This window comes from Bacillus sp. MRMR6 (assembly GCF_001940785.1).
In the GTDB taxonomy this organism is placed as follows: domain Bacteria; phylum Bacillota; class Bacilli; order Bacillales; family Cytobacillaceae; genus Neobacillus.
Genome location: NZ_MSLS01000019.1, coordinates 1 through 95,065, shown reverse-complemented (window position 1 = coordinate 95,065; position 95,065 = coordinate 1). Strand labels below are relative to the sequence as shown.

Below are 95,065 nucleotides of genomic sequence, written 5' to 3'. Positions count from 1 at the left end.
ATCTTAGCCCTATCGTGATTTGATATTTGAACAAAAAATAGATTATACTTATATAAGTTGGGATTATTTTTAGGAGGAATTTTTAAATGTCAGAGAACATGAACCAAAATGATGAGCCAAAGAAGAAAATGAGCTTGCAAGAGGCAATGAAGCAACAGCTTGAAAACAAGAAAAATAAAGCGGCCGCTGGTAATATGGGCAATAATAATGCACAAAGTACTAAGAAAATGAAAAGCCAAATGACTAAAAAGGTAAGTAATACCCGTAGAAAAATGGGTGTTTAATGAACGGACAATATCGGAAGGATATTTTCCCCGGTGTGGAAGTCGATATAGTACTGAAGGCAGACCAGCGGTCCGGAAAACGGACGCGCGGCATAGTAAAGGATCTATTAACAAACTCCAGCTTTCACCCCCACGGGATAAAAGTAAGGTTAACAAATGGTCAAGTTGGCAGAGTGCAGGAAGTAATTAGCCAGAAACAATAATGTTATTTCTATGTAAGCCCTCGTTCAGTCGAGGGTTCTTTTTATTGATTTATTAAATTGATTTACGACAAAAAAACAGACCCCTTAGTTTGGAGTCTGTTTGTTGAAGGTTTATTAGGCTTTACGAACGTTAACTGCTTGTGGACCGCGTTGTCCATTTTCAATTTCAAACGTAACTTCTTGACCTTCATCTAGGGATTTATAACCCTCACCTTGAATAGCTGAAAAGTGAACGAAGACATCATCTCCACCTTCACGCTCAATAAATCCAAAGCCTTTTTCACTGTTAAACCATTTTACTTTACCTGTTTCCATTTCTTTGTAGCCTCCTAGCATGTAACAAATACATGATTTTGCAATTCATCTTGCCCAATTATTATTCCCGGTAGAAAACTTTTTAAACGCGGAATATTCTTTACTAGAAAAATTTTATTAGGCATTTGTTATTATTTGTTAATTAGATAAAAATATTCATATAGTTAGTTAGTTAGTTAAGTACCCATTTCCGTATGGCCAAGGCCACACCATCTTCTCTGTTAGTGGCTGTGATCCAGTCCGCTGATTCCTTAACGATTGACTGTGCGTTTCCCATTGCGATTCCCAACCCTGCTGCCTTGATCATCGCTAGGTCGTTCAAGCTGTCACCAACACTCATAACGTTACCCATGCTAATCCCAAGACGTTTACATACAATCCCAAGTCCTTTTTCCTTGTTAATACCAGCTGCATTCACTTCGATATTTCTCGGCGATGAATTAGTGATTTCAAATTCACCTTTAGTATGGAGTGCATGCATTATTTTTTCACGGATTTCATCATCTCTAGTGTTAAAGCAAAATTTAAGCCATTCTTTATCATGAAGATCGTCAGGCATTTCATCAAACCAGTTTCCTTGCGGGCTGATGGCCCAGTACTTGGTTTGATGCTTCTTTGTTAACTCCCACATCCACTGTACTAGTTCCGAGTTAACAGTATTCCTTTCTACCAATTCCCGTTTCTCATCCCAGATTTCACTGCCATTGACCGTTACCAAATAGGAAGTTAACCGTAAGGAATCAGCATGCTCCTTACAGGTTCTCAACGAGCGGCCCGTACTGAGAACGACATGAACTCCCAGATCCTGAGCCTCCTGTATAGCTCGGCGGTTTGCCTCTGAAACCAAATGTTTTTCATTTAAAAGGGTCCCGTCCATATCAAGTGCGATCAATTTAATATCAACATCATTTGTGTTCAGTTCCAATCTTAATAAGCTCCTTTAGACCTATTATTATTAAAACTCAGGCAGAAGTCATTTTCTACAATAATTGTTCTCCTTCTTCCTATGTGTCATTCATAATTTATTAAAAAAATCCCTGAGGTTCACCAGGGATTGAATGAATTTTTTATCGTTGAAACTGTACACGGTGTAGATTAGCAAAGATTCCACCTTGTTCAATTAATTCATCGTGTCCGCCTTCTTCAGCAATACCTTCCTCGGTAACCACGATGATTCGATCAGCATTACGAATGGTAGCTAAACGGTGGGCAATAATAAGTGTAGTTCTATTTTTAGCTAATTCTGTTAAGGCCTCTTGAATAACCATTTCTGTCTCAGTATCAAGAGCAGAAGTTGCTTCGTCTAAAATTAGGATTGGCGGGTTTTTCAAAAACATACGGGCAATGGCAATTCGCTGCTTTTGTCCGCCGGATAGTTTCAAGCCGCGTTCCCCAATTTGCGTTTCATAACCATTAGGCAATGAGGCAATAAATTTCTCCAAATGTGCCTGCCTTGCTGCATTTGCAATTTCCTCGTCCGTTGCATCACGTTTCCCATAGGCAATATTTTCTTTCAACGTACCAGTAAAGAGAAAAACATCCTGTTGGACAATTCCAATATGGGATCGCAGTGATTTCTTTGTCATATTCCTAATATCAACCCCATCGATGCTAATGTCACCGATGTTTACGTCATAAAACCTTGGAATCAGCGAACAAATGGTGGTTTTTCCAGCCCCTGAAGGGCCAACAAATGCCACTGTTTCACCAGCACGAACATTTAGGTTAATATTTTCAAGTACAGGTTTTTTCTGATCATAACTAAAGGTAACCTCATTAAAAACAATATTCCCTTTTAATGTAGCAACTTCAATCGCATCCTCAGCGTCCTTTACTTCTGGCTCAGAGTCAATCAGTTCGCAGAAGCGTTTAAACCCAGCCATTCCTTTTGGATATAGCTCCATAATGGCACTGATTTTATCAATTGGTTTAAAAAGGACATTTACATATAGTATAAAACCGACAAGTTCACCGTAGGTTAGCAGACCATTAAAGCTCAGCCATGCTCCGTACACTAAAACTGTAATCGTAATTAGCCTGGTCAACATATAAATGCCAGAGAGACTGAATGACATCACCTTGTAACCGCCAAGCTTAGCGCCACGGTATTTTTGATTATTTTTTCTAAACCTAGCAATCTCATACTCTTCATTTGTAAAGGACTGAACAACACGGCTTCCTGAAACGCTGTCTTCCACACGTGCATTTACATCTGCGATACTTGTATACATTTTTGTCCAAGCTTTATTCATTTTTAGATTACAAACCACTACTAAGAAAATTAATAATGGAAGGATGAGGACAGAAACAAGAGCAAGCTTCACGTTGATCGTCAGCATGATCCAAAAAGCCCCGATAAAGGTCATAATGGCAATGAATACATCCTCTGGTCCGTGGTGTGCAAGCTCCCCCAGATCAAATAGGTCATTGGTGATTCTGCTCATTATATGTCCAGTCTTTGTATTGTCAAAGAATCGGAAGCTCTGCTTTTGAACATGTTCAAAGAGCTCCTGCCTCATATCAGACTCAATATTAATTCCAAGCTTGTGCCCCCAATAATTCACAACAAATTGCAGCAAGGTGCTCATTAGATAAAGCGTTAACAAACCGGCACTGACAGAGACAATGGACTGCCAGTTCCCATCAGGCAGCAGGTCATCTATAAACCATTGAACGGCGAGCGGGAAAGCCAGCTCTAACACCGCTACGACAACAGCACTGCTGAAATCAATCACGAACAGCTTTTTATGCGGTAAATAATAAGAAAAAAAACGACGAATCATAGCTGTACTCCTTTAAATAAAGTGTCATTGTTGATGATTTATAATTTAAATTACCATAAGAATTATATGAAAAGTCAGTAAACAATTACAAGTATTTTAAATTTTTCGTCTGTAAAAAGTTTTGAAAAAAACACGCCCGGAGCTTTTCTCCAAGCGCATCACTCATTTTAATGATGATGGTGATGACCCCCTTTTGCTGGGTTGGTAATAAGCTATTCCTACCTTCATGATTAATCTCTTATTCATTTGTATTTACAAACATTAATCCATTATATATAGGGATAAACAATAGAACGAATTATTACCAGCATTTACAGTGTCTAAAATTATATATCACATTGTATACTTGATTAGGAATTTAAATCCTTAACAAATTTGTCACAAATTTTCACAAAATCCTATATTAACATCATATATAAATTGTTAATATTGTGTTAGCGGATAACCAAACTTATGATATATAGATTATCATTTAATAATTAATTTAAATATATACTATATTCATTCGTTTCTATTGTCTAAACTAAAAATATGTAGTATTCTAATTGAGTTTGTGAATACATTCACGATTGAATTGTAGTTTGTGAACATATGAACATATTAATATCAATTAGAATGTATTAACTTTTGTTAAGAGATAGTCAGACTCAGAGAATGTTAACAAAAAAGAAAGGGGTACCCCTATGAAGATGAAATGGGCTTTATTGGCAGCAATTTTCTCTATTGCCGCTGTATTATCAGGTTGCGAACCATTACTTGTGCTAGACCCTAAAGGACCTCAAGCTGCAAGGCAAGCAAGTGACATCATGTTATCCATTGGACTAATGTCTGTTATTGTCCTCGTTGTCTTTGCACTATTGGTTTATATGTTAGTTAAATATCGTGCTTCTAAACAAAGTGCTGATTATGAACCGCCGCATATTGAGGGAAATATTTGGGTTGAAACCATTATGGTTGGAATCCCTGTTATCATCGTTGCTTTTCTCTCTTATGTATCCGTTCAAAGTAATTATATTGTGGAATCAGCTCCAAAGGGTTATGAGGATAAAGAGCCGTTAGTGGTTTATGCTACATCCTCAAACTGGAAATGGCACTTTAGTTACCCGGAAGAAGGAATTGAGACAGTGAACTACTTATATATTCCGACCGACCGTGCACTTGAGTTTAAGCTTTATTCACATGGACCAATTACTAGCTTTTGGATCCCTCAGCTTGGCGGACAAAAATATGCGATGAGTGATATGGTTACCACTTTGCATTTAGCTGCCGATGTTCCAGGAGAATATATGGGCCGAAATGCTAACTTCAGTGGTAAGGGCTTTGCAGAGAACACCTTTAATGTTACCGCCATGACTCAAGATAAATTTGATGAGTGGGTAAAAGAAGTAAAAGAAACAGCTAAACCTCTTAMAAAAGAAAAATTTGACGAACTCTTATTACCTGGCCATCTTGGACAAATGACATTCACAGGCACTCACTTAGAATTTTTGCCACCGCCAGAGGGCCATCATGGGACTGAAGAAGAAGATTCTCACAATGATTCTGAGCATACCGACCATGAACATAGCGACAACAAACATTAATTTCACAAGAATGATTTAGCAATAGATTCTCGAGAGGAGAGAAAACAATAGTATGGAGTTCTTTGAGCGATTTGCCGTACCTCATCCAAGTGTTGCGATATATGCCTCGATGGTTGCGATTGGATTGACTGTGATTGCAATACTAGCTGGGCTTACCTATTTTAAAAAATGGGGCTATCTATGGCGTGAATGGTTAACAACCGTTGACCATAAACGTATTGGAATTATGTATCTAATCTCTGCCCTGCTGATGCTTTTCCGAGGCGGAGTGGACGCGATTATGATGCGTGCCCAGCTTTCAGCACCAGATATGAAGCTTCTGGACGCTCAGCACTATAATGAAATTTTTACAACACACGGGATTGTTATGATTCTGTTTATGGCAATGCCATTTATTATGTTCTTTATGAACTTCGTGATTCCTTTACAAATAGGTGCACGTGACGTAGCATTCCCACGATTGAATGCGTTAAGCTTCTGGTTATTCTTCATGGGTGCAATGCTGTTCAATATCTCGTTTATTATCGGTGGTTCTCCTGATGCCGGCTGGACCTCTTACTTTCCGCTTGCAGGGAATGAATTCAGTCAGTCTGTAGGGACCAATTATTATATGATTGCGATTCAAATCGCTGGTATTGGTACGTTAGCGACCGGTATCAACTTTATCACGACCATCTTAAAAATGAGAGCACCTGGGATGACATTAATGAAAATGCCAATGTTCACTTGGTCTGCTTTCATTGCAAACGTCATTATCGTTTTCGCCTTCCCGGTATTAGCTGTGTTATTAGCTATGGGTACTCTTGACCGCCAGTTCGGAACAAACTTCTTTACCATGGATAATGGCGGTATGGATATGCTCTGGGCCAATATATTCTGGGTTTGGGGACATCCTGAGGTTTACATCTTAATTTTACCTGCCTTCGGTATTTATAGTGAAATCTTCTCAACCTTTGCCCGTCGTAATCTATACGGATATAAATCGATGGTTGGAAGTATGGTGATCATCAGTCTATTATCCTTCTTAGTTTGGGCGCACCATTTCTTTACAATGGGCCAAGGAGCACTAACAAACAGTATCTTCTCGATCACAACGATGGCGATTGCCGTTCCTACCGGTGTTAAGATTTTCAACTGGATTTTAACACTGAGAAAAGGAAAAATTGTGATTACAACACCGATGCTATATTCACTACTTTTCATCCCGCTTTTCACACTTGGCGGGGTAACGGGAGTCATGCTGGCGATGTCTGCTGCAGACTACCAGTATCATAATACAATGTTCTTAGTAGCTCACTTCCACAACGTTATTATTCCTGGTGTGGTTTATGCGATGCTAGCAGGCCTCACTTATTATTGGCCAAAAATGTTTGGCTTTATGTTAAATGAAAAAATCGGAAAGTGGACAGCATGGCTGTTATCAATCGGCTTTATCTTAGCCTTCATGCCAATGTATGTTACAGGTTTAGATGGGCAGGCACGCCGAATGTACACCTACTCTGAAGCAACTGGCTTTGGACCATTAAATATGGTTTCATTTGTCGGTGCTGCTATTATGGCCATTGGCTTTGCCTTGATCGTCTACAATATCTACTATAGTACTCGTTATGCATCTAGAAATATTGGTAATGATCCTTGGGATGCTCGTACGCTGGAATGGGCTACACACACTCCAGTACCTGAATATAACTTTGCGATTTTACCAGAAGTTAAGTCTAACGAGGCATTATGGGATGCAAAGAAAAAAGGACATGAATTATTCAAGGGCAAATATGAGAAAATTCACATGCCAAATAATAGCGGGATACCATTTATCATGAGCTCAATCTTCTTTGTTTGGGGATTCTCTTTTATATTCAGCTTGTGGATTCCTGTCATCTTTACAACCATAGCAATCTTTGTTTGTATGACTCTTCGTTCATTTGAACAAGATCATGGACGCTATATCTCTGTAGAAGAAATTGAAGAAACAGAAACAAATTTGCGAGGTGCTTAAATGATGAAAATTGATAACTCGCTGCCACTAGAATATAGTACGGAAGAAAACCGATTAAAAATCTTAGGATTTTGGATTTTCCTTGGTGCCGAAATTATGCTATTCGCTACCCTGTTCGCCTCTTATTTTACATTAGTAGATCGTACAGGTAATGGTCCTACTGGAGCAGAAATCTTTGAAATTACACCAGTGTTAATTGAGACAATTTTACTTTTAACAAGCAGCTTTACGATTGGCCTTGGTATCCATGCCATGCGCCTCGGGCGTCAAAAAGCGATGATCACTTTTTTTGCGATAACCCTGATTTTAGGTCTTGGATTTTTAAGTGTTGAGATATATGAGTTTATCCACTATGTTCATATTGGTGCTGGACTGCAAACAAGTGCATTTACGAGCATTCTATTGACAACATTAGGGACACATGGGATCCACGTTACTCTTGGTTTATTCTGGGGATTATTTATTATCCTTCAGGTGAAAAAGCGTGGGTTGACTCCTGCGAATGCAAATAAATCATTCATTTTCTCGCTCTACTGGCATTTCTTAGATGTAGTTTGGATTTTCATTTTCAGCTTCGTCTATCTGAAAGGAATGATGTAATATGAGAGAATTATTCCCGATGAAACAAGTTATGGGCTTTATCTTTTCACTACTTCTTACCGCGATTGCTTTATCTGTCTACTTTTTGGACATGTCGATTGCGGTTGGGTTGACCATCCTTCTTGTCACTGCGTTTGTGCAGGCAGGAGTTCAGTTAGTCGTGTTTATGCACGCAGGTGAAACTGAAGATAAAGGCGCAATTTATACAAATGTATCTTACGGCTTGACCATTGCCTTAGTTACTATATTTGGCACCCTGCTAGCAATGGTTTGGGATATGTAATTTTAACAAAGAGAAAGGAGTACCTCCTATTGTTGAGGTGCTCCTTTTTTTGATTTAATTTGAATGACATTCGATCCTCTATTTGTTTTTTCTAACATTTCCTCTGTTGCTGCGAAGAACACGCCCATTACAAAAATGAAGACGGCTCCTACGACTGTTCCAATGCCAATCGGAACCAAAAAGCTGTAATCGGTTTCAAAAATCCCAAATAAAAATGCTAAAACCCCTATTGTTAGTACCGTAAGCCCAACATGCCCCGTTGCATTAATGATTTTCATATTAGACCGCATTTTCATCATCTCCCCTGTACTTATATTATTAATCTTGTTCACAAAATTGYCAAACTTTTTTTAATTTATRGCGCGTTATTCTTGACATAGAGATATTGTATGATTAAAGCATATTTTTCAAAAAATAAGTTAATGTTTATTGGAAGGATGATTGGTTCAATGTCCTGGTTAATTTTTGCAATTCTATCAGAGTTTCGCAGCATTGGTTTCAATTTTCGACAAACTTGGATTACAAAACATTGATGCGAATACTGCCACTGCGATTAGGGCGGTCATCATGGCCCTCTTCCTAATCGCTGTCGTGATTTTTCAAGGTAATTTAGGTAAAGTTCCCGAAATTATCTCTGATAAAAAAACCTTTTTATTTATTGTTTTAAGCGGTGTCGCAGGTGCCACTTCCTGGCTGTTTTATTTCTTAGCAATTAAAAGTGGGAAAAGTTTCTCAGGTGGCTCCTGTGGATAAGTTAAGTGTTGTCATTGCACCGCTTTTAGCCGTTTTCTTTTTTGGAGAAAAGCTTAGTCTTATGAATGGGATCGGAGTAGGTTTGATTGCTGTTGGAGTCATCTTGACACCTATTCAATAAAGAAGCAATCCTCTCATACTCGGGAGGAATTGCTTTTTTCGGTTACCTCATTTTCAACGTTGTTGTTTTCGGACTTTTTCTTGACTTCTAATAAGATAATATGATGTCCTTCAATTTCCTTTACCTTAAATATATAGCCTTCTTCTTCAATTTCATCATTCATTTTGGCATCAAAGTTCTGATTTAAAAACCAGCCTCCGATTGTATCCATTTCTTCCTCTGATAAATGGGTGCCAAGTATATCGTTAACCTCTCCAACCAAAACCTTTGCATTGAACAAATAATGTCCCGGATTCAGTTTGCGGATTTCGGCTACTTCATCAATATCGTACTCATCGCGAATGTCTCCAACAATTTCTTCAAGAATATCCTCAACAGTCACAAGTCCCGATGTCCCGCCATATTCATCCAAAAGAATGGCCATATGGGAGCGCTCCTTTTGCATTTTCACCAGCAAATCATGGATTGGAATCGTTTCAATCACACGAATTACCGGTTTTAATATCGGCATTAACGATACATTATTGATTAATTCCTCTTTAGGAAGTTCAGCAGTAAGAATTTCCTTTATGTTGATCATTCCGAGTACATTGTCCTTATCACCATCTTCGACCACAGGGTACCGGGTGTATTTTTCTTCTCTAATGATTGCCCGGATGGTTTCAACATTATCCTTTAAATTAACACAAACCATCTCAGTACGGGGAACCATAATTTCTTTGGCAATTCTCTCGTCAAATTCGAAGATATTATTCACGTACTTCAGTTCGTTTTGATTAATTTCTCCACTTTTATAACTCTCTGAAAGCAAAATTCGCAGCTCTTCTTCTGAATGGGCTAACTCATGTTCAGATGCTGGCTGCAGTCCAAAAAAACCTACAATCAAACGAGCAGAACCATTTAACACCCAAATAAATGGATACATCAACATGTAAAACCAGATAATCGGTTTTGAGAACAGCAGTGTGATGGCTTCAGCTTTATGTATTGCCAACGTCTTAGGTGCCAGTTCTCCAATAACAACATGCAGATATGTTACAAGGGCAAAGGCGATCCCGAACGAAAGTAGATGGGATATGGATGGATTTAACTCCAGGCTAGCAAAAATGGGATGCAGTAATCTTTCAACGGTCGGTTCCCCTAACCAACCAAGTCCTAATGCAGTAACGGTAATCCCTAACTGACAGGCAGATAAGTATTCATCCAAATGAGTTGTCACATGTTTCGCAGCCTTTGAGCCCTTGACCCCTTCTGACAGCAATTGGTCTATTCGCGTGCCGCGGACCCGGATAATAGCAAATTCAGTTGCAACGAAAAATGCAGTAAGTGCAATAAGTAGGACAATTAAGGTAATATTAATGGTTATCAATAGACTGCCTTACAATTGATAAGGCTCACACCTCCAAATTAGGCTTATCAGGTTGTATATTTATATTAATACCCAAAATGGAGTGTTTTCACTTATTAAAAGACGGTCCCAAGAAATGGAGACCGTCTGTAATGTACATATATCTGATTAGGTAATTTTTGTTGTTTCTACCTTGTTTGTGTTGACTCCTTTGTCTTTTGAAAGAAGCCAACCGCATGATGCGATTCCGACTAAAACCACGTAGAAGGTTAATTTCCATTCCGTTGAATGGGCAAAATGCTCACTTATGAAGCCGATTGAAGGATGTGATAGGGTGTAAACAGCAAGTTTTACACCCACCCAGCCCACAATGACAAAGGCTGCAATCTCTAAGCCTGGTCTTCTTTCTAATAGCTGTACAAACAAATTAGCTGCAAAACGCATGATGACAAGACCAATTAATCCACCGGCGAAAATAACTAAAAATTTCCCGCCGTCTAAACCACCGATATTCGGAAGCGGTGTATTTGGGAGAACGACAGCAAGTGCAACAGCGGCAAGAATAGAATCAACTGCAAAAGCAATATCTGCTAACTCCACCTTTAAAACTGTCGTCCAGAATCCGCTCTTTTTACCCTCTTTTTTATCTTTTACCTCTTCTGATTTTCCTTTCACGACGAGCTTTCGGAAAATATGATTAATTGCCATGAATAAAAGATAAAGAGCACCTATTGCTTGAACCTGCCATACATCGACAAGGAAGGAAATTACGAATAGGGAAAGAAATCTGAAAACAAATGCTCCTGCTAATCCATAAAATAACGCTCTTTTTCGTTCTTCTTCTGGCAAGTGCTTCACCATGATTGCGAGTACTAAAGCATTGTCTGCTGCTAATAACCCTTCCAAAGCCACCAGTACAATTAGCACCCACCCGTATTCCAGCAAAAGAGAAAAGTCCATTGATAAATCCTCCTAAAAAAGTTTGTATTTTTCTAAAATATCCCTTTGCTGCAATTAAAAAGGCCTTTACCCATATTGGTAAAGGCCTCTAAACAATAGAAAAAGACCTTTACCGTGCGTGCAGTAAAGGTCTTGCTAACAACATTGACGTTGCCAATAAAGCCGGAGATTTAGGATCTCGGAATGACGACTTTATTGTCTTAGCTACTCCCCTTTAAAAAGGAAATATTTTATTACTAATACTATATGATAATAGAGCTTGTTATGTCAATCGATTTTTTACTGACCTGATTCTGCTTTTTGGTCTCCAAACATTTCAGCAGGAATCTGAACAATTGAATTTGACCCGCCGCTAACCTTTGGCATGATACCGTCCCAGCGCTTAATCCAGTTATCCTGAATGATTTCAGCGGTTAGCGAAGCTGCTAAAAGCTCATTCGCTTTTGCTTGTGCATCAGCATTAATACGTGTCTGTTCCGCTTCAGCCTCAGCGTTTACAATTGCTACAGCCTTCTTACCTTCCGCTTCTATCTTTGCATTGATGGCCTCTTGTTCTTTGTTCTTTTGTTCACGCTTTAGGTATTCTTGCTGATTCTGTGCATCGGCAATTTTTTGTAATGAGACAAGAGTTTCCTCGTCTGGACGTACATCTGATAGTGAGAAGTTTTCGATAATAATACCGTCAACTTCAAGTCGAGCTGTTAGAAGTTCTTGCATTTCTTTAGTAATTTCTGCGCGTTTCTCCGCATAAACGCCTAACACAGAGTATAGTGTCGATACTTCCTGCATGACTGATTTGATTTGTGTTTTTAAATAACCTGCTTGAATTTCTTCATGTGTTTGACGGCGAAACTTAGTAAATATATGTGGCAGCTTTTCAGGCGCCATTTTATAAGAGTACACAACATCGACATTTACAGATTTACCATCGTAGGTATTGATATTAAAGGATCCATCCGCTGTAGAACCACCATCGTTACCTTTTGTTAAATAAACTGTTTCAGTTGATACAGGATACTGTGTCACTTGCTCCCACGGCATGACGAATTGCAAACCTTGATCAAGAACCTCATCTTTAATACCACCGTTTAAGCTATAGACAACGCCTTTGTACCCAGGTTCAATTTTTTCTGTCATCGTAATAATTCCAATTACAAGTACGGCAATTACCAAAATAGCCGTTACTAAGCCAATGATTTGTTTTTTGTTAAATCCAGGCTGCCGGTTATTTGTTTCAAATGGTGTAGTCATATTTTTCCTCCCCCATAGGTTTTTTTCTCTAATTTGTGACACCTATTATTACGAACAGCCTAGGAAAAGGTTTCGTTTTTTTGTGAGAAGTTTTTAGCATCAATGATTGTTTATTAACTTACCTGGTGATCACAGGGGAATTCGTTGTTTAATACAGTTTTTTCTCATAGCTTTCTTTGAGTCTTGCTTCGACTGTTTCACTGTCGATTTTCGCGTGGACAGCTAACATTTTTGAAGGCATTAGCAAATACTCTTGTTCTGTCCAACTTTCAGGATTCCAAAGTTCTGAACGGATCAAAGCTTTTGCACAGTGTACGAAGCATTCTTCAACGTCTACAGCAATTGCGACTAACGGCCGTTTTCCATTGACCGCCATCTGTTCAAGCTGGTCTTCATCACGAACTAAACAAGCCTTCCCGTTGATTCTTAACGTTTCTCTCAATCCAGGAATAAAGAACAGCAGTCCAACCTGGGGATTTTCGAGTATATTCGTTAAGGAATCAAGCCGGTTATTACCAGGACGCTCAGGGATTAATATCTGTTTCTCATTTAACACCATAACAAAACCGGGATGATCGCCACGTGGTGATACATCACATTTCCCTTCTTTATCCGAAGTTGAAACGACTAAAAATGGTGAAAGCGCAAGGAATTCACGGATATGTTCGTCAATATTTGTGATGACCTTATTCTTGGCTACCATCGAAGGCTTTCCATGAAATGACCGTAACTCCTCTTTTGACCCCACAACCTCATTAAAAATACGCAAGTAAATTCCCCCTTTTATAACAGACCAAAAGGGAAAGGCCACCGCCCTTCCCTTAAAATTAGAGTCCGTATACTTCAGAATATTTTTTCTCTAGGTATTCAACTAGGTATTCTGCGTTCAATTCTTCGCCAGTAACTTTAACAATTAATTCGTTTGGTGTGTACAGCTTACCATACTGATGGATATTTTCTTTTAACCAGTCTTGAATGACATCAAAACGGCCATTTTCGATGTGGTTAAAGAAATCTGGGATTTCTTTTTGAATGGTTCGTAGAATTTGGGCAGCATATAGGTTTCCTAATGAATAAGACGGGAAGTAACCAATTCCACCGAAGCTCCAGTGTACATCCTGTAATACACCCTCCGTATCAGTGCTTGGAGTAACCCCAAGGTAATCCTGCATTTTTTTATTCCAAACGACAGGCAATTCTTTTGCTTCAATTTCGCCGCCAATTAGCGCCTTTTCAATTTCATAACGAAGCATGATGTGCAGGTTGTAGGTTAACTCATCAGCCTCGACACGAATGAACGATGGCTGTACAGCATTTACAGCACGATAGAAGTTATTTAAATCAACATTTTTAAGCTGTTCTGGGAAATATTTTTGTAACTCTGGGTAAAAATACGTCCAAAATTCTTTACTGCGTCCCACCATATTTTCTAAGAATCTTGATTGTGATTCGTGAATACCAAACGATGCACCGCTTTGTAGAACTGTTTCCTCATATGCTGGATTTACATGCTGCTCATAAATACCGTGACCTGCCTCGTGAATCGTTCCGAATAACGCAGACCGAACATTATTTTCTAAATAGCGGGTCGTTAATCGCACATCCCCAATCGTAACCGTTTGAGCGAATGGATGAACGGTTTCATCTAGTCGGCCAGCATTCATATCAAAACCGATAAGTGGCAGGATATATCGATTAAATTCCTTTTGTTTTTCGATGTCGTATGATTGCTCAAAGATCTCATCTGGTGTAGGATTGCCTGATTGTTGAATCCGCTCTAATAGCTTAACGCTTGATTCTCTAAGCTTAGCAAAAAGTGGGTCCAATCTTTTTACGGTTAATCCCGGCTCAAATTCATCTAACAATGCGTCATATGGATGCTCTTCATAGCCATAAATTTCAGCAAATTTACGCTTAAACTCAACAATTTTTTCTAAGAAAGGAAGGTAATGAGCAAAGTCATTAGTTTCTCTTGCTTCCTCCCAGGCATCATTTGCTTGAGCTGTTAACACGCTATATTCTTGAAACAGATCAGCTGGAATGCTTTTTGATTTTTGATAATAATCCTTGTATTCTCTTATTCTTGCACGTGTTACTTTATCCAAATGTTCAGCATGTTCTGGTGCAGTTAAGGTTGCCAGCAGGTCTCCCATTTCCTGTGAAACAGATAATTTAAATACCTCTGTCCTTAATGTACCTGTTGCTTTTGCAAATATATTGCGTCCTTTTTTCGGTGCCATTACCTTTGAATCCCAATCTGCTAAACCGATTATGCTTGAAAAATGAGAAATTTTTTCGTCTAAAGCATTAAATTTCTCTAAAGCCGTCTGGACTGTTTGATCGACCACTTTCTCCATTTATGTAGCCTCCTATGTTTCTTTTTTTTATGAAAAGATTTTGGTGTTGATTGACCAGATCCGTGTTCTATTATAAATTAAATATTCTAATATAGCGAAAGATTTGAGCAATACCTTCCGTTCAGTTTCAAATCCCCAATAGCTGCCATTCTGATTCTCTTGTTTCTAGTTTTTTGAGATATAAAACTTCAATGCAACCATTAAAGCTATTAAGAGAATTAAGTTTTTCCATTTAAGAACGGGACGTCCGTTTTCTGGCTGAATAATGCCCATTGCGACCAGATTCCAAAACCATTTCTTCTCCGTCCATTTGTTTAGACCCCTATTTTCTGTTTCTTTTCTATTACTGCTCCATGCCCAGAACAGGATGATGACCACATCGAGAACAGAAGCAATTGAAATGGCAGTAATAATAAACGCATTAGAAGGTTTCCATTTATCTTTATTTATAAGCTCCTTTTGGACCTTCTTCTCTTCATACTTTTTCATCTCCGTACTAAATGCTGCGGATACTGCATTTTTACTGTTACCGGATTTCTTCCTCCCTTCTTATGAAACCGCAAAAAAGATTAGGGAACTCATTAAAAGTACGTAGCCAGCAAAGAATAACAGGGTGAATGTATATTTTTGAATGTTTCTTCATCATATTGTCAGTCCCTCTCTTATTAAGCGCTTACATTTACATTACCATCATCTGAATAGGAATAATTTACAGAAAGGTTACAAAAACCGCTAACCTGAATTTGGCTAGCGGTGATGGTCTAGTATTCTCCTAAATATTCTTCTAACGTTAACCCGCTGTTATATACTTTGGTTGCAAGCCCAACACCGAGATAACGAAAATGCCATGATTCGTACATATAACCTGTTATATGTTCTTTGCCAGGCGGATAGCGCAAGATAAAACCGTAATAGTGGGCATTGTTGGCAAGCCACTTCGCTTCTGGTGTGCCGTCAAAACCACTATTGACCCATGCAGAACTATTGCTGCCGCCAATGTCAAAAGCTAGACCTGTCTGATGCTCACTATAGCCGGGATAAGCAGAGAAACGATCGGCCTCAGCTTGTCCATAAATGCTGACATATCTCCAATACAGGTTTTTTTGGTATTCATAGGAACGATAGCCACTTGTAAGTGTTAAGGTAAGCCCTTGATTATTTGCGGCGGTTTTCATTTTTTCAAAGGCGTCTCTTGCTGTTGGATTTTCACCACCGCCGTAAGTGCTAGGCAGTCCATGGTGCTTATTCACAAGTAACACACCGTTTAGATAATAAGGTGTAGTCGTGGACTCAATCCACTGACCTGTATAGCCAACATAATAGCCGTTAACTCTTGTATTTACAGCCATAGCCCCATTGGAATAAGCATAATAATACTTTTTTGAAGAATCCTGGTACCAGCCAATGGCCATATCACCTGCTGGTTTTAGAAAATACCATTTCCCATTCTGATATAACCAGCCTATCTTCATATCGCCATCTTTATTTAAAAAATACCACTTGTTGGAGGTCAATACCCAACCCGTTTTCATCGCACCGGTTTGATCAAGAAAATACCATCTCTTGTTATATTCTACCCATCCTGTCTTCATTGCACCGCTTTTGTCAAGGTAATACCACTTTTTAATGTATTCTAGCCAGCCCGTTTTCATTGCACCGCTTTTCTCAAGATAGTACCAGTTTTTGTTATATTCGAGCCAGCCCGTTTTCATTATTCCTGTTTGTGGATCAAGATAATACCAGTTGGAACCATCTTCAACCCAACCCTTGGCCAGTTGATGATCCTTATAAAAATACCACTTATCATCTTCTAGCACCCAGCCAGATTTAGTTTCAGGCTTTGTTTCTGTATCATTCTCATCAGGCGTTATGGGACTAGTGTCATTTTCATAGCCCTCGGTATTTGCAGCTGCGTATTGGTTGAACTGTGCAAGCGAAAATCCAAGAACGATTAAACACAGTGCTGCCATTCCAAGCATGGTTTTCTTCAACGATTAAAACTCCCTTACTATATGTATTTTTCTATAATATGATACTACAATATTAGTAGAGTAAGAGAACTTAATTTGAAATTCGTCTCCTTATAAGGAAGGTAATCCTTTACATTTTTGCAAGATTAAACGAAAATAATAAATAATTACCATATTTTTAGTAAAATACTATTAATAACATTCGTTTGGAAAAAGGATGTGTGCCTCTTGGAGAAGAAGAAGAAAAAGAAAAAATCACATTTCCCCTTTCGCTTAAATCTACTTTTTTTTAGTGTCTTTGTATTATTTTCAATACTTATATTGAGGCTTGGATTCGTCCAAATTGTATATGGAGAAAACTTCAAACGTGAATTAGAGCGAAAAGAAGATGTGACCATTCATAATCCAGTGCCTCGTGGTAAAATGCTGGACCGCGATTACCGGGTAATTGTCGACAACATACCGAAAAGTGCCATTACCTATACATATATGGGAGAAAGTCAAACGCAAATGATTGAAACAGCAGAGAAATTAGCAAAGCTGATTGAAAAGGATACAAAAAAAGTAACCTTAAGGGATATGAAGGATTTTTGGATTCTAAAGTATCCAGATTTAGCTGAGGAGAAAATAACTGACGAGGAAAGAGAAAAGTTTAAAGAGAAAGAGTTAAAAAATGCTGATATCTATCAGTTTAAGCTGGACCGGATCACCGGTGAGAGGATCGTTAACGAAGATGGGCTAGTAACCGTAACTGAAGAAGATACCGATTTAGGGATGTTAACCGAAGGTGATCTTGAAGTCCTGGCAATCTATCGTGAATTTTCAAGCGGTTACAAATACACCCAGCAAATTGTTAAAAACGAAGATGTCACCCCTGAAGAATACGCGATTGTTAGTGAAAACCTGCAATCTCTACCTGGTGTTGACACAACAACTGATTGGGAGCGGGCCTACAGCTACGAATCAACACTTAAATCCATCCTAGGCGGCGTAACGAAATCAGATGAGGGACTCCCTGCCGAGCGGCTTGATCATTATTTATCAATGGGCTACAACCGAAATGATCGGGTTGGAAAAAGCCAGCTGGAGCTACAATACGAAGAAGTCTTACATGGGACGAAAGCCAAAGTAAGAACGGTAACCGATAAACAAGGGAATGTTGTTGAAACACAGGTCGTTTCAGATGGAAACCGCGGAAAGGACCTAGTCCTAACCGTTGACATGGATTTACAGCTTCAGGTAGAAAAAATCATCGAAGAAGAATTGTGGGCTTTAAAAAAATTACCCGGCACCACCTTACTTGACCGTGCCTATGTTGTCCTGATGGATCCAAAGAGCGGCGAAGTCCTGACCATGGCTGGTAAACGGATTTTTAAAAATGAGAAAACCGGCGAGCCGGAAATGTGGGACGATGCGCTTGGTACTTTTACAATGACCTATAATGTAGGATCAGCGATTAAGGGTGCCACCATCTTAACTGGTTATAAAACAGGCGCGATCACCCCAGGACAAAGATTTAACGATGCCCCCATCCAAATTGCAAGATCGCCTGTAAAGGGTTCCTGGACCTATTTAGGAACCGTTAACGATATTGAAGCATTAAAATTATCGTCAAACGTTTATATGTTCCATACCGCAATCCGAATCGGCGAAGGCTATTATCGACCAAATCAACCGTTACCATTAAAACCTCAGGCATGGCAAACGGTCCGAAATAATTTTGCTGCCTTTGGCCTTGGGGTAAAAACAGGAATCGATTTGCCGAACGAGGGCACTGGCGTAACGGGTAATCAGACACTGCCAGGATTACTGATGGACTTAGTGATCGGTCAGTACGACACCTATTCACCCATGCAGCTGGCACAATACGTTTCAACAATCGCAAATGGCGGCTACCGCATGAAGCCGCATTTAGTCAAAGAAATCCGTGAACCTGTGGATGATGGAACAGAGGAAATAGGACCCGTTTTCCAAACCATCCAGCCAACAGTCCTAAATACACTTGATTTACAGCCCGGATGGATGGACCGCGTCCACTTAGGCTTTAAAAAGGTCTTCCAAGAACCGGGCGGCACCGCCTACCCATACTTCCAAGGCGTCACCTATGATCCAGCAGGAAAAACAGGAACCGCTGAAGCCTTTTACGACGGACCAGAACGCTGGCGCTTCGGTAAAGAACCACCTGCAGTTATTAATCTGAGCTTAGTCAGCTACGCACCTAGTACGAATCCAGAGGTTGCGATGGCGGTTTTAGTTCCATGGGCATATCAAGGGGATTCGGAGAATAAGGCAAACTTTCGGATCGGTCGAAGAGTTATGGATACTTATTTTCAGTTGAAGGGTCAATAAATTAGCATATGAAAAGGGGTTCCATATTGGAAACCCCTTTTTTCATTTATTGGAATTGATAACATTTAATAATTCCTGAATTTGTCTTAGTTTTTGAGGATTTAATTGGTCGTCAGTTATTTCTATTTCTACTTTTAGCGTACTTTTGACTTGTGAGGGCCCTTTTGAAAAATCTATGTCCGTGCAATCCCTTCGCACAATTTCTGCTACAGCGACATCAAATGCCTGTGCAATTTTCTCTATTATATCTAGGCTGGGATTCGTTTGAATATCCCGTTCCATTAAACTTAAGTATGATTTAGAAATACCTGTAATTTCACTTAATTGGCTTAAGGAAATACCTTTTTGTTTTCGCAGTAATTTTATTTTTTTACCATCCATTGTATCGCTCCTCTTGAAAGCACACTTTCGAACATCACACCATTCCTACTATTGAAAACTGATATCTGCTTTAACCTCCGAGTCCCTTCGTTATCAACGTTATTACTAATGGTCCTAAAATCACAATAAATATTGATGGGAAAATGAAAAATACCATTGGGAAGAGCATCTTTACCGGAGCCTTCATTGCCTGCTCACGAGCTGCTTCACGCCGTTGTTCACGGATTCGAACTGTCAAATTTCCTAGTACCTTCGCCATTCCAATCCCTAGCTGATCCGCTTGGATTAAGGAAGTAATAACACTTTGAAATGAATCAGAAGAAACACGTCTCCGCAGGTCATAGAAAGCTTCCCGTCGTGATTTTCCTAGTTTCATATCTTCTAAAGTTTGTAAAAATTCATCTGCTATTGGACCTTTGATTTTTTTGGAAACCTCAGATAATGCCAAATCGAGTCCCATCCCTGCTTCAAGTAAGAGGTTAACCGTGTCAAAGAAGTCAGGCATAGATACGTTAATTGCTTTAAGTCGTGCAGTTTTTTTCTTACCAAGATAAAACACAGGGAGCCGAAGTCCCATTAGAGCCAATGTAATAATCATAACCCAAGATGCTATTTTGCTGTCGGAGTTTGGCAAAATAAGGAATAGTATTGGTAAACTCATACCAGCACTTAAGACTAATTGAAACAATCTGAAGTCAATTGCTGATTTAAAGGGATAGCCTGCATCCCTAAGCAGTATATCCAATCTTTTTCGTTCTTCCTTTGAAACTCTTTTATTTAGTATTTCGATTCCTTTATTCCAGTAAGTTTCGATCATTACTTTAGAGCTTTTCTTTGCTTCTAATGGATCTACATTTTGCTTTCTAATTGGTTCAACAAAAAACTTACTTACACGTTTATTAAATGCTATTTGCTTTTTAAAAATAGTTAGCATGAGTGCTGCGGCAAATGATGTTGTAAACCCAACAATCAATAACAGTATGATAACATCCAGCATACTCTACACCTCAATCCGGATGATTTTTTGGATTACTGCCCAGCCTATAATGATGGAAACTGACCCAACTAATAACATCATCCACCCCAGTGGATGTTCCAGCATGGGTGAAAAATATTCCTTGTTCACGAGTGCTAAATATAAACCGAGAGCAACTGGCAGCAAGGTAATAATCCAAGAGGACATTCTTCCCTGTGCTGTTAATGTATTTAATTCTTCGAGAATACGAACTCTCCCCCGAATCGTTTCTTCCATCGTTTCAAGTAATTGCGCTAAATTTCCGCCGCTCCTACGTTGAGCAAGAATCCCGCGTACCACTACTTCAAGCTCCTTATTAGGCAGGCGTTCGACCATTTCTTCTAACGCTTCCTCTAATGGAATTCCCAATCCTGCCTGACGGACTAGACGCTCAAACTCTAATCCTAGCGGATCTGGCATTTCTTTACCGACCAGCTGCATGGCCTGCATAAAGCTAAATCCCGCCCTCATTGAATTGGCCATCATACCTAGCACTTCAATTAATTGATAGTTAACCACTGCCAAACGTTTTTTTCTCTTTCGTTTTATACTCAATCCTGGAATAGCAAACCCAATGAGTACAACGATGATAACAAGATACCAAGGTAGTCCAAGAAACAATGTGAAAATACCACTTGCTATAGCGGTCAGTAACCTAACCGCAAAAAGCTCTTCTGGTTTTAATTTGCTGCCTGCTTCTAAGAGTGTTTTTTTAGTGCTTTTATTAAATTGCACACTCTTAAAGACAGTCGCAACTGAATTAACAAACCGTTTACTTAAGTTAGGTTTTTTCTCAAGTTCTAGATTTACATCTTCCACTTCAGGCAAGGGTAAAAATTCTTTCATCCGGTTATTGATTCTTTTTTTATTAAGGTAAATCCTTAAGAAAAGATAGATGAGCATACTCACGATCAAAAAAATACTGATTAAAAAAATGGCTGTTTCCATCCTTACCACTCCCCAACAAACCATGAAGCGGGTAGTTTATTTCCATTTAATTCGATTTGTTCAATAAACTTTGGACGAATTCCTGTGCTGACAAATTTCCCTTGAATTCTTCCATCCTCGGAATATCCAGATTCTTTAAAAACAAAAAGATCTTGAAGGACGATGGTTTCCCCTTCCATCCCAAGTACTTCAGTAATATGTGTTACTTTCCTTGCCCCATCCTTTAATCTTGATTGATGGACAATCAAATCGATGGCATTGGCAATTTGTTCACGAATGGCTTTTACTGGTAAATTGAATCCCGCCATTAGTACCATTGTTTCCAAACGGGAAAGGATATCGCGTGGTGAGTTCGCGTGGCCAGTACTTAAGCTGCCATCATGACCTGTGTTCATTGCTTGAAGCATATCCAATGCTTCGGCACCACGAACCTCACCGACAACGATCCTGTCAGGACGCATACGCAGCGAGTTTCGAACTAAATCGCGAATCGTTATTTGGCCTTTTCCTTCAATGTTTGGCGGACGTGATTCTAATGCAACAATATGTTCCTGATTTAGCTTTAGTTCCGCGGCATCTTCAATAGTGACTATTCTTTCGTTATTTGGGATAAACGAAGAAAGAACATTTAATGTAGAGGTTTTACCTGAACCTGTACCACCGCTGATGAACACATTTAATCTAGATTTAACACAAATTTCGAGAAACTCCGCCATAATCTTATCCATCGTTCTGAAGTGAATTAGATCGGAAATGGTAAATGGTGTGTCGGAGAATTTCCGGATCGTTAAGCTAGGCCCTTTTAACGCAAGCGGAGGAATGATTGCATTTACACGTGATCCATCCGGCAGGCGCGCATCGACCATCGGTGAACTTTCATCGATCCGACGACCAATTGGGGAAACAATCCGTTCAATTACTCGTAAAACATGGTTGTTATCAATAAAATTCACACTGCTACGAAAGACCCTACCGTTTTTCTCATAATAAACCTCGTTATAACTATTTACCATTACCTCACTTATTAGCGGATTCTCCAATAATGGGGTAATCGGCCCATAAGCTAGAAGTTCATCTTTTACATAGTGTAATATCTCTTTCTTTTCCTCAAAGGTTAGGCGTACACCCTCTAGTTCAAAAAAGGCCTCGCCAAGTTCCTCAATCTTCGCTCTTTGTTGTTCACTATTGAGCCCAGTGTATTTTTTTAACTCTTCTAGTAGGTAGTTATGAAGTTCCGTTTCGAGGTTCCAAAACTCCTGTGACCTTTTAACAACAGGAAATTCTTGGGTGTTTTGGTTTGTGGAGGTGGCCGTAGTCGTTCCACCTTCGATATACCGTTTAAATAAAGACATATCCTTTACCTCCTTACTTTCCTAATAAAGACCACCGTTTTTCCTTCTTAACTTCTTTACCATCATCTGATTCAATTAGTTTTTCTGATAACTTTACTACCGATTTTCCAAGATTACTCCTTGAGTTTGAGAGTATAAAAGGATAGCCTGCATTTATAGAAGCATTGGCAACACTTGCATGGTCTGGCAGTGAATGATAGATTTCAAGCCCAAAAATATCTTCTATTTTATTTGTTTCTAAATTTTGTCCTTTAACATATTTATTCATTACTAGCTTGACTTTATCTTTTAAGTTAATTGAGTCTAATGTTTCTAAATAAAGCTGGCTCAGTCTTAACACAGAGAGTTCATTTATTGTCAGCAGCATTATCTCGTCTGCCAAGTCTAGACAACGTAAGTGGATTTCTGATAAGTAAATCGGCATGTCAATTAAAACTACGTCAAACACTTTTTTTGCTTCCAAAATCGCAGACTTTAAATGTTCTTCAGTGATACCTTCAAAGAACTCAGGTCGCTGTGGGGCAGCAAGGATTGAAACATCAGATTCACTTATAGACATATATTGATCAATGGTGTAATTTGGGCGGCCGTACCCTTCCTTTACCCATTCATAAATCGTTCTTTTGGGTTTGATATTACAGTACATCGCTACCTCGCCGAATTGAAGGTTTGCATCAACGATGGCTACTTTCTTGCCCATTCTAGCAAGTGCAACAGCTAGATTAACAGTTACTACAGTTCTGCCCACACCGCCCTTAGGACTGGTAACCGCTATGATTTTGCTCTTTTCTTTTACTAGATTTCCAAAATTAGTATCCTGACTAGCTCGGTGCTTCATGAACTTTTTCGCATGATTAATTGCCTCAGAAAGCTCTTCCAGTTCAAAGGAAAACCGAAGAGTGTCTGATGCCCCCATCAGCATCGCTTTCCTTAAGTTCTCCAGATTATCTGGAACAATTAGAATAATATAGACATGAGGATAACGGGCTGAAATCTCTTGGCAAAGATCATAGACATTAAACAGTGTATGGGCTTTTAAAAAGAGTACAGAAAGATTTTTCTCTATTAAGAGACTATGTAATCTCTCAAACTCATTTGTGGACGTTAATTCAATGCTGTTTTTTTCTAGTAATTCCTTTATCTCTCCAGGAGGAGTATTCGTATCTGAAAAATAAACCCAATTTATACTCACTACTCTTCAGCCCCCTCTTTGATTATTTCTCTAGTTTGTTTTATGCCTTGCTTTCCAGTTTCGGAATCTTCAGGATTGCGAATCATTAAATAAAATCCGTCTTTGTCTAAAGAAGCTAAGCTTAGAACAACTCCTTCTTCCGGTGTAACTTCTAATGTTACCGTCTCGTAGTTGAGTACGGTTTCCTTCGAATCGGAAGATTTACCGGAGGTTAAAACCTTTACATTCTCTAATACAAGTACGGCTGATCTATACTCTTTCTTGGTAGCGTCATCTCTCATTGATTCATAGGCAATGACATCTACCATCGAATTGGGAGCGATATATCCTGATAATCCACTTTCCAGATTTACTTTTAGAGAAATTGCTCTTTTTCCAGTACTGACATCGACGATTGGATTAATGAACTCTCTATCCAAAGCTGCTTCTTTTTCAGCTTTTTTTTCTTCTTCAAGCTTCTTCCTTTCAGCCTCTTCATCTTGCCCTTGGTTAACGGTTGTACTTGCAGGAGTTATGGCTTCATTTTTAGAGAACATAGTGAAATAAACAAAACCTGCAACCATTAATCCAAGTACTAATGAAACCAACCAAATCTTTTTTGTATGCATAATATCCTCCTACTTCTAATGCTGGTTATCATTCAGATAATTTCACACCATATAAAGCATAATCTCCAACTACCGACCCACTACCTATTTCCCCAGGTGCGACCATTTTGATAAATTTCCCATATAATTTTTTATTCTCATATTTTTCTATCCAATAAGAGGCAAATCCAGTAACTTTTACTTTACTGGTTCCTTTAACTTCTTTGCCATCTATATCTACCCAGTCATCTATTACTACTATAGTTATAACCCTAGCACAAGTATTGTCTGCTGTTTCATACTTTTGACAATGGGTTTTTGATGCATCTAATGCTATTAATCCATTGACTCCCATAATTGCTTGGTCTACCTGTCCAACACTGCCTCCGGGATCAGTAGTGACAGTCTGCCCAACTTCATAGGTTCCACCATTCAATAGTGCATCTCGAAGATTACCACTAGGAAAATTTAGATATCCACAATTCCCACTTAAGTCTCCTGGATTAGTTGAGCCGCAGTTTAGGATTGTGCCATTTGGAATATTGTTTTTCTCAATTACAAGGGGAGCTATACCACTTGCTTTTGTTAAGGGACCAATAATCGCCTTTGCTGATGCACTAACAATGGTGTTATCTACCCCAATGACCTTTGCAAACGTCATTGGAACATTTATTTTTTTAATTGCTTTTATAGAATCACTAGTATAAAAAAGTTCACTTTTTTCAACTTTATATCCATTTTTTTCTGAGACATCTATTGCAATTTCTGACGATTTGTCATCACTAATTCGCAACCCATGGACGCCTGCCAAAACAGCAGCATCTAAGGCCTTTTGTAGCTTGCTTTTCTCCGTGTATAATCTACCACCATCAATAACTAGAGCAGTAAAGCCGAGCAATACCACCATAAATATGGCAACGAATGCTAATACTCCACCACTTTCATCATTAAATTTCGCTATTAATTTTTTCATATTATTCAACCCTCATAACCGTGGTATCTTTCAAAGTTAATGGACCTACAACGTTGCCTATCATTGGTGTAAGAAAAGTTATTGGATAAGAAATCGTGATTGTCGCATTTGTACCAGATGATCCAGTGGAAACCGTTACATGTGATGCTTGTAAGTTTATGCTAGCACCTTGATTCACAGCCATATTAGTTATTGCAGATGTGTCTTTACCGATACTTGCTGTTCGAGCCGCTTCTCTCCCGGCATGGTCTATTGTTAAATATGCATGGAAAATTCGGGCAAAATCCATTATGCCAAGCAAAAGGAATATTAACATCGGAACGATTAGTGCAAACTCAACTAATGATTGACCTCTTTCCGATTTCATAAAAAACTCCCCCAAGCAAGTGTACAAAAGGTACCTAAAACGATTGCTATACCATAAGGAAAGGAAATACTTGAACTTTTGTCTTTACTAAATAAAACAGACCCTAGATTACCTCTTAAATAAAAGATTTGAAAAAAGAAAGATTTTAATGAATACATCATTCCATTTTTCTTCATTATTAGAATAATAGAAATGAATCCTCCAATAAGAGCAATATAAACGAAAGAATACAAAACGAAGCTCGCTCCCATTAATGCTCCAATTGCCGCCATAAGCTTGACATCACCAGCCCCCATTCCTCCTAATAAATACGGAAYTAACAAAAGGAATAAACCAAGCAGGAAGCCCTTACCACTAAAAAGAAGGCCTTCAAGACCTTGGAAAGCAGTATAATAAAAAAATCCAAATAGGATGGTAGGTAATGTTACTATATTTAATATTTTCCTTGTTCTAATATCTGTTATTAATGAAATTAGTAACGCAGTTATGAGTACAAAGTGAATGATCATAGCTCTACCTCTCTAGTTATTAATAGAAGGAAAGCCCTACCTATGAAAGTAGGGCTTTTTGTTAAGAAACTTCTACTTTAATACACTTGCTATTCTTCCCCATAAAGTGTCAAGTGCACCAGTTAGTGTTACAACAGCAGCTGCTGCAACTACTACAACACCAGCTAAAATTAATCCATACTCAGATAATCCTTGCCCGTCTTCTTCCACAACTAAGTTCTTCATTTTTGCTAACATTTTGTTTCCTCCTGGTAATTTTTATAGTTTTATTTCGTTCTTTATTTAGAACTTGTGTTAAATATATAACGAACTAATAAATTTGAAAATGTCCAATTTTGTTCGTTTTAAAGGTTTTTTTTAGATTAATCTTCCTTTTTCTCTTTGAATCTCGCTATTTCTTAGTTTTTCGTTCTTTTAAATGAACTTTATGTTTAATATAATGAACATAAAGGATTAACACTAAAGGTAAGTAAAAGGAGCGAAAAATTATGAACAAATTGGTAATTGAGATCCCCTATCAAATTAAAATGGCAGATTCTTTTTTCAAAAGGTTTAAGGGTTTCATGTTTCGAAAGGTTCCTATTAGAAATGAGGGACTATGGATTGTACCTTGCAATGCAGTCCACATGTTCTTTATGAAGTTTCCACTAGACATCGTTCTTTTGAACGAACAAAATGAAGTAGTTGGTGTTCACCATAGTTTAAAACCCTGGAGAATGACAAAACCGATAAAGGAAGCCCATTCTACTTTAGAACTCCCAGCTGGTTCAGTTTCCACGCTTGGAATTAGAATGGGGAATAAAATAAAATGTAATACTCAATAATTTGCAATACCCAAAAATGACTGCAAATCAAAAATACACTTTAATTTGCAGTCATTTTACTATTATAAAAATTAATAATACATAAAGGGGCCGTATTCTGTTCTGTACGCCTGAGGTGGACACTGTCCAGGAGTGGTGCCTGTCACCCCAAAGATTAATGATTTCTGGGAAGTATATCTTCATTTTGTGTTAGCGTGGGGTCTACATACTATAAAAGGTTTTCAAATAAAAAACAGTCTAAATCAAGTTGAGTTAGACTGTTTTTATTTTGCCTTTTAAAATAGCTTGTAACAAAGCATAAGATAGCTCTGAATCATGCAACTGATTGTCTGTCATAAGTGAAAGTACTTCGTTTATTTGCCGTTTAACCACTACAATATTTTCATGAATTTCTAATTGTTGCTGGCTATTAGGCCCTATTTCATCTGTGAAAAAGACATGGGTAATCTCGTTTGTTCGCCATGATGCAGGCTGTAAAAATCCTAAATAGTCCAGTGCACCACATTCATAACCCGTTTCCTCTAGAAATTCACGCCGTGCTGCCAGCTCTAGTTCTTCACCCTTTTTTACACCACCGCCTGGCAATTGCACCACTACCTCGCCCACTGGCTTTCGGTATTGCTTTATTAAAATGAACTTGTCACCCTCTTTTGCCAGTATGACTACTCCTTCATTTTCTTCAAGAGCAAAATACGGTCTTCCGAACGTGTCTTCGTACAGTTTAGCCCCTGTTAAATGCAGTAAAATTTTATCTTCGTTCAAGTCTCCACCACCCGCTTATTTGATTGGTAATACATAAAACAAAATACAAAAAAAGTGGGCGACTGTACCGCCGATGACAAACAAATGCCAGATTGCATGATGATACTGAAATCCACGCCATACATAAAAAATTGACCCTAGTGTATACAGAAGGCCACCTATAGCTAAATAGACCATTCCTTCAAACGCAAGAGTAGATGCAAGTGGTCTCCAGGCAAACACGATCATCCATCCCATGACTACATAAAGTGCCGTGCTCGTGAATAAATATTTTTTCACAAAAAAGCACTTAAAAATAGTGCCCGCAATAGCCAGTCCCCAAACGATTCCAAATAATGTCCAGCCAAGTGGACCTCTGATCACAACGAGTAAAAACGGCGTATAGGTACCTGCGATATAAAAATAAATCGAGGAGTGGTCAAAGATTTCAAAAATGTCTTTGGCCTTTCCTTCAGGAAAACTATGAACAAGGGTCGACGACATATAAAGGATAAACATCGATGCTCCGTAGATGGTAAAGCTGACAATATGCCAAGCATTGCCGTATAAAGAAGAAAACACGATTAAAATCACCAAAGCAACAATACTGAGTGCCGCACCTATTCCATGAGTAATTGAATTCGCAATTTCCTCTTTCTTAGAAAAAATATGTGTATTTGCCATTATGATAGTCTCCTTTAAATCTTTTTAACTTAAATCCATTATAGATGACCTTCTTCAAAATAGCATATAAAGAGTCAGATTTAAAAGAAAATTGACCAATCTACCAGAAGTAAATTGGTCACATTTTCACTTTAGTGGCTTGGTGCCCAAAGCATAACTGACACACCGTCCGCTACCAATCTCCGCAAGACCAGCTAATACAAATAAACAAACGACTTAAACATCAAAACACTCATTCTATGTACTTTTTCCCTTCTCAACTGTACGCCTGAGGTGGACACTGTCCACGGGCGGTGCCTGTCACCGAGGTCACTTCTGCTTTTCGATTAGTTTCAGTATGTGCGGTTTTGGGTTCCAGCAGTTGAATTTGTATTGTGTTTTGGTTGGGTAGCCGAGGCGGCTACAGGAGTAATTTATTCCTTCCGGCTTTTTTTTAGCTTTGAAGTGCTGACAGGTGGCACAGCAATGGTAGTCCTTCATTGTACTTCCCCTTCTTGTGCACCTATTAACTTTGACATGTAATATTCGTCGATATATCTCCCAGCAATAAACAGTGAATCTCTTTTTCTCCCTTCAACTTCATATCCCATCTTCTGGTATAACCTAATTCCCGCCAGGTTCTCTACGGCAACGGTTAGCTCAAGGCGATGGACTTTTCGCTCAAGGGACCATTTTTTAATTTCTGTGAACAGAATCATCCCAATTCCTTGTCCACGATATTCTTTACGAATTCCAATTACTAGGTAGATTGAATGCTTTGTTCGGTTAGCCAAACTGCCTCTTGCTAACAAATATCCTACTAACTTCCCTTTATCTTCGGCAACTAGCATCGTTGAATTCTCGTCTTTCACCATTGCCTCAATCATCTTTCGCTGAGATTCTATGGTCGCATGTCTTTCACCAGGTTCAAATAACATATACTCAGAATGGTTCTCGACTTCTTGTATTAACTCTAATAACTGTCTCTCATCCCCTATTTTAATCTCTCGTATGTGCATTCACCTACTCCTCTCCATATTTCTTTAACTATTAATTATTCCTTCATAGTTTATTCATATTTATCCGCTAAGATGGTTTTAGGTTCCAAAAGAACCAAACCTCCACCCCCTTTTAATATAGATTTTAACCATCCCATACCCGGCTGATTGCCGGGTAAATCTTTTTTCCTTAACTTTACTTTATCAAGAATAAAATTCCTACTAAAAAGAAAGAAGAAGCACACATGACAGCATGTGTGCTTCTTCTTTCTTTTTAGTGACGATACGATGGGTTTTGAACTTGGTGGAACTGCTGTGATCCGAACATTGGATTGACAAAGCTTTGCGACGGTTGATATCCTGTTGAACCTGTTTGGTATCCTGTACTTGATTGAAACCCTGTTGTACCAAATTGACCAGAAAGTTCACGTTCCATCTGATTACACTCCGCAATGACCTCTTGACAGCGTTGGATTGCCAATTCATGTCCTTGCAAGCCTTGTTGAATGGTTTGAACCGCCATTCGCTCCTTTTGCAGCATTTGCTCTAGCACCTGAACATTTTGTTGTTCATTCCGAAGCATCTGCTGATACATTTGGTTTGCTTGCTGGGTCTGTTGCACTAATTGTTGTGTTACTTGACGGACATGGTTAATATGTGAAATTGAGTGTTGTGTTGTATGCATGCGCAGTTCCCTCCATTTGGTATCAATTTGGATACAGGATTTCAACATTTCAGGGATTGAGATAACTCATCAACCCAAAGTTATAATGCGTCATAACCACATCTCACATACCGAAGTTTACCTGGCAAATAATATTAAGAATACGCTACACAACTATTGAAAAGTCAGGTAAATCGCTGTGCCCCACATAATAATGGCTGAAATTTTGTTCAACATCACGATAAATTTTCCAGTTTGATCTACCTTCCCAACCAGCCTACCAACTATCGAGAGCCCCAAAAACCAAAACCATGATACAAAAATACAAACAACCGCAAAAGCTGCTTTTTCCATGCCAGTGTAGGAGAGCGAACTAGTACCAATCACACCAATCGTATCGATAATTGCATGTGGATTTACTAAAGAAACAGAAGCTGCAAAAGCAATTTGTTTGCCTGCTGTGAGGTTTTTTACCTCGCGGCTGCCTTCTTCCGGTAAGCTTTTCCATGTGACATAGCCCATATAGAGTAAGAACAGAATCCCGATAGAAATCAACGTTACTTTAATCCAACTACTTCCTAATACAACTGCTGAAATCCCAAAGACAGCCATTGATATTAAGAAAGTATCACACAAGGATGCGGTTAACACGACGGGCAGCGATAACACCCAGCGGGGTTGTGTGGCTCCCTGATTAAAAACAAATACATTTTGTACTCCTAAAGGTAAAATAAGCCCAAGGGCTAAAATAAAACCATGAATCATTGCACCAACCATTTTAATCTCCTATGTACATATAATTTCCTGTAGATTAGGTGATACTAAATTTTAAAAAGAGGATTTTATGCTGTGTACCTTTTACTTGTAGTCATTGTTTATATTATTTTTGCAAAAATTTTTGTCGACTGGAAACGTTTTAAAGAGTTTTATCCAACGATTCAATTTTTCATTATCGGGAATCTACTTTACAACTTCATTTTTTATAACCATACACTATGGGCCTATAAAGCAGTGACAGTCAATTGGTTAAACCATACTTTAATTGATATCACCTTTTCATTCATCATTCTGCCTGTAGTCATTATGATTTTTTTACAATACTTTCCCAAAACTCCAAAGAAGAAAATCATCTATTTAGGAGTTTGGATTGCCTATTTTTCATTTCTTGAATATATCTTTTACAAAAGAGGACTATTCATTTATGAGAATGGCTGGGGACTGGGGATGTCAATTGTATTTAATACAATTATGTTTGTTCTACTACGCCTGCATTCTCGTAAACCCATGTTTACTTTGGCCGTATCTTTACCCATTATAATAATATTACTATTTTTCTTCCATCCGTCTCTAAGTGATTTAAAATAAATGAAGGATGTGGGAATAGTGCCAGAAACGATCTCGCTTCCTGTTTTTCTAGTATTACTCTTTTCCACATATGCTGCGATGATGATTTACATTTTAAATAACCGTGAATAGCCGAAAACAAAACAGGCTGCCTGCAATTTCACTTGCAGAAAGCCGGCAGCTTTTTTTATGCTATTTTTTCCTCTGCATAAAAATCTCTGGATCATCAATCGACTGGAAGCCATACTGTTCGTACAGTCTATGCGCATCGAACGTACATAACATCATCTTCTTTACATTCTTTAAGTCAGACTCTTCTGTCAGAGTTTCCATCATCCATTTTGAAAGTCCTAATCCTCTGTATTCAGGGAGAACAAAAACATCCATAATCCAAGCGAACCGAACAAAGTCAGAAATGACCCTTGCAAAACCAACCTGCTTTGCATCCTCCTTGACAGGATTCCCTTCATACAGTCCAAAACAGATGGAGGATTTTTCAATAGACTTCTTCACCGTGTCTAGAGAAATCCCTCTAGCCCAATAAGAATCCCCACTTAAAAAAGCATGAATAACCTCTAGATTAAGATATTGCTTCTCCGTGCTGATGGTAAAACCTTCTCTTTCCCAAAAATTCATGGCCATCACTCTCCGAATTTTTTTAAAATAAGTATACTTCTTCACATACCAGTCAATAACAATAACAATTACACTAAAATGGGGTGTTAACACTTGCAGGGAATATATTTTGTCAACGACCGAATCAGTTTGAATAGTTTCTCAAAAGAAGAAAGCCTTCTACTACAGGAACAAAACATCCTTGAACACTTTCATAATCATAATATTCATATAGTCAAACTAAATCCATACCAATTAAATGAATATTATACCATCCCTCATGCTCTTCTTTATGACTTGAAACAAGAAAAAGCCCAGTTTGATTATTTCATCTATTACTCACCACAGGTGATGGAGGATTTTATCTATAGCTATCCAGCCAGATGGTTAATGCTGAAAAGCTATTTTAATGAAATTATCACGATTGAAGAGCGAACTGATTTGATTGTAAAAAAAGTCGTATAACTTTATGATGGGAACCAAATCGTAACGGTTGTTCCTTCTCCTTCAATACTCTCAACATTGATTTTTCCATGATGGCTTTCAATGATGCGATAGCTGGTCATAAGTCCGAGACCAGTTCCTTTTTCCTTAGTTGAGTAAAAAGGTTCTCCAAGCTTTGCAAGTCGCTCCTTTGGAATGCCGCAACCGTTATCAGTAATTTTCACAAATATACCTGTCGAATCCGTAAACAGACTAACCTCTATTTGTCCAAGCTCAGAAATCGCATCTAAAGAATTTTGAATAACGTTCATAAATACCTGTTTGAAGGAATTAGGGTCACCGTTGATAGGTAGAATCGGGTCCATTTTATTAAAGTGAATTTCCTTGTTCTTCATCAGTGCTTGCGTTTGGAGAAGCTGAATAACCTGCTCCACAAGCTGGTCCACTTGAATTGGAACAGTTTTTTCGGCATGAGGTTTAGCCATCGACAAAAACTCGGATATAATCGTTTCAACTCTGTCTAATTCATCCAAAATAATCGTTAAAAAAGCAGGATTAATTTCTTTTTCCTTAGAAAAAAGCTGCATGAATCCTTTGATTGCTGTTAATGGGTTTCGAATTTCATGTGCCACGGCAGCAGCCATTTGTCCAACGACGGCTAGCTTTTCTGATTTTCGTAAACGCTCATTTGTATCAATCCGAGATGAAATATCCCTAGAGACGGAAATGATTTCCATCACACGGCCAGTGTCTTCTTTACAGATCGCTTTAATGGTCGTTTCCAGCCAAATATAAGAACCATCCTTTTTCTGGCAACGGTATGTTACAAGAATCGAATTGTCGGTTAAGTCATAACCCTTGTGCTCGACTATTTCCTTTAAGTCATCTGGATGAATCATTTCTCGGGGGTCAATACCATACATTTCTTCTGGCTGATAACCCAAAAGATTTACTACTGAAGGAGATATATACTGAAAAGAAAAATCTTCATCATGGGAGGTAATTACATCTGATGAATGCTCTGCCAGCAGTCTATATTTCTGCTCACGATTACGTAAAATAGTTTCCATTTTCTTCTTTTCGGTAATATCGATGATTTGAGCCAATAGATAGATTTGTCCTGTACTTTGTTCTTTAATTTTTGAAACATTGAGCATTCCTGTTTTGATGGTACCGTTTTTATGGAGGTATCTTTTCTCGATTTCATACTCATTCCTTTTGCCAGCGAGAATTTCCTTGAATAAGAAGAAATCATGTTCAAAATCATCAGGATGAGACAAATCGAAAACCGACAAACGATGTAGATCTTCCATCGTATAACCTAGGAATTCACTAAAAGCTGGATTGTATTGTGTATTTTGCATATCCTGACTTCCAATTAATTGAGGAATTCTCGATTGGTAAAAAACTTCTTTAAATAATATAGAATCTATCATGCTGACCTCCGGGAATCCTAGTACGAGTATTTGTCTGTACTTTTCAGAAACTATCTACCTTAAGTATAATCCTTCCCTTTAGTTTGATAAACTAAAAATTTTCAGATTTTTGTATAAAAAAAAGACTTTATCCGCGGATAAAGTCACTAATATCATTGCAATATTAAAAAGGTGTTCTGGCACCTAAATATCTTGGTTTCCAATAGGAATTATTCATGTCTGTAATCGTGACACCTATTGATGATCCTGCATGGATAAATTTATTATCTCCGATATATATCCCTAAATGTGACGGACCTGGTGCGTAAGTTTCAAAGAACACTAGGTCGCCTAGATTAGGTGTGCTAACTGGTTTTAACCCAGACCATTGTGTCGCTGACGTCCTAGGTAGATTAATTCCAACCCTTTCAAAAACATATTTAGAAAAACCACTGCAATCAAAACCAGCTGGAGTGTTCCCTCCCCATAGATATGGAGTACCTATATGTTTCTTTGCTTCTTCAATCACCTGCTGAACTTTTGACACCGTTGGTTCTGCTGGTGCTGGTGTTGGCGCTGGTGCTGTTATATTAGCGTTCACGGTTAATACTTGTCCAATATAAATCGTATCTGAAGTTAATTGATTAATAGATTTCAATTGTGCAACTGATAGATTATGGCGCGTGGCAATTGCCCATAATGAATCACCTGATTTAACTGTATAAGTACTTGTATTTACTGGATTACTAAGAACCGGTGTTGGAGTAACAATATTTTCGCCCTTGACTGTTAATTTCTGACCAACGTAAATCATATCACTGGTTAATCCATTCAGACTTTTCAGTTCAGTGACCGTTGTACCGTAAGCCTTAGCGATCCCAGAAAGTGTATCACCGGATTTCACGGTGTACGTAACTGTGGTTTGTGTTTCATGACTATGAGGTGCTAACAATGAGAGCTTTTGAGTAACAAAGATTGTATCTGAGGTTAAGTTGTTCCATTGCATGATTTCATTAACTGTTAACTTATTGTTTTGCGAAATTTTCCAAAGGGTATCCCCTGATTGTACAGTGTATATGTTTTCATGTGCGCTAACCTGCCCACCTGTTGAGGTAAACAAGATACCGGCAGCTGTTGCGACTAACATTAGATGTTTCATGTTAACACTCCTTCATTCTTTGTACATCCATCATAAAGGAGATTCAGTTCGATCCGATATCCTCAAGTTATGGGTAATTTTGAACAATTTCCCTAGATTGGTAGTGTAAGACTTTTTGCAACAAATACTAGGAGCCGTTCACCCCTTGATACTATTGGATTCCTATTCCCATTTTACTAGTTTGGTATTTTCTAGAATAGGAATGTAGAAATATTGTAACAAACCAACCATGCACAAACCAAAGACAAATTTATAATAAACCTATAGAAACACTTTTAATGGTTAAAAAAATATAAATGAAATCTTGGTGATGAAGATGCAAGGTATTGGAAAAGGACATCCGCATGCGATGGGCCATCCTCATGGGATGGGACACCCACATGGACAAGTAAATGCAATTGATTATGATGTAAACCCATTTATCGTCATTTGGGAAGTAACAAGAGCCTGTGAGCTTAAATGCGTTCACTGCCGTGCAGATGCACAGCTTAAACCGGATCCGCGTGAGTTAACACATGAAGAAGGTATTAACCTAATTGACCAAATTTATGATATGGATAATCCGATGCTCGTATTCTCGGGCGGGGATTGTATGATGAGAGAAGACCTTTTTGAGCTTGCTGATTATGCAGTTAAAAAAGGTATGCGCGTGTCAATGACTCCCAGTGCGACTGCAAATGTTACGAAGGAAAGAATGAAACGTGCAAAAGATGTTGGTCTTTCTCGCTGGGGCTTCAGCCTTGATGCACCTACAGCAGAAATACATGATAAGTTCCGCGGTGTGCTTGGTTCATTCGATTTAACACTTGAAAAAATTAAATACCTAAATGAATTAGAAATGCCTTTGCAGATCAATACGGTTATTTCAAGGTATAATTATGACCACCTTGAAGAAATGTCAAAGCTTGTAGCTGATCTTGGTGCAGTTATGTGGTATATTTTCTTGCTTGTTCCAACAGGAAGAGGCCAAATGGACGCATGTATTACACCAGCTGAGCACGAGAAGGTATTCCGTTGGCTGTATCAGTTAAGCAAAACAGCTCCATATGATATTAAGACAACTGCTTCACAGCATTACCGTCGTGTTGTTCTACAGGAAAAAGCACGTGATCAGCTAATTGCAAAAGGTGATATACGTTATGAAGATTCCATTACAACTGACTTTGCCTCCATGCATGATGGCTTAAAGCGTGCACCCAAGGGTGTAAATGATGGAAATGGTTTTGTGTTCGTAAACCATATTGGTGAGGTAATGCCAAGCGGTCTGTTACCAATTGTTGGCGGTAATGTTCGTGATACCCCGCTTGCAGAAATTTATCGTGAAGCCAAAATTTTTAAGGACCTTAGACAGCCTGACAATTACAAAGGTAAATGTGGTGTCTGTGAATATAACAAAATTTGCGGCGGTTCCCGTTCGAGAACTTATGCTGTAACCGGTGACTATATGGAAAGTGAACCATTCTGTGTTTACATCCCGCAGTCAATGAGGAAGAAAAAAGAAGCAACTGTGTAAAAAGTTGAGGCATCCCTGGATTGGGGTGCCTTGCTTATTCAGCAATCCGCTAGTCTCTATCGTCCTATCCGATAGTATTTCATCCTATCCGATAGTATTTCGTCCTATCCGATAGTATTTCGTGCCATCCGATAGTATTTCGTCCTATCCGATAGTATTTCGTGCCATCCGATAGTATTTCATCCTATCCGATAGTATTTCGTGCTATCCGATAGTATTTCGTGCTATCCGATAGTATTTCGTGCCATCCGATAGTATTTCGTCCTATCCGATAGTATTTCGTGCCATCCGATAGTATTTCGTGCCATCCGATAGTATTTCGTCCTATCCGATAGTATTTCGTGCCATCCGATAGTATTTCGTGCCATCCTCAACTAATTCCCACTATCCGCAACTATTGTCACCTCTCTCCCGCTATCCCTCAACACTATCATTTTGAATTTTCACCATAAAAAGCTATCATAGTATGGAAACCTAATTTAAGGAATGAAGTAAAATGATTAGAACGGTTGCCGTTAACTCAGATTATCAAATGATGAAAGACGTAGAAGTATCTGAACTTGTTAAAGGAGATTACCTTTGGTATTGGATTGATTTTCACCAACCGACGGACGATGAGATTGAGCTGCTTAGGAATCCACTTCGGTTCCATCCGCTTGCGGTCGAGGATTGTATTTTTACTCTGCAGCGCCCAAAGTTGGATTATTATGAGGAGTGTACTTTTTTTGTCACCCAAGCATTGAACCTAGAAACGATTACAAAAGAAGAAGTTGACATATTTCTGGCAGATAAATTTATCGTTACATTCCATCACAATCCATCCAGTGAAATTGATGAGGTTTGGAAACGATTTTACCTAACCAAAAGCATCGAACAGTGGAATCCTTCACTCGTGTTTTATCACGTTGTTGATAAGATGGTCGATAATTACTTTCCACTTGTGTACCGAATTGAAGATACTTTAAACGAACTGGATGAAAATTCAAAGGGACGGACAATGGAGATCCTGCTAGACGAGTTATTCGATACCCGCCATGATCTTCTTTCCCTAAGGCATACGGTTACTCCGATGCGCGATCTTATCTACCGCATCATTAACTCACAAAGATTAACACTTACCAAGGACCGGGTAGAGTATTTTTCTGATATACATGATCACTTGTTAAAATTGACGGAAATGGTGGAAGCAAATCGCGAACTAACGACAGATATTCGTGATAGTTATATATCTATTAACTCACACCAAACAAACCATGTTATGAAGGTGTTAACCGTTATCACCACGATTTTCATGCCCCTCACTTTTATTGCAGGGATCTATGGCATGAATTTTGAAAACATGCCTGAACTGACATGGGACTACGGTTATTTTGCAACCTTGTTCTTGATGTTCATCATTGGTTTTGGCATGTCCTTTTGGTTTAAGAAAAAAGGTTGGTTCAAATAGCAAAGTAAAAAGACTAGGATACCCCCTAGTCTCTTTACTTTACTCTTCCCAATGTTCATAGGTCACTAAACCGCCAGTTACATCAATCGTATTGCGCTCACCTTCATAAAACGTCTTGCCATCTTTTTCAATAATCAGGTTTTCGTAAGTAAAAACCTTTTGCCCATTTGGCAGATGAATGACGACCTTTGGACCTAGATTTTCCTGTGGTGCTTCAATTTTTATTGTACTTTGGTAATAATGTCTGAATACGAAGATGCCAACTGTCAAAATCGTACAAATTAGAATGAAAAGAAGTGGACCCTTCCAGGAAATTTGCCTCGGTTTATCATGATATAATTCTAATCTGGTCATTTTTCTCTCCCCATTAGTCTGTAATTCACTTATCTTCCATTTCCCCTCACTATTTTTCTAATAGCGTAAATTATTCCAATTATATCCACATACCTACCTATTTAAGCAGCTAAGTAAACGCACTAATTCAATCTATGTCTTAACTCTGTACTTGATGACTGTTTTTATAATCAATTTTCAATTATATGTATAATAAGGTAGAATGTATGTGAAAGGGGAGCTGGCTTTGGCAAACAAGAATATTGAAGAAACGTTTAAATTACTGGTGGATTTGGTATCCATCCCAAGCCCATCCGGGAATACGAATGAAGTCATTACATATGTAGAAAACTATTTAGCTAAATTACAGGTTGAAACAAAACGAAATCGCAAAGGCGGTTTAATAGCTACCCTTAATGGGAAGGATTCAAGCAGACATCGTATGTTGACAGCACATGTGGATACCCTAGGGGCAATGGTAAAAGAAATCAAAGCAAATGGCAGGCTGAAAATTGATTTAATTGGAGGATTCAAATATAACTCTATTGAAGGTGAATACTGCGAGATTGAAACCAGTAGTGGAAAAAAATTCACGGGCACCATTTTGATGCGACAAACCTCCGTTCACGTTTATAAAGATGCAGGTAAAGCGGAACGAAATCAGGATAACATGGAAGTTCGTATTGATGAACAAGTAAAAAATGCGGACGAAGTAAGAGCACTAGGGATTGAAGTGGGCGATTTTATTTCCTTTGATCCGCGTGTTGAAGTTACGGAAAGCGGCTTCATTAAATCCCGTCATCTTGATGATAAAGCAAGTGTCGCCATACTACTTCAATTGATCAAGCAGATAAAAGAAGAAAGTATTCAAATGCCTTATACGACTTACTTCCTAATATCAAATAATGAAGAAATTGGGTACGGGGGAAATTCAAACATTACATCAGAAACGGTTGAATATTTAGCAGTAGATATGGGTGCGATGGGTGATGGCCAGTCTACTGATGAGTTTACCGTGTCGATCTGTGTAAAAGACGCAAGTGGACCCTATCATTACGAACTGCGCAAACAGCTTGTAAGATTGGCTGAGGAAAACAATGTTGATTACAAACTTGATATTTATCCTTACTACGGATCTGATGCTTCAGCAGCGATTCGCTCAGGTCATGATATCGTCCATGGTTTAATCGGACCAGGAATAGATTCCTCACATGCCTTTGAGAGAACGCATCAAGCATCAATTGAAAATACGGCAAAGCTTTTGTACCACTATGTGCAATCTAACTTGGTAATCTAGCACAGACTTGTTGATTTAAGGAGGACAATATGCTATCGAATATAGGTGTACCAGGATTAATATTAATCTTAGTTCTGGCATTAATTATCTTTGGGCCTAACAAATTACCGGAGATCGGCCGTGCAGTTGGAAAGTCTATCCGAGAATTTAAAAGAGCAACCGATGGAATCGCCAGTGATATTAAAGAAGAAATCACTGACGACATTAAAGAAGCTAAAAAGAATAATAAACATTAGGCATAATGAGAGGCAGGATGCGTGAGCACCTGCCCTCTTTTTTATTATTTCATCATGTCTTTCATTTTTTCATTATGCTGTTTTTGCTGGTCAAGCAATTGATTCAGTAGTGTTGCTGCTTTTTTATCATCCTTCGCTTCAGCAGCAGCTTTGAGTTCATGAAACGTTTTCCACTGAGCCAAACTTTTGCTTCCATGCGCCTTCTCAACAAACTGTTCTTTTGTAAGCTTACCTTCCTCAAGCTGTTTCTTTAAATCCTGAATTTTTGCCATTTTCTCTTGTTTCCATTTCTCACGTTTTTCAGCAAATTCCGGTGCTAACCATTTTGCACGTAAGTCCTTCTTTTCAGCAATGACTTTTGTCCATTCATCTTTCTGATCTGGAGTGTATTGATCAACCCATGCTAAAAGGTTTTTTTCCCGCTCCTCCATTTTTGCCTTCCAGTCTTTGTGTGAATGTTCCCGCTCTTCGCAGTCACATTCCTCTGCATCCTTCTCACCCTGTTTAACATCCGGATTAGGCTTGAGGGCAGCATCAGCCATATTCATCCCTGACAAACAAAAGAACAATCCTAAAACCAATATTAAAAATCTAAACATCATCAAGTTCACCTTTACTTTCTTGAAATTTTACCCAAATGTTTCGGACGAAGTTATCATACCCATTTTGTCGAAAAAAAATTTACCATTTCGACATAATTTTAGTTATAAATCACTTGTTTTAAGTAAGTAAATACCGTAATCTATGAGTATAGAAGATATGTGAAATGATTCACAATAAAGACGAGCCTAGTGCTCTATATTTTTWAAACTTACATGTGAAAAACTTCACAATAATATCATAAATAAWGAAACAATGTATATGGGAGAGGATTTATTATGAGAAAGCCAAAAATCGTTATTTTAGGAGCCGGTTATGGAGGAATTATTACAGGAAAGAAACTTGAAAAGCTTCTTAAATCTGGTGAAGCAGATGTTACCCTAATCAACAAGCATGATTATCATTATATTACCACTCAGCTTCACAAAACTGGTGCAGGAACTGCCGCTGATCGTCAAATCGCCATGAACATTCCTGAATTAATCAACCCTGAGAAAACACGCTTTGTTAAGGGGACGGTTGAATCTGTAGATATCAACCGTCAAGCAGTTAATCTAGAGGGCGGCGAATCTTTCGAATATGACTATTTATTAATAGCCCTAGGCTTTGATGTAGAAACTTTCGGTATTCCCGGCATAAAGGAACATGCCTTCCAAATTCGCAGCTTTAGAACAACAAAAGCAATTTATAATCAAATTCTTAGACAATTTACTTTATATAAAGAAGACCAAGACCCATCACGCCTCACTTTTGTTGTGGCAGGCGGAGGTTTCACGGGTATTGAGATGCTTGGAGAATTAGCTGAAGGTCTTCCAAAGCTTTGTAAAGAGCATAACACCCCATTTGAAAAAGTAAAAATTGCTGCGGTTGAAGCAGCACCATCTGTAATTCCATTCTTTCCGAAAGAATCTATTGAATATACTACAGAAGTATTAAAGAAGTTTAATATAGATATGTACATGTCAACAAAGATTCTTGAATGCACTCCAGAAAAAGTTGTTCTTGAAGGTAATGTTGAACTTCCAACACGTACACTGATCTGGTCTTGTGGTGTAAAAGGAAATCCTATTGTTCAAAATTGTGGTTTGCCAGTGGAAAAAGGTAAATTACCTGTAGATTCTTTCCTTCGGGTCAAGGGCAAGAAAAACATTTTCAGTATTGGTGACTGTGCCCTATTTATGAAGGATGAAAAGAATGCCCTCCCTCCAACTGCACAGGTTGCTCTTCAAGAAGCAGATGTTTGCGCAAGAAATATAATTGCTGCCCTTCGCGGTGGAGAGTTAAAAGCTTTTGAATACCACCATAAAGGCTCTGTTGCTTCTATCGGTAACTTTTCTGCAGTAGGCAAAGTTGGAAACTTCCGACTTTCTGGATTATTTGCTGCCTTCATGAAACAAGTAATCGAAGCACGCTATTTATTAAATCTTGGTGGTCCTGCTTTAATTATTAAACAGCACTTTGGTGTAAGCAAAGAACCAGTACAAATAACAGCTAAACAATAACCTAGTCAACCATTGGCTGCAGGCTTCCCTCCTTACCAGCCAATTGAATAGCAACATCCCATTTTATACCAGCCTAATATCCCCCAATGTTAGGCATCCACCCACCTTTAGTAAGGCGGGTTTTTCTTTTAAGAAAGAACAAACCCACTCTATTTTGAGTGGGTTTACTATTTTAATAATTGGCTGTGTTAAAGGATACTGTTGGTTTAAGAACCTGTTGATTGGAGTGGAAGGCGCTTGACTCCAGCGGGATGTACGAGCTGAGTGAGACCCCGCAGGTCGCAACGACCGAGGAGGCTCACGGGCGAGCCCGCGGAAAGCATAGCGCCTGGAGTGCAAATCAACAGCCTAGTTTAACACAGCCTAATAATTAGAAGGTATTTTTGAAAAATCAACTGGTCCGTCTTCGATTAAATGACAAGCGGCCTGATGAATGTCTCCATTTAACGAATGAAGTTTAGGCTCTTCCTTTGCACAGCGCTCAATGGCAAACGGGCATCGTGTATGAAAACGACAGCCATTTGGCGGATCAATTGGAGAAGGAATATCACCCTTTAATAGTATACGCTCTTTCTTCTTCTCCGTTATATTTGTACTAGGAATGGCTGATAATAATGCTTTTGTATATGGATGTTGAGGATTTTCAAAAAGAGACTTTTTGTCTGCAATTTCAACGATCTTCCCAAGATACATAACAATAATTCGATCAGAAATATGACGTACTACCCCAAGATCATGTGAGATAAAGACGTAGGTTAACTGAAATTTTCTTTGTAAATCTTTTAATAAATTCAGTACCTGTGCTTGGATGGAAACGTCTAGTGCCGAAACGGCTTCATCACAAATGATCAACTTCGGATTCACTGATAAAGCCCGGGCAATTCCGACACGCTGACGCTGACCGCCACTAAATTCATGTGGATGTCGGTCAATTTGATGTGCTCCAATTCCGACAGTTTCAAGTAATTCAACAATTTTTCTCCGTCTCTCATTAGGTGGAACTACATTTTGAATCGCCAGTGCTTCCTCTAAGATTTGACTGACCGTTTGGCGTGGATTTAATGATGCATATGGATCTTGGAAAATAATCTGCAAATCCTTACGTTTCTTACGCATTTTAGTCTTACTTAATGCTAATAAATCCTCTCCATCAAAGTTTATTTGTCCGGCAGTAGGATCATCTAAACGCAGAATCGCTCTCCCTGTAGTTGACTTTCCACAGCCTGACTCCCCTACAATACTAACCGTTTCACCTTCATACACTGTAAAGCTTACATCGTCCACTGCTTTTACATGATTGACGGTTCTGCCAAAAAGACCGCCTTTAATTGGAAAATACTGCTTTAAATTTTTTACTTCTAATAAGGCCTTTTTACTCATGGCTCGCCGCAACCTCCTCTTCTTTATCCCATCGATTTGTATGAATCCAACAGCGCACTTGATCACCGTCTAATGCAGTTTCTAAATCTGGCAATTCTGTGTGACAAATCGCTCGTGCATGCGGGCAGCGCGGTGCAAAGCTGCACCCTTTCGGCAAATTAAATGGACTTGGCACAGAGCCTTCAATAACCGATAAATCTCCTTCATAATCCTGATCGTGCTTCGGGACAGAATTTAACAGCCCAACTGTATACGGGTGTTTTGGATTTGTAAAAATAGTTTTAACATCTGCATACTCGACCACTTTACCACAATACATAACAGCAACTTTATCGCACATCTCTGCTACAACACCTAAATCATGAGTAATCATCATTAAAGATGTGCCCAGATCTTCTTGGAGTTTCTTCATTAAGTCTAAAATTTGAGCTTGAATCGTAACATCTAAAGCTGTTGTCGGCTCATCGGCAATTAACAATTCAGGATTACATGCTAACGCCATCGCAATCATGACACGTTGACGCATCCCGCCTGATAGTTCGAACGGAAATTGTTTCGCACGTTTTTCAGGTGAAGGAATTCCCACTAACCGAAGCATATCTACTGCTTTAACCCAAGCTTCTCTTCTTTTTAATTTTTGGTGTATTCGGACAGACTCAGCAATTTGCTCTCCACATGTTAAGGTTGGATTTAATGATGTCATCGGTTCTTGGAAAATCATCGAAATATTGTTCCCACGAATCTTCATCATTTCTTTCTTCGACTTATTTATAAGGTTCTCACCTTTAAAAATAATTTCTCCACCGACTATTTTCCCAACAGGTTCCTGTAAAAGCCGTAGGATCGATAAGGAAGTGATACTTTTACCTGAGCCGGATTCACCAACGATTCCAATTGTTTTCCCTTTTTCAATGGTAAAATCAACACCGTCAACAGCCTTTACTTCACCCTCATCCGTGAAAAAGGATGTTCGTAAATTTCTTACCTCTAGAATATTTTCTTTTGATAGATTCATCATGTTCACCGTCCTTAATTAAGCTCAATTCGTTTGTTAATGAAACGGTACGAAATATCGACAAGAAAGTTTACTAATACAAATAGCACCGCACAAACAAGTATTGTTCCTTGCACCATTGGAAAATCCCGCATCCGGATGGAGTCAACGACTAATCGTCCTAATCCATTAATTGCAAATACCGATTCAGTAATAACTGCCCCGCCTAGTAATCCACCAAACTGTAAACCTACCACTGTCACAACTGGAATTAACGCATTACGCAGTGCATGCTTATAAATAACTAGTTTATCACTAACACCTTTTGCATACGCTGTACGGATATAATCTTGATTAATAACTTCTAACATACTTGAACGAGTCATACGGGCAATAATAGCAGCCCCGCCAGTTCCAAGTGTAATCGCAGGCAATACCATGTTCTCCCATGAGCCCCAGCCCACAACCGGGAACCATCCTAAATTTACAGAGAAGAAATATATTAACATTATTCCAAGCCAGAAGTTTGGCATTGAAAGACCAAAGAGAGCAGTAATCATTATGGAAACGTCAGTAAAAGTATACTTCTTAGTGGCAGAGATAATCCCAGCAATTAAGCCGAGGATTACAGCCAGTGCAGTACCAATCAGTGCCAATTGAACAGTAATCCAAAAACGGCTAGTAAAGATTTCTTCCGTTACAGAACGATTCGTACGAATAGAAGTTCCTAAGTCTCCTTGAACAGCGTTTCCAATATAACGGAAGTATTGCTGATAAAGTGGATCATTTAAACCTAAATTTTCACGCATCTGTTCAACCTGTTGTTCATTTGCATTCTCCCCTGCCATAATTTGTGCAGGATCACCAGGAATAAAGTGCATCATTAAGAATACGGCTAAGGTAACCCCAATCATTACAGGGATTGTTTGAAAAAGTCTTCTTATCATAAACACAAACATTTATTTCACCTTCTCTATGATTATTTTTTCGTTTTAGGATCTAACGCATCACGCAGGCCATCGCCAAATAGGTTAAAGCCAATTACCACTATTAAAATGACAAGACCCGGAAACAGTGTAAGGTGCGGTGCTTGTGCGATATAAGAACGGCCTTGTGCGAGCATCGTTCCCCACTCCGGTGTAGGAGGCTGAGTCCCTAAACCAAGGAATGATAAGGCAGATGCGGTAATAATCGCTGAGGCTATATATAGTGTTGCTTGAACGATAATGGGTGAAACAATATTTGGTAAGATATGCTTAAAGATAATTCTAAAGTCGTTCGATCCCATTGCTCGAATTGCGTCGATATATTCTAATTTCTTCACACTCAATGTCGAGCCTCGAACAATTCTAGCAAAAGTTGGAACAGCAAAAAAAGCTACGGCTATAATAACATTCGTCGTGCTTGCTCCTAGTACACTTACAATTGCAAGCGCTAACAAGATTCCCGGGAAAGCTAGAAGGACATCACATATTCTCATAATAAGAGAATCTATCCATTTACCGTAATAACCTGCGATAATTCCGAAAAGAATACCAACGGCTGCACCTAGTAAAGTAGATAATAAGCCAACAGTTAACGAAACACGAGATCCATATAATAGACGGCTTAAAATATCACGGCCTTTATCGTCAGTCCCCAGCCAATGTTCACTAGATGGTCCCTGCAATTTTTTTGCCATTTCAATATGTGTTGGTTCATAAGGTGCAATAAGAGGTGCAATTATTGCAAGAATAGCAACAAATATTACAATAATTCCTCCTGCCATAGCGGCCTTATTTTTTGCTAATTTTTTATAGAAAACTGTCCAACTTGCTACTCTTGTTTTCTGCTCCATAATAGGAATTCCTGTAGTAGAAGGTTGAAGTTGCGGTTGACTCATTTTTTCCCATCCTCTCTTCTTTAATATTTTGCTTAAAAAATGTAACATTTAAAAACACAGTTGTTTTAATAATATCTACTAAACTGAAATATTACAATAGTTTTAAAATTATATATTTACACCTTTCTATTAGTTTATGATTGACCACCAGGTTAAACTATTTGAATATAGGTGCAACCTTGTAATATGTTCCGGAATTACAATAATAATATTATTGCAATATTAAATCAAAAGAAATTTTTGTATATTACAATTTTATTACGAACGTAACACTTTTAGTAATAATTCAGAATTTTTCCCTTGTGCAATGTCAAAATTTCGACTATTATAAAAATGGTCATGTTTTTTCATAACCAATTTAAACAATAAAAAAAGGGGGTTAAACTATGAAAGCAAAAAAGAATGTATTTCTTATGCTTTTATTGTCTCTCGTACTAGTACTTGCTGCTTGTGGCGGAGACAAATCAACAAATGAAAATGAAGAAAAGGAAAAAGAGAATGCTGGTGAAGAAACAACTCAAACTGGCGGAGAGCTAGTATTTGTTACTCCATCAGATGCACCAACACTTGATCCACACGGTAAGAATGATACTGCAACTACTAACGTAACTACGCAAATCTTTGATCGTTTGACTGAATATGCTGAGGACGGTTCTGTTGTTCCATCACTTGCAACCGAATTCAAAAATATTGATGACACTACTTGGGAATTCAAATTACGTGAAGGGGTTAAGTTCCATGACGGATCTGATTTCACTGCTGAAGCAGTAAAATTAACGATTGATAGAATCATAGATCCTGAATTTGCTTCTCCACGTGCAGTTGTACTTAACATGATTGAAGAAGTAATCATTGTTGATGACTACACAGTTCAATTTAAGACTAAGTTTCCATTTGCTCCACTACCTGCACACTTAGCTCATAACGCTGGTTCGATTATCGCTCCTTCTGCTATTAAAGAAGAACAAAGCGGCGGTAAAAAAGTTGATGAAAATCCAATTGGTTCTGGTCCTTTCAAATTAAACACTTGGAACCGTGGTGCTGAGATTCTATTAGACAAGTTTGAAGATCACTGGAACGGTGCAGCTACCGTTGACACTGTCAAGGTTATTGTTGTTCCTGAGCAAGCAACACGTGTTGCAATGCTTGAAACTGGTGAAGCTAACGTAATGTTAATTGGTTCTTCTGATGTAACTCGTGTAGAGGCTATGGACCAAGTTGAAATTGACCGTGTAAGCGGTACACGTATGGACTATGTAAGCTTTAACTTAAACAAAGCTCCTTTTGACAATATGAAAGTTCGTCAAGCGATTGCTATGGCAATTAACAAAGATGATGTTGTACAAGGAATTTTAGATGGCCAAGGTGTTGCCGCTATTGGACCTCTAGCTCCTACAGTAGTAGGTAACTTCCAAGGTTTAACTCCACTGCCATATGATGTGGATGGAGCAAAGAAATTACTTGCTGAAGCAGGTCATGCTGATGGATTCAAAACAACACTATTTGTAAACGAAGGAAGTAAAGAACGTGCTGATATCGCTGAGCTTGTTCAAGCACAATTAGCTCCACTTGGAATCGAAGTTTCTATCGAAATCATTGAGTGGGGTGCATTCCTTGATAAGACAGCTGCTGGTGAACATGAAATGTTCATTCTTGGATGGACTACTGTAACTGGTGATGCTGACTATGGTTTATATGCTTTATTCCACTCTTCACAATTCGGTTCTCCTGGTAACCGTTCATTTTACAAGAATGAGCGCGTGGATGAATTGTTAGATACAGCTCGTTCTGAAGCTGATCAAGAAAAGCGTAATGCAGCATACAAAGAAATCTCTGAAATTCTTGTTGAAGAAGTTCCAATGGTTTACTTGCAGCACCCAGACTTCGTACACGGTATGAGCGGAATCGAAGGATTGTTTGTAAACTTCAGCGGTACTCCATTCTTCAAGGATGTAAAGCTAAAGAAATAATATGAAAAAAATCCACCTCTCCTTTTAGGGGGCGGTGGATTTTTTTATTAATAAATATCTTTTCTTGTAAAAACAAAGAAAGAAACAAATAATGCTGCCAGCCACCAAACAAATAACACCATAAGTGAGAACAAAAGTGTCATTCCTTCAATAGGCGGCGGGCTGCCGCTCATATAGTTGGTTAAGCGTAGATTTACCATGAAGAAATATTTTGCAGACTCCCATGATGAAACCATATTATTTAAAATCGCCCCTGAAATTAATGCAGCGAGCATAACCCCCATCCCTGCAGCAGTGCTTTTGATTAACACAGATAGCATAAAAGACAAAGTCCCGACTACTACTGCCACAAACCAAACTAGTCCAAAGTCCATCATGAGAAACTGCCATAAATCCAGCAGTTTAACATTGGAGGTATCAATCCCTGCCTCCGTTACAGTAAATCCTGTCACAACTGGGGCATTCCAGCCTTCATAGCCAAATACAAGCCCAGAAATGAGGTATGATATGATTCCTGCCATAGCAACGATTAGAGATATTGCGAGAATAAGCGTAACATACTTACTCAATAGGACTTTCCACCTTTTTACAGGCCTGGTTAGGAGTAATTTGATCGATCCTTGGCTATGTTCCGAAGAGACCAAATCGCTGGCAATCACCATCACCATTAAAGGGATAAATAACTCAATCGAATTCTCTAAAAATATCCGCATAAAGGTCGGGGCACCTGGTTCCGAGGGATTAATATCATGGTCTAAATAATACTGATTTTGCTGAAGGGAGATTTGAATTTGTTTCCGCCATTCATCTGATAACCGGTTACTTCCAAGTCGATTTTGCTGATCAATGATTTGCTGCTGCAAAATCGTTCTCCAATCATCCGTTCCAAGCTTCTCTCGCTGTGTTTGAACTTGTTTAAATTGTGCATATGTAAATAAAGCGACTAAAACAGCGATAATGATCCCGATGACAATTAGTCTTTTTTTAGCGATAAGCTTCATCATTTCGTTTTGTATTAGCTTAGTCAATCGAATCACCCCCGGTTAATTCGAGGAATAAATCTTCTAATACTGGCAATTTCCGATTCACTTCCAATACCGAAACACCCGCTTCTACAAGAAGCTTGTTCCACCCTGGTATCTTTTCCTCATCATATTCGGTTAAAATGGTCTCAGCATCCTTCACTTCGATATTCGTTACTCCTTTAAGTATTTGAATACCCACTTCTTTGGGATAAAACCGCCACACCGCTCGCTCACGGTTCGATAATAAATTTTTGACTGTATCCGTCCTGATTACAGACCCTTTCGAAATAATGGCAACACGGTCACATAAAAGCTGAATTTCACTTAATAAGTGACTTGAAACGAGAACACTCAAGCCTTCTTCTTCAGCCAGAAAACGGATAAACTCCCGCATTTCTCGGATTCCAGCAGGGTCTAATCCATTCGTTGGTTCATCGAGAATTAGCACCTTTGGTCTGCCTAATAGAGCCTGAGCAATCCCAAGACGCTGCCTCATACCAAGTGAGTAAGTTTTCACCTTATCATGAATCCGCTCCGTTAAACCCACAAGATTGGTGACTTCTTTAATCCGTTCTTCTCCAATTCCATCCAGCATTCGCGCAAAATGAAGCAAATTATCATAGCCAGATAAGTATGGATACAGTTCAGGATTTTCTACGATACAGCCAAGATTTTTCATGGCTTTCTCAAAGTTGTCCACGATATTATAACCGGATACTTGAATGGTCCCTGATGTAGGTCTGATTAACCCCACTAACATTCGGATAGTAGTTGTTTTTCCAGCACCGTTTGGCCCTAAGAAGCCAAATACCTCACCTTCTCTTAATTCAAAGCTTATTCCCTTAATGATTTCCTTCTTACCGATTTTTTTTCTTAATTGATCTACAGATAATGTTATTTTCTCCATTTGGGTAATCTCCTTAAAAGGTAAGCAATGAGGCAACCCGTTCAGCAATTAGACGGTACCCTTTAGTATTTGGGTGAAATTTGTCTGTATATAAATAATCATTCACATTTAATTCAAACAAATCAAAGGTTGGAACAAACACAATATTTGGATAACTAGCACTTAATTCGGCACTTTGATAATTCCAATGCCGGACTATTTTTGACAAGTCTTTTCCCTCTTCAAAGTCAATAAAGGGATTATACAGCCCAATGAAAAAAATATTAGCATTACTGTTAGCCTGGCGGATTTGTGTAAACACGATATTCATATTTTCAAAGTAGTTTTTTTCGACCTCAGAAATGTCCTCGTTATCTAAATTCTCTAACCCTTGTCCACTTCTAAACAAATCATTTCCACCAATCGTAATTAAAATAACATCTGCTGCCTGGAGCTGTCTTTGCACCTCGACTTCTTGGACCTGCCCTTTAAGCTGCTCGGATCTTTGACCGCTTATGCCTAAATTAGTCAGCATTACTTTCTGGTCTGTTTTCTTTTTAACTTCATCTAATACGTTTCCCACATAGCCTTTACCTGTTTCATCACCGGTTCCTCTCGTTAGAGAATCACCTAGGGCGACAATTCTTAGACCTTCCTTTTTGTCCTCTTGCTCGGCCTCTGCTGTTTTTTTAGGAATCTGGTCTGGCTTTCCAGCATAATACTCCCCTACTGCCCATCCAAGTCCTGCTAGCCAAAGGATTGAAAAAATAACTGATATAATCGTTACGAAACGAATTAAATTTCTATTCAAGATGGTTCTTCCTTTCTTGGCTATTTCTACCTTTTATTTAAACATATTTTGTGATTGAAACAAAGAATAGCGGTACACTAATAAAGAGGAATTCCAATAGTGGGGTCTTACTGCTCGTTAATGCGGGATAAAATTAGACACTAAATGTTCAAAGTTAAACCTTTTTTCTACTAAAAATTTTAAAATCCATTGACCACAGGATGTAATATACGTATATTAATATGTAGTTATTAAAACTACATAGTTTTTATAAAATGCTACTACTGGAGGAAGAGGAGAAGATGACAAAACCAAATGTTGCTTGGATAACAGACACAACTGCCTCTCTAAGCGAAGAATTTATCAATAAGTATCATATTAATGTCATTCCATTACAGCTAATTATTAACCAAGAATCCTTTAGAGAAAAAATTGATATAACGGAAAAAGAATTCTACGAGAGAATGAAGAATGAAAAAGGGACGTTTCAAACCTCTCAGCCCTCGATTGGTGACTTTGTCGACGTTTATAAAAGGCTAAAAGAAGAGTATGATTTTGGGTTTGCGATTCATGCTTCTAGCATTTTATCCGGTACCTTTCAAACCTCTAAAATGGCAGCTGAAATGGCTGATTTTAAACTCTTTGTATTTGATTCTAGAACTGGATCTTATCCCCACTCCTTTATCGTCAAAAAAGCGGTTGAACTCTTTGAACAAGGCCTAGAGGCAGAGGAAATTATTAAGAAATTAGAGACCTTTCCAGAGCGGACGAGACTCTTCTTAGTCCCTTCTAACCTAGATCAGCTACATAAGAGCGGTAGAGTAACTGGTGGACAAAAGATATTAGCTTCCCTTTTAAACATCAAGCCGATTTTATCCATTGAAGAGGGTACGGCGAGAATTAAGGATAAGGTACGTTCGGATAAAAAGGCTTTAACATGGCTTATGGATAAATTGAAAGATGATATGGAGAAACACACGGTTAGGAAAGTAGTGGTTGTCCATGCAAACGACCCGGAACGAGCGACAAAGCTTGAAAAGCTAGTAAAAGAGCTTATTCCTACTATTAAGACCGAATGCATGATGCTAATCACAGTAGCAGGAGTTCATACAGGTGTAGGTACCCTTGGCCTTTCTTGGGTATGCGAATAAGGACTGAGAATTTCTCAGTCCTTATTCGATTATTTAATTTTATACAGTAACTAGTTCTTTTTCTTTAGCTTCATCTTCAAGGCTGTCCATTGGGCCGAAGAATTCGAAGTGAATTCTGTCTTCTTTTACTCCTAATGCTTTTATTGAGCGGTTGATGGATTTCATAAATGGTACTGGTCCACAGAAGTAGAAGTCTGCTTTATTTACAGGGACAGTCTTCTCCAGCCATTCGAGTGTTACATAGCCTTCGACATCGAATGATTTGTTTGTACGGTCTGCTTCAGTTGGTGAATCATAAAAAACATAGGATTTAACATTTTCAAGTGTTGCTAGAGCTTGCACTTCTTCTCTTAGTGCATGCATTTTACCATTTGCGGCCGCATGTATGAAGGTCACTTTTCGCTCAGGCTGTAAGTTAACTACAGTTTTTAACATACTGACCATTGGTGTTAACCCAACACCTCCGCTTATTAAAACAACTGGACTGGTGTTCTTAGTAATGAGGACAAAGTCTCCTGCAGGTGAACTTACCTTTACAACGTCACCTTCTTTCACTTCATCATGCAGGTAGTTTGAAACCATTCCATCTGGATTCATTGCTCCTGATTCACGTTTTACACTAATTCGATAGTATTCTTTACCAGGGGCATCCGATAAACTGTACTGGCGAATATGTGTAAATTCTTCCCCTTCGATTTCCAGTTTAATGCTGATATATTGACCAGCTAGAAACGGTGCAATCTCACCTTGATCTTCTGGTTTCAAGTAAAAAGATGTGATTACATCACTCTCTACTACCTTACGATCGACTATAAAATTGCGGAATCCATCCCATCCACCTTGCTGCTTGGCTGTTTCTTCATACATCTCTGCTTCAACGCTGATAAATACATCAGCAATCACACCATACGCTTGTCTCCATGCTTCTATAATTTCATCGGTTGCGGCTTCACCTAACACTTCCTTAATGGCTAACAAAAGATGCTTCCCGACAATCGGATAATGCTCAGGTTTAATTCCAAGACTTCTATGCTTGTGAGCAATTTGTTTTACTACAGGAAGTATCGCTTCAAGTTTATCAATATATTGTGCGGCCGCATACACCGTTCCCGCAAGGGCTTTCTGCTGACGCCCTTGTTTTTGATTGGCATGATTAAAGATATTTAATAGCTCTGGGTGGTTCCCAAACATTAGTTGATAGAAACGTGTAGTAATCGCTTCTCCATGCTTTTCTAATACAGGTACGGTTGATTTAATGATTTCGATTGTCTTTTGTTCTAACATAAATAACACTCCTTATCTATTAATCACTATAACTATGGTGATTATATGAAAAAACACACAAGGAGTAAGTGATGTACATCACTTACTTTGAATTTTAAAACTTTCGACCTACTCAAGTATTTATAGGATTCTCTTTGATTTAGCTTCCGCCAACCACTCTGGGAACTCATTTAATAACTGATTGTATAATTCCTCGTCTGTTGTTTTTTCAATATTTTCAATATAAAAGAAGTTTGCATTATCTATGAAACGGCCTTCCATAGTATCTAACTTTTCTATAAATCACCTGCGAGCTTTATGGTGACTATTTTTTTCTTGCGTTAAATAAAAACTGGACTCTTCCAAATCGGAAGAGTCCTTGTTAATTTTAGTAGGCTTTTGCCCAATAAACCATTTTATCAGCGTCTTTTCCACAGCAAACACATGTATTGGCTACCTGCTCTTGCTCGAATGGAATACACCTTGATGTTGCTGTTGTTTCTTCTTTGATTTTTTCCTCACAAGCCAGCTCGCCGCACCACATGGCTTTAATGAAACCTGGTTTTGTTTCAAGTGAAGTTTTTAGCTCGTCAAGAGTCACGGCAACAGTGGTTCTATCTTCACGGTGAGATAATGCCTTGTTGTATAGGTTAGCTTGGATTTCATCTAGCAATTCTACTAAACGAGTTTCTAGCTGATCCATTGGGACAAATTCTTTTGTACCTGTATCGCGTCTAGCTAGGACTACTTGTTTATTTTCGATATCCTTTGGACCGACTTCTAATCGAACTGGGATTCCCTTCATTTCATACTCATTGAATTTCCAGCCTGGCTTTTTGTCGCTGGCATCGATCCCAACACGTGCAACATTTGAAAGTGAATCTTTTAGCTCGTATGCAAAATCAAGTACGCCTTCCTTATGCTGGGCAATTGGAACAATCATCACTTGTGTTGGTGCAGCTTTTGGAGGAATGACCAATCCGCGGTCGTCGCCATGTACCATGATTAATGCTCCGATAATTCTTGTTGTAAAGCCCCATGATGTTTGGTGTACATATTGAAGCTTACCTTCTTTATCTGTGTATTGAATGCCGAATGCTTCAGCAAAGCCTGTACCAAAGTGGTGAGAAGTACCCGATTGAAGTGCTTTTCCATCATGCATTAAGCTTTCAATCGTGAAGGTTGCTTTAGCGCCTGCAAATTTTTCTTTCTCTGTTTTTTGTCCTTTTACAACAGGGATCGCCAGCATTTCTTCACAAACCGCTGCGTAGACATTCAGCATTTTAATCGTTTCTTCCATTGCTTCTTCATCGGTCGCATGAGCAGTATGTCCTTCCTGCCATAAAAACTCTAATGTACGCAAAAATGGACGAGTTGTTTTTTCCCAGCGTACTACGTTTGCCCATTGATTATAGAGTTTTGGAAGGTCTCTGTATGAATGAATGATATTTTTATAATGCTCACAGAAAAGAACCTCTGAAGTTGGACGAACCACTAATCTTTCCGCTAACTCTTCAGAACCGCCATGTGTCACCCATGCTACTTCTGGGGCAAAGCCTTCTACGTGATCTTTTTCTTTTTGCAGTAAGCTTTCAGGAATAAATAAAGGCATATAAACATTTTCATGTCCTGTTTCTTTAATACGTTTATCGAGTTCATTTTTCACATTATCCCATAGTGCGTATCCGTAAGGGCGAATGATCATCGATCCACGGACGCTGGAGTAATCAATTAAGTCTGCCTTTGTTACTACGTCTGTATACCATTGGGCGAAATCCTCGTCCATACTCGTTACATCTTTTACAAATTCCTTTGCCATTTTGACACCTCATCATTTTTTATGAATATAAAATTGAATATAAAAAGGCCTTGATCCTCAAAAAAGGGACCAAGGCCTGGCGGTACCACCCTAAATTCATAAAGCATACGCTTTATACTCTCGACATGATAACGGACTTTTATCCGCATGTATCTTCAATAAGGATCCGATACAGAACTCCGAGGCAGGTTCAACTGACTGTCTTAAGAAACCTTCCACCATTGGTTTCCTCTCTTTATAAGACCGAATTAATTTACTAATCCTCATCAACGTTTCAATATTATTTTCGTGAAAATTATATATTTCCCAATCGTAAAAGTCAATTTTTTTCTTAAAAAAGTCGACTTTTGGAGATTAGTTTAGTGATTACCGGTGCATTCCGGCTTAAAGTACACCTTTCTAAGGCTTTCGTCTTAGGTTACAATTAGGTAATTAGAAACAGACTGGAGTGAAATCTATGAAAGAAGAGGAAAAGGAACAGCTTGTTGAGGAAGAAGAAGAGAAGAAATTCTTACTCGATTATATTAGGATGCAGAATGAGGCCTTAAAAAGAATTTATAAAAATACGATTGATAAAGAAAAAAAGGACTAATCTAATTTCCTAAGGACGGATAAGTCTTTTTTTATTTGTTCATAAAAATGACTCAAAATCTGAAAATCAAATGCAATAATCCATTTATAATATTGATATGTTGTTAATTACATTTGAGGAGACATTGCATGGAGATATTTGTATATATTGCTGCTGCTGTTGTAGCCATCATGACTAGCATTTCTATTTACCTTATTTATCGAAAAAAGGAAAAACTCACCCTTCTCCCAGGAATTATTATCAGTTCTACAATTGCGATAATGGCTGGACTACTTTCTGGTTCAATGATGGGGATTCTAGCAACTGATTTGTTTCTACCTGTTGGAACTGGATTACTAATTGGATTTTTCACTGGATTTCTCGCGGGACAGCCTATCGGAATCTTGGCCATACTTAGCGGAGCGGTATCGGGACTAATGAGCGGTATAGCTGGCGCGATTCTTGGGGCCTTTATACAATTTGATAATCCTGCGATCATGCTTGGAATTTTACTAGGACTTTGTATAGTTATCCTCGGTTTAGTTATTTTATATTTGATAGTAGAACATAATCCCAAGGTATCGATTAATACGAATGAGATTCCACCCTTCACCATTTTTTCGGCAGGGATTCTGCTCTTTTCCTTATTTTTATTTTTATATAGCAGTGATTTGGTCAAACCACCAGGAAAACCTAGCCAAACAGAGACAACCAGTAGCTCAAGTACAAAAAATGTAGAAGTCGATGTTACAAATGAAACGTCCCCGGTGGTAAAGATAATGATTACCCCGACCGGTTACAGCCCAAATGTGATTCGTGTAAAAAAAGGTGTACCGGTTGAACTTGAAATTACAAATCCAACTGACAATAGCTGCTTTTCTGAGTTTATGATGCCTGACTTTAACTTAAATAACGTTCCTATTAAGAAAGGAACAACAAAGTTAACTTTTACTCCTGATAAAAAAGGACAATTCACCTTTCACTGTGGAATGAATATGTACAGAGGAACTGTAATCGTTGAATAATCGCAAAGCCTCTTTTTTTATAAGGCTGTGTTAAACTAGGCTGTTGATATGCACTCCAGGTGCTATGCTTTCCGAGGGGTCTCACGTAGCTCGTACATCCCGCAGGAGTCAAGCACCTTCCGCTCCAATCAACAGGTTCTAAAATCAACAGTATCCATTAACACAGCCTTTTATAAAAAATATACTAAAACAGAAAGCACGCTGTTTACTTGGACAGCTTGCTCTCTATTTTGTGATTAACTTTATGACATCCCATCCTTAGAGTCATCAAAAAAAGAATGTAAATGGATAAAATAAATAATAGTCATCGATATTCCGAACCGTAACATACCAAATTCCAATGGAGGCAACAATAATAAATAGATAGCTCATCGTATTTTTTAAAAGACTAAAAGTTTTTCCAAGACCTAATAGGAACAATAAGATTGCTCCAAAAAACACATATAGTCCAATAGAGAATCCAGATATGAAGCTAAATATATAAAGCAGCAAGGCTCCTAAATAAAATCCCCAGTGTTTCATTACATCCCCTCCTAATTGTATTTTAATGGAAAATATTACACGAAACAAACACAAAAAACTCGCCCAATTGAGCGAGTCAGCGTTTATCTTATTTTGGATAAAGAATTACATCAATAATCCCATATTCCTTTGCTTCTTCAGCACTCATAAAGTAATCGCGGTCTGTATCCTTAGCGACTTTTTCAACCGGCTGCCCTGTGCGATCAGAAATGATTTGGTTGATATGCTCCCTTAGCTTTAAAATACGCCGAGCAGAGATCTCTATCTCTGTTGCCTGCCCTCTAGCTCCTCCTAATGGCTGATGAATCATAATTTCACTGTTAGGCAGTGCATAGCGTTTCCCTTTTGTTCCTGCTAACAATAACATCGCCCCAAAGGATGCTGCCATTCCGGTACAAATCGTTCTGACATCAGGTTGAATGTATTGCATTGTATCAAAGATAGCAAATCCTGCTGAGGTTGATCCCCCAGGACTATTGATATAAAGTGAAATTTCCTTATCCGGTGCATCCGCGGCTAAGAATAATAACTGGGCCACAACACTGTTCGCAACATGGTCATTTATTTCATCACCAATAATAATGATTCGGTCTTTTAACAGGCGAGAGTATATATCATAGGAACGTTCACCGCGATTCGATTGTTCAATTACATATGGAATTGTACTCACTTAACTTCCTCCTTTTAAAGCGAATAGTTGGCTACGCAGCCATTAAGAGAGTGCTCGAAGGAGTGTGAGTGGACGATTGTCTACATGTAGTTATCATTGAAGGTACATCATCACGAACCAAAGCTGGTACGGCTTCAATTAAGCCAGTGGGATCCTCGGATTGTAAAGATTCATGAAACAACTCCATAAGCTGTTCCCGCTCTTCCTCGTTCCAAAAGGAGTTAATCGTGTGATCATCTTCCTCTAGGTTTGCTTTTTCTAGACGTTTTTTTGCTCGATGCAGTGAAGCTTTTACCGCCATGTCGGTTGTTCCGAGAATGTCTGCAATTTCTTTCGTCTGATACTGAAAAGCTTCCTTTAGGAAAAAAATAATCGCTTGCTTTGGAGTGAATTGGTTCAGCAGCAGGTCAACCGTTTCAACCTTTGGCGGACTAAATTGATCTTCTGAACCCTCCAAGTCCAACAGTTCGTATTTCCGTTTTCTTACCGTATCAATCCAATGATGGTAAGCGATTTTATTCAATAAAGCATTGCTGATCTTTTGGGATGGTAAGTAATGCTTTATGGCTTTAAGAAAGGCCTCTTGAGCAATATCATCACCATCCCACTTATTTTGAGTAAGGAAATGGCAATAATGCTGGAGCTTTGGATAATAGTCCATCCAAAAATCTTCCTCTGATTGCAAATCCCTCTCGCTCCCTTTTGACAAATGACGGCTAAGCTTATTTGACATCCTGCTCACTCCTTCTTGAACACTCTCTACCCAATAAACGTTTAAGGAGGGTTAAAAAGATACGGGGGTAATAAATTTTCTTTATTTATATTTGAAATACCGGATACAAGTGCCTTTTATTTTACCACAAATAGGAAACAAAAATGACCCAGTATACTTTGGGTCATTTAGAAGGATTAAATCATGGGTTTTCCCGCATCTGGAGAAAGATTGGGGTCGCCGCCACCGGTAAGGAGCAGACTTTCTGGCTGGCTTTCATTTTCTCCTGTATTTGTCATATCATTGGAATTATTTGTATGATCATCTGCTGTTAAATGAATTTCCTCAGGTATTAAGAATTTTTCTTTTTCCATTACTACACCACCTTTTGAATGGTAGTGTATGCCTATTGAGTCTATTTATGCTTTATCCTGTTAGAAAAATGTCTTCACAATCTCCTCATGGCTATTACATTCCTTACAAATATATTCAATTTCTAAGGCATCTTCCCTTGCCACATGCTCGGTTTCTTTACCACATGTTTCACAGTATCTTTGCACTTGTTTCGTCTTCACTTGGCCACCTCATTAAATGTATTTAAACTTGTTCTTTCCAAGTGAAGAAAATCTATTCATTTTCATTTTTGAACTATATGATTCCACCCTCAATCATTAGACTTTTATCAGTTGTATTCATGGTTGTGTGAACACCAAGGGGCACAGCAATCTGCGGGTTACAGTGACCCATCATAAATCCTTTTATAGATGGTTTATCAGCTTCTTTTAGATAATGTTCAAGAACTTCCTCTAATGACAGTGACTTGCTGCTTTGAGGGGTGCAATCACAAAAATCACCGACAATCACCCCATTTAGTTCTTTTAGTTTTCCAGCCATCTTTAGCTGATTTAACATACGATCAACTACTCGGGGTTCTTCATTTATCTCTTCGATTAACAACATTTTCCCTCTTGTATCGATTTCAAATCGAGTGCCAAGTGTGCTTACTATAAGCGACAAGTTCCCACCTACTAATTCACCGCTTGCTCTCCCTTCTACTATTGTTGCTAATCTTGAAAGATGCTCGGTATACACAATGGTAGTGGGGTGAAATAATTGCTGAAATCCTTGTTTAGATAATGGATTAGTCTCTTTTTTCCCCATATCTGACCCTAGCATTGGCCCATGAAACGTAATCAATCCTGTTTCTTGACGAATGGCAGTATGTAAAAAAGTAATATCACTGTATCCCCAAAAAATTTTAGGATTGTTTTTTATAATCTCATAATTTATTTCTGAAGCGATTCTTCCTGTTCCATATCCACCACAAGCACAAATAATGGCTTTCACTTCGGTATCGAGAAACATTTCATGGATATCCGCCAATCTTTCCTGATCGCTCCCTGCCAAATACCCCAAGGTCTGATTAACACTCTTACCGACCTTGACCTTAAGCCCCAGCTCCTTTAAAAAATCAATCCCTCTCTCTACATTTTCTATGTTAGGCGGGCTCGCGGGAGCAATCACTCCAACAGTATCTCCTCGATTTAAACGATTGGGTTTCATCGCCGTACCCCTTCCTGCATTTTTACTAGTCTATGTGCAGATCACAAGAGGAATGTTTTTAATTCTTAAGTACAGAATAAACGAGGAAAAATGAAACCTCCTGCCCAAAAATACGTATTGTTTGATAGGTTAAGGCTTTTGTATTGAAAGTAAGTTCTAACCCCTTCATAATTAGACTTATAATGATAAAAGAACTAGTAAATTGGATTAGGAGTGAAAATATTGGGTGTAACACTTAGTAAAGGTCAAAAAGTTGATTTAACCAAGGCTCATCCCGGATTGCAAAATGTAGTAGTTGGCTTAGGCTGGGATACTAATCAGCAAGGTTCAAACTTTGATTTAGATGCTTCTAGTTTCTTATTAGGACAATCAGGGAAGGTCCAAAGTGATCAGGATTTTATTTTTTATAATAATCCTACTGGTGGAAATGGATCGATTGTCTACACAGGTGATAATCGAACAGGAGCGGGGCATCAAGATGATGAACAAATTAGGATCGATTTAAAGCGAGTTCCAGAGCACATCCACCGAGTTGCTTTTACGATTACGATTCATGATGCATATGCCAAAGGGCAAAATTTCGGCCAAATTTCTAATTCATATGTACGAATCTTTAACGAACAAACAAATGAGGAGCTGTTGCGCTTTAATCTTGGACGAGACTTTACAATTGAAACAGCGATTGTAGCAGCAGAGCTTTACCGCCATAACGGCGAGTGGAAGTTTAATGCGATTGCAAGCGGTTTCCAGGGGGGACTTGCTGCCTTATGCCGCAACTTTGGTGTAACCGTGGACGATGCTCCAGCTCCATCAACACCGCCGCCCGTCCAGCAGCCTTCCTATCAGCAGAACCAAAGTAATCAACAAAATTCTTTCAATAGTCAGAACCAATTTAATAACCACCCATATAACAATAACCCTTATCAACAAAATCAAAATAATTCATCTCAACAAAACCATAATAACTCATACCAACAAAACCAACCGCAACAACCTATTCAGTTACAGCCGGAATCGTCGTATACACAGCCAGCTTACGGATATCCTACACAAACCTACCCATCGTCTGCGAATACACAGCATTCGCATGGTTCAGGTGATATGTTCTGTCCACGTTGCCATTCTAACAATATTCGTACAGGGCAAAAGGGCTTTGGCCTTGGTAAGGCAGCAATCGGTGGTTTAATTCTAGGTCCTGTCGGTTTGCTTGGAGGTTTCATTGGTAAAAATCAATTAAAATTCACTTGTAACAGCTGTGGTAATGCCTGGTCCCCTAACCAAACAGATTATGCGGAATGGGCAAATCAGCAAAAGCGAAAAGCACAAGAGCTGTTTAACCGCTACAAGAGCCAGGACGTATTAGAAGCCGTTGTCGCAGCCTGCGCCCTAGTTTCGATGGCAGATGGCTACATAGACGCATCAGAGCGCCAAAAGATGATTGAATTTGTTCATTCGAGTGAAGAATTAAGAGTTTTTGACAGCAATAAAGTCATCCAGCGTTTTAACTACTTCGTATCTAGGATTGAAATGGACCGGATGATTGGCCGTGCTGAAGCATTTCGTGCTCTTGGTAAAATAAGATCCAAGCCGGAAATCGCTCGATTAGTTGCACGTTATTGTATTGCAATCGGTTATGCTGATGGCAACTTCGACCACAGTGAAATGCAAATGGTCAGCGATATTTGCCGCGAACTCGGCTTAAATCCTGGAGAGTTCTTATCTTAAAAAATATCCAAACCCCACTAGACCTACGATATCTAGTGGGGTGTTTTTGGGTGTTGGACGCCCACTACTTAGGTTGTGGTCCTTTCTTTATTACTGCCAAACACGCTTGTTCTCAAATCTTTTGGTAAGCTTCAATGCATCTAACTTTTCTAAAAATGGAATCATGTATTTACGTGAGAGGTCGAGGATTTCTTTTGCGTCTCCTACTTCGAATTCGGCACCCGTTCCGTTACGAAGTTTTTCTACGGCACCTTTAAACACTTCACCAAGATAGGCAAATTGGTCATCCAAATGGACCACCCGTCCATCATCTTCAAGGAAGCGCCTTAAATCAGCTTCCAAATGATCAGGTATACCGGAACCAGCAAAATAATCCTTGTAATACTTCACCTTCATACCGTCCTTTTTTAATTCCTCCAGCATATTTTCTGCCCGTTTCTGCCAGCTTTTTGGAACATGTGGTTGAAAGTCCGCTAGAAAGACAAACTGCTCTCTTCGGTTAAAAGCCCCATTTGCTATCCCGTTTTCAACAACAAAATCAAGCAGTGACTTTGGAAATCTTTTTACCATCGATTGGAGAAGTTCTGCTTTATTAAGGCCGATTTTCATAGAATTCAACTGATGATATTCTTGTAAACGGTCATAGATATCCTCTTCTACGCTATCAACTAATGTTTGCAGCGTATACTCTTTTCCGTTGTATAAAACAAAGTCCGTATCATCCAAAAACTCAGTCAGCGTAGCTTCGTCTAAGGCTATCCGCTTGATTAACTCATTAAGCGGCAGACTTTTCGCCTCAAATAAAGCTGCAATCATTCTTTCTTTCGGAGAACCTTCCTTCTTTTTCTCAAGTTCCTCAATGGTTTCATTGCCAAATCGGTATTTATTGCCGCGGGGGTCAATTATCCACCCGCCGCCAATTGTCTCCTGCGGACTTGGACGACGCAAAATAAAACGATCTCCTCGTTTTGTTAAAATCTCTTCCTCAAGCCGGAGCTGACAAAGAATTTCCCCGTTCTCTTCCTTCAACTCATTACGATCAAAGAAAACAATTCGGCCCATGACCTCTGCGGTTCCGATATGCAGCTTAATGGGCATCCGCTGTTTGACCATATGTTCAAGCTCTTCGACCACTCGAATCGCCACATCTAAGGTCTTCGTCACGATAAAATGCTCGGATGTGACGAGAACATCTCCCCGCTCCAGATCTTCTTTTGAGACTCCAGAAAGATTAATCGCTGTCCGTTGTCCAGCATACGCCTTTTGAGCAGGATGGTGGTGAACTTGTATTTGCCGTGCTCGTACTTCCAACCCCTTCGGCATAATCTTTAATGCTTGTCCTTCTTCCACTGTTCCTTCGTATACGGTTCCGCGAACCACCGTTCCTTGGCCTTTTACAGTAAATACCTGGTCAATTGGCAACCGGAATGCTCCTTTGGCGTCACGCATTTCTCGTTCTTTTAATGTCCTAATAATTAAATCCTTAATGTCTTCAATCCCTTTTTTCGAGAGACTGTCCACCATAACAAATGGGACGTCTTCAAAGACAGTGCCAGTGAGTTCTTCTAAGATATCATCTTTCACCAGTTCAACGAATTCTTCGTCCACACGATCAATCTTTGTAATCGCAATGATTCCATTCTGCACTCCTAAAAACTTAAGAATCTCCAAATGTTCTCTTGTTTGCGGCATAACACCCTCATCAGCAGCCACAACCAGCACCACCAAATCAATTCCGGCAACACCGGCAATCATTTGTCGAATAAAACGTTCATGTCCAGGTACATCAATTACAGAGATTTGAATTTCTTTGTCTTCATATAATGGTGCAAATCCGAGTTCAATCGAGATTTGACGTTCTTTTTCTTCTTTTAAGCGATCCGTATCGACATTAGTTAATGCCTTCGTTAACGAAGTTTTCCCATGGTCAATATGACCGGCCATGCCGATTGTAAAATAACGTTTCTCCAAGAATTCCACCTACTTTTCCCGCATTAATACAACTAACCATCAGTGAAACCCCCACTGATGGAAGTTTCATTTTAACTAACTTCTCTTCTACTTTAGCTTTATTATTCGCACAGTTCAAGCGAACGTTTTTAGACAGATTGGTAAGCACCCATTGCGCCGCAATATTCTCCATTAGCTAAAAACTCAAAGGATAGACCGACCATGTTAAGATAAAACTCCAAACCTTTCTTTAAAGATGGATTACCAGTCAGCGCACTGCCAATCATAACAATATCTTTAATTGAATGAAGACCAGCAGTTTGTAAAGTTAGTAAGGTAATCGTTTCGGCAATCATATTTGAGAGCGATGCCATCCTGTCGGCTTCTGATTGCTCCACCTTTGTTCCTTTCGCAAAATTGGCAGCCGTTAACTCCCCATCAATCGGGGCTTCTGAGGATTGATAGATATCTTTTACAAGCAAGTCCACATTCCCTTTTATACCCTTAGCCGCAAGCTCCGACAACTTAAAGTAATTGGATGAGGTGGCTAATAAAGACCCTAGGCCTGTGAAGGTACCTCCACCAACCCCACTTCCTAGAACCCGTTCATAGTGTTCACCCTTAATAACATACCATGATGTTCCTGTCCCGATATTAACAAGGAGAAAGGGATTTACCCTTTTCTCTTTTAGAAAAAATAAGGCTCCTTCACAGGTTGCTTGAAATTCGGGAACAACTACAGCTTGGGGAAAATACTGTTGCTTAATGAATTCCGCCTTTCCACCCGTTAAGGCAACCTTGTGCAATGAAATCACTTTTAACCATGCCATAACCTGATTCAACTCATCAATTTGATATATTTTATAATGCATTTTGTCCTGCTCTTCGTAAACAACTTTGATTAACGAACCACCTGCATCAATCCCAGCCATTGTCATCTGCAAACTCTCCCTCATCCTGTACCATGTTTTATAATGTATTAGACAATCTACTTGAATTTCCTGCTGTACAATTCATGAATCTTTCATATTCGAACCGTTCATAGTCTGATTTATTATGCTATCTTGAAGAAGGAGATTATTAGACAAAGGACGAAGCACATGAAAAAAAACATTTTTACGATACTAATTGGACTTACTCTACTGGGCGGCTGTCAAAACACTGTACCAAAGGCTGCTGAAAAGGAGAAACCAACAGAAGCACAGCAGCAGCCTGTTGACTCAGTCAAAGATGCATCTTTCCCCTATCAAAGTTTATTGTCAGAGGATGAGCAATCCTATACCTTGCTTGTAATTGGAGAAATCGATGAGCAAAATCCGATTGAAGAAAACGAGGAAATTATGGAGGCTGTAAGCAATATTTTAAGTCTGCCAAAACTGGAAACGGCACAAAAAGCTTATCCTGAACTAGACCTTGAAGGTGAAACAGTCTACCTTCTTTTCGACAACCAAGGAATTGTCTTTGAAGGGAAAGAACTAAAAGAACTTACAACATTTTTAGAAAAGTAAAACAGAGCCGAATTTAAATTCGGCTTTTCTCTTTATTTAATTCCCTCAACTTCAACTCCATCTAACTTCACTGTATGTTCCTCGAATAACTCCCATGCATAATGCCGGATAAGTTCAGGACTTATTTGTTCCCATTCTATAAGGCTTGGTGACTCACTGTCTCTAAAAAAATGTGCCGATAACCCTTAATAAAAACACTCTACTAAGTTATTAGATGAAATTTTACAAAAGTCCTCTATTTTCTCATTTTTAAAGGAATTTACAGGATGTGTGTCAAAAATTAATGATTGAGAACTTTCTTGGAGGCTGCAGATGATAAAACTTGTTAATGTAGGTAAAGAAGAAGAACAAATTTTACATAACTTAATGCAATTCTATATTTACGAATTTAGTCAATATTTACCCGTGATAACGTTAGAAAACAACGGAGCTTATAAACCTTTTGATTTAACTCCGTATTGGAGTAACTCTAACCATCATCCTTTTTTTATTAAACGGGAAAACGAACTGGTTGGTTTTGCACTTGTTGAAAGTGCTACAGAAACAGAACCAAACTGTATTCTCGAATTTTTTGTCATAAGGAAATACAAGGGTCAAGGGTACGGTAAAATTGCGGCTGCTGAATTATTCAGGATGTTCCCTGGAAAATGGCATATAACCCAAATCGAAAAGAATGTACCTGCACAAGCATTTTGGAGGAGCACAATTTCTTCCTTTACAGGGGGAAAATTCACCGAGAAATTTGTAAACGGAAAATTTATTCAGGAATTCGATACAAACTCCTTAAAATAATAGAGAAGGAAGATTCCAATAGGAGTCTTCCTTTTTTACTATAAAAAATATCTACTAGGCAATACTTGTTAATCCTCTCTCAGCATTTCTATGGTATAATTTTTTCTTGTTAATGTTTTTTTGAATAATACTTGTCTATATTAAAAACGGCAAAATTAATATCTTGGAGGTATATTGTGGAAGCTCTCATTATGCAAATGATTGAAGCTTTTAAAGAGCTATCATATTTTGGCATTGCGCTTGCATTAACACTTGAATTTGTCCCAGCCGAGCTTGTGTTACCATTAGCAGGTTATTGGGTGTATCAAGGTGAAATGAATCTATTCGGAGCCATCCTTGCAGGCTCAATTGGCGGAGTCCTCGGTCCACTGACCTTATACGCTCTAGGTCGTTATGGCGGCAGGGTTGCGATTTTAAAATTCGGAAAATATTTTTTTATAAAAGAAGAACATATGGACAAATCAGATCAATTTTTCGAGAAGTATGGTGGAGCTGTGGCATTTTTGGGGCGATTTATTCCTGGAGTTAGAACAGCTATTTCCATTCCATGTGGTATTGCCAAGATGAGTGTCTGGAAATTTATCATTTACACCTATTTAGCTATGCTTCCAGTAACAGCAGTTTATGTTTATCTAGGCTATGTACTTGGACCGCAATGGGAAAGTGCAGGCGAAATTTTCAGTCAATACGCAAACTATTTGTTAATTCCGATTGCACTGTTAATTATTTGGATGTTTGTAAAAAAGAAGAAAACTAAACGTACAGCACTAATAGATTGAGGAAAGAGGCTGATTCTAGGTTGTTTGATAACAACATTTCGAATCAGCCTCTTTTTTCAATAAAGCCTTTCTTTTTTTAAACTACTTATATATAACCCTGGTGCAACTTCGATTTCTGTTTCTAATTGATAGTCATTTTTCTGATAGAGTTTTTTTGCAGGAAAATTGTCCTTTCCAGTGGATACGCGAATGATTGGTACTGCTGGCTCCATTTCCTCTACTGCTGTCAATAACTTATGCGCGATTCCTTTTCGGAAATGATTAGGATGAACTACCATACGGCAAATGGTTAATTCCTCTCTTTTTTTCGTAAAAGAAACGGCACCTGCCAGTTCATCATCCTCAAAGTACCCTAAGAAGGTTTCCCCACATTCTATTAGCTCCTCGATACTCTCTTTAAGTGGTGGTATGTCATAAAAATTTATTAATTTTGCCTCGATTAAATAAGCTAGCCTTTGCAGCGAAAATAATTCCTGGATAAGCGTTTGATTCTCTAAGTCAATTTTTCTAATCATTTCTTTGATCCTTTCTAGAGAAATGCAACGCTCTATACATTCGACAAAATCTGTTTTATACCCTTTTTTATTAGCAATTGTAAAAAGTCCATCAGTTCAAACCTGATGATGGACTTTAGCGTAGATTTGATATAGCCAGAATGGCAGATATAGTAGCCAGAACGTAGCAAGGGTAATAAGCTCTAGTGGAATTAGATAGTATGGCCATGGTCCTAGATAATCTAACAAAGAGGGGTTAACGGGCTTTTGCGAGATGTACATATAATTTCCCTCTAAGAAAAAGTTCAGTAAAAATACGATACAGGTGTATAGATTTAGATAAAGGAATGCCTTCCACACACTTTTGGCAGTTGGTTTAAATCCTTCCACAAATACGATAAATATATTTGCAATCACAATGCCGCCATGGGATATAAAAAAGTGAACATAACGAAAATGCGGAAATGTATAAGAACTTATGTCAGGTGTAATCATTGCCTGCAGTGCACTTCCCACACCCGCAAAAAAGGTAAACTCAAACAGCCGATAACTTTTTGTTACCAGCAGAACTGCAGATAACAATAAAGAAATGCTGCTGAGATGCAGTGGCAGTGAATGTTTAATCTCCCAAGCATCAATGTGCCATAGCCACCAATGGAGACTAATTTCAGAAATAATTAAAGTAACCGCTAATCCGATCCTAAAAGTGCGGTTAATCCATAGTGTTCTTAACTGTTTTCGAAAAAGAAAAATCAGAACCATAAATAAAATGAAGGATGCTAATGTTAATTGATGTGTTAACGAGAATAATATAAATACATCATTCCCGTTCTCCTGAAAATACTGTTCCATTCCATCACCGCTGTTTTTTACTATAATATTCCAAAACGTAGGAGAAAGGATACCACTGTCCGCAACTATTTCTCGCCATCCGCAACTATTTCTCGCCATCCGCAACTATTTCCCGCCATCCGCAACTAATTTCCGCTATCCGCAACTATTTCTCGCCATCCGCAACTAATTTCCACCATCCGCAACTATTTCTCGCCATCCGCAACTAATTTCAACGAAAAAAAGAGTGCACAACCGGCACTCTTTTTCAAATTAATTTGTAAACATGAATTCTGTCTTACTTCCCGTCTGACCAGAAGTTACTTCGAGTCTGACATCAATCCGTTCCTTTAACTCTGGCACGTGTGAGATAATTCCAACCAAACGGCCGCTGCTTTGGATATCGATTAACGTTTCAATTGCCTGTTCAAGAGATTCAGGGTCTAGTGTTCCAAAGCCTTCATCAATGAACATCGTCTCTAGTGAAACACCACCAGCATAGTTTTGGACAACATCTGCAAGACCTAGTGCAAGTGAAAGGGCTGCTTTAAAGCTTTCCCCGCCAGATAATGTTTTAACATGTCGCTCTTGACCGGTGTACTGGTCATATACAAGCAATTCTAAACCGCTTTGTGCATTCCCCTTTGCTTTGTCTGTTTTTCTAAGCAATTGAAATCTTCCTGCCGTCATCTTCCGTAAACGACCATTCGCCTCACGTAAAATATTATCCAGGAACGAAGCTAGAACAAACCGTTCAAACGTAACCCGTAGATTGTTTTGGCCTCTCGCAATATCATGAAGGTGGCCAATCAGCTTATAGCGCTCCTCCAAAACTTTCATTTGATCATTTAAGCGCACCACCCGAGCATAAATCTCCTCGTTGTCGCGCTTTTTCACAAACAGGTCTGTTCGTTGCTGATTGATCGACTCTCTTTCAACATGAACCTTTTCAAGAGCCGCTTTCAACCCTTCCACATCTGGTGTTTTAACATCCTTTAGAAGCTCGGTTAGCTCCTGTAAACGGTCAGTTACAGAACGCAAATCCTCACGAAACTTGCGTATTTTCAGCTCCAGCTGCTGCACTTCAATATCACTCTTTTTCGCAGAATGATAAACATTATAGTTTTCAAAGCCTTGATCTGTAAGCATGTTTTTAAAACTTTCACGCTCTTGTGTAAGCTCATCTTGTTTCGTACTATGATACTTTTCTGCATCCTGCAATCTAGCAGTCTCTGTAGCTAGTCTTTCTTTAATCGACTGAAGACGCTCCTTAGCTTCTTCTAGCTGCTTGATTAATTGTTCATGCAGTTTTTTAATCTCTGATAAAGTCTTTTCATATGCCGCTTCTGAGCGAAGATTTTCAGGAATCACCGTCATCATTCTTGTTAAATTCGTCTTCTTCTCTGTATACTGAACAGTTAAATCAGTCACCTCAAGTAACAGCTGCTGGATACTTGTATGAATCTTTTGTTTTTCTGTTTCACGCTTCTCAATTTCTAATTTTACATGTTCTAACTGTTTAATTTGTTCTGAGAGTTTTCTTTGCTTTTCTACCAGATTAGTTAGTGCATAAAAAACCTCTGATTTTATATGGTCTACCCGATTTTCTTCAAAATCAGCACGATGAGCGCGTATTTCTTGTAACACCTCATCAATAGCTGACCTCTGTGTTTGTTCTGCTGACTGACTTTGATAATAACTAGATTCTGCCATAGACTTTTCTTTTTCTAAGGCTTCGGCCTGCATTCTTGCAGTCTTTAAATCTTCTTCATTTGGCATATGATTTTGATGATCAGAGGCCGGGGATGGATGATGCTCAGATCCGCAAACTGGACACGCTTCACCCGTTTGCAGCCTTGCTGCTAAAAGCGCAGCCTGGCCATGCATCCACTTATTCTCTAATTCTTCTACAAATACCTTGCTATCATTAAATCGCGCTAAGCTATTTTCATAACGCCCCGTTTTATCCTTGAAATCGACAACGGCCTTTTGATGGCGAGTAAGATAAGCTTCATATTTCTCAATACGGTCAAGCTCTGCTTGCAGCCGCTCTACTTGGCGCTCATTCTCCAAGTAAGTTAACTGTCCTTGTTCAATCGTTAATTTTTGCTGCTGAAGAAAATTTAATCGCTCTTCTAGTAACTGAAGATTTTTCTCTTCTTGGCCCTGCTTTGCCTTCGATGTTTTCAATAATGCCTCCACTGCTGCAGTTTCTTTCCCTAACGCAGCAAACGAATAAACATCCTCTTTCATGCCTACTAAACGATTCATTTCATCTAGACAAGCTTGGCGCTCTGGCTCACGAGCAAGCTCGGTTTGCAAGCGCTCTTCGGACTGTTTTCTTTGGTCCGCTAATATATTCAACTCCGTTTTTATCGCTGTAACATTGGCCATAACCTGATCGACTTCACGCTTTAAACGATGGCAGAGTTCTTCTTGCTTTGCCAATAGAGCAGCTTTTTGTGCAAGTTGAACCTGTTTTTCTTTTTCAACAAACACTTCCCGCTGCTCTTCTAATTGACCTTTCTGAAGCTTCAGTGTTTCCTTTGTTTGCAGTTGCTTTAAGGTCGTCTCCGCTTCAAAAAGCTGTGCTTTTAGGCGGTCCTGTTCTAGTTCCTTTTCCTTAAGAGTTGCATTTAACTGATCAAGCAATTTGGTCATTCCTGCTATTTCTTCCTGCAGCAAGGGCATCATGATGGTGTCATTCACACTTTCAGCCGCTACATATTCTTTTAACGATTCATTCGTTACCGCTTGAATCCGTCGCATCGCCTCGTTTCGTGACAATACCTGGTCCTCAACTGATTTCTTCAAGTCAGATGACTCTGCCTTTAGTTGATCCTCTACCATTTTATAGATTTGGGTATGAAATAACCGCTGCAAAATAACTTCCTTATCTTTACTATCTGAAGTAAGTAGTTTGCGGAACTCTCCTTGCGGAATCATTAAGATTTGCCGGAATTGATTACTGTCAATCAGCATAATTTCCTTAATTTTCTCTTCAACGTCATTAATTTTTGAAGCAATTAATTTCTTCTCTCCGTTTTCACCCCATATAGACAGCTCTGCTTTTGCAGGTATCGTTGTATAACCCTCACCTTTATCTTTCTTCTTTAACTGCTGCGGAAGGCGTGTGATAGAAAACACTTTGCTTCGTAGAGAGAAATCTAGCGAAACCTGAGTCAGTAGATCCTCTTTGGCAAATTGACTGCGTAGTTCAGGTCCGTTACGGTCCTCTCCGCTCGCTTTTCCATAGATGGCATAGCTGATGGCATCAAAAATGGTAGTTTTTCCCGAGCCGGTATTACCAGAAATAACAAACATCGTCCGGTTGCCTAATTCAGTAAAGTCAATCGTTTCCACTTCTGCATAGGGACCAAATGCTTGCATCATTAGTTTTAACGGTTTCACTTTACCATCTCCTCTCGTAACACCTTTTCAATCACTTCTGCCATTGCATCCTTTTTATCAGCTGTAAATTCTGAGGTAGTCATTTCTGAATAAAATTGCTCAAACAACTCAAGCTCCGACTTTTTCTCACCCTGAATAGCACTGAAGGATTGCTTCTTTTTCATGTCCGTAATATCAATTTTTCGTTCTAGGTGGAGAACATTTGGATACACCTGGCGTAATTTATTGATAGGATCGATTAATGCACCTTCATCATGCAAAGTAATTTTTAAGTAATCATGCAGTTTTTCTTTTTCATAAAACTGAGGATCCAACAATTCTTCCAAATAACCTTCTAATTCTCGTAAGTCATGTGTAGGTGTCAGCGAACGGTATCGATGTGAAAATTGACCCTTTTCATCCATTTCAATAATACTAATCGACTTATTATGCTTTGCCTCAGAAAATGAATATTTTAATAGTGAGCCTGAATATTTAACTGTCTCATGCTTGATTGCTTCAGGACTATGCAGATGGCCAAGCGCTGTATAGGAAAACGGACTAAATAATTCGGCATCGACACATCCTGATGCCCCTACTGATAATACTCGTTCTGAATCTGATACCTGTCCTCCTAAGACGAACGCATGTCCAACCAAAACATTCGGTTCGTTTGGATTGATTGTCTCTTCCATCCTACTAATAAGAGCCTTCATCGCCTCTTGATGGGAGTGGATAGAATCGTCCTGGAGAAGCTGTCTGACAACACCCGGTTCAGCATATGGTACTAAATAAAAGTTTACTCCGTTGATTTGAACTGGCTTAAAGCTATTTGTGATTTTACCGGAAAGATAGAATTGACTGTGCTGATACCACGAACTGCCAAATGAGAGACGCTCTGCGCTATCATGGTTTCCGGCAATGGCTACTACTGGAGTTTTTAACTCAACATTTATTTTAAAAAGAATTTCGTCTAGGAGATCGACTGCGTCTGTTGGAGGAACGGACCGGTCATAAAGGTCGCCGGCAATGACAACTGCATCTGGCTTTTCTTCGGCCACAATACTTACAAACTGCTCAAGAACCTCACGTTGGTTTTCTGTCATATAAACACCATGAACCAATTTACCTAAATGCCAATCGGCGGTATGGATAAATTTCATCTTTTCACCCCATCTTAATAAACTCATAATTACTATTATAGCAAAATACCAACTGCTTTGAGGTTGGAAAGATAAAGAAAACTCGCCGATTGGCGAGCCCCTTAGGGCGAAGACACAGGCGTAGTTACGCTTATGCGTATTAAGGAAGTAAAAAAATTAAGTAAAATTTTTATACTTTCTTATTAGCCTAGAAAAACCTGGCATTCGCCTAGAAATAACAGGAACTTCGGGGGATATTATAGGGATATTGAAGAAATGGAAGACATGAAAAAACAGCCGACACTTTGGCAGGCTGTTAAATGGTTGTTTCATAGATTACTTCTTAATTACGTTAGCAGCTTGTGGTCCACGAGCACCTTCAACAACTTCGAAAGAGACTTCTTGACCTTCTTCTAAAGTTTTGAAACCTTCTGTTTGGATAGCAGAAAAGTGAACGAATACGTCGTTTCCATCTTCAGCTTCGATGAATCCGAAACCTTTTTCAGAGTTGAACCATTTTACTTTACCGTTTTTCATGTAAAAAAATCCCCCTATTGGCTAAAGCGTAGCCTTGTGTAAAATTCACCAAATTACAACGTGATAGCTTAAATTCACTTCCTTATCCAAACTTCGGTTAAAACTTTGAACAAGCTTTGAAACATAAATCTAATCTCGTGCAACGGCTGTCTAAAATTTAACATTTTTTAGCTTATTTGTCAATGAAAAAACCACTGAAAACGCCTTATTTTTCTGGATTTCCGCCTTAATTTGTCCTTACGCAGCCCGGAAGAAAAATGATTATTTTCGAACTGTAGAAGAGCTCGTTACCATCACTTTATTTCGGTCAATTTTACCCAATTTACACTTAATATCTTTTATCACATCTTTAATCAGTAGCTCAAGTCCGATATAGGTTAATGAAGGGAAATTGGCAAATAATTTCTTCACTTCCCATTTTAATTCATTCTCCCCGCAAATACTGTGGCGGTTGATTTTGTCCACTTCTTCCTTTATAAGGCCAAGCTCTTGTTTTTGTTCCTCTGCCGGAAGCAGGGCCAATTCATCATGTCGTTTTAGGAATTCAACAGATTTTTTAATTTTCATCTCCACTTCATCATGTACGTCTTTTGTTATGATGTTATATATCCATTTGAATTCATTTAGCCTTAAGGCGGAATCATAGGTGGCTGCAACAATTTCCTCACGCGTCATGCTGTTCGTTTCATAGCTCAGCATATTTTTCCATGATGGCTGCTTCATGGCCTCGCGGAAATCCTCAAGTTTATGACAGAATTTCTTATAGCCATATTTCTCAGGATGTTCAAAGGCAGGACTGCCTGGATCAAGAAATGGTGAAAGTGGGGCAACAAAGTACGAAATCCGTGTACTTTCATTACACTCTTTGTGAATAATTTCACAAAAATCCACATTCCTCATAGCACTCGCGTACGTTTGATTAGGTATTCCGGTCATGAAAAACAAATCAATCTTTGAGCAGTTATGTTTTAGGGCAAATTGAAGCATTTCAATTACTTTGGCATTCGTACAAGGCAGTTTCCCGTTATATTTACGAATCTCTTCATCTGCCGATTCAAGTGTTAGCTCAATACTAAATTTAGGGATTGCTTTATTTAAACGTGCAAAGAATTTCTCATCAGCATAATTAAAAAGTTCAAAAACAAGCTCGTTCTTCAATTTCATCTTTGCTAATCCATCGAGGAATTCATCCACGTACTTTTTTCCGCCCTGCCTGATATCATTTAACAGAAAGATTGGAGCACGGGTAAATCGTTGGATTAGAGCAATGTCTTCTAGCATTTTTTTAGGCGATCTCATCACTAGCTTTTTCCTATTACAGTTCATTTCATAGGCATCCTTTGATCCGCCGCAGATTAAGCAATTGTAGCTGCAACCCTTTGAGGTTAAAATCGCTGTGTTTGGATATTGAATCCATCCTTTATATGGAAGTGGATCTAGTAAATTAAAATATTTAAAGACTGAGCCAATAATATAGCGGTAGCCAGGCAGATTAAATTCATCAAGACTATCTGGGACATAAGTAATCTCATTGTAGAAATATTGATGATCCCGCTTCCAGGTAAGATTTGGAATATCAGCAAATCCTGTACCGTCCCCTTTCTCCAGCTTATTAAGCAGCATCAGTATTAGCTTTTCAGTGGTATCACCGCGCACGACAAAATCAATCCATGGATATTCAATTAATTCCTCATGAAAATAGGTCGAAGATAATCCACCAAATAGTACAGGAGTACCCGGGTGATATTTTTTCACAATTTTCGCTAATTCCACACTGCCATGTGCATGTGGGAGCCAATGAAGATCAATGCCAAATGCCCTGGCTTTGATGTTTCGAATTTTCTTCTCCACATCAAATTTGGGATCTAGTAACATTCTATTTGCAATATTAATGATTTTTACCTTCAAGCCAAAGCGTTCAAGATAGTCACCGATGCTTGTCAACCCAATTGGGTACATTTCAAAAACAGGAGAGGATGGAACGACATCACTAATTGGACCGGTAAAAAGCATTTCTTTTCTGAAATCATAGACGGTTGGTGGATGCAGCAGTACCAAGTCGTAAATCATTTGATCACTTCCTATATTTTCTATATTTTCTATATTGGTTACATTTTAATAGTAAACCAAAAAACGTGGGAAATGGTGGATAAAATATTACAATTAATAGATTTTTTAGAAAACGACATTTGCACTTTTAATACCTTTTTGCCCTTCGAAATTGTAAAAAGCCAAAGTGATTAATTCTTCGGCCCCATGGTTACTTCCTCTTCTTCATCTTTGAACTTATCTTATATTGTTATCGTATCTACATGGTGGTTATTAAAGATTTGGCGGGCAACAGGTAGGAGTTCAATAATCATAGGATCTTTTAAGGTGTAGATTACTTTGTTCCCTTCTTTGATTTCAGTCTTCATCAACCGATTCATAGTGACCTAGGTTTCCTTTAGACTTTAAGATGATAATAACGTTATAGCATTTCCAAAATAAACTAGTTGTTACAAGAAGATAACTATGTTATATTAATTAAGCGATGAGCTGAGTTGTGTAAGTCGAGGAACATTCCTTTATGGAGCACACTATGTGGAGTGTGGTTTTTCGCCTCAATACGCAAAGACGTCTGTTAATTCAGACGTCTTTTTTATTTTTCCAGCAGATTCTTTGTAGCTGTACTATTTCGAGACTGGGGTGAGGGAAGTGTGGCAAAAGGGCTTTTTGAAATGTTTAAAGAAGATTGATTTTTCCTTGTTACAAACGTAGCTTAGTAGGAGCATTTACTTCTGCTTTTTTTTTATCTATTTAACTTTTCCGCTTAACATTACTCATTTTGAAACCACTTTCCGGCAAAGTCGGCATTCGAACTAAGCTATAGCCTAAATCCTGTTCAGGTACATCAAACTCAATTTTATTGACGAGGAAATCTACACTTGCTTTCATGACTTCAATGGTGATTCCCTCACCAGGGCAACGGTGTCCTTTAGCTGGATCTCCTCCACCTTGAGGAATGAAATCAAACAGGCTTCCTTCCCACTCCTCAAACCGCTCTGGTCTAAATACGTTTGGATGATCCCATATCCTATCATCATGATTGGTGCCGTACATATCAAGCAGGACAAGCATACCCTCTTTAAATTCGCAATTATTCCAAATAAAATCCTTCCCTGCCCTAGCACCTAAAAAAGGACCAAAAGGATAATAACGGCGAACCTCCTGAACAAACAGGTCAAAGTATGAAACATCTCCATTTTGAAGTTTCTCCCTGCATGCTGGATACTCGTGTAACGCTTTTGCAGCAAAAGTGATAAATGTAGCAATCGCAACAATCGGCCTTAAAACGTTAATGAGTTCTACCGCAGCCATTTGAGAATTTAACTGGCTTCCATCCGGTTGACGGTAAGCAGCTATTTCATATAGCGCCGTCCCTTTCTTGGCCTCAAGTCTGCCGGCCCTAACCTCTTCAATTACACTACTTATCCAATCTTCAACTTTTGGTCTCGCCCTCCTGCCTTTCCAGTGACGCGGTCCAAGTCCACCAAAGGCATCTACCATCGCATAAAAGTCTTCAGCCCTCTCTTTTACTTCGGAATCTGTTAAGGGAACCCCCGCCCATTTGCAGGCAACTTTACACAAAACTTCAAGCGCTTCGTCAAACAGGATAATCTCCTGTGACCCTTCCCATTTACTTATAGATGCCAGCCATTGATCTCTTACCAAATCTGCAACATGTTGTTGCTGGGGTGGTGTCATCAAAGAAATAAAAAGGAGTTTTCGATGGATATGTATTTCTCCGTCCATTGTCTGAATTGCATTTTCACCAAATAAGGTTTTTTGCACTCTTTTCGGCGCAGCTCCATTCCGTTGAAACCGTTCCGAATCATAAAAAACCTTTGCGGCTTCCTCTCCACTCATACAAATAACCCTTTGCCCAAGTAACCGGGCTTCAAAAAGGTTAGACTGATAGTGGTCAATCCTATTCTTTATAAATAAATACCCTTCTCTCATTAGTGCAATACTATTATCAAGACTTTTATCATGTGGGATATGCTCATTGAGTGCCATTAATGTATTAGCTCCTTTTTATTATTTGATGTTAGCTTTTCCCAAACAATTTATATTTAGGTAAAAAATTGTGTGGCATACTCAGCCACACAAAATTCGCTCTTTTAAAACCTATTTTAGCTAACACCCTGTTCCTTGCTCCAGGAGCCCTGTATTTTTCGAATTGTAACAATTTGTCCAATATGATAGGCATTGTGAAGAGTTATGCTGGTCAAAGTCTCCAGCCAAGTTCCTGGTGATTCCTCACTAACTTGTTGATCGAGCTTTCCATCTTCACTTTCTTTAACGGTATGATGCCAATCTGTCATAACCAGACTAAATTTCTCCATCACGTCTTCCCACACTAATCCATTCAAAGAAGAAAACGTTGTATCATTATTTCCTTCCATTTCAGGATTGGCAATACCTTTAAAGCGGTTTAAATAACGCTCATTCCAAAATACTAAGTGGCTGATGATTTCCCAAATGGAATTTTCTGCATCATGAATTTTCCATTTAGCTTGTTCCTCCGTAAGGCCAGTGATGGCTTTTTGGAAGGAGACAAACCAGTAGCTCTTGTTATGGCATAATTGTAACTGCTCTAAAATGATTTCTTTCTTGTTCATGTCATCTCTCCTCTTTTGGATTAAACCTTCTCTACAAATTCAAATTGACTTTGTTTCATCTCAGCAGTTCCGGTACTCTTTACAGTTTTGGCTTTTTTCTTTTTCCTCTTGACCAAATACCCCTCAGAAAGGTTCGCCTCTATTTCATTTTTAATCATATTAACAATGAATATCACTAAGAAAAATCCTATAACTGGACCAAATACAGACCATGGTACCCGGACAAAATCAGCAAAGTTCTGACCGATCAATCCTGCCCATTCATTTGATAAGGTAGCAGCCTTCGGTGGTTCTTCGTATCCCAAAACTCCTTCTCGATTTAGCCCGCCAAGGAAAAAACCAAATAACCCAAGCTGCATCGTGATATGTAATGTACTTAGTAATTGCTGCACGGTAAACAGTACACCGTAAAAGCGAAGGTATGGCACTAATTGCCTGCGAAGAACATGAAATTTACTTGCCCCCATTAGAAAAGAGCTCTTTACAAAGGTTGTTTTTAGTAACTCCTCAATCAAATCTACAGTAAATAAAACGACAGATGGAAACCCAATAAACACTAGAATAATAATTTGATAAGTTACAATGGACGAAATGGCAACATCGTTGAAAAAACCGACAACTGGCATCATTAATATAATTCCGATTAAAATCGGTGGTACAAAACGAAAGGCTAAAAAAAAGTCACTAAAATATTTTTTTAGAAAAGGGGCCCATAATGCGATAAAAATCCCGAACAAGCTGCCAGTCAACACTCTTAGTAGTGCTACTCCAAAGGTTGTAATCAATGTGAATTTTGCACCGTACAGCAGGAGTAATAAAATATCATTCCCATTACGGTCCGTCCCAATCCAGTAATCCTTTGAGGGTGGGAAAGGTGCTTTTCCAGTTACATTCCCCTGTTCATCCATTATTAAAGTTTGCTTGTTAAAGTCATCAGGTCCATACATAGGATAAAACAAGCTAGCTAATAAAAGGATTAGAAGGATGGCTGAACCCAATATTGTTTTTTTGTAGCTTCTCATATACTCACCACGTCTTTTCCTCTTATTCGTTTTGAAGTGAACCAACTAATGGCTTCAATGGCCATAAGGGGGAAGGTAAAAAAGAGCAAACAGATAACAAGTGATACAATATCCCCGCCTAAGAAGATAATTTTTTCAAAGAACCTCGTAAAACCTGGTAAATTAAACATATATTCTACAAGATAGATATTTGATAGAATTACCCAAATGATAGTCCTCAACTGTAAAATCATCAATGGATATACATTACGAAGAATATGTATAAGCAGGATTMTAAGACCGCTCATTCCTTTTGCCGTGCCATACAAGGCATATAGCTTTGTTTTTTCCTCTGCGATAATTTTAATTAGAAATTGAGTAAATAAGAAAAGCGGTAAAAATGAGATCGTTACAATCGGGACAAAATATGGCTTTGCTCCAAATACTCCATATAATTGAAGAAACTTCAAACCTGTCGTTTTATAAAGGGTTATCACAAAAAATTGAATAAAGAAAATGATCATCAAATCGGGCACAGCCTCGAAAAAATCTATGCCCTTTTTTAGCCCCGTGCTAATGGTTTCTGGTGCAAGCAGTACCAAAATCGCAATAAGCAACGCAATCGAAATTACTAAAGATAGACATGCTAGAAATAACGACATCGTATAACTGTAGCTTTCTAGAAAACTAAGCTGATTTAACAGATCGATAAACTGCATATCAATTGCATTGAATAATAGGGTGGCATCAGATTTAACCATCTTCCAAAAGTTTATAAAATTGAAAACGATGGCCTCTTTTCCAATTCCCATAAGAAAGGGAAGATTAAAAACAAATAGGAAGCCTGTGATGACTAAGAAAAACCTCAAGGGTAAATCGATAAATCGTTTCATACCTCTACCTCGCTCATTCCATACCATATTTTAAATATTCATAATTTAACTAGACGTAAAAATCCCAATAATAGTTTCAGTTTCATACAAAAAAGTATGCAATTAATGATTGCATACTTCCCTGCATTTATTCAATTGTCAGATCTTTCAACCTTTCATTTGTCCGTTCTCTTTTAAGATTATATGATTGCCACGGCGTATTGTCATTGAAGGCCTCCCTCTTTTTTTCACGCAGCATATCCTTTAGGCCAGGGATTTCTTTGTTTTTTTCGTAAAGATTGATTAAACCGAGCGTGCCAGTATGGGAAAGGCTGTTGAAATAATGAAGGTCGATTTTCCCACTCATTTCATAGCGCTCTATATTCTTAGAAACGATAATCTGTTCAATATCAATCAAATTAATTGAAGTGTAATAGAGTAATGAACTTATGAAATAAAAGTGGAATAATGACAGCCTTTCCATCCAAATTTTAATCAACGTATAAGCAAAGATGACGACAAGAAAGAGCATAAACGAGTGGGCCATCACTCTTATAAACGAAAAGCCATAAGCCTCTTCGTACATGCTAAGACGTAGGAAAGCCGAACTCAACATAACGGCGCTTGATAGAACAAGTATGGTCAGCAGAGATTGGATGAGTCTTTTAATACTATTAGTCACATTCTCCATAAATGATAAAACAAAGATGATAATAGAAAGGTTAATCAATGTAACGAATAGTAATTCAAAAAAACCTTTTCGTGCATACTCCGCATAGGTAAAATCACCTTGTAAACTGCTGCTAAAGAAATACTTAAACTGTACAACTGTAAACAAAATATAAACCGCATTAATTAAAACTAAAACTGTTATCGTAATAATTGCATCGATTTTAAAGGAAGACTGATCATTTGCTTCCTGTTGTATGGCATTAATATGTTTTTTGAGCAGCACCTGCATCAAACCAAAGAAAGAAAATGTACAAAACACAACTGCCAGCACCCTTATAACCGCTTCAGCATCTATTACCTTAAACCATTGAGGAATTTCACCCATCAATCTTTCGAATTGGGTGTCAGCTGACATTAATAACTGAAGGACGATAAACAGCACCGGAATGCTTATTAAAACACCTGTTAATACCTTCTTCCAAACCTCATACCTACTTTCATCCATCCCCTTTTTCAAGAATATAACGATAGAGCCCAAGAACGAAAAGTTATATTTAATCGATTCAATCAAACGCCTGAAGATGTAATAAACAAATACAGGTTTATTCCAAGGCAGACTTTTCTGACTTGTAATCAAAACGAGGTGGAAAATAACCAATACTGGTATTGCCAAGATATTTAAGGCATAAAAGAAGAAATTCATATGAATAAAATAGCTAGCTGATAATAACCAAATACAAATTAGCACTAAATATCCAAGTCTTTGGTGTGTAAAGGAAAAGCCTCGATATCGCCAATAAAAGATACTATAAAAGACTGCTATAAAGATGAAATAGGAGATGCCTATTTCACTCCGTAAAAAGCTTTCTTCGGCTACAAACCCAAGAAACAGGCAGAGCAAGAAAAAAATAAAATCAGTCTTTCCAATTTTCATATCCATTCTTAAAACCCCTCTTATCCTTAGTAGTATTTCTATATACATAGATTTTCTATGTAATTGTGCAAAAAAAAGTGCTTATATCGAAGCTTTCTTTCCCCACCGATAACCAAGCAGACTAATAGGATACAGGATCATAGTAAAGAAGATACAAGCAATAATGAATGTCTTTGTTAACAACGGAGCAAACCACTTATGTGGTATGATTTCAAAAACAGTAAGCACCATTAGCACTAGGTTTGGAATTAACGACAGCAAGAATGTCTTCCTTAATAAAACTTTGCCACCGTGGCCAAAACCTTTGCCAATTTCATATCCCAGTAATGCCCAAAAAAATAAATATAAAATGGCAATCAGTGTTGGAATAGCGGTTAAATGACTCCAAACGACCGAAAGCCACTTCCACTCGTACAAATTGTGAGCTAGTGTTAACAAACTGCCACCGCCGAAGAAAAGGATATTCAGAAATATAAACAACCATTTCATATGACTCGGTGTAACAGAGAGCTCCTGTTTCCACATTTCAGCAATCTCTTCTGGACTTCCTAGACGTGTGTTAATCCTCTCAAAGAAGGCATTTTCATCCTGACAATCATAAGACTCCACAAGGATTTCATCAATATGACTTTCGTATTCAAGGAGGATTTCCTCTTTATCCTGATGACTTCCAAGCAACTGCCCCAGCTCTTCCAGAAACCTATTCTTCGGCCGTTCCATGTTTCGATCTCCCTATAACCTTGTTCATCACCTTCACAAAGTCCTGCCATTCACGGGTTTTTTCATTTAAAACCTGTTTACCGGCCTCAGTAATCCGATAATATTTCCGTGCTGGACCTTTTTCTTGTTCCTGCCAATAACATGCAATATACTCTTGTTTTTCAAGCTTATGAAGAGCAGGATACAAGGTGCCTTCTTTAACACTCAAGCCATGATCACTGCGCAGCTCTAATTCCTTTACGAGCTCATAGCCGTACATGTCTCTCTCATTTAGCAATTGAAGGAGTATTAGAGAGGTACTGCCTTTTACTAATTCACGATTAAACATTTTTTTCACCTACCTAGAATTATTAGGTACATAGAAATTCTACAATTAAAATAAGAGTTTGTAAAGTACATTGTAACAAAATAAACCTAACAAAAAACACAGTCCACCTCATTGGAGGAGTCTGCGCTTTTAGAGTTAAGCATCATTTCGTTGTGGATTGGTCGTTTGTTGGTGGATCAATTCATCTCGTTCGCCGCCATCAGATAATTCTTCTGAAAACTCATGATCTGCTTTGCTTCCTAATAGCCTTTCTGATGTCCGGATCGTATTTGCCGGTAAATTATTATTGGCTGCTCCCTGTTCATTCCACTTTCCCATTTTCATCACCTCAATGGTAGTATCAAAAAATCTCGCTTAAAACATACACAATAAAAAAGTGCATAAATATTCCAATTATGAGCCAAACTAAAAAAAACACTTGAGGTGAGAATATGGGATTACTCAATGCATATAACCAATGGAGAGAAACAAGATATCAAAATCATCTTTCCAATATGAGAGACCAAGACAAATGTCCAGATTGTCACGGCAGAGGCTTTACTGTTTATCCATATAATGAATATGCCTATTATAATTCATTTGATTGTCCAAGCTGTCAGGGAAACGGCTCTTATAATACTTGGGAAAATCTTAGATAAAAAAACCCCTTGTTGGGTAATAATGGGTTCCGTTTACGGGTGCATTCTCATTAAACGACATATGGTATGATATGTGAAGTGGCATACGTCATTTTCCTTATTTATCAAGGTTATTAGCATTTTTTTAAAGGTTATGTAGAAACAATTCACATCATTTTTATGATTTACAATAATTCTTGTACAATTAATAAATATTACCAAATTACCTGTCAATATAAATGTTGATTTAGGGGTAATTGTTAATAGTTTTCTAATTGCTACTCCATTCAGGTTGGTGAAACAAATGACATTTGCTATGAAGACCTTTTTCTCTGATTTTTCAAAGGGAAAATGGTCTTCATCACTTTTATGAAGACCTTTTTCTCCGGTTTTTCAAAGGGAAATGGTCTTCATCACCTTTACGAAGACCTTTTTCTCTGATTTTTCAAAGGGAAATGGTCTTCATCACCTTTATGAAGACCTTTTTCTCTGATTTTTCAAAGGGAAATGGTCTTCATCACCTTTATGAAGACCTTTTTCTCCGGTTTTCCAATGGGATGTGGTCTTCATCCTCATATTAAGAAAACCCGTCAATTTAGCGGCGAGTTTTTGCGTTTTAATATACCAATCGCTGTGTCAAAATGTTTGTCATTTCGACTTCAAATGGTAGAAATGACCTCTAAACAGAACCCGTTAGATGGTTAAGGGACTTTTTTTATTTTAGTCCAAAAGAGCCATTATTCCTTGATAGCCAAAATAGGCGCCAAAGGCAATTAGAGAAATTCCTGATAGGATTGAAATGGCAATTAGACTTTTCACATTTAAAAGCCTGCGGAAACCGGTTGTTAGTCCTGCCACAAAGAGGTCCCAAAAAGTTAATCCAAGAAAAATCATACTGCTGTAAATTAATAGCTGCTCCGTCCCACTGGTTTGAGCTGTCTTTGCAAGAACCGAACCATAAATTCCTAACCAAAAAAGTATTGATAAAGGACTTGTAATCGACATAATGAAACCTGTGATAAAACATTTAAATAAAGTGTCTTTTTCACGACGGTAGTTTAGATTGATTGAATTTGCCCCTTTTATACTTTCAACACCCGAATAAATTAGAATAAACCCTCCAAAGAGCCATAAAAAGATTTGAACAATGGGAATCCCCAAAAATTGTACCATTCCTAAGTAAACCATCAGCATAAAGATGGCATCAGCGATCATAGAGCCCACACCTACCACCCAGGCATGCCAAAAGCCGTTTTTAATTCCCATATCCAACCTAGCAGAATTCACCGGACCAATCGGAGCTGCTAGTGTAAATCCTAAGATAATATAACTAGCTAAAATTGGTATACTCAAGACACCACCCCCTACTCCCCAAATTTTTAGCAACTTGTACATTTTATGAAAAAAACTCCGAGACATGTCCAAAAAATTGAGTTTAGGTGATAATTTCGACTTCACTCACTTATGTACAAAATAAAAAATAGGCATCTGCTGAGCGCAACGTTGTAAATTTGTTCATAAAGTAAAACGTAGTTGAATAACTAGATAAAATTTTTACAACACATCACTTGGAGGGATTAAAGAAGTGCCCAAATCACAAATTATTCCGAACGTTTATCAATCGACACTCACATTAATACAAACTGAAATGGCGATAAAACAAGTCAAAGATCACTTCGAAGATAAACTTTCGAAAATGTTGAACTTGGTAAGAGTTTCTGCCCCTATCATGCTAGCCTCTGGAAATGGGGTAAATGACAACTTAAATGGAGTTGAACGGATGATTACTTTTGATGCTTTGGATATCAAAAGTACAAACATTGAAATTGTTCAATCTTTAGCGAAGTGGAAACGAATGGCCCTTGCTCGGTATGGTTTTTCTACTGGAGAAGGACTATATACAGATATGAATGCAATTAGGCGCGATGAGGTATTGGATAATTTGCATTCCCTTTATGTAGACCAGTGGGATTGGGAAAAGGTGATTACGAATGAGCAGCGTAACGAGGAAACTTTAAAATTTGAAGTTCTAAAAATTTACCAGACGATTAAAAATACGGAAAAGTTTCTCCACCAGCTTTATCCAGTTTTAAAGCCTATTCTTCCAGAAAAGATTCATTTTATAACCACCCAAGAGCTTGAGTCGCTGTATCCTACTCTCTCACCTAAAGAAAGGGAAGATCAGATTGCTAAGAAACACGGTGCGGTGTTTGTCACTCAAATTGGAGGAAAACTTTTATCAGGAGAGAAACATGATGGACGTTCACCTGATTATGATGATTGGACTTTGAACGGGGACATCATCTTCTGGTATCCAGTCCTAGAAAGGGCATTTGAAGTATCTTCAATGGGTATCCGTGTAGATAAAAAGGCATTGTTAAGGCAATTAAAGGCGTCTAAGAATGAAGATCGAAAAGTACTAGAGTATCACCAAGCAATCATTAACGAGGAACTTCCTTATACGATTGGCGGGGGTATTGGCCAATCAAGATTATGTATGTTTTTGCTTAGAAAAGCACACATTGGTGAGGTTCAAGCCTCGGTATGGAATCCGGAAATCATCGAAGAATGTAACAAGGGAAATATAACTCTTCTATAAAGTGAAACTTCCATCAGTGGGGGTCCACTGTCCGTTAATGCGGGATAAAGCGGAAAATGCCTGACATCAGTGTCAGGCATTTTTTGTTTCTGCTTTTCTCCATTTTCTCGTCATAATAAAAGTAACCACACCGATAATTGCAACAAGTAGCAAGCTTACAAAAAAGCCAAAGCGGATACTTTTCTCAAATATGGTTCCCGTTACAGCGGCAAGTAATAAAACCAGTCCGAAAAAAGAGAGAAATTTATCACCCATTTTTATTTCAAGAATTTTCATAGCGGAAAGAATGATAAAAGCCCAATTGTACATCTGCAGAATTCCCGCTGCTGTGGTAATATAACCATAAATTTTTCCTGGCAGCAGCAATGCTGTAATAACAGATGCGAGTAAACCAATCGCAGCAAGGCCTAGGGAAGGAAGCGGCAGGTCCTTAAATTTTTCAATTTTCTTGGCAAATAGTGAAGGTGCATCTCCATCATTAGCTAAGGTGACCAGTAAATTTGTAACTGCAAAGAGCGATGCCGTCATGGTTGAAAATCCAGCTAAAATAATTGCCCCGTTAAACACATGAGGAAAAAAAGCTAAATCGTATGAAGATAAAGCTGTAACAAAGGGACTTTCCTTTTCATTAATTGCTTTATAGGAAACCATACTAATCGCAAGAACGATAGAAATGACATATATAACAGTCAATACAATTAGCATAACCTTGCCAGATTTTGGTGCGTCTTCTTTACTTTTCAATTGCATGGACAATAAACCAATTGTTTCAATCCCGCCATATGCATAAAAAGCATATATGAGGGAGGACCAAAAAGCCCGATAGCCCTCTGGGAAAATTTCACCCATTGAAGACGGTATTCCCGGTTGGTCATTCCCCCCGCCGTGCATCCAACCAAAGATACCAGCACCTGCCAGGATGATAAACATAATAATTGCCGCCGTTTTCGTCACAGCTAGAACGTTTTCAATGCGATCAAATCCCTTTGTTCCTAGTAGAACAACTATAATAGATAGCACTGCGTATCCTGCTGCGAAAATCCACAAAGGTACCTTAGGTAACCAAAACCGTGATAGAATGGATAAAGCAGTTAATTGACTGCCCATTATGAGGATTTTAGAACTCCAATAATTCCAGCCGCAGCTGAATCCTGCCCAGCGACCGTAGGCCTTCCCTGCATAATAACAGAATGACCCCTCCTGAGGGTCAGCCGTAGTCATTTTTGCTAGGAAATGAAAAACAATATAAGTACCTATTGCCGCAAACAGAAAGGAAAAGACCATCGATGGTCCTGTAATCTTGATCCCAATACCCGAGCCTAAGAAATAGCCTGTTCCAATTGTACAGCCAATTCCTATTAAGGAGAGCTGCCACCAAGCTAAGTCTCCTTTATCCCCGCCTTTTGAAGATTTCCCTATACCTGAACTACATGTAAAATAATCCATAACCACTCTCCTTCTAGAGTTATTATGGTTCATTCAAAAGTTAAAAATGTGTATTTCAAAATAGTATAAATTAACTTCAATAGAATAAATAATTCTCATGCGGATATGATAAGTGTACACTTTGTGAAATATTTGTTTGGGGGTACGGAAGATGTCTGTTTATGTGTATCAGACCTTTATCATTAAGCAGGAGAAGTTTCAAGACGCTATTGACAACTTAAGAGAAATTAAAAAATTTAGAAATGAAAATTTTAACCATCATGTTGAAATATTAACGCCTATTTCCGGTGAAGACCATACATATGGAATGCTTTCAACTTATGATGGATTAGCAGAAATGGAAATACAGAGCAAAAGAATGTTTGACGATGAAGAATATTTAGAGTTAATTGGTCCGTTCTTCTTAGAAAACATTGTCGAAGGAAGTATGTATACCCAAATGTATCGCGCCTTAAGCGATAAGAAAAACACCGATAAAAAGAACGAGAAAAAAGAGTAAAAAAATAGCATATCCTCTAGAACATGCAGATTTTGTATGTTCTATTTTTTATGGAACTTTTCAACTATAGATGGTACAGACACCTAAAGAACCTTGTTTAATAAGATAGTTTGAAACAATTATTCTGATGAGGTGATTATAGGTGTTCTATCATATAAAAGAACTACAATACCATGCAAAACCAGAGAGACCTGATCCGTTGTTTGCTAAACAATTACAGGAAGTATTAGGAGGGCAATTCGGGGAAATCTCTGTCGCCCTGCAATACCTGTTCCAGGGATGGAATGTTAGAGGAAATGGAAAATACAAAGACTTACTCATGGATACAGGAGCAGAAGAATTAGCCCATATTGAAATGTTAGCGACGATGATTGCACGTCTATTAGATGGGGCACCTGTTGGGGATCAGATGGTTGCAGCTCAAAACCCTGTAATTGGTGCGATTCTTGGAGGAATGAATCCTCAGCATGCCATAGTTTCTGGTCTAGGAGCAATGCCAGCTGACAGTGTAGGCAACCGCTGGACTGCTAGCTATATCATCGCTAGCGGAAACTTACTTGCGGATTTCAGAGCAAATTTAAACGCAGAGTCTCAAGGACGTCTCCAAGTAGTACGATTATACGAATCAACCACAGACCGCGGCGTGAAGGATATGCTTTCTTGGCTGATTGCCCGCGATACGATGCATCAAAATCAATGGATTGCAGCGATTAAAGAATTAGAAGCAAAGGAAAATGTGGTGGTCCCTAGCACGTTCCCGCGCGAACTAGAGAAACGAGAAGTATCACATGTTCTATTTAATTTCTCTAGAGGTGAGGAAAGTGCGACAGGACGCTGGGCTAATGGTTCAAGTATGGATGGCGAAGGTGTGTTCAAATATGTAGCAAATCCACAGCCGCTAGCCAAAAAACCAAAGTTAAATCCTGCCCCTCCATACATTCATGACACCCTTCCTTCGGTCATTAAGGATGGAGTGGGAACCCTTCCACCTAATATGTGTTAAATACAAGTAAGAAAATGGACCTTCACTGTAAAATTGGTGCAATGCCCATTACATTAATATAATATTCACGGCTGACTCAAAAAGTTATAACTTTACGAAGTCAGCCTTTATTTTTGCGAAATTTTGAAAAATTAACGCACTTTAAAAACAATTAATTCTTTTGAAGATCCTCTATACAAATATAATAAAATATGATATTTTTATACTTGTATTTTAACACTCTACCAATTTATCAGACTAAAGCGTCGTCGGGGGGAGCACATTAAATGAATGCAGTAGTTGTTGCTGTAATTGTTATGTTAATTTTAAGTTTACTACGTGTAAATGTTGTACTAGCTTTAATAATAGGAGCAATTGTCGGGGGCTTAACAGGCGGTCTGACAATCGACCAAACGATTGAAGTTTTTACTAGTGGACTAGGCGGTAGTGCAGAAGTGGCACTTAGCTATGCCTTATTAGGTGGTTTTGCTGTTGCAATATCAACAACAGGGTTACCGAATTTACTAGTTGATTGGGTTTTGGGAATTGTCAAAAAAAATGGCGATTCGAAAAGAAAAGTGTTATCAAAGGCACTCATAGTTTTTTCGATTCTTTTAATGGCCTGCTTTTCACAAAATTTAATTCCAATTCATATTGCTTTCATTCCAATCTTAATTCCACCTTTGTTAATGCTGCTAAGCGAATTAAAGATTGATAGACGTTTAATTGCATCTGTTTTAACCTTTGGACTCACTGCACCGTATATTTTACTTCCTGTTGGTTTTGGAAAAATCTTTCACGAAATTTTAGCATCAAATATGGGAAATAGCGGGTTAACAGTGGATATGAATGACATTCCGGCTGCCATGCTGATTCCAACAGCAGGACTTGTGGTTGGTTTACTAATTGCTATTTTCTTTTCATATCGAAAACAACGAGACTATACGTCAAAGGAAATTGTTTCGCTTGAGAAAGTAATATACTCTAAGCTCGGAATTGTCTTTTCTATCCTTGCAATTATTGGCGCTCTTGCCGCCCAAATCATTCTAGATTCAATGGTGATGGGGGCTTTGACAGGAATAGTTATACTATATATTAGCGGAGCGGTTAAGTGGAACGATGCGGATGAGCTTCTAACAAATGGAATGAAAATGATGGCCTTTATTGGATTTGTTATGCTCGCTGCTTTCGGATTTGCAGATGTCTTAAAGGAAACTGGTGATGTTGACTCACTAGTTACACAATCTGCTTCATTAATAGGAGGAAATAAAGCAATTGGTGCATTGTTAATGCTTATTGTTGGATTATTAGTGACAATGGGAATTGGTTCTTCCTTCTCAACTATTCCGATCATAGCAACAATCTTCGTTCCATTAGCACTTGAACTAGGCTTTAGCCCTATGGCCGCGATCGCACTAGTAGGTACCGCAGCAGCCTTAGGGGATGCAGGTTCCCCAGCATCAGACAGTACGCTCGGTCCTACTGCTGGATTAAATGCAGATGGTCAGCACAATCACATTTGGGACACTTGTGTACCCACATTTATCCATTATAATATTCCGTTGATTATCTTTGGCTGGATTGCAGCCATGATCTTATAGCAGAAAAGGTGTCCATTAAAAAGGACACCTTTTTTGTTGAGGTAGAAAGATGATCAACTCCTAAATACAATTAGAGTTATTCTGTCAAAATAACATCTCCTTTTCTAAAAGCAGCAGAGCAAGATTATATTCGCATACAATCACACTCGAGATCAATAATGAACACTAAAATATTAGCGTCTTCAACAGGTTTTTCGGTAAGCACAATATTTTTTTGCAATTTATGTAGAAATTTGTCTTATTCTTTCATTCATAAATACCTTATATAAAAATAGTATTAATGGTATAATCTAGAAAAATATTATTTTAATATTATAAATGTTCTCAAAATGAAAGGAAGGATTATAGATTGTTATGATAACTCATTCTAATACTGTGTCTACTGCTATCCCACAACCTAAAACGTATGGACCTCTTGGGAACCTTCCACACTTAGACTTAGAACAACCTACTCAATCAATCGTAAAGCTTGCACATGAATACGGTCCAATCTTCAAAATGAAATTTCCTGCCGGAACGGGAATATTTATCTCGTCCGCTGAATTGGCAGCAGATGTATCTGATGAGTCTCGTTTTGATAAATTAGTCAATACGCCTTTACAGAAGGTGCGCGCCTTTTCTGGTGACGGTCTTTTCACAAGTTGGACTAAAGAAGAAAACTGGAAAAAGGCACATAACATTCTCCTTCCCAGCTTTAGTCAGAGTGCGATGAAGGGTTATCACTCGATGATGGTTGATATCGCTGTCCAGCTAATTCAAAAATGGGCTCGTCTTAATTCAGATGAAATGATTGATGTTCCGGAAGACATGACACGACTCACCTTAGATACCATTGGGTTATGTGGTTTTAACTATCGTTTTAATAGCTTTTATCGTGAGCAATCTCATCCCTTCATTACAAGCATGAGTCGTGCATTAAATGAAGCAATGAACCAGAGTAATCGTCTCGGAATACATGATAAACTGATGATAAAATCTAAACGTCAGTTTAATGAGGATATCCATACGATGGTTTCACTAGTTGACCGCATTATCGATGAGCGAAAGAATAGTGACGTCCATGATGAAGACGACTTATTGTCACGTATGCTCAATAGTGAAGATCCCCAGACTGGAGAAAAACTGAGTGATGAAAACATTCGTTATCAAATTATTACCTTCTTGATTGCCGGACATGAAACGACGAGTGGTTTACTTTCCTTTGCCCTATATTTTTTAATGAAGAACCCTGAAAAGCTTTCACAAGCTTATAAAGAAGTTGATCAGGTTCTGACTGGCTCCATTCCTACTTACCAACAGGTTCGAGATTTAAAATATATTCGAATGATTTTGAATGAGAGCTTAAGGCTTTGGCCAACCGCCCCACTCTTCTCCCTTTATGCAAAAGAGGATACTCTGCTTGCTGGCAAATATCCGATTAAAAGAAGAGAGGTTGTGAACGTCCTTCTTCCTAAGCTACATCGTGATGTTAATGCATGGGGAGAAAATGCCAATGAATTTATTCCTGAACGATTTGCAGATCCAAAGAAGATTCCACACCATGCCTTTAAACCTTTTGGGAATGGACAAAGAGCCTGTATCGGTCAGCAGTTTGCGTTACATGAAGCTACTCTTGTGCTGGGCATGATTCTTAAGCATTTCAATTTGATTGACCATGCAAATTATCAGTTGAAGGTAAAAGAAACTTTGACACTTAAACCTGATGGCTTAACAATGAAGGTTAGTCCCCGCCATGAGTTTGATTCTTTTGTCCTTATGCATAACGAGACCAGCGCTTCTGTAAATCTGGATGTCAGCCATTTAGAGCAGTTCTCAAATAGTAAGGCACATCAAACACCACTTCTTGTATTATACGGTTCAAATCTAGGTACCGCAGAGGGTATGGCTCGGATTCTAGCGGAAACGGCTCGTTTTAAGGGATTTCAAAGTGAAATAGCCACCCTTGATGAATATACTGGTAAACTCCCTAAAGAAGGTGTAGTGTTCATTGTGACGGCATCCTATAATGGAAACCCGCCTAAAAACGCCCGTAAATTTGTAAAGTGGCTAAAAGAAAAAGAGACGGAATCTCTTAGTGGTGTCCAATATGCTGTTTTCGGATGTGGTGATCTTAACTGGGCCAGTACCTACCAGAATATCCCGAATTTCATTGATGAGAAGCTTGCTGAAAAAGGTGCAAAACGTTTATATCATAAAGGTCAAGGTGATGCTAGCAGTGATTTTGAGAGACAGTTCGAGGAATGGCATATGTCTTTGTGGCCAAGTATATTGAATACTTTAGGAATTACAGTTGATGAAAGTACGCAGTCTGCTCGGGGAGGACTAATCGTCCAATTTATTAACAGTGAGGATCATATTCCACACCCTAGTGGTCCAGCCATTCCTTTTTACATCCAAAACTCTTCTGTACAGGTCGAACGAGTGCTTAAACGATATGCAATGGATAAAAACTGCTATATTTTGATTAATAGTTATGACAAAAGCTATGCACATTTTCCTCTAGGTTTTCCAACACGAGTCTATGATTTGTTATCCTTTAGTGTTAAATTGCAGGAACCGGTTACTCCGGCTCAACTTCTTACGCTAGCAGAATATACTGTCTGCCCTCCTCATAAGAAGGAATTGGAGGCTCTTTTGCAGGCTGATGCTAACCCGAAAACACTCACCATGCTTGATTTATTAGAAAAATACCCAGCATGTGAACTTCCGTTTGAGAGGTTCATAGAGCTTTCAAATCCCATGAATGCATAAAACAAATACCCCGCCTACTTTAAAATAAGGCGGGGTATTTGTGTGAACTATGTTTTTAAGCCACAATATTTCGGTCGTTCGTGAACTTTTCATACTGTTTTTCATTCATGATTTTCTTCAGTACTTGGACAACCCTCCATACCTCTTCATAGGTGGAATAAAGTGCGATGGGAGCGAGTCTAATGATATTAGGTGCACGAAAATCAGGAATTACACCATTCACTTTTAATGCTTTACAAATCCTTGCTGCCTCCTTATGCTCTAAGCTCACATGACCTCCTCTGCGGTAATCTTCTCTAGGATTCCCTATTACAAAATCCCACTCAGATAACTCTTTTTCTATTAATTGCATGAAATAAGTGGTTAAGCCAAGTGATTTCTCACGAATATTTTCAATTCCTGCCTCTGCAAAAATTTCTAATGACCCTAATAGCGGCGCCATGCTCAAGATATGTGGTGTACCCATTTGATATGCTCCTGCAGAAGAGGCTGGTGTGAGTGTATGCTCCATATCAAATTGTTTCTCTTTTTGAGATCCAAACCAACCTGCAAGACCTGGCAGCGTACCGAAGTGTTTACGATTCACATACAAACCGCCTGCAGCTCCAGGTCCGCCGTTAAGATATTTATAATTGCACCAAAACGCAAAGTCGATACCACATTTACTAAAAGTATGCGGAATGGAACCTACTGAATGACATGCATCAAATCCGATAAGAATTCCTTTTTTATGTGCTTCATACGTAAGACGCTTAATATCCAGTATTTGGCCACTTCGATATAATACCGTCGGCAGCACAATTAAGGCCACCTCCTCCCCCATTGCAGCGATAATATCTTCTTCAACCAAATATCGGCCATCAGGGCTTTGGACACGGATAAGATGTTCTTCTGGGTTATACCCGTAATGAAGGAGCTGGCTTTGGAGAGCATAAATATCAGAAGGGAAAGTTAGTTCATCCGCAAGTATTTTCGTTCGTACCCCATTTGGCTTATAGAATGTACTGACTAGCTGATGCAGATTCACAGTTGTTGATCCTGTTACAATTACTTCCTCAGGTGCAGCACCAATTATTGGTGCCATATGTTCGCCTAATGTTTCAGCCATATAAAACCAAGGAGACTCTCCATCAGTCCAGCCATCAATCCCGTGTTCTTTCCAATCGTTTAAACTGGATAGAAGTGTTCGTTCCGCTCGTTTTGACAAGAGCCCGAGTGAGTTTCCATCCATATAAATTGAACCTGGTTTCCCATAATACTCCTTACGAAACCGAGCTAAGTGATCTTTTTCATCGAGCTTTTTAGCATATTCTAATGTTTTCTGAAAAGTATCGAAAGACAAGTACTCCACTCCCTTTTGTCTTAAATTTACAAGTATCTTACAAACTATTGTATGTCTTACAAATATTTTACCATGAAAAAATCCAAGGTTTATTAAAATGTACCCGATAGTGTAGACACTTATAAAAAAGTCTACCTACCGGGTACTTTTTTGTATAATTAAGAAAAATGGGGATTGGGGAACAGCAGAAATGAGTAAAAAAGTATTAGCAGAGAAAGAGATTAAGTTACTTTCAAATAACCCTTATGTTAAGTCAGTTAGTCCAAAGGGGGTTACTTACACCGATGAATTTAAGAATATTTTTATTTCAGAAAATGAAAAGGGAAAATTACCTAGACAGATATTTGAGGAATGTGGATTTGATATTGATGTTCTAGGAATTGACAGAGTA

Annotated in this window: 95 protein-coding genes, 3 pseudogenes and 1 other annotated feature; of the genes and pseudogenes, 31 read left to right on the top strand and 67 right to left on the bottom strand. The window is 38.5% G+C overall.

Annotated elements, in window-relative coordinates; genetic code table 11:
- Window positions 1-86: 86 nt before the first annotated feature.
- Window positions 87-284: a hypothetical protein gene (locus tag BTR25_RS17155; protein ID WP_175596817.1), complete on the top strand. Its 198-nt coding sequence runs from the start codon at window positions 87-89 to the stop codon at window positions 282-284.
- Window positions 284-487, top strand: coding sequence for a YwbE family protein (locus BTR25_RS17150; protein ID WP_075689266.1), 204 nt, complete (start codon window positions 284-286; stop codon window positions 485-487). Before BTR25_RS17155 ends, BTR25_RS17150 begins: the two co-directional genes overlap by 1 nt.
- A 114-nt stretch (window positions 488-601) precedes the next feature.
- Here the strand turns inward: BTR25_RS17150 and BTR25_RS17145 are convergent, their stop codons facing one another.
- From BTR25_RS17145 to BTR25_RS17135, 3 genes are all read right to left on the bottom strand, one after another.
- Complete coding sequence (locus BTR25_RS17145) at window positions 602-802, bottom strand: cold-shock protein (protein WP_075689265.1); 201 nt, start codon at window positions 800-802, stop codon at window positions 602-604.
- Between the two features lie 172 nt (window positions 803-974).
- Window positions 975-1,727 (bottom strand): Cof-type HAD-IIB family hydrolase, encoded by a 753-nt coding sequence (locus BTR25_RS17140; RefSeq protein WP_075689264.1) that lies wholly within the window; start codon window positions 1,725-1,727, stop codon window positions 975-977.
- A gap of 142 nt (window positions 1,728-1,869) precedes the next feature.
- On the bottom strand, window positions 1,870-3,585 hold the full coding sequence (locus BTR25_RS17135) for an ABC transporter ATP-binding protein (protein ID WP_075689263.1): 1,716 nt from the start codon (window positions 3,583-3,585) through the stop codon (window positions 1,870-1,872).
- A 683-nt stretch (window positions 3,586-4,268) separates the two neighbouring features.
- Between BTR25_RS17135 and qoxA the strand changes: the two genes are divergently transcribed.
- From qoxA to qoxD, 4 genes are read left to right on the top strand one after another with little or no spacing between them, the layout of a single operon-like run.
- Window positions 4,269-5,168: a cytochrome aa3 quinol oxidase subunit II gene (gene qoxA / locus BTR25_RS17130; protein WP_075689262.1), complete on the top strand. Its 900-nt coding sequence runs from the start codon at window positions 4,269-4,271 to the stop codon at window positions 5,166-5,168.
- Between the two features lie 52 nt (window positions 5,169-5,220).
- Entirely contained in the window at window positions 5,221-7,164 is a 1,944-nt protein-coding gene (gene qoxB / locus BTR25_RS17125) for a cytochrome aa3 quinol oxidase subunit I (RefSeq protein ID WP_075689261.1), read from the top strand.
- Window positions 7,165-7,167: 3 nt separating this feature from the next.
- On the top strand, window positions 7,168-7,764 hold the full coding sequence (gene qoxC, locus BTR25_RS17120) for a cytochrome aa3 quinol oxidase subunit III (protein ID WP_075689270.1): 597 nt from the start codon (window positions 7,168-7,170) through the stop codon (window positions 7,762-7,764).
- 1 nt (window position 7,765) lies between these two features.
- The gene (gene qoxD / locus BTR25_RS17115) at window positions 7,766-8,047 is read left to right on the top strand and encodes a cytochrome aa3 quinol oxidase subunit IV (RefSeq protein ID WP_075689260.1); all 282 of its coding nucleotides are present in this window, start codon (window positions 7,766-7,768) and stop codon (window positions 8,045-8,047) included.
- A gap of 26 nt (window positions 8,048-8,073) precedes the next feature.
- On the opposite strand, the gene BTR25_RS17110 is transcribed toward qoxD, so the two are convergent.
- Window positions 8,074-8,337, bottom strand: a complete 264-nt coding sequence (locus BTR25_RS17110; protein ID WP_075689259.1) for a hypothetical protein — start codon at window positions 8,335-8,337, stop codon at window positions 8,074-8,076.
- 159 nt (window positions 8,338-8,496) lie between these two features.
- On the opposite strand from BTR25_RS17110, the pseudogene BTR25_RS17105 reads away from it, so the two are divergent.
- Window positions 8,497-8,921, top strand: a pseudogene (locus tag BTR25_RS17105) (EamA family transporter).
- A 13-nt stretch (window positions 8,922-8,934) separates the two neighbouring features.
- Here BTR25_RS17105 and BTR25_RS17100 read toward each other — a convergent pair.
- The 7 genes from BTR25_RS17100 to BTR25_RS17070 all read right to left on the bottom strand — a co-directional run bounded on the left by BTR25_RS17100 (window position 8,935) and on the right by BTR25_RS17070 (window position 16,828).
- Window positions 8,935-10,290: a hemolysin family protein gene (locus BTR25_RS17100; RefSeq protein WP_075689258.1), complete on the bottom strand. Its 1,356-nt coding sequence runs from the start codon at window positions 10,288-10,290 to the stop codon at window positions 8,935-8,937.
- 147 nt (window positions 10,291-10,437) lie between these two features.
- Window positions 10,438-11,229, bottom strand: a complete 792-nt coding sequence (locus BTR25_RS17095) for a TerC family protein (RefSeq protein ID WP_075689257.1) — start codon at window positions 11,227-11,229, stop codon at window positions 10,438-10,440.
- A 279-nt stretch (window positions 11,230-11,508) separates the two neighbouring features.
- Entirely contained in the window at window positions 11,509-12,480 is a 972-nt protein-coding gene (locus BTR25_RS17090) for a prohibitin family protein (protein ID WP_075689256.1), read from the bottom strand.
- 148 nt (window positions 12,481-12,628) lie between these two features.
- Window positions 12,629-13,249, bottom strand: coding sequence for a pyridoxamine 5'-phosphate oxidase family protein (locus tag BTR25_RS17085; RefSeq protein WP_075689255.1), 621 nt, complete (start codon window positions 13,247-13,249; stop codon window positions 12,629-12,631).
- A 58-nt stretch (window positions 13,250-13,307) separates the two neighbouring features.
- Window positions 13,308-14,837 (bottom strand): carboxypeptidase M32, encoded by a 1,530-nt coding sequence (locus BTR25_RS17080; protein WP_075689254.1) that lies wholly within the window; start codon window positions 14,835-14,837, stop codon window positions 13,308-13,310.
- 165 nt (window positions 14,838-15,002) lie between these two features.
- Window positions 15,003-15,326 carry a hypothetical protein gene (locus BTR25_RS17075; protein ID WP_075689253.1) on the bottom strand — a complete coding sequence of 108 codons (324 nt, stop codon included), beginning with the start codon at window positions 15,324-15,326 and terminating at the stop codon, window positions 15,003-15,005.
- A 272-nt stretch (window positions 15,327-15,598) separates the two neighbouring features.
- Window positions 15,599-16,828 (bottom strand): D-alanyl-D-alanine carboxypeptidase family protein, encoded by a 1,230-nt coding sequence (locus tag BTR25_RS17070; RefSeq protein ID WP_075689252.1) that lies wholly within the window; start codon window positions 16,826-16,828, stop codon window positions 15,599-15,601.
- A 207-nt stretch (window positions 16,829-17,035) separates the two neighbouring features.
- Between BTR25_RS17070 and BTR25_RS17065 the strand changes: the two genes are divergently transcribed.
- The gene (locus tag BTR25_RS17065; protein WP_075689251.1) at window positions 17,036-19,156 is read left to right on the top strand and encodes a peptidoglycan D,D-transpeptidase FtsI family protein; all 2,121 of its coding nucleotides are present in this window, start codon (window positions 17,036-17,038) and stop codon (window positions 19,154-19,156) included.
- A gap of 42 nt (window positions 19,157-19,198) precedes the next feature.
- Here the strand turns inward: BTR25_RS17065 and BTR25_RS17060 are convergent, their stop codons facing one another.
- From BTR25_RS17060 to BTR25_RS27185, 10 genes are all read right to left on the bottom strand, one after another.
- Complete coding sequence (locus BTR25_RS17060; protein ID WP_075689250.1) at window positions 19,199-19,537, bottom strand: helix-turn-helix domain-containing protein; 339 nt, start codon at window positions 19,535-19,537, stop codon at window positions 19,199-19,201.
- Between the two features lie 70 nt (window positions 19,538-19,607).
- Window positions 19,608-20,534: a type II secretion system F family protein gene (locus BTR25_RS17055; RefSeq protein ID WP_075689249.1), complete on the bottom strand. Its 927-nt coding sequence runs from the start codon at window positions 20,532-20,534 to the stop codon at window positions 19,608-19,610.
- A gap of 3 nt (window positions 20,535-20,537) precedes the next feature.
- The gene (locus tag BTR25_RS17050; protein WP_075689248.1) at window positions 20,538-21,500 is read right to left on the bottom strand and encodes a type II secretion system F family protein; all 963 of its coding nucleotides are present in this window, start codon (window positions 21,498-21,500) and stop codon (window positions 20,538-20,540) included.
- Between the two features lie 2 nt (window positions 21,501-21,502).
- Entirely contained in the window at window positions 21,503-22,852 is a 1,350-nt protein-coding gene (locus tag BTR25_RS17045) for a TadA family conjugal transfer-associated ATPase (protein ID WP_075689247.1), read from the bottom strand.
- A 13-nt stretch (window positions 22,853-22,865) separates the two neighbouring features.
- Window positions 22,866-24,044, bottom strand: a complete 1,179-nt coding sequence (locus BTR25_RS17040) for a CpaE/TadZ family protein (protein ID WP_075689246.1) — start codon at window positions 24,042-24,044, stop codon at window positions 22,866-22,868.
- A complete protein-coding gene (gene cpaB, locus BTR25_RS17035; RefSeq protein WP_075689245.1) occupies window positions 24,044-24,652 on the bottom strand; it encodes a Flp pilus assembly protein CpaB in 609 nt (202 codons plus the stop codon). The genes BTR25_RS17040 and cpaB overlap by 1 nt, the downstream gene beginning before the upstream one ends.
- A gap of 28 nt (window positions 24,653-24,680) precedes the next feature.
- On the bottom strand, window positions 24,681-25,604 hold the full coding sequence (locus BTR25_RS17030; protein ID WP_075689244.1) for a Tad domain-containing protein: 924 nt from the start codon (window positions 25,602-25,604) through the stop codon (window positions 24,681-24,683).
- 1 nt (window position 25,605) lies between these two features.
- Window positions 25,606-25,971, bottom strand: a complete 366-nt coding sequence (locus tag BTR25_RS17025) for a TadE/TadG family type IV pilus assembly protein (protein ID WP_075689243.1) — start codon at window positions 25,969-25,971, stop codon at window positions 25,606-25,608.
- Window positions 25,968-26,480: an A24 family peptidase gene (locus BTR25_RS17020; protein WP_075689242.1), complete on the bottom strand. Its 513-nt coding sequence runs from the start codon at window positions 26,478-26,480 to the stop codon at window positions 25,968-25,970. Before BTR25_RS17020 ends, BTR25_RS17025 begins: the two co-directional genes overlap by 4 nt.
- 72 nt (window positions 26,481-26,552) lie before the next feature.
- Complete coding sequence (locus BTR25_RS27185; protein WP_139311271.1) at window positions 26,553-26,717, bottom strand: Flp family type IVb pilin; 165 nt, start codon at window positions 26,715-26,717, stop codon at window positions 26,553-26,555.
- A 251-nt stretch (window positions 26,718-26,968) separates the two neighbouring features.
- On the opposite strand from BTR25_RS27185, the gene BTR25_RS17015 reads away from it, so the two are divergent.
- On the top strand, window positions 26,969-27,304 hold the full coding sequence (locus BTR25_RS17015; protein ID WP_075689241.1) for a DUF192 domain-containing protein: 336 nt from the start codon (window positions 26,969-26,971) through the stop codon (window positions 27,302-27,304).
- 252 nt (window positions 27,305-27,556) lie between these two features.
- Here the strand turns inward: BTR25_RS17015 and BTR25_RS17010 are convergent, their stop codons facing one another.
- The 5 genes from BTR25_RS17010 to BTR25_RS16990 all read right to left on the bottom strand — a co-directional run bounded on the left by BTR25_RS17010 (window position 27,557) and on the right by BTR25_RS16990 (window position 31,147).
- Complete coding sequence (locus tag BTR25_RS17010) at window positions 27,557-28,066, bottom strand: NUDIX hydrolase (protein ID WP_075689240.1); 510 nt, start codon at window positions 28,064-28,066, stop codon at window positions 27,557-27,559.
- A 15-nt stretch (window positions 28,067-28,081) separates the two neighbouring features.
- Complete coding sequence (gene trhA / locus BTR25_RS17005) at window positions 28,082-28,729, bottom strand: PAQR family membrane homeostasis protein TrhA (RefSeq protein ID WP_075689239.1); 648 nt, start codon at window positions 28,727-28,729, stop codon at window positions 28,082-28,084.
- A 476-nt stretch (window positions 28,730-29,205) separates the two neighbouring features.
- The gene (locus BTR25_RS17000; protein ID WP_075689238.1) at window positions 29,206-29,727 is read right to left on the bottom strand and encodes a GNAT family N-acetyltransferase; all 522 of its coding nucleotides are present in this window, start codon (window positions 29,725-29,727) and stop codon (window positions 29,206-29,208) included.
- 253 nt (window positions 29,728-29,980) lie between these two features.
- Window positions 29,981-30,391, bottom strand: a complete 411-nt coding sequence (locus BTR25_RS16995) for a hypothetical protein (RefSeq protein ID WP_075689237.1) — start codon at window positions 30,389-30,391, stop codon at window positions 29,981-29,983.
- Between the two features lie 153 nt (window positions 30,392-30,544).
- On the bottom strand, window positions 30,545-31,147 hold the full coding sequence (locus BTR25_RS16990; protein ID WP_075689236.1) for a LysE/ArgO family amino acid transporter: 603 nt from the start codon (window positions 31,145-31,147) through the stop codon (window positions 30,545-30,547).
- 72 nt (window positions 31,148-31,219) lie between these two features.
- On the opposite strand from BTR25_RS16990, the gene BTR25_RS16985 reads away from it, so the two are divergent.
- Complete coding sequence (locus BTR25_RS16985) at window positions 31,220-31,735, top strand: CBO0543 family protein (RefSeq protein ID WP_075689235.1); 516 nt, start codon at window positions 31,220-31,222, stop codon at window positions 31,733-31,735.
- Window positions 31,736-31,906: 171 nt separating this feature from the next.
- Here the strand turns inward: BTR25_RS16985 and BTR25_RS16980 are convergent, their stop codons facing one another.
- Complete coding sequence (locus tag BTR25_RS16980; RefSeq protein ID WP_075689234.1) at window positions 31,907-32,350, bottom strand: GNAT family N-acetyltransferase; 444 nt, start codon at window positions 32,348-32,350, stop codon at window positions 31,907-31,909.
- A 93-nt stretch (window positions 32,351-32,443) separates the two neighbouring features.
- Between BTR25_RS16980 and BTR25_RS16975 the strand changes: the two genes are divergently transcribed.
- Window positions 32,444-32,794, top strand: a complete 351-nt coding sequence (locus BTR25_RS16975) for a hypothetical protein (RefSeq protein ID WP_075689233.1) — start codon at window positions 32,444-32,446, stop codon at window positions 32,792-32,794.
- A 2-nt stretch (window positions 32,795-32,796) separates the two neighbouring features.
- On the opposite strand, the gene BTR25_RS16970 is transcribed toward BTR25_RS16975, so the two are convergent.
- Both BTR25_RS16970 and BTR25_RS28505 read right to left on the bottom strand, forming a co-directional pair.
- Entirely contained in the window at window positions 32,797-34,209 is a 1,413-nt protein-coding gene (locus BTR25_RS16970; protein ID WP_075689232.1) for a PAS domain-containing sensor histidine kinase, read from the bottom strand.
- 163 nt (window positions 34,210-34,372) lie between these two features.
- On the bottom strand, window positions 34,373-35,347 hold the full coding sequence (locus tag BTR25_RS28505) for a C40 family peptidase (RefSeq protein WP_075689231.1): 975 nt from the start codon (window positions 35,345-35,347) through the stop codon (window positions 34,373-34,375).
- Window positions 35,348-35,696: 349 nt separating this feature from the next.
- Here BTR25_RS28505 and BTR25_RS16960 point away from each other — a divergent pair, with 349 nt between their 5' ends.
- The gene (locus BTR25_RS16960; RefSeq protein ID WP_075689269.1) at window positions 35,697-36,860 is read left to right on the top strand and encodes a TIGR04053 family radical SAM/SPASM domain-containing protein; all 1,164 of its coding nucleotides are present in this window, start codon (window positions 35,697-35,699) and stop codon (window positions 36,858-36,860) included.
- Between the two features lie 496 nt (window positions 36,861-37,356).
- On the top strand, window positions 37,357-38,307 hold the full coding sequence (gene corA / locus BTR25_RS16955; protein WP_075689230.1) for a magnesium/cobalt transporter CorA: 951 nt from the start codon (window positions 37,357-37,359) through the stop codon (window positions 38,305-38,307).
- A gap of 39 nt (window positions 38,308-38,346) precedes the next feature.
- On the opposite strand, the gene BTR25_RS16950 is transcribed toward corA, so the two are convergent.
- A complete protein-coding gene (locus tag BTR25_RS16950) occupies window positions 38,347-38,661 on the bottom strand; it encodes a hypothetical protein (RefSeq protein WP_075689229.1) in 315 nt (104 codons plus the stop codon).
- 241 nt (window positions 38,662-38,902) lie between these two features.
- Between BTR25_RS16950 and BTR25_RS16945 the strand changes: the two genes are divergently transcribed.
- A complete protein-coding gene (locus BTR25_RS16945) occupies window positions 38,903-39,937 on the top strand; it encodes a M42 family metallopeptidase (protein WP_483295265.1) in 1,035 nt (344 codons plus the stop codon).
- Window positions 39,938-39,966: 29 nt separating this feature from the next.
- On the top strand, window positions 39,967-40,173 hold the full coding sequence (tatA, locus tag BTR25_RS16940) for a twin-arginine translocase TatA/TatE family subunit (protein WP_075689227.1): 207 nt from the start codon (window positions 39,967-39,969) through the stop codon (window positions 40,171-40,173).
- Window positions 40,174-40,217: 44 nt separating this feature from the next.
- Here tatA and BTR25_RS16935 read toward each other — a convergent pair whose 3' ends face one another.
- Window positions 40,218-40,775, bottom strand: a complete 558-nt coding sequence (locus BTR25_RS16935; RefSeq protein ID WP_139311270.1) for a hypothetical protein — start codon at window positions 40,773-40,775, stop codon at window positions 40,218-40,220.
- A gap of 276 nt (window positions 40,776-41,051) precedes the next feature.
- On the opposite strand from BTR25_RS16935, the gene BTR25_RS16930 reads away from it, so the two are divergent.
- Complete coding sequence (locus tag BTR25_RS16930; RefSeq protein ID WP_075689225.1) at window positions 41,052-42,275, top strand: NAD(P)/FAD-dependent oxidoreductase; 1,224 nt, start codon at window positions 41,052-41,054, stop codon at window positions 42,273-42,275.
- A 363-nt stretch (window positions 42,276-42,638) separates the two neighbouring features.
- Here BTR25_RS16930 and BTR25_RS16925 read toward each other — a convergent pair whose 3' ends face one another.
- From BTR25_RS16925 to nikC, 4 genes are read right to left on the bottom strand one after another with little or no spacing between them, the layout of a single operon-like run.
- Complete coding sequence (locus BTR25_RS16925) at window positions 42,639-43,655, bottom strand: ABC transporter ATP-binding protein (RefSeq protein ID WP_075689224.1); 1,017 nt, start codon at window positions 43,653-43,655, stop codon at window positions 42,639-42,641.
- Entirely contained in the window at window positions 43,648-44,670 is a 1,023-nt protein-coding gene (locus tag BTR25_RS16920; RefSeq protein ID WP_139311272.1) for an ABC transporter ATP-binding protein, read from the bottom strand. The genes BTR25_RS16925 and BTR25_RS16920 overlap by 8 nt, the downstream gene beginning before the upstream one ends.
- Window positions 44,671-44,684: 14 nt before the next feature.
- Entirely contained in the window at window positions 44,685-45,608 is a 924-nt protein-coding gene (locus tag BTR25_RS16915; protein WP_075689222.1) for an ABC transporter permease, read from the bottom strand.
- 20 nt (window positions 45,609-45,628) lie between these two features.
- Window positions 45,629-46,531, bottom strand: coding sequence for a nickel transporter permease (gene nikC / locus BTR25_RS16910; RefSeq protein ID WP_075689221.1), 903 nt, complete (start codon window positions 46,529-46,531; stop codon window positions 45,629-45,631).
- Window positions 46,532-46,917: 386 nt separating this feature from the next.
- On the opposite strand from nikC, the gene BTR25_RS16905 reads away from it, so the two are divergent.
- Window positions 46,918-48,501: a glutathione ABC transporter substrate-binding protein gene (locus BTR25_RS16905; protein WP_075689220.1), complete on the top strand. Its 1,584-nt coding sequence runs from the start codon at window positions 46,918-46,920 to the stop codon at window positions 48,499-48,501.
- Between the two features lie 47 nt (window positions 48,502-48,548).
- Here BTR25_RS16905 and BTR25_RS16900 read toward each other — a convergent pair whose 3' ends face one another.
- The 3 genes from BTR25_RS16900 to BTR25_RS16890 are packed head-to-tail and all read right to left on the bottom strand — an operon-like array spanning window position 48,549 to window position 51,223.
- The gene (locus BTR25_RS16900; protein ID WP_075689219.1) at window positions 48,549-49,529 is read right to left on the bottom strand and encodes an ABC transporter permease; all 981 of its coding nucleotides are present in this window, start codon (window positions 49,527-49,529) and stop codon (window positions 48,549-48,551) included.
- Complete coding sequence (locus tag BTR25_RS16895; RefSeq protein WP_075689218.1) at window positions 49,522-50,433, bottom strand: ABC transporter ATP-binding protein; 912 nt, start codon at window positions 50,431-50,433, stop codon at window positions 49,522-49,524. Before BTR25_RS16895 ends, BTR25_RS16900 begins: the two co-directional genes overlap by 8 nt.
- A 13-nt stretch (window positions 50,434-50,446) precedes the next feature.
- The gene (locus BTR25_RS16890; RefSeq protein ID WP_075689217.1) at window positions 50,447-51,223 is read right to left on the bottom strand and encodes an SGNH/GDSL hydrolase family protein; all 777 of its coding nucleotides are present in this window, start codon (window positions 51,221-51,223) and stop codon (window positions 50,447-50,449) included.
- A 281-nt stretch (window positions 51,224-51,504) separates the two neighbouring features.
- Between BTR25_RS16890 and BTR25_RS16885 the strand changes: the two genes are divergently transcribed.
- Window positions 51,505-52,353, top strand: a complete 849-nt coding sequence (locus BTR25_RS16885; RefSeq protein WP_075689216.1) for a DegV family protein — start codon at window positions 51,505-51,507, stop codon at window positions 52,351-52,353.
- A gap of 39 nt (window positions 52,354-52,392) precedes the next feature.
- On the opposite strand, the gene hmpA is transcribed toward BTR25_RS16885, so the two are convergent.
- The 3 genes and pseudogenes from hmpA to proS form a co-directional block, all read right to left on the bottom strand.
- Complete coding sequence (gene hmpA, locus BTR25_RS16880) at window positions 52,393-53,637, bottom strand: NO-inducible flavohemoprotein (protein ID WP_075689215.1); 1,245 nt, start codon at window positions 53,635-53,637, stop codon at window positions 52,393-52,395.
- Window positions 53,638-53,757: 120 nt separating this feature from the next.
- Window positions 53,758-53,916: pseudogene (locus tag BTR25_RS16875) on the bottom strand (VWA domain-containing protein); the annotation flags it as partial.
- A gap of 88 nt (window positions 53,917-54,004) precedes the next feature.
- Window positions 54,005-55,435 (bottom strand): proline--tRNA ligase, encoded by a 1,431-nt coding sequence (proS, locus tag BTR25_RS16870; protein ID WP_075689214.1) that lies wholly within the window; start codon window positions 55,433-55,435, stop codon window positions 54,005-54,007.
- 61 nt (window positions 55,436-55,496) lie between these two features.
- Window positions 55,497-55,714, bottom strand: a binding site (T-box leader).
- A 178-nt stretch (window positions 55,715-55,892) separates the two neighbouring features.
- Here proS and BTR25_RS28500 point away from each other — a divergent pair.
- Both BTR25_RS28500 and BTR25_RS16865 read left to right on the top strand, forming a co-directional pair.
- On the top strand, window positions 55,893-56,027 hold the full coding sequence (locus tag BTR25_RS28500; protein ID WP_303046848.1) for a hypothetical protein: 135 nt from the start codon (window positions 55,893-55,895) through the stop codon (window positions 56,025-56,027).
- Window positions 56,028-56,155: 128 nt separating this feature from the next.
- Window positions 56,156-57,031, top strand: a complete 876-nt coding sequence (locus BTR25_RS16865; RefSeq protein WP_075689213.1) for a cupredoxin domain-containing protein — start codon at window positions 56,156-56,158, stop codon at window positions 57,029-57,031.
- A gap of 267 nt (window positions 57,032-57,298) precedes the next feature.
- On the opposite strand, the gene BTR25_RS16860 is transcribed toward BTR25_RS16865, so the two are convergent.
- The 6 genes from BTR25_RS16860 to BTR25_RS16845 form a co-directional block, all read right to left on the bottom strand.
- Window positions 57,299-57,553: a hypothetical protein gene (locus tag BTR25_RS16860; protein ID WP_075689212.1), complete on the bottom strand. Its 255-nt coding sequence runs from the start codon at window positions 57,551-57,553 to the stop codon at window positions 57,299-57,301.
- Between the two features lie 88 nt (window positions 57,554-57,641).
- Window positions 57,642-58,223 carry an ATP-dependent Clp endopeptidase proteolytic subunit ClpP gene (clpP, locus tag BTR25_RS16855; RefSeq protein WP_075689211.1) on the bottom strand — a complete coding sequence of 194 codons (582 nt, stop codon included), beginning with the start codon at window positions 58,221-58,223 and terminating at the stop codon, window positions 57,642-57,644.
- A gap of 31 nt (window positions 58,224-58,254) precedes the next feature.
- Window positions 58,255-58,956 (bottom strand): sigma-70 family RNA polymerase sigma factor, encoded by a 702-nt coding sequence (locus BTR25_RS16850; protein WP_075689210.1) that lies wholly within the window; start codon window positions 58,954-58,956, stop codon window positions 58,255-58,257.
- Between the two features lie 176 nt (window positions 58,957-59,132).
- Complete coding sequence (locus BTR25_RS27720) at window positions 59,133-59,309, bottom strand: hypothetical protein (protein WP_175596814.1); 177 nt, start codon at window positions 59,307-59,309, stop codon at window positions 59,133-59,135.
- A gap of 60 nt (window positions 59,310-59,369) precedes the next feature.
- Window positions 59,370-59,510 (bottom strand): hypothetical protein, encoded by a 141-nt coding sequence (locus BTR25_RS27715; protein ID WP_175596813.1) that lies wholly within the window; start codon window positions 59,508-59,510, stop codon window positions 59,370-59,372.
- Window positions 59,511-59,583: 73 nt separating this feature from the next.
- Complete coding sequence (locus tag BTR25_RS16845) at window positions 59,584-60,498, bottom strand: S66 peptidase family protein (RefSeq protein WP_075689209.1); 915 nt, start codon at window positions 60,496-60,498, stop codon at window positions 59,584-59,586.
- 222 nt (window positions 60,499-60,720) lie between these two features.
- Between BTR25_RS16845 and BTR25_RS28495 the strand changes: the two genes are divergently transcribed.
- Window positions 60,721-62,223 (top strand): TerD family protein, encoded by a 1,503-nt coding sequence (locus tag BTR25_RS28495; protein ID WP_075689208.1) that lies wholly within the window; start codon window positions 60,721-60,723, stop codon window positions 62,221-62,223.
- Between the two features lie 90 nt (window positions 62,224-62,313).
- Here the strand turns inward: BTR25_RS28495 and selB are convergent, their stop codons facing one another.
- Window positions 62,314-64,194, bottom strand: coding sequence for a selenocysteine-specific translation elongation factor (gene selB / locus BTR25_RS16835; protein WP_075689207.1), 1,881 nt, complete (start codon window positions 64,192-64,194; stop codon window positions 62,314-62,316).
- 128 nt (window positions 64,195-64,322) lie between these two features.
- Window positions 64,323-65,111, bottom strand: a complete 789-nt coding sequence (gene coaW / locus BTR25_RS16830) for a type II pantothenate kinase (protein ID WP_075689206.1) — start codon at window positions 65,109-65,111, stop codon at window positions 64,323-64,325.
- A gap of 162 nt (window positions 65,112-65,273) precedes the next feature.
- Here coaW and BTR25_RS16825 point away from each other — a divergent pair, with 162 nt between their 5' ends.
- The 3 genes from BTR25_RS16825 (at window position 65,274) to BTR25_RS16815 (ending at window position 67,252) form a co-directional block, all read left to right on the top strand.
- Window positions 65,274-65,681 (top strand): hypothetical protein, encoded by a 408-nt coding sequence (locus tag BTR25_RS16825; protein ID WP_075689205.1) that lies wholly within the window; start codon window positions 65,274-65,276, stop codon window positions 65,679-65,681.
- Between the two features lie 312 nt (window positions 65,682-65,993).
- Window positions 65,994-66,473: a GNAT family N-acetyltransferase gene (locus tag BTR25_RS16820; protein ID WP_075689204.1), complete on the top strand. Its 480-nt coding sequence runs from the start codon at window positions 65,994-65,996 to the stop codon at window positions 66,471-66,473.
- Window positions 66,474-66,664: 191 nt separating this feature from the next.
- Window positions 66,665-67,252, top strand: a complete 588-nt coding sequence (locus BTR25_RS16815; RefSeq protein WP_175596818.1) for a DedA family protein — start codon at window positions 66,665-66,667, stop codon at window positions 67,250-67,252.
- 56 nt (window positions 67,253-67,308) lie between these two features.
- Here the strand turns inward: BTR25_RS16815 and BTR25_RS16810 are convergent, their stop codons facing one another.
- The 15 genes and pseudogenes from BTR25_RS16810 to BTR25_RS16745 all read right to left on the bottom strand — a co-directional run bounded on the left by BTR25_RS16810 (window position 67,309) and on the right by BTR25_RS16745 (window position 83,155).
- Window positions 67,309-67,767 (bottom strand): GNAT family N-acetyltransferase, encoded by a 459-nt coding sequence (locus tag BTR25_RS16810; RefSeq protein ID WP_075689203.1) that lies wholly within the window; start codon window positions 67,765-67,767, stop codon window positions 67,309-67,311.
- Window positions 67,768-67,863: 96 nt separating this feature from the next.
- The gene (locus BTR25_RS16805) at window positions 67,864-68,697 is read right to left on the bottom strand and encodes a YwaF family protein (RefSeq protein WP_139311269.1); all 834 of its coding nucleotides are present in this window, start codon (window positions 68,695-68,697) and stop codon (window positions 67,864-67,866) included.
- A 153-nt stretch (window positions 68,698-68,850) separates the two neighbouring features.
- Complete coding sequence (locus BTR25_RS16800) at window positions 68,851-71,988, bottom strand: SbcC/MukB-like Walker B domain-containing protein (RefSeq protein WP_075689202.1); 3,138 nt, start codon at window positions 71,986-71,988, stop codon at window positions 68,851-68,853.
- Window positions 71,985-73,130, bottom strand: coding sequence for an exonuclease SbcCD subunit D (locus BTR25_RS16795; RefSeq protein WP_075689201.1), 1,146 nt, complete (start codon window positions 73,128-73,130; stop codon window positions 71,985-71,987). Before BTR25_RS16795 ends, BTR25_RS16800 begins: the two co-directional genes overlap by 4 nt.
- A gap of 315 nt (window positions 73,131-73,445) precedes the next feature.
- Window positions 73,446-73,646: a cold-shock protein gene (locus BTR25_RS16790; RefSeq protein WP_075689200.1), complete on the bottom strand. Its 201-nt coding sequence runs from the start codon at window positions 73,644-73,646 to the stop codon at window positions 73,446-73,448.
- A 261-nt stretch (window positions 73,647-73,907) separates the two neighbouring features.
- Window positions 73,908-75,716 carry a TIGR04190 family B12-binding domain/radical SAM domain protein gene (locus BTR25_RS16785; protein ID WP_075689199.1) on the bottom strand — a complete coding sequence of 603 codons (1,809 nt, stop codon included), beginning with the start codon at window positions 75,714-75,716 and terminating at the stop codon, window positions 73,908-73,910.
- Window positions 75,717-75,937: 221 nt separating this feature from the next.
- Window positions 75,938-76,048, bottom strand: a pseudogene (locus BTR25_RS26890) (transcriptional regulator); the annotation flags it as partial.
- A gap of 397 nt (window positions 76,049-76,445) precedes the next feature.
- Window positions 76,446-77,705 (bottom strand): CYP152 family fatty-acid peroxygenase CypC, encoded by a 1,260-nt coding sequence (cypC, locus tag BTR25_RS16780; protein WP_075689198.1) that lies wholly within the window; start codon window positions 77,703-77,705, stop codon window positions 76,446-76,448.
- Between the two features lie 116 nt (window positions 77,706-77,821).
- Window positions 77,822-78,310 (bottom strand): DinB family protein, encoded by a 489-nt coding sequence (locus BTR25_RS16775; RefSeq protein ID WP_075689197.1) that lies wholly within the window; start codon window positions 78,308-78,310, stop codon window positions 77,822-77,824.
- A gap of 20 nt (window positions 78,311-78,330) precedes the next feature.
- Entirely contained in the window at window positions 78,331-79,332 is a 1,002-nt protein-coding gene (locus tag BTR25_RS16770) for an ABC transporter permease subunit (RefSeq protein ID WP_075689196.1), read from the bottom strand.
- Window positions 79,329-80,204, bottom strand: coding sequence for a hypothetical protein (locus BTR25_RS16765; RefSeq protein ID WP_075689195.1), 876 nt, complete (start codon window positions 80,202-80,204; stop codon window positions 79,329-79,331). Before BTR25_RS16765 ends, BTR25_RS16770 begins: the two co-directional genes overlap by 4 nt.
- Window positions 80,205-80,331: 127 nt before the next feature.
- Window positions 80,332-81,795 (bottom strand): DUF4153 domain-containing protein, encoded by a 1,464-nt coding sequence (locus tag BTR25_RS16760; protein WP_075689194.1) that lies wholly within the window; start codon window positions 81,793-81,795, stop codon window positions 80,332-80,334.
- A gap of 75 nt (window positions 81,796-81,870) precedes the next feature.
- Complete coding sequence (locus tag BTR25_RS16755) at window positions 81,871-82,509, bottom strand: HAAS signaling domain-containing protein (protein ID WP_075689193.1); 639 nt, start codon at window positions 82,507-82,509, stop codon at window positions 81,871-81,873.
- The gene (locus tag BTR25_RS16750; RefSeq protein WP_075689192.1) at window positions 82,490-82,837 is read right to left on the bottom strand and encodes a PadR family transcriptional regulator; all 348 of its coding nucleotides are present in this window, start codon (window positions 82,835-82,837) and stop codon (window positions 82,490-82,492) included. Before BTR25_RS16750 ends, BTR25_RS16755 begins: the two co-directional genes overlap by 20 nt.
- Before the next feature lie 135 nt (window positions 82,838-82,972).
- Entirely contained in the window at window positions 82,973-83,155 is a 183-nt protein-coding gene (locus BTR25_RS16745) for a hypothetical protein (protein WP_075689191.1), read from the bottom strand.
- 113 nt (window positions 83,156-83,268) lie between these two features.
- On the opposite strand from BTR25_RS16745, the gene BTR25_RS16740 reads away from it, so the two are divergent.
- Entirely contained in the window at window positions 83,269-83,475 is a 207-nt protein-coding gene (locus BTR25_RS16740) for a methionine aminopeptidase (RefSeq protein WP_075689190.1), read from the top strand.
- Window positions 83,476-84,174: 699 nt separating this feature from the next.
- On the opposite strand, the gene BTR25_RS16735 is transcribed toward BTR25_RS16740, so the two are convergent.
- Window positions 84,175-84,807 (bottom strand): LysE family transporter, encoded by a 633-nt coding sequence (locus BTR25_RS16735; RefSeq protein WP_075689189.1) that lies wholly within the window; start codon window positions 84,805-84,807, stop codon window positions 84,175-84,177.
- Window positions 84,808-85,057: 250 nt separating this feature from the next.
- On the opposite strand from BTR25_RS16735, the gene asnA reads away from it, so the two are divergent.
- Window positions 85,058-86,053 (top strand): aspartate--ammonia ligase, encoded by a 996-nt coding sequence (gene asnA / locus BTR25_RS16730; RefSeq protein ID WP_303046849.1) that lies wholly within the window; start codon window positions 85,058-85,060, stop codon window positions 86,051-86,053.
- Between the two features lie 72 nt (window positions 86,054-86,125).
- Here asnA and BTR25_RS16725 read toward each other — a convergent pair whose 3' ends face one another.
- Complete coding sequence (locus BTR25_RS16725; RefSeq protein ID WP_075689187.1) at window positions 86,126-87,499, bottom strand: amino acid permease; 1,374 nt, start codon at window positions 87,497-87,499, stop codon at window positions 86,126-86,128.
- Window positions 87,500-87,650: 151 nt separating this feature from the next.
- On the opposite strand from BTR25_RS16725, the gene BTR25_RS16720 reads away from it, so the two are divergent.
- The 4 genes from BTR25_RS16720 to BTR25_RS16705 all read left to right on the top strand — a co-directional run bounded on the left by BTR25_RS16720 (window position 87,651) and on the right by BTR25_RS16705 (window position 93,332).
- Entirely contained in the window at window positions 87,651-87,998 is a 348-nt protein-coding gene (locus tag BTR25_RS16720; protein WP_075689186.1) for a hypothetical protein, read from the top strand.
- Window positions 87,999-88,140: 142 nt separating this feature from the next.
- On the top strand, window positions 88,141-89,001 hold the full coding sequence (locus tag BTR25_RS16715) for a manganese catalase (RefSeq protein WP_075689185.1): 861 nt from the start codon (window positions 88,141-88,143) through the stop codon (window positions 88,999-89,001).
- A 266-nt stretch (window positions 89,002-89,267) separates the two neighbouring features.
- A complete protein-coding gene (locus BTR25_RS16710) occupies window positions 89,268-90,581 on the top strand; it encodes a Na+/H+ antiporter family protein (RefSeq protein ID WP_075689184.1) in 1,314 nt (437 codons plus the stop codon).
- A gap of 354 nt (window positions 90,582-90,935) precedes the next feature.
- Window positions 90,936-93,332 (top strand): cytochrome P450, encoded by a 2,397-nt coding sequence (locus BTR25_RS16705; RefSeq protein WP_075689183.1) that lies wholly within the window; start codon window positions 90,936-90,938, stop codon window positions 93,330-93,332.
- Window positions 93,333-93,387: 55 nt separating this feature from the next.
- Here the strand turns inward: BTR25_RS16705 and kynU are convergent, their stop codons facing one another.
- Window positions 93,388-94,674: a kynureninase gene (gene kynU / locus BTR25_RS16700; RefSeq protein WP_075689182.1), complete on the bottom strand. Its 1,287-nt coding sequence runs from the start codon at window positions 94,672-94,674 to the stop codon at window positions 93,388-93,390.
- A 190-nt stretch (window positions 94,675-94,864) separates the two neighbouring features.
- Between kynU and BTR25_RS16695 the strand changes: the two genes are divergently transcribed.
- A partial coding sequence (locus tag BTR25_RS16695; protein ID WP_083652427.1) for an HTH domain-containing protein occupies window positions 94,865-95,065 on the top strand: 201 nt, incomplete at its 3' end.

What these genes read in the sequence shown, in the direction of transcription:
- BTR25_RS27185 (WP_139311271.1), bottom strand. Translation starts at nt 26,717, where the DNA reads ATGTTAGCAAAAATGAAGAACTTAGTTGTGGAAGAAGACGGGCAAGGA.
- BTR25_RS17155 (WP_175596817.1), top strand. Translation starts at nt 87, where the DNA reads ATGTCAGAGAACATGAACCAAAATGATGAGCCAAAGAAGAAAATGAGC.
- BTR25_RS16950 (WP_075689229.1), bottom strand. Translation starts at nt 38,661, where the DNA reads ATGACCAGATTAGAATTATATCATGATAAACCGAGGCAAATTTCCTGG.
- BTR25_RS16935 (WP_139311270.1), bottom strand. Translation starts at nt 40,775, where the DNA reads ATGATGTTTAGATTTTTAATATTGGTTTTAGGATTGTTCTTTTGTTTG.
- qoxB (WP_075689261.1), top strand. Translation starts at nt 5,221, where the DNA reads ATGGAGTTCTTTGAGCGATTTGCCGTACCTCATCCAAGTGTTGCGATA.
- BTR25_RS17030 (WP_075689244.1), bottom strand. Translation starts at nt 25,604, where the DNA reads ATGAAAAAATTAATAGCGAAATTTAATGATGAAAGTGGTGGAGTATTA.
- BTR25_RS16980 (WP_075689234.1), bottom strand. Translation starts at nt 32,350, where the DNA reads ATGAATTTTTGGGAAAGAGAAGGTTTTACCATCAGCACGGAGAAGCAA.
- tatA (WP_075689227.1), top strand. Translation starts at nt 39,967, where the DNA reads ATGCTATCGAATATAGGTGTACCAGGATTAATATTAATCTTAGTTCTG.
- BTR25_RS16755 (WP_075689193.1), bottom strand. Translation starts at nt 82,509, where the DNA reads ATGGAACGGCCGAAGAATAGGTTTCTGGAAGAGCTGGGGCAGTTGCTT.
- trhA (WP_075689239.1), bottom strand. Translation starts at nt 28,729, where the DNA reads ATGGCAAATACACATATTTTTTCTAAGAAAGAGGAAATTGCGAATTCA.
- BTR25_RS17145 (WP_075689265.1), bottom strand. Translation starts at nt 802, where the DNA reads ATGGAAACAGGTAAAGTAAAATGGTTTAACAGTGAAAAAGGCTTTGGA.
- BTR25_RS16745 (WP_075689191.1), bottom strand. Translation starts at nt 83,155, where the DNA reads ATGGGAAAGTGGAATGAACAGGGAGCAGCCAATAATAATTTACCGGCA.
- BTR25_RS16825 (WP_075689205.1), top strand. Translation starts at nt 65,274, where the DNA reads ATGAAAAAAAACATTTTTACGATACTAATTGGACTTACTCTACTGGGC.
- cpaB (WP_075689245.1), bottom strand. Translation starts at nt 24,652, where the DNA reads ATGCATACAAAAAAGATTTGGTTGGTTTCATTAGTACTTGGATTAATG.
- BTR25_RS16915 (WP_075689222.1), bottom strand. Translation starts at nt 45,608, where the DNA reads ATGTTTGTGTTTATGATAAGAAGACTTTTTCAAACAATCCCTGTAATG.
- BTR25_RS17015 (WP_075689241.1), top strand. Translation starts at nt 26,969, where the DNA reads ATGAACAAATTGGTAATTGAGATCCCCTATCAAATTAAAATGGCAGAT.
- BTR25_RS16815 (WP_175596818.1), top strand. Translation starts at nt 66,665, where the DNA reads ATGCAAATGATTGAAGCTTTTAAAGAGCTATCATATTTTGGCATTGCG.
- BTR25_RS16720 (WP_075689186.1), top strand. Translation starts at nt 87,651, where the DNA reads ATGTCTGTTTATGTGTATCAGACCTTTATCATTAAGCAGGAGAAGTTT.
- BTR25_RS16865 (WP_075689213.1), top strand. Translation starts at nt 56,156, where the DNA reads ATGGAGATATTTGTATATATTGCTGCTGCTGTTGTAGCCATCATGACT.
- hmpA (WP_075689215.1), bottom strand. Translation starts at nt 53,637, where the DNA reads ATGTTAGAACAAAAGACAATCGAAATCATTAAATCAACCGTACCTGTA.
- BTR25_RS16760 (WP_075689194.1), bottom strand. Translation starts at nt 81,795, where the DNA reads ATGGATATGAAAATTGGAAAGACTGATTTTATTTTTTTCTTGCTCTGC.
- BTR25_RS17090 (WP_075689256.1), bottom strand. Translation starts at nt 12,480, where the DNA reads ATGACTACACCATTTGAAACAAATAACCGGCAGCCTGGATTTAACAAA.
- nikC (WP_075689221.1), bottom strand. Translation starts at nt 46,531, where the DNA reads ATGAGTCAACCGCAACTTCAACCTTCTACTACAGGAATTCCTATTATG.
- BTR25_RS28500 (WP_303046848.1), top strand. Translation starts at nt 55,893, where the DNA reads ATGAAAGAAGAGGAAAAGGAACAGCTTGTTGAGGAAGAAGAAGAGAAG.
- BTR25_RS17050 (WP_075689248.1), bottom strand. Translation starts at nt 21,500, where the DNA reads ATGGAAACAGCCATTTTTTTAATCAGTATTTTTTTGATCGTGAGTATG.
- BTR25_RS16895 (WP_075689218.1), bottom strand. Translation starts at nt 50,433, where the DNA reads ATGGAGAAAATAACATTATCTGTAGATCAATTAAGAAAAAAAATCGGT.
- qoxD (WP_075689260.1), top strand. Translation starts at nt 7,766, where the DNA reads ATGAGAGAATTATTCCCGATGAAACAAGTTATGGGCTTTATCTTTTCA.
- BTR25_RS16860 (WP_075689212.1), bottom strand. Translation starts at nt 57,553, where the DNA reads ATGAAACACTGGGGATTTTATTTAGGAGCCTTGCTGCTTTATATATTT.
- BTR25_RS17000 (WP_075689238.1), bottom strand. Translation starts at nt 29,727, where the DNA reads ATGCACATACGAGAGATTAAAATAGGGGATGAGAGACAGTTATTAGAG.
- BTR25_RS16850 (WP_075689210.1), bottom strand. Translation starts at nt 58,956, where the DNA reads ATGTCAAATAAGCTTAGCCGTCATTTGTCAAAAGGGAGCGAGAGGGAT.
- BTR25_RS16790 (WP_075689200.1), bottom strand. Translation starts at nt 73,646, where the DNA reads ATGAAAAACGGTAAAGTAAAATGGTTCAACTCTGAAAAAGGTTTCGGA.
- BTR25_RS16710 (WP_075689184.1), top strand. Translation starts at nt 89,268, where the DNA reads ATGAATGCAGTAGTTGTTGCTGTAATTGTTATGTTAATTTTAAGTTTA.
- BTR25_RS17150 (WP_075689266.1), top strand. Translation starts at nt 284, where the DNA reads ATGAACGGACAATATCGGAAGGATATTTTCCCCGGTGTGGAAGTCGAT.
- BTR25_RS16990 (WP_075689236.1), bottom strand. Translation starts at nt 31,147, where the DNA reads ATGGTTGGTGCAATGATTCATGGTTTTATTTTAGCCCTTGGGCTTATT.
- BTR25_RS17060 (WP_075689250.1), bottom strand. Translation starts at nt 19,537, where the DNA reads ATGGATGGTAAAAAAATAAAATTACTGCGAAAACAAAAAGGTATTTCC.
- BTR25_RS17110 (WP_075689259.1), bottom strand. Translation starts at nt 8,337, where the DNA reads ATGCGGTCTAATATGAAAATCATTAATGCAACGGGGCATGTTGGGCTT.
- BTR25_RS16925 (WP_075689224.1), bottom strand. Translation starts at nt 43,655, where the DNA reads ATGAGTAAAAAGGCCTTATTAGAAGTAAAAAATTTAAAGCAGTATTTT.
- BTR25_RS16885 (WP_075689216.1), top strand. Translation starts at nt 51,505, where the DNA reads ATGACAAAACCAAATGTTGCTTGGATAACAGACACAACTGCCTCTCTA.
- coaW (WP_075689206.1), bottom strand. Translation starts at nt 65,111, where the DNA reads ATGACAATGGCTGGGATTGATGCAGGTGGTTCGTTAATCAAAGTTGTT.
- proS (WP_075689214.1), bottom strand. Translation starts at nt 55,435, where the DNA reads ATGGCAAAGGAATTTGTAAAAGATGTAACGAGTATGGACGAGGATTTC.
- cypC (WP_075689198.1), bottom strand. Translation starts at nt 77,705, where the DNA reads ATGGCACTCAATGAGCATATCCCACATGATAAAAGTCTTGATAATAGT.
- BTR25_RS16795 (WP_075689201.1), bottom strand. Translation starts at nt 73,130, where the DNA reads ATGAAATTTATCCATACCGCCGATTGGCATTTAGGTAAATTGGTTCAT.
- qoxC (WP_075689270.1), top strand. Translation starts at nt 7,168, where the DNA reads ATGAAAATTGATAACTCGCTGCCACTAGAATATAGTACGGAAGAAAAC.
- BTR25_RS16930 (WP_075689225.1), top strand. Translation starts at nt 41,052, where the DNA reads ATGAGAAAGCCAAAAATCGTTATTTTAGGAGCCGGTTATGGAGGAATT.
- BTR25_RS16725 (WP_075689187.1), bottom strand. Translation starts at nt 87,499, where the DNA reads ATGGATTATTTTACATGTAGTTCAGGTATAGGGAAATCTTCAAAAGGC.
- BTR25_RS28505 (WP_075689231.1), bottom strand. Translation starts at nt 35,347, where the DNA reads ATGAAACATCTAATGTTAGTCGCAACAGCTGCCGGTATCTTGTTTACC.
- BTR25_RS16905 (WP_075689220.1), top strand. Translation starts at nt 46,918, where the DNA reads ATGAAAGCAAAAAAGAATGTATTTCTTATGCTTTTATTGTCTCTCGTA.
- BTR25_RS16805 (WP_139311269.1), bottom strand. Translation starts at nt 68,697, where the DNA reads ATGGCGAGAAATAGTTGCGGATGGCGAGAAATAGTTGCGGACAGTGGT.
- BTR25_RS27720 (WP_175596814.1), bottom strand. Translation starts at nt 59,309, where the DNA reads ATGGAAAAAGAAAAATTCTTAATACCTGAGGAAATTCATTTAACAGCA.
- BTR25_RS17095 (WP_075689257.1), bottom strand. Translation starts at nt 11,229, where the DNA reads ATGGACTTTTCTCTTTTGCTGGAATACGGGTGGGTGCTAATTGTACTG.
- BTR25_RS16770 (WP_075689196.1), bottom strand. Translation starts at nt 79,332, where the DNA reads ATGAGAAGCTACAAAAAAACAATATTGGGTTCAGCCATCCTTCTAATC.
- BTR25_RS16820 (WP_075689204.1), top strand. Translation starts at nt 65,994, where the DNA reads ATGATAAAACTTGTTAATGTAGGTAAAGAAGAAGAACAAATTTTACAT.
- BTR25_RS16750 (WP_075689192.1), bottom strand. Translation starts at nt 82,837, where the DNA reads ATGTTTAATCGTGAATTAGTAAAAGGCAGTACCTCTCTAATACTCCTT.
- BTR25_RS16775 (WP_075689197.1), bottom strand. Translation starts at nt 78,310, where the DNA reads ATGAACAAGAAAGAAATCATTTTAGAGCAGTTACAATTATGCCATAAC.
- BTR25_RS16740 (WP_075689190.1), top strand. Translation starts at nt 83,269, where the DNA reads ATGGGATTACTCAATGCATATAACCAATGGAGAGAAACAAGATATCAA.
- BTR25_RS16845 (WP_075689209.1), bottom strand. Translation starts at nt 60,498, where the DNA reads ATGAAACCCAATCGTTTAAATCGAGGAGATACTGTTGGAGTGATTGCT.
- BTR25_RS17080 (WP_075689254.1), bottom strand. Translation starts at nt 14,837, where the DNA reads ATGGAGAAAGTGGTCGATCAAACAGTCCAGACGGCTTTAGAGAAATTT.
- BTR25_RS17055 (WP_075689249.1), bottom strand. Translation starts at nt 20,534, where the DNA reads ATGCTGGATGTTATCATACTGTTATTGATTGTTGGGTTTACAACATCA.
- BTR25_RS16970 (WP_075689232.1), bottom strand. Translation starts at nt 34,209, where the DNA reads ATGATAGATTCTATATTATTTAAAGAAGTTTTTTACCAATCGAGAATT.
- BTR25_RS17135 (WP_075689263.1), bottom strand. Translation starts at nt 3,585, where the DNA reads ATGATTCGTCGTTTTTTTTCTTATTATTTACCGCATAAAAAGCTGTTC.
- BTR25_RS16960 (WP_075689269.1), top strand. Translation starts at nt 35,697, where the DNA reads ATGGGCCATCCTCATGGGATGGGACACCCACATGGACAAGTAAATGCA.
- BTR25_RS16995 (WP_075689237.1), bottom strand. Translation starts at nt 30,391, where the DNA reads ATGCATACAACACAACACTCAATTTCACATATTAACCATGTCCGTCAA.
- BTR25_RS17045 (WP_075689247.1), bottom strand. Translation starts at nt 22,852, where the DNA reads ATGTCTTTATTTAAACGGTATATCGAAGGTGGAACGACTACGGCCACC.
- corA (WP_075689230.1), top strand. Translation starts at nt 37,357, where the DNA reads ATGATTAGAACGGTTGCCGTTAACTCAGATTATCAAATGATGAAAGAC.
- BTR25_RS16920 (WP_139311272.1), bottom strand. Translation starts at nt 44,670, where the DNA reads ATGAATCTATCAAAAGAAAATATTCTAGAGGTAAGAAATTTACGAACA.
- BTR25_RS16785 (WP_075689199.1), bottom strand. Translation starts at nt 75,716, where the DNA reads ATGATTTACGACTTGGTACTGCTGCATCCACCAACCGTCTATGATTTC.
- BTR25_RS17025 (WP_075689243.1), bottom strand. Translation starts at nt 25,971, where the DNA reads ATGAAATCGGAAAGAGGTCAATCATTAGTTGAGTTTGCACTAATCGTT.
- BTR25_RS16705 (WP_075689183.1), top strand. Translation starts at nt 90,936, where the DNA reads ATGATAACTCATTCTAATACTGTGTCTACTGCTATCCCACAACCTAAA.
- BTR25_RS16810 (WP_075689203.1), bottom strand. Translation starts at nt 67,767, where the DNA reads ATGATTAGAAAAATTGACTTAGAGAATCAAACGCTTATCCAGGAATTA.
- BTR25_RS17075 (WP_075689253.1), bottom strand. Translation starts at nt 15,326, where the DNA reads ATGAAAAAGTATGAAGAGAAGAAGGTCCAAAAGGAGCTTATAAATAAA.